The organism is Moritella sp. 28 (assembly GCF_018219435.1).
Classification (GTDB): domain Bacteria; phylum Pseudomonadota; class Gammaproteobacteria; order Enterobacterales; family Moritellaceae; genus Moritella.
In genome coordinates this window covers 2,882,574-2,997,916 of record NZ_CP056121.1, presented here as the reverse complement: position 1 = coordinate 2,997,916, position 115,343 = coordinate 2,882,574, and the positions used below count along the sequence as shown (strand labels likewise).

At 38.6% G+C, this 115,343-nt stretch carries 96 protein-coding genes (2 of these 96 cut by a window edge); 60 read left to right on the top strand and 36 right to left on the bottom strand.

The window, feature by feature from the left end; translation table 11 throughout:
• Positions 1-1,760 carry the beginning of a M4 family metallopeptidase gene (locus tag HWV02_RS13225; RefSeq protein ID WP_211688122.1) on the bottom strand. Its footprint begins 3,640 nt before the window's first position, so 1,760 of the gene's 5,400 nt are visible here — the first part of the coding sequence; the start codon lies at positions 1,758-1,760; its stop codon lies beyond the left edge, outside the window.
• 599 nt (positions 1,761-2,359) lie between these two features.
• On the opposite strand from HWV02_RS13225, the gene HWV02_RS13220 reads away from it, so the two are divergent.
• On the top strand, positions 2,360-2,803 hold the full coding sequence (locus tag HWV02_RS13220) for an HIT family protein (protein ID WP_211688120.1): 444 nt from the start codon (positions 2,360-2,362) through the stop codon (positions 2,801-2,803).
• A gap of 293 nt (positions 2,804-3,096) precedes the next feature.
• Positions 3,097-4,602 (top strand): NAD(P)/FAD-dependent oxidoreductase, encoded by a 1,506-nt coding sequence (locus HWV02_RS13215; RefSeq protein WP_211688118.1) that lies wholly within the window; start codon positions 3,097-3,099, stop codon positions 4,600-4,602.
• Positions 4,603-4,680: 78 nt separating this feature from the next.
• Here HWV02_RS13215 and HWV02_RS13210 read toward each other — a convergent pair whose 3' ends face one another.
• A complete protein-coding gene (locus HWV02_RS13210) occupies positions 4,681-5,112 on the bottom strand; it encodes a septal ring lytic transglycosylase RlpA family protein (RefSeq protein ID WP_211676263.1) in 432 nt (143 codons plus the stop codon).
• A gap of 155 nt (positions 5,113-5,267) precedes the next feature.
• Here HWV02_RS13210 and HWV02_RS13205 point away from each other — a divergent pair, with 155 nt between their 5' ends.
• The 6 genes from HWV02_RS13205 to HWV02_RS13180 all read left to right on the top strand — a co-directional run bounded on the left by HWV02_RS13205 (position 5,268) and on the right by HWV02_RS13180 (position 11,046).
• Complete coding sequence (locus tag HWV02_RS13205) at positions 5,268-5,585, top strand: heavy metal-binding domain-containing protein (protein ID WP_211688116.1); 318 nt, start codon at positions 5,268-5,270, stop codon at positions 5,583-5,585.
• Positions 5,586-5,773: 188 nt separating this feature from the next.
• Entirely contained in the window at positions 5,774-6,175 is a 402-nt protein-coding gene (locus HWV02_RS13200; protein ID WP_211676262.1) for a YkgJ family cysteine cluster protein, read from the top strand.
• Between the two features lie 151 nt (positions 6,176-6,326).
• The gene (locus tag HWV02_RS13195; RefSeq protein WP_255550322.1) at positions 6,327-7,133 is read left to right on the top strand and encodes a phytanoyl-CoA dioxygenase family protein; all 807 of its coding nucleotides are present in this window, start codon (positions 6,327-6,329) and stop codon (positions 7,131-7,133) included.
• A 42-nt stretch (positions 7,134-7,175) separates the two neighbouring features.
• Positions 7,176-8,531, top strand: a complete 1,356-nt coding sequence (locus tag HWV02_RS13190; protein ID WP_211688114.1) for a hypothetical protein — start codon at positions 7,176-7,178, stop codon at positions 8,529-8,531.
• A gap of 158 nt (positions 8,532-8,689) precedes the next feature.
• The gene (locus tag HWV02_RS13185) at positions 8,690-9,628 is read left to right on the top strand and encodes a LysR family transcriptional regulator (RefSeq protein ID WP_211676260.1); all 939 of its coding nucleotides are present in this window, start codon (positions 8,690-8,692) and stop codon (positions 9,626-9,628) included.
• A gap of 218 nt (positions 9,629-9,846) precedes the next feature.
• A complete protein-coding gene (locus HWV02_RS13180; protein ID WP_211676259.1) occupies positions 9,847-11,046 on the top strand; it encodes a NupC/NupG family nucleoside CNT transporter in 1,200 nt (399 codons plus the stop codon).
• Between the two features lie 92 nt (positions 11,047-11,138).
• Here HWV02_RS13180 and purT read toward each other — a convergent pair whose 3' ends face one another.
• Both purT and HWV02_RS13170 read right to left on the bottom strand, forming a co-directional pair.
• Positions 11,139-12,320, bottom strand: a complete 1,182-nt coding sequence (gene purT, locus HWV02_RS13175) for a formate-dependent phosphoribosylglycinamide formyltransferase (protein WP_211676258.1) — start codon at positions 12,318-12,320, stop codon at positions 11,139-11,141.
• Positions 12,321-12,537: 217 nt separating this feature from the next.
• The gene (locus tag HWV02_RS13170) at positions 12,538-12,870 is read right to left on the bottom strand and encodes a hypothetical protein (protein WP_211676257.1); all 333 of its coding nucleotides are present in this window, start codon (positions 12,868-12,870) and stop codon (positions 12,538-12,540) included.
• A 318-nt stretch (positions 12,871-13,188) separates the two neighbouring features.
• Between HWV02_RS13170 and HWV02_RS13165 the strand changes: the two genes are divergently transcribed.
• Positions 13,189-13,680, top strand: a complete 492-nt coding sequence (locus HWV02_RS13165; RefSeq protein ID WP_211676256.1) for a group 1 truncated hemoglobin — start codon at positions 13,189-13,191, stop codon at positions 13,678-13,680.
• A 72-nt stretch (positions 13,681-13,752) separates the two neighbouring features.
• Here the strand turns inward: HWV02_RS13165 and HWV02_RS13160 are convergent, their stop codons facing one another.
• Both HWV02_RS13160 and punR read right to left on the bottom strand, forming a co-directional pair.
• Positions 13,753-16,857, bottom strand: coding sequence for a DUF748 domain-containing protein (locus HWV02_RS13160; protein ID WP_211688112.1), 3,105 nt, complete (start codon positions 16,855-16,857; stop codon positions 13,753-13,755).
• A 72-nt stretch (positions 16,858-16,929) separates the two neighbouring features.
• A complete protein-coding gene (gene punR / locus HWV02_RS13155; protein WP_211676254.1) occupies positions 16,930-17,832 on the bottom strand; it encodes a DNA-binding transcriptional activator PunR in 903 nt (300 codons plus the stop codon).
• Between the two features lie 104 nt (positions 17,833-17,936).
• Between punR and punC the strand changes: the two genes are divergently transcribed.
• Positions 17,937-19,169, top strand: a complete 1,233-nt coding sequence (gene punC, locus HWV02_RS13150; protein WP_211676253.1) for a purine nucleoside transporter PunC — start codon at positions 17,937-17,939, stop codon at positions 19,167-19,169.
• A gap of 127 nt (positions 19,170-19,296) precedes the next feature.
• Here the strand turns inward: punC and ansA are convergent, their stop codons facing one another.
• Positions 19,297-20,307, bottom strand: a complete 1,011-nt coding sequence (gene ansA / locus HWV02_RS13145) for an asparaginase (RefSeq protein ID WP_211676252.1) — start codon at positions 20,305-20,307, stop codon at positions 19,297-19,299.
• 190 nt (positions 20,308-20,497) lie between these two features.
• Positions 20,498-22,360, bottom strand: a complete 1,863-nt coding sequence (gene sppA / locus HWV02_RS13140) for a signal peptide peptidase SppA (RefSeq protein ID WP_211688110.1) — start codon at positions 22,358-22,360, stop codon at positions 20,498-20,500.
• A 332-nt stretch (positions 22,361-22,692) separates the two neighbouring features.
• On the opposite strand from sppA, the gene HWV02_RS13135 reads away from it, so the two are divergent.
• The 6 genes from HWV02_RS13135 (at position 22,693) to HWV02_RS13110 (ending at position 28,987) form a co-directional block, all read left to right on the top strand.
• Positions 22,693-24,723 carry an NADPH-dependent 2,4-dienoyl-CoA reductase gene (locus HWV02_RS13135; RefSeq protein WP_211676250.1) on the top strand — a complete coding sequence of 677 codons (2,031 nt, stop codon included), beginning with the start codon at positions 22,693-22,695 and terminating at the stop codon, positions 24,721-24,723.
• 173 nt (positions 24,724-24,896) lie between these two features.
• Positions 24,897-25,451 (top strand): NAD(P)H nitroreductase, encoded by a 555-nt coding sequence (locus HWV02_RS13130; RefSeq protein WP_211676249.1) that lies wholly within the window; start codon positions 24,897-24,899, stop codon positions 25,449-25,451.
• 48 nt (positions 25,452-25,499) lie between these two features.
• Positions 25,500-26,033, top strand: coding sequence for a lecithin retinol acyltransferase family protein (locus tag HWV02_RS13125; RefSeq protein WP_211676248.1), 534 nt, complete (start codon positions 25,500-25,502; stop codon positions 26,031-26,033).
• Positions 26,034-26,170: 137 nt separating this feature from the next.
• Positions 26,171-26,467 carry a polyhydroxyalkanoic acid system family protein gene (locus tag HWV02_RS13120; protein ID WP_045110180.1) on the top strand — a complete coding sequence of 99 codons (297 nt, stop codon included), beginning with the start codon at positions 26,171-26,173 and terminating at the stop codon, positions 26,465-26,467.
• A 22-nt stretch (positions 26,468-26,489) separates the two neighbouring features.
• Positions 26,490-27,884: a wax ester/triacylglycerol synthase family O-acyltransferase gene (locus HWV02_RS13115; protein WP_211676247.1), complete on the top strand. Its 1,395-nt coding sequence runs from the start codon at positions 26,490-26,492 to the stop codon at positions 27,882-27,884.
• A 197-nt stretch (positions 27,885-28,081) separates the two neighbouring features.
• On the top strand, positions 28,082-28,987 hold the full coding sequence (locus tag HWV02_RS13110; protein ID WP_211676246.1) for an alpha/beta hydrolase: 906 nt from the start codon (positions 28,082-28,084) through the stop codon (positions 28,985-28,987).
• 165 nt (positions 28,988-29,152) lie between these two features.
• On the opposite strand, the gene asnS is transcribed toward HWV02_RS13110, so the two are convergent.
• The 3 genes from asnS to bioA all read right to left on the bottom strand — a co-directional run bounded on the left by asnS (position 29,153) and on the right by bioA (position 32,563).
• The gene (gene asnS, locus HWV02_RS13105) at positions 29,153-30,553 is read right to left on the bottom strand and encodes an asparagine--tRNA ligase (RefSeq protein WP_045112504.1); all 1,401 of its coding nucleotides are present in this window, start codon (positions 30,551-30,553) and stop codon (positions 29,153-29,155) included.
• Positions 30,554-30,721: 168 nt separating this feature from the next.
• The gene (locus HWV02_RS13100; protein WP_211676245.1) at positions 30,722-31,084 is read right to left on the bottom strand and encodes a hypothetical protein; all 363 of its coding nucleotides are present in this window, start codon (positions 31,082-31,084) and stop codon (positions 30,722-30,724) included.
• 180 nt (positions 31,085-31,264) lie between these two features.
• Entirely contained in the window at positions 31,265-32,563 is a 1,299-nt protein-coding gene (gene bioA / locus HWV02_RS13095; protein WP_211676244.1) for an adenosylmethionine--8-amino-7-oxononanoate transaminase, read from the bottom strand.
• 91 nt (positions 32,564-32,654) lie between these two features.
• On the opposite strand from bioA, the gene bioB reads away from it, so the two are divergent.
• From bioB to kdsB, 12 genes are all read left to right on the top strand, one after another.
• Positions 32,655-33,737, top strand: coding sequence for a biotin synthase BioB (gene bioB / locus HWV02_RS13090; protein ID WP_211676243.1), 1,083 nt, complete (start codon positions 32,655-32,657; stop codon positions 33,735-33,737).
• Positions 33,737-34,882, top strand: a complete 1,146-nt coding sequence (gene bioF, locus HWV02_RS13085) for an 8-amino-7-oxononanoate synthase (protein ID WP_211688109.1) — start codon at positions 33,737-33,739, stop codon at positions 34,880-34,882. Before bioB ends, bioF begins: the two co-directional genes overlap by 1 nt.
• On the top strand, positions 34,879-35,667 hold the full coding sequence (bioC, locus tag HWV02_RS13080) for a malonyl-ACP O-methyltransferase BioC (protein ID WP_211688107.1): 789 nt from the start codon (positions 34,879-34,881) through the stop codon (positions 35,665-35,667). Before bioF ends, bioC begins: the two co-directional genes overlap by 4 nt.
• A 62-nt stretch (positions 35,668-35,729) precedes the next feature.
• Complete coding sequence (bioD, locus tag HWV02_RS13075; RefSeq protein WP_211688105.1) at positions 35,730-36,428, top strand: dethiobiotin synthase; 699 nt, start codon at positions 35,730-35,732, stop codon at positions 36,426-36,428.
• Between the two features lie 125 nt (positions 36,429-36,553).
• Positions 36,554-37,930: a hypothetical protein gene (locus HWV02_RS13070; RefSeq protein WP_211688103.1), complete on the top strand. Its 1,377-nt coding sequence runs from the start codon at positions 36,554-36,556 to the stop codon at positions 37,928-37,930.
• A gap of 242 nt (positions 37,931-38,172) precedes the next feature.
• Positions 38,173-39,192 (top strand): AraC family transcriptional regulator, encoded by a 1,020-nt coding sequence (locus HWV02_RS13065; RefSeq protein ID WP_211676238.1) that lies wholly within the window; start codon positions 38,173-38,175, stop codon positions 39,190-39,192.
• 124 nt (positions 39,193-39,316) lie between these two features.
• Positions 39,317-40,492 (top strand): YCF48-related protein, encoded by a 1,176-nt coding sequence (locus HWV02_RS13060; RefSeq protein WP_211676237.1) that lies wholly within the window; start codon positions 39,317-39,319, stop codon positions 40,490-40,492.
• Position 40,493: 1 nt separating this feature from the next.
• Entirely contained in the window at positions 40,494-42,860 is a 2,367-nt protein-coding gene (locus HWV02_RS13055; protein WP_211676236.1) for an RND family transporter, read from the top strand.
• A gap of 149 nt (positions 42,861-43,009) precedes the next feature.
• The gene (msbA, locus tag HWV02_RS13050; RefSeq protein WP_211676235.1) at positions 43,010-44,785 is read left to right on the top strand and encodes a lipid A export permease/ATP-binding protein MsbA; all 1,776 of its coding nucleotides are present in this window, start codon (positions 43,010-43,012) and stop codon (positions 44,783-44,785) included.
• Between the two features lie 12 nt (positions 44,786-44,797).
• Entirely contained in the window at positions 44,798-45,790 is a 993-nt protein-coding gene (gene lpxK, locus HWV02_RS13045; protein WP_211676234.1) for a tetraacyldisaccharide 4'-kinase, read from the top strand.
• A complete protein-coding gene (locus tag HWV02_RS13040; protein ID WP_083543910.1) occupies positions 45,774-45,962 on the top strand; it encodes a Trm112 family protein in 189 nt (62 codons plus the stop codon). Before lpxK ends, HWV02_RS13040 begins: the two co-directional genes overlap by 17 nt.
• Positions 45,959-46,714 (top strand): 3-deoxy-manno-octulosonate cytidylyltransferase, encoded by a 756-nt coding sequence (gene kdsB / locus HWV02_RS13035; protein WP_211676233.1) that lies wholly within the window; start codon positions 45,959-45,961, stop codon positions 46,712-46,714. Before HWV02_RS13040 ends, kdsB begins: the two co-directional genes overlap by 4 nt.
• Before the next feature lie 167 nt (positions 46,715-46,881).
• Here the strand turns inward: kdsB and HWV02_RS13030 are convergent, their stop codons facing one another.
• The 12 genes from HWV02_RS13030 to HWV02_RS12975 form a co-directional block, all read right to left on the bottom strand.
• Positions 46,882-47,931 (bottom strand): hypothetical protein, encoded by a 1,050-nt coding sequence (locus HWV02_RS13030; protein ID WP_211676232.1) that lies wholly within the window; start codon positions 47,929-47,931, stop codon positions 46,882-46,884.
• A 69-nt stretch (positions 47,932-48,000) separates the two neighbouring features.
• The gene (locus HWV02_RS13025; RefSeq protein ID WP_211676231.1) at positions 48,001-48,570 is read right to left on the bottom strand and encodes a hypothetical protein; all 570 of its coding nucleotides are present in this window, start codon (positions 48,568-48,570) and stop codon (positions 48,001-48,003) included.
• 130 nt (positions 48,571-48,700) lie between these two features.
• Entirely contained in the window at positions 48,701-51,343 is a 2,643-nt protein-coding gene (locus tag HWV02_RS13020; RefSeq protein ID WP_211688102.1) for a tetratricopeptide repeat protein, read from the bottom strand.
• 60 nt (positions 51,344-51,403) lie between these two features.
• Positions 51,404-52,774, bottom strand: coding sequence for a PEP-CTERM-box response regulator transcription factor (gene prsR / locus HWV02_RS13015; protein WP_211671879.1), 1,371 nt, complete (start codon positions 52,772-52,774; stop codon positions 51,404-51,406).
• Positions 52,775-52,800: 26 nt separating this feature from the next.
• Positions 52,801-54,087, bottom strand: coding sequence for a TonB-dependent receptor (locus tag HWV02_RS13010; protein ID WP_211676229.1), 1,287 nt, complete (start codon positions 54,085-54,087; stop codon positions 52,801-52,803).
• Between the two features lie 7 nt (positions 54,088-54,094).
• Positions 54,095-54,856, bottom strand: coding sequence for an AAA family ATPase (locus HWV02_RS13005; protein ID WP_211676228.1), 762 nt, complete (start codon positions 54,854-54,856; stop codon positions 54,095-54,097).
• Positions 54,853-56,418: an XrtA system polysaccharide chain length determinant gene (locus tag HWV02_RS13000; RefSeq protein ID WP_211676227.1), complete on the bottom strand. Its 1,566-nt coding sequence runs from the start codon at positions 56,416-56,418 to the stop codon at positions 54,853-54,855. Before HWV02_RS13000 ends, HWV02_RS13005 begins: the two co-directional genes overlap by 4 nt.
• 26 nt (positions 56,419-56,444) lie before the next feature.
• Positions 56,445-57,053, bottom strand: coding sequence for an XrtA/PEP-CTERM system exopolysaccharide export protein (locus HWV02_RS12995; protein ID WP_211676226.1), 609 nt, complete (start codon positions 57,051-57,053; stop codon positions 56,445-56,447).
• 66 nt (positions 57,054-57,119) lie between these two features.
• Positions 57,120-59,180 carry an XrtA/PEP-CTERM system histidine kinase PrsK gene (gene prsK, locus HWV02_RS12990; protein WP_211688100.1) on the bottom strand — a complete coding sequence of 687 codons (2,061 nt, stop codon included), beginning with the start codon at positions 59,178-59,180 and terminating at the stop codon, positions 57,120-57,122.
• Positions 59,181-59,242: 62 nt separating this feature from the next.
• Positions 59,243-60,493, bottom strand: a complete 1,251-nt coding sequence (gene wecC / locus HWV02_RS12985) for a UDP-N-acetyl-D-mannosamine dehydrogenase (protein WP_211676224.1) — start codon at positions 60,491-60,493, stop codon at positions 59,243-59,245.
• A gap of 104 nt (positions 60,494-60,597) precedes the next feature.
• Positions 60,598-61,734: a non-hydrolyzing UDP-N-acetylglucosamine 2-epimerase gene (gene wecB, locus HWV02_RS12980; protein ID WP_211676223.1), complete on the bottom strand. Its 1,137-nt coding sequence runs from the start codon at positions 61,732-61,734 to the stop codon at positions 60,598-60,600.
• Positions 61,735-62,247: 513 nt separating this feature from the next.
• Entirely contained in the window at positions 62,248-62,898 is a 651-nt protein-coding gene (locus HWV02_RS12975; RefSeq protein ID WP_211676222.1) for a fibronectin type III domain-containing protein, read from the bottom strand.
• 269 nt (positions 62,899-63,167) lie between these two features.
• On the opposite strand from HWV02_RS12975, the gene HWV02_RS12970 reads away from it, so the two are divergent.
• The gene (locus HWV02_RS12970) at positions 63,168-64,292 is read left to right on the top strand and encodes a GNAT family N-acetyltransferase (protein WP_211676221.1); all 1,125 of its coding nucleotides are present in this window, start codon (positions 63,168-63,170) and stop codon (positions 64,290-64,292) included.
• Positions 64,293-64,299: 7 nt separating this feature from the next.
• On the opposite strand, the gene HWV02_RS12965 is transcribed toward HWV02_RS12970, so the two are convergent.
• Both HWV02_RS12965 and HWV02_RS12960 read right to left on the bottom strand, forming a co-directional pair.
• Entirely contained in the window at positions 64,300-66,303 is a 2,004-nt protein-coding gene (locus HWV02_RS12965) for an alginate lyase family protein (protein WP_211688098.1), read from the bottom strand.
• A 9-nt stretch (positions 66,304-66,312) separates the two neighbouring features.
• Positions 66,313-67,800, bottom strand: a complete 1,488-nt coding sequence (locus tag HWV02_RS12960; protein WP_211676219.1) for an exosortase C-terminal domain/associated protein EpsI — start codon at positions 67,798-67,800, stop codon at positions 66,313-66,315.
• 427 nt (positions 67,801-68,227) lie between these two features.
• Here HWV02_RS12960 and HWV02_RS12955 point away from each other — a divergent pair, with 427 nt between their 5' ends.
• From HWV02_RS12955 to HWV02_RS12910, 10 genes are read left to right on the top strand one after another with little or no spacing between them, the layout of a single operon-like run.
• Positions 68,228-69,031, top strand: coding sequence for a WecB/TagA/CpsF family glycosyltransferase (locus HWV02_RS12955; RefSeq protein WP_211688096.1), 804 nt, complete (start codon positions 68,228-68,230; stop codon positions 69,029-69,031).
• Positions 69,032-69,069: 38 nt separating this feature from the next.
• A complete protein-coding gene (locus HWV02_RS12950) occupies positions 69,070-70,056 on the top strand; it encodes a sulfotransferase (RefSeq protein ID WP_211688094.1) in 987 nt (328 codons plus the stop codon).
• A gap of 3 nt (positions 70,057-70,059) precedes the next feature.
• Positions 70,060-71,610, top strand: coding sequence for a lipopolysaccharide biosynthesis protein (locus HWV02_RS12945; protein ID WP_211688092.1), 1,551 nt, complete (start codon positions 70,060-70,062; stop codon positions 71,608-71,610).
• A 36-nt stretch (positions 71,611-71,646) separates the two neighbouring features.
• On the top strand, positions 71,647-72,870 hold the full coding sequence (locus HWV02_RS12940) for a hypothetical protein (protein WP_211688090.1): 1,224 nt from the start codon (positions 71,647-71,649) through the stop codon (positions 72,868-72,870).
• Positions 72,867-74,135, top strand: coding sequence for a glycosyltransferase family 4 protein (locus HWV02_RS12935; protein ID WP_211688088.1), 1,269 nt, complete (start codon positions 72,867-72,869; stop codon positions 74,133-74,135). The genes HWV02_RS12940 and HWV02_RS12935 overlap by 4 nt, the downstream gene beginning before the upstream one ends.
• Positions 74,132-75,571, top strand: coding sequence for an O-antigen ligase (locus tag HWV02_RS12930; RefSeq protein WP_211688086.1), 1,440 nt, complete (start codon positions 74,132-74,134; stop codon positions 75,569-75,571). The genes HWV02_RS12935 and HWV02_RS12930 overlap by 4 nt, the downstream gene beginning before the upstream one ends.
• Positions 75,552-76,256 (top strand): SGNH/GDSL hydrolase family protein, encoded by a 705-nt coding sequence (locus HWV02_RS12925; RefSeq protein ID WP_211688084.1) that lies wholly within the window; start codon positions 75,552-75,554, stop codon positions 76,254-76,256. The genes HWV02_RS12930 and HWV02_RS12925 overlap by 20 nt, the downstream gene beginning before the upstream one ends.
• A gap of 12 nt (positions 76,257-76,268) precedes the next feature.
• Positions 76,269-77,885 carry an MBOAT family protein gene (locus HWV02_RS12920; RefSeq protein WP_211688083.1) on the top strand — a complete coding sequence of 539 codons (1,617 nt, stop codon included), beginning with the start codon at positions 76,269-76,271 and terminating at the stop codon, positions 77,883-77,885.
• 33 nt (positions 77,886-77,918) lie between these two features.
• A complete protein-coding gene (locus HWV02_RS12915) occupies positions 77,919-78,941 on the top strand; it encodes a hypothetical protein (RefSeq protein ID WP_211676210.1) in 1,023 nt (340 codons plus the stop codon).
• 32 nt (positions 78,942-78,973) lie between these two features.
• Positions 78,974-80,767, top strand: coding sequence for a right-handed parallel beta-helix repeat-containing protein (locus HWV02_RS12910; protein ID WP_211688081.1), 1,794 nt, complete (start codon positions 78,974-78,976; stop codon positions 80,765-80,767).
• A gap of 1 nt (position 80,768) precedes the next feature.
• Here the strand turns inward: HWV02_RS12910 and HWV02_RS12905 are convergent, their stop codons facing one another.
• The 5 genes from HWV02_RS12905 to HWV02_RS12885 all read right to left on the bottom strand — a co-directional run bounded on the left by HWV02_RS12905 (position 80,769) and on the right by HWV02_RS12885 (position 87,045).
• Complete coding sequence (locus HWV02_RS12905; RefSeq protein ID WP_211688079.1) at positions 80,769-81,899, bottom strand: glycosyltransferase; 1,131 nt, start codon at positions 81,897-81,899, stop codon at positions 80,769-80,771.
• Positions 81,896-83,800, bottom strand: a complete 1,905-nt coding sequence (locus HWV02_RS12900) for a methyltransferase domain-containing protein (RefSeq protein WP_211688077.1) — start codon at positions 83,798-83,800, stop codon at positions 81,896-81,898. The genes HWV02_RS12905 and HWV02_RS12900 overlap by 4 nt, the downstream gene beginning before the upstream one ends.
• Before the next feature lie 5 nt (positions 83,801-83,805).
• Positions 83,806-84,615 (bottom strand): polysaccharide deacetylase family protein, encoded by an 810-nt coding sequence (locus tag HWV02_RS12895; RefSeq protein WP_211688075.1) that lies wholly within the window; start codon positions 84,613-84,615, stop codon positions 83,806-83,808.
• Positions 84,616-85,056: 441 nt separating this feature from the next.
• Positions 85,057-86,793, bottom strand: a complete 1,737-nt coding sequence (locus HWV02_RS12890) for a sodium:solute symporter family protein (protein ID WP_211688073.1) — start codon at positions 86,791-86,793, stop codon at positions 85,057-85,059.
• Complete coding sequence (locus HWV02_RS12885) at positions 86,794-87,045, bottom strand: DUF4212 domain-containing protein (RefSeq protein ID WP_045110219.1); 252 nt, start codon at positions 87,043-87,045, stop codon at positions 86,794-86,796.
• A 280-nt stretch (positions 87,046-87,325) separates the two neighbouring features.
• Here HWV02_RS12885 and HWV02_RS12880 point away from each other — a divergent pair, with 280 nt between their 5' ends.
• From HWV02_RS12880 to HWV02_RS12860, 5 genes are all read left to right on the top strand, one after another.
• Positions 87,326-89,170, top strand: coding sequence for a DUF294 nucleotidyltransferase-like domain-containing protein (locus tag HWV02_RS12880; protein WP_211688072.1), 1,845 nt, complete (start codon positions 87,326-87,328; stop codon positions 89,168-89,170).
• Positions 89,171-89,197: 27 nt separating this feature from the next.
• Positions 89,198-89,902 (top strand): exonuclease domain-containing protein, encoded by a 705-nt coding sequence (locus tag HWV02_RS12875; RefSeq protein ID WP_211688070.1) that lies wholly within the window; start codon positions 89,198-89,200, stop codon positions 89,900-89,902.
• Between the two features lie 107 nt (positions 89,903-90,009).
• Positions 90,010-90,672 carry a response regulator transcription factor gene (locus HWV02_RS12870; RefSeq protein ID WP_211675843.1) on the top strand — a complete coding sequence of 221 codons (663 nt, stop codon included), beginning with the start codon at positions 90,010-90,012 and terminating at the stop codon, positions 90,670-90,672.
• A 4-nt stretch (positions 90,673-90,676) separates the two neighbouring features.
• Entirely contained in the window at positions 90,677-91,108 is a 432-nt protein-coding gene (locus HWV02_RS12865) for a hypothetical protein (protein ID WP_211676202.1), read from the top strand.
• 170 nt (positions 91,109-91,278) lie between these two features.
• Positions 91,279-94,722 carry a PAS-domain containing protein gene (locus HWV02_RS12860; protein WP_211688068.1) on the top strand — a complete coding sequence of 1,148 codons (3,444 nt, stop codon included), beginning with the start codon at positions 91,279-91,281 and terminating at the stop codon, positions 94,720-94,722.
• A gap of 118 nt (positions 94,723-94,840) precedes the next feature.
• Here HWV02_RS12860 and HWV02_RS12855 read toward each other — a convergent pair whose 3' ends face one another.
• A complete protein-coding gene (locus tag HWV02_RS12855) occupies positions 94,841-96,130 on the bottom strand; it encodes a citrate synthase (protein ID WP_211676200.1) in 1,290 nt (429 codons plus the stop codon).
• A gap of 386 nt (positions 96,131-96,516) precedes the next feature.
• Between HWV02_RS12855 and sdhC the strand changes: the two genes are divergently transcribed.
• From sdhC to sucD, 8 genes are all read left to right on the top strand, one after another.
• Positions 96,517-96,903: a succinate dehydrogenase cytochrome b556 subunit gene (gene sdhC / locus HWV02_RS12850; protein WP_211671850.1), complete on the top strand. Its 387-nt coding sequence runs from the start codon at positions 96,517-96,519 to the stop codon at positions 96,901-96,903.
• On the top strand, positions 96,897-97,241 hold the full coding sequence (gene sdhD / locus HWV02_RS12845) for a succinate dehydrogenase, hydrophobic membrane anchor protein (protein ID WP_211676199.1): 345 nt from the start codon (positions 96,897-96,899) through the stop codon (positions 97,239-97,241). Before sdhC ends, sdhD begins: the two co-directional genes overlap by 7 nt.
• Positions 97,242-99,023 (top strand): succinate dehydrogenase flavoprotein subunit, encoded by a 1,782-nt coding sequence (gene sdhA / locus HWV02_RS12840; RefSeq protein WP_211676198.1) that lies wholly within the window; start codon positions 97,242-97,244, stop codon positions 99,021-99,023.
• Between the two features lie 15 nt (positions 99,024-99,038).
• Entirely contained in the window at positions 99,039-99,755 is a 717-nt protein-coding gene (locus tag HWV02_RS12835; RefSeq protein ID WP_211676197.1) for a succinate dehydrogenase iron-sulfur subunit, read from the top strand.
• Positions 99,756-99,872: 117 nt separating this feature from the next.
• Positions 99,873-102,686 carry a 2-oxoglutarate dehydrogenase E1 component gene (gene sucA, locus HWV02_RS12830; RefSeq protein ID WP_211676196.1) on the top strand — a complete coding sequence of 938 codons (2,814 nt, stop codon included), beginning with the start codon at positions 99,873-99,875 and terminating at the stop codon, positions 102,684-102,686.
• A gap of 21 nt (positions 102,687-102,707) precedes the next feature.
• The gene (gene odhB / locus HWV02_RS12825) at positions 102,708-103,877 is read left to right on the top strand and encodes a 2-oxoglutarate dehydrogenase complex dihydrolipoyllysine-residue succinyltransferase (RefSeq protein ID WP_211676195.1); all 1,170 of its coding nucleotides are present in this window, start codon (positions 102,708-102,710) and stop codon (positions 103,875-103,877) included.
• Between the two features lie 105 nt (positions 103,878-103,982).
• Positions 103,983-105,149 carry an ADP-forming succinate--CoA ligase subunit beta gene (sucC, locus tag HWV02_RS12820; protein WP_211671844.1) on the top strand — a complete coding sequence of 389 codons (1,167 nt, stop codon included), beginning with the start codon at positions 103,983-103,985 and terminating at the stop codon, positions 105,147-105,149.
• Positions 105,150-106,019, top strand: a complete 870-nt coding sequence (gene sucD / locus HWV02_RS12815) for a succinate--CoA ligase subunit alpha (protein WP_211671843.1) — start codon at positions 105,150-105,152, stop codon at positions 106,017-106,019.
• 134 nt (positions 106,020-106,153) lie between these two features.
• Here sucD and HWV02_RS12810 read toward each other — a convergent pair whose 3' ends face one another.
• From HWV02_RS12810 to HWV02_RS12795, 4 genes are all read right to left on the bottom strand, one after another.
• Complete coding sequence (locus HWV02_RS12810; RefSeq protein ID WP_211688066.1) at positions 106,154-107,122, bottom strand: tyrosine-type recombinase/integrase; 969 nt, start codon at positions 107,120-107,122, stop codon at positions 106,154-106,156.
• Between the two features lie 71 nt (positions 107,123-107,193).
• Entirely contained in the window at positions 107,194-107,454 is a 261-nt protein-coding gene (locus tag HWV02_RS12805; RefSeq protein WP_211688064.1) for a hypothetical protein, read from the bottom strand.
• A gap of 449 nt (positions 107,455-107,903) precedes the next feature.
• On the bottom strand, positions 107,904-108,587 hold the full coding sequence (locus HWV02_RS12800) for a thioester domain-containing protein (RefSeq protein ID WP_211688062.1): 684 nt from the start codon (positions 108,585-108,587) through the stop codon (positions 107,904-107,906).
• Between the two features lie 664 nt (positions 108,588-109,251).
• Positions 109,252-110,169: a permease gene (locus tag HWV02_RS12795; RefSeq protein ID WP_211688060.1), complete on the bottom strand. Its 918-nt coding sequence runs from the start codon at positions 110,167-110,169 to the stop codon at positions 109,252-109,254.
• Between the two features lie 149 nt (positions 110,170-110,318).
• Between HWV02_RS12795 and HWV02_RS12790 the strand changes: the two genes are divergently transcribed.
• From HWV02_RS12790 to HWV02_RS12755, 8 genes are all read left to right on the top strand, one after another.
• Positions 110,319-110,606: a helix-turn-helix transcriptional regulator gene (locus HWV02_RS12790; RefSeq protein ID WP_211688058.1), complete on the top strand. Its 288-nt coding sequence runs from the start codon at positions 110,319-110,321 to the stop codon at positions 110,604-110,606.
• 379 nt (positions 110,607-110,985) lie between these two features.
• On the top strand, positions 110,986-111,156 hold the full coding sequence (locus HWV02_RS12785) for a hypothetical protein (RefSeq protein WP_211688056.1): 171 nt from the start codon (positions 110,986-110,988) through the stop codon (positions 111,154-111,156).
• Positions 111,153-111,362, top strand: a complete 210-nt coding sequence (locus HWV02_RS12780; protein WP_211688054.1) for a hypothetical protein — start codon at positions 111,153-111,155, stop codon at positions 111,360-111,362. The genes HWV02_RS12785 and HWV02_RS12780 overlap by 4 nt, the downstream gene beginning before the upstream one ends.
• A gap of 14 nt (positions 111,363-111,376) precedes the next feature.
• Positions 111,377-111,580 (top strand): hypothetical protein, encoded by a 204-nt coding sequence (locus tag HWV02_RS12775; RefSeq protein WP_211688052.1) that lies wholly within the window; start codon positions 111,377-111,379, stop codon positions 111,578-111,580.
• Complete coding sequence (locus HWV02_RS12770) at positions 111,543-111,863, top strand: hypothetical protein (protein WP_211688050.1); 321 nt, start codon at positions 111,543-111,545, stop codon at positions 111,861-111,863. The genes HWV02_RS12775 and HWV02_RS12770 overlap by 38 nt, the downstream gene beginning before the upstream one ends.
• Positions 111,864-111,931: 68 nt before the next feature.
• Positions 111,932-112,177: a PapB/FocB family fimbrial expression transcriptional regulator gene (locus HWV02_RS12765; RefSeq protein WP_211688049.1), complete on the top strand. Its 246-nt coding sequence runs from the start codon at positions 111,932-111,934 to the stop codon at positions 112,175-112,177.
• Positions 112,178-112,514: 337 nt separating this feature from the next.
• Positions 112,515-113,015: a hypothetical protein gene (locus HWV02_RS12760; RefSeq protein WP_211688047.1), complete on the top strand. Its 501-nt coding sequence runs from the start codon at positions 112,515-112,517 to the stop codon at positions 113,013-113,015.
• 251 nt (positions 113,016-113,266) lie between these two features.
• Complete coding sequence (locus tag HWV02_RS12755; RefSeq protein WP_211688046.1) at positions 113,267-114,787, top strand: ISNCY family transposase; 1,521 nt, start codon at positions 113,267-113,269, stop codon at positions 114,785-114,787.
• A 211-nt stretch (positions 114,788-114,998) separates the two neighbouring features.
• Here the strand turns inward: HWV02_RS12755 and HWV02_RS12750 are convergent, their stop codons facing one another.
• Positions 114,999-115,343 carry the 3' portion of a hypothetical protein gene (locus tag HWV02_RS12750; protein WP_211688044.1) on the bottom strand. The gene runs 105 nt beyond the window's last position, so only the last 345 of its 450 coding nucleotides appear in the window; its start codon lies off the right edge, out of view; its stop codon occupies positions 114,999-115,001.

Sequence of the window (115,343 nt, the reverse complement as noted above, 5' to 3'; positions counted from 1 at the left end):
CCATAAATTGATATTTCTTCATAATCAGTTAAGCCATCGCCATCAGAGTCGGCTATGGTGGGATTAGTATCTGCAAGGTATTCATCTAAGTTTGATAAACCATCTTGGTCTAGATCCTGTGCTGCATCAGCTGGCGTCGTATAATCTAAACCATAGGATTGTTCCCAATAATCAGACATGCCATCATTATCTTCATCACGAAAAGGAAGATTGTCACATGTAACGCCAACCTGTGTAAAAGCATCGATAACGGCAAAAGTGTCATACCCATTATCAGCGCTGGCGTTGATTACGCCACATGCGCCATCGACAAAATCTGTTGATTGAGTCCAATAAAATCGGTTAGCATCAAGCATAATTGAGAATGCTTTTTTGATGTTCCATCCTGGTGTGTTTGAAAGAATATAAAAGGCACGATTAAATACGCCACTACTATGGTGTACATCGATACCGTTATAATAGTCATCTGCATGGCCAATTGATATACCATCAAGAGTTGGGTCTTCAAAAAAGCGGAACGCGCCCCCATCTTTGGTAATATCTGCACCCATTAACCAATCATTACTGCCACGTACAAATAACTCTGCAGTTTCACCTGCCATGTCAGAAAACGATTCGTTGATACCGCCAGACTGGCCATTATAAATTAAGTCTGAATTTTGGTCTGTGAAGCCATGGCTGACTTCATGTGCGACAATATCAAGAGAAACCAAAGGATAAATACTACTATCACCATCACCAAAGGTCATGCTCGAACCATCCCAAAAGGCATTAGCATAGTTATTATCGTAATGCACTTTCATGACTAATTGGAATGTTAAAGGTGCTAGGCCATACCAGTCTTTGTACATATCAAAGACTGCATTACCAAATCCGTGAGCATCGTTAAGCGGAGAGTATGCGCCATTTATTTCTTTATATTCATTACGTGAACAAGTAAAAGCAAAGGTGTCGTTGTTAGTTGAACCGTGTTGTAAATCAATGGTTCGGACGTTTTCATTTTCGAGTAAACAATTGGTACCATCTTGTGTGATATCTAGTGCTGTGTAATCAGTACCGTATTCATATCGACCCACTTTCGCGTTACCGCCTGGCCCCGTTGCAGCTGCGTGTTGTAGGTTATTCCATGAATCGATAATAAATTTGGTATCGGCATCCACTAATAAGATAGGTTGTGCGATGTTACCTTGGTCATCTTCAAGCTTAAATGAGACATACCAAACCAGTATTGCTGTGTTCTGTTCATTTAAGTGAATGTAATTTTTAATTTCAATGTTGGATACTTGGGTGTTTTCACTTAAACCAAATTTTGTTTTTGCTTTAACGATAAGCGTTGTTTGTAACTCTTCACTTGGTTTAGTGTTTGCTAATGCAGAGGCCGAAAGCTTAACATCTAATTCAATGTTCTTTAATTGTTTGCCATTTAAGGCATAAATTTGACTCTTAGCATCACGATGAACGGCTATTTGATGACCCCAAACAGGAATACCTAAGTAATTTTGTTGATACTTATTGTGAGTTCTCTCTGCATTTTTTGTTTTGCTTTGGCCTGTAAACGTTTGAGAGGAAATTTTTGGTAATAGCTGAAAGCTGTTGGGACTGCTTTGAGTGCCACTGAGCGAAAGTTGACTCGCTAAATTAAGGTGACTTTCGATACTTTCTGCATCTTTTAAATTGAGCCGATGTGACTCAGCTGCTTGGGCAATAAAGCTCGCTGATGACAAGCAAAGCAGTAAGTGTATTTTGGTGATATGCTGCATTTATTTAATATCCTTATTTATTCGGGACTCTGCCATGACATGTGCTCGAATATAATGCTGCGTACTTTAAACGTCCATATTACTTAAGGTACTGATTGAAACTGATAATTTAAGGGTGATGGCCCTGTTCAATCTTATATTTTGGATTGATTTTATTACTTAGTCCATACTCGTACTACTGAATCTCATTCGCGATAGTAGATTATATTGGTCACTTATTTTTCGTTGTGAACATTTAATAGTTGATATTATCGTTAATTAATATTTATTGATGTACTAAATCTTTTATTTGATGACAAAGTAGTATTTTTTAAAATTTAGATGTAAGGCACATATAAGAGATAAATGAGACATTAGTATGAGAATTAACTTAGATGACATCATTTATTAATAAGTAACAGGGCTTAATCAGCAATGGTCTGAGGATATAGAACACTTGATGAATATGAACCGAGCATGATGGTCGGTAGTTAAATCATAGGGCTATTTAATACGTCGAACTTTGTGATAACAGCCGTCAATGGTTGTAGACCGTTTACCTTGCCGTTTTAACTTGGTAAAGTTTTGTTTATTTGACTGTTTTCACCAAGGAGTAAGGTATGTTTACTGAGTACGACAATAATAATCTTTTCGCAAAGATTTTAAAGAACGAAATTCCCTGTATAAAGGTCTATGAAGACGAATATACGTTGGCTTTTCTGGATATTATGCCGCAAATGGAAGGGCATACCTTGGTTATACCGAAGGAGTCAGCTGTGACCATATATGACCTTACTGATGAAGCTGCTTTGGCATGCATGCGTACAGTTAAATTAATTGCTTCTGCTGTTGAAAAAGCAGTTGGATTCGCTGGCTCTACAGTATTTCAACATAATGGTGAAAAGGCTGGCCAAACTGTTCCTCACTTTCATTTTCATGTTTTGCCTGGTTCAATATTTGATGCAAGTGCTATAAAAGGGCATGCAGTTGAACTTGCAAATCCTGATGATCTAAACGTTATGGCAGACAAAATAATTGCGTGCATTGAAGCTGCTCAATCCTAGCCTATAAGAATAGGTGTCGTTGCGTCGACACCTATTTGGTACGCGACAGTAAGCTCGTGCCGGTTACTCTTCGTTCTTGCCTTGCTAAAAATCGCCGCAAATACAGACTGCATCAAGAAAAAACCAAGTTTTCTCCAGTTAAACGGTTATAGACCGTAATGAGCGTTATAATCACACCTTAACTTTCAGTTTAAATATCAGTTTAATTTAGGCCACAACATGAGCTTAATAGCTGAGAGTTTCTTACTTTAAGAGTGATTAATCGCGGGTTAAATATAGGGCAGGTAGAAAAGTTGAAGATTGAAGAGAACTACTGGAATATTTGTACTGAATGTAAAGGCCGTGGGAAAGTAAGTAAGCGGCTCCGTAAGAAAGTAAGACTTCGCTACCAGCGAGAACTAGCGCTATTTGAAAAAAACAACTGCGAAGGGGCTGCTCCGCTTCGCCCTAAGCCTCATCTTGATGCCTGCTCGAATTGTAAAGGTTCAGGTCTGATTCGTTCCGCTATCCAAACCTTCGTTGATGGACCAGATACAGAAAACTACCCACACCTTGCGATTATTGGCGGGGGTATAGGTGGGGTGGCCCTTGCTGTAGCTTGCCTGCACCGTGGCATTCCTTTTACGCTTTATGAGCGCGATAGCGGCTTCGACGCACGGTCTCAAGGTTATGGGCTTACCCTGCAGCAAGCGAGTAGAGCGATCGAGGGGCTGGGCATTTTCTCGTTAGAGGAAGGCATAATTTCAACCCGACATGTGGTTCATACGACCGAAGGAAAAGTGCTGGGTGAATGGGGTATCCGCAAGTGGGTTCCGTCAGACGAGAGAAAACTACCCAAGCGTACCAATGTCCATATCGCGAGGCAGTCGTTACGCTTAGCCTTGCTTGAGCAGCTAGGTGGGCATGATGCAGTGCAGTGGGGACATCAGTTAGTTGATTTTAAACAATCTGACTGTGATGGTGTTGATTTAAGCTTTCAGGTTGATGGTGAGATAAAGCACGCCCATGCAGATCTTATCGTTGGTGCAGACGGTATTCGTAGTTCGGTTCGTAAATTGTTGATAGGTGATGACGCTTCGCCATTAAATTATTTAGGCTGTATCGCGATTTTGGGTATTTGTCCTCTGTCTGCTATCGGGAGTGCTATTGAAGGTAATAATGAAGGCGAAGATTTCGACCGTACTTTACTGGATTCGGCCACGGTATTCCAAACTGCGAATGGGCATGAGCGGATCTATATCATGCCTTATGACGCGGACTCGGTAATGTGGCAGCTTAGCTTTCCAATGTCTGAAGAAGCGGCCAAAATATTGAGTGCGCTAGGCCCTAAGGCATTGAAGGAAGACGCGATTCGTCGATGTCAGTGGCACGCGCCTATTCCGCAGATTTTAACGGCGACGCCGGAGGCGCTAGTTTCAGGTTACCCTGTGTATGACCGAACGCTACTCGAGTCTGAATTATTGGTAAAAGGGGCTAACGTGACGTTAATCGGCGATGCCGCTCATCCTATGAGTCCGTTCAAAGGACAAGGTGCGAATCAAGCGCTGCTGGATGCGTTGGCACTGGCTAGAGTCATTACAAAAGAATGTAGACCCTTGTCTAAATGGCGCGAAGCTGGTGTAAGGGAAAGTGTGCTAACTGAGTTTGAAGCCGAAATGTTGGAACGTAGTGCGAAGAAGGTGAAAGGTTCAGCAGAGGCTGCTGAGTTTCTGCATACCGATATCGTGCTGCATGAGGGCGATGAACCGAGAGGGCGTTGTCTAGACAGAAAAGCGGAAAATGAAGAGGAACACAAATAAGGTAACATAACATGACGCTTGTTGTGGCTTAATGATCTTGTATACTGAAGTAGGTGTCTTGTAATAGACACCTACCTTTTAGTGCTTGTATCTAAAGGTATGACTATCATCCAGAATTTCTATTCTGACAGGAACGACCCCTTGATTTGTACTGCCTATTTTTTCAAATGCTTTTTGAGAAAGGTCTATTACTCTGCCTCGAACAAACGGTCCTCTATCATTAATTTTGACATCGACAGATTTACTGTTAGCCGTATTAATAACCCTAACGACTGTACCAAAAGGTAGGGTTTTATGCGCGGCAGTATATGCTCTCATATTGTATTTTTCGCCACTGGCAGTCAGCTTGCCGTGGAATCTTTTACCATACCAAGACGCTTGACCGACAAGATCGTGAGATCGTGAGTAGGCTATTGTTTTAGGTGACGCGGATGTAGATGTAGAAGTAGATGTACAAGCTGTCAGTATGGAAAGGACTAGCATTGTAAATATAAAGCTTAACTTTTTCATGTTATTTTAATATCACTTTTTAAGTAATGTTTCATATTTTGCCCATATCTTAATAATTCATCGCGGTGTGAGACATCAACATTTTAGTTTTGTTCCAAAATCCCCGCCAGTTTGCTATGCAGTTGAGCTTGGCTTTATATTATTAAGGAAATGTTATGATCTATTCAACAACAGAGTCAATTCCAGGCCAGGAAATAGAAGAAATAGTAGGTGTTGTGACAGGTAACGTCGTTCAAGCAAAGCATATAGGACGTGACATCATGGCTAGTTTAAAAAGTATTGTCGGTGGTGAAATTCGAGGTTATACAGAAATGTTAACGGAGGCTAGGGATATAGCAGTTCAACGTCTCATTGCAAATGCGCATGAAAAAGGGGCTGATGCTGTTGTAGGCATTCGTTTTACTACAAGCGCAATTATGGATGGCTCATCTGAAATTATGGTCTTTGGAACGGCTGTTAAATTAAAAAAATAATAAGTACTTAAAAATAAAAAACAGTTGCCTCTGTCCGTTGATTACAATTTTAGCCCACTTTATTTGATCGCTAGTGACCTAGGTGAAAAGACGGAGTAAATCAAGACGTCGTATGCTTACAAATGTTAACATACGCCGTAAATTTGCAGGCATTGTCATTTTCTAGTGACGTTAGGTAGAGAACTATAATGGTTTCGGAATACGAGAAAATAAAATTATTGTTAAAAAACAAGAGTAAGAACAATAATAAAGAGGACCTTGCACGCCTGCGCAAAGAGATCCCGACGTTTGAATGTACGCCGGGTTGCCACGATTGCTGCGGGCCGGTAACGACGTCTGCAGAAGAAATGTCGCGCCTGCCATATAAAACGGATGCCGAGCATGAAGCTGCATTAAATGAATATAACTGTGTACATTTAGGCCCTAAAGGTTGCACTGTCTACGAGGAGCGGCCGTTGATCTGCCGACTGTTTGGTACAACACCGAAAATGCCTTGTCCTAATGATCGCAGACCAGATGAAATGATTGACGTTAAAGTCGAGGGACAGATCCATCACTACATCAGAAATACACGACAAGTGTTGGTGTAACTAAAAAATTAATCAATTAAAGCGTAACGGAGATAAAATGGAATTTATTCTGAATAAGTAACAACATTAAACTCGGTTCAATCCTTAGAGCTTGTCTGGTATTAACCAAAGCATAGGCCGCCGAGTTGTGATAATAAAATAGAGGTAATGGGTGTTAAAGGTAACGGGTATTAAAGAGAGTAATAGAAGTCAATTGAATAGCGAATATGACGAGCAAGGTTACTTTGTAATAAGAAATTATTTTAGTGCGGCTGAGATTTCAGCATTGAGAGAGGTCGTATTGAAATTCCATGAATCGTGGAAAGAAGACAATATACAGTTTTATCGAGATGAAGCGTTCAATTCTTCTGTCATTACTGGTATTGACTACTTAGAATGCGACGACCGACTGAAGCTTTTCAATTTTATCAGTTCAAAAAAAATGATGGATGTTGTTGAATCGGTTATACCTGCGAATCCTGCGTTTATGAATACCCAATTATTTTTCAACCCAGTTAACCCTAAACAAAAAGACTTTTGGCATCGCGATTGTCAATACGATCACGAGGTCGAACAGCAAAAAATAGCCGTGCAAGAGACGCAAGTGGTACATCTTCGTGTGCCTTTGTTTGATGAGCTTGGCATGGAACTTATCCCGGGCACGCATAAGCGCTGGGATAATGAAGAAGAATTTAATGTGCGACAAGAAATAAAAGGCAAAGTGAGCAGTGATAGTATCTCTGGCGGAAAGGTTATTAACTTAGCTGCTGGCGACTTACTGGTGTTTTCAGCTGATATGATCCACCGCGGTCTATACGGCATGGACCGATTAGCGCTGGATATCTTAGTCTTCGATCCTGATGGGGACTTTGCCGACTATGTTGATGATGAATGTTTACCGAGTATTGAAATGTTGGATAAGATTGAAGACCCGAGATTATTCATGAGCACGCTCGATTTAAAAGCACAGTGTGCTTAATACGCACTTAATATCAATAGACGATTATTTCAAAGGAATGTTATGTTTATCCCGACTTTGTTTAGAAGACAGATGAAAGTCACTTTAGGCGCACTCTTGTATAGCAGTATGATGGTGAGTAATGCCAATGCATGGTCTGAACACAGCCTTATTACTTATCCAATATTGAACACGATGCCAGAAGTGGCAGCGCAAGCGCCGATTAAGGTCGAAACCTTAGCAGAGTTTGTGACAGCAGAAGCGCAAGGGTTAGAAACGTTATTAGCAACCAATGAAGACTGGCTACGCCAAAACTTCCCGTATTATAAACCGCGTCCAGATGCCTTAGCATTTGATGCCGCTGGCCAAGATTTACAAGCAAGTTTCATTCATGCTATACGTATCAACCCTAATGCACGTGTTAACCCGTATATTCAGCTATTACCAGGGCAGGATAAACAAGGCCGTCGTCGAATGGATTCGTCAGAGGTTAGCGTATTTAAAAGCCTAGACCATTACAATACCATGACCTTTGTTGAAGTGAAAAGTGGTGAAATGGTAACGCCAATTGAGGTGTTAGTATCGGCTAATGATGACCCTGATAACGGTTTAGATATTGGTTTGTTTGAAGACAGTAATACCGATGCGGGTAAACGGTATGGTTTTGGTAAACAAGCCTTTGGTAATCCAGCATTAGAATACAGCTCGCAAGCACCTTTCCATATGGGCTTCTATCATGAATCAAGTGTGCTCTTCACGCTCGCGCCTTTCTTACGTGATACTTTCCCTGACTATCGTGTGCATATGTACAAAGCGTTATCTGAATATGCCTTTCGTACTGGTCATGATTATTGGGGCTGGCGATTTATGGGGTGGGGCATGCATTACATTGGAGATATTGCGCAGTCATATCATTCAACTTTACAACCGGGTGTGAGTACGGCATCGAGTATCTGGACAAATGCCAAAGATATGATGGGCTTCCCACAAGCGAAAATAGATGCGATTCAACTGCTCTCTAATCGTCATTTGGTATTCGAAAAATTTCAAGAAATAATCACTAAGCAGGCTTATGAAAACAATGATTTTAGTAGTGTTTTATTTAAAGCTTTAGAACAAGATACACCTGTTATTGAATACACGAATACGACATTTGTAGAGGTATACGCTAAAAAATCATATGAAAAATCACCGAAATTGGCTGATTACCTTGAACGCTGGGTACCAGAACAGCTAGTAAGTGACCCAAGCTTCGAAGTCGATGGTAGTAAAGAAGTCGACATGATTGTTGATATGATCCGAGAGCAGCATGGCGAGGAGGGCATTGCTAAAATGACCAACTTACTTGCTGAGTTTATGTTAGATCATAATGCCAATACCCGCAGTTATGTACGTTCAATTTTACGTCATAAACCTTAATGTAATTGGGTAGTAAGTCATCATTTTAGCCTCGTAATGGCTTACTGCTTTATTGAATATTGATTTTTGTATACACTGCCTTAATTAAACATCAATGACGATGTTTATTCTTGTTATAACGTAGTCACACGGATCGGACATTACTAGGTAATTCTCAATTGCTCCAAGATCGCGCTAGCCAAATGGCACTCTTCCATACCCTGGTACAAACCGGTAGCTTTACTGCAGCAGCGCATACGTTAAGTGTGTCGGTATCTCATGTCAGTAAGCAGCTCAAGTGTTTAGAAGCTGATCTAAACGTCAAACTTGTTCAGCGTTCAACGCGCAGTTTCACTTTAACTGATGCGGGCCAACAATTTGCCCGTTATTGTGCTGACGTGGTAAGCAGTGTACAAGACGCTGATATCATGATGGCTAATCTGCAAGATGAAGTGACGGGTATTCTGCGTTTAGGTGTTTCGCAGTCATTTGGTACAATTCATATTATCCCGGCAATTGAACAATTTCGTAAACTGCACCCCGACTTGCATGTTGAGGTGTGTCTGTTCGATTATAAAACCAATATGATTGATGACGGTTTAGATCTGTGGTTGACCAACATTGAAGATATACCCGAAGGTTATGTGGCTCAGCATTTGGCTGATACCCGCTTTGTGGTTGCTGCGTCCCCCGATTATTTGATGCATCACTCAGCGCCATTACATCCGCAAGACCTTGAGAGCCATAACTGCCTGATTTATCAAAGCCGTGAGCGTAGCTATGGCTTATGGTCATTTAAGCAAGGCGATGACACGTTATACATCAATGTTAATGGTGATTATCGTGTTGATTTAGCTGAGGCGATCCGCGATGCCGCGATATCAGGGTGGGGAATTGCCTATTTAGCAACGTATTTACTAACGGATGAGTTTAGAACCGGTAAGCTGATACAACTATTACCAGGGTGGCAGGCGAGTCAAAGCATGCAGTTCTATGCTGTATACCCAAGCCGTAAGCATTTACCGAAGAAAATTAGCGCGGCGATCACCTTTTTCAAAGAATATATTGGTCAGCCTTCATACTGGGATCGGCAATTAAAGTCACAGATTAAAATCTAACCTCCAAGAACTTATCTTCTCATGGATAAATATCTTTTCCATATGGAAATAATAACCCAAATATAATTATTGAATTGTTATAAAACAATAAGCTAGCTATCACAACAAGACGTTTGAATTTAATTGTAACAAGCAGGTAACTTACTGGGCTTGCTGTAAAAATGATGCGGACTACAATACGCATCTTTATAATTTTAATCATTAAACAGGTTTGTTCCATGATATCTATTTTAGGCATAATAGTGATTCTATTAACTGCGTTTCTTTTTTCAAAAGATCGTCGTAATATCCCACTCAGAACTGTCTCGCTAGCGTTTACATTACAGATCACGTTTGCTTTTATCGTATTATATTTTCCAGCAGGCAAAGATGCGTTAAATGGCTTTAGTATTGGCGTATCAAAAGTGATTAATTATGGCCAAGAAGGTATTAATTTTATATTTGGTGGACTGACATCTGGTGGTTTTGTATTTGCGATTAATGTATTAGGTATCGTTGTGTTCTTCTCTGCGTTAATTTCAGCGCTGTATCATATTGGTTTAATGCCGAAGGTGATTAATATTGTTGGTGGTGGCTTACAGAAATTGTTAGGCACTGGCCGCGCGGAATCGTTAGCGGCAACGGCAAACATTTTTGTTGGTATGGTTGAAGCGCCTTTAGTTGTTAAACCGTATTTAAAAGGCATGAGTGATTCACAGTTTTTTGCTGTGATGACCTGTGGTCTTGCGTCAGTTGCTGGTGGCACCTTAGTGGGTTATGCCATGATTGGTGTTGAAATCAAATTTTTAGTTGCTGCGTCATTCATGTCTGCGCCAGCTGGGTTATTAATGGCTAAATTATTGTTCCCACCATCAAAAGATGAACTGGGTGCAGATGAAATCACTAAAGTGGAATTACCTCGTGCGACAAACGTTGTTGAAGCGCTTGCTGACGGCGCTATGGCTGGTTTAAGTATTGCGACTGCGATTGGTGCGACGCTACTTGCATTTGTTGGTGTTATTGCATTACTTAATGGTATGCTGGCAGGGATAGGCAGTTGGTTTGATATGACTATAAGCTTTGAAATTATCTTAGGTTATTTATTTGCACCTGTTGCTTGGTTAATTGGTGTGCCATGGAATGAAGCGATTATTGCTGGTTCGTTAATTGGTAATAAGATCGTGGTTAATGAGTTTGTTGCTTTTATTCAGCTGATGGAAGTAAAAGATCAGTTAAGTGAACATTCACAAGCAATTATTACCTTTGCACTGTGTGGTTTCGCCAATATTGGCACTATGGCCGTTTTGATTGGTGGTTTAGGCAGTATGCTCCCTGAACGTCGTCAATTCATTGCCCGTTATGGTTTCCGCGCTATTTTCGCGGGTGTGCTGGCTAACTTGATGAGTGCCGCAATTGCTGGTGTGATGTTAAGTTTATAATTAACTTGAATTACAGATGTAAAAAAGGCTAACGAGTGATAACTTGTTAGCCTTTTTTGATCGTTAGACTTTATGCTCGTCAACGGAATATTTTAATTAAGAGTCACTTCAACTGTTTGTGCTACTTCTTTGGCTTTATCAATCGCATCGATGCTATTAATACCACGAGCCAGAGCCACGCCTAAGCGACGTTGGCCTGCGATCTCTGGTTTGCCGAAGAGACGGATTTGACTGCCAGGTACACAAGCCAGTGCCGGTGCTAATTGATGAAAACCAATATTAGTCGAATGACCTTCTGCTAGAATAACGGCAGAGGCTGATGGACCATACTGTTGGATTTGAGTGATCGGTAGCCCTAAAACAGCGCGTACATGCAAAGCAAATTCAGATAAGTCTTGTGAGATTAGTGTCACCATACCTGTGTCGTGCGGGCGCGGTGAAACTTCACTGAAAAATACGTCTTTACCTCGAATGAAGAGTTCGACACCAAATAGACCATAACCGCCTAATTCTTTAACTACCGCTGCAGATATTTCTTGTGCTTTGGCAAGCACATCATCACACATTATTTGTGGTTGCCATGATTCACGGTAATCCCCACCTTGCTGACGGTGGCCAATAGGATCGCAGAAATGGATACCATCTACAGCACTGATCGTAAGCATGGTGATCTCGAAGTCAAATTTAACAAAGCCTTCAATGATGATACGTCCAGCGCCTGCTCGGCCACCTTCTTGTGCATAATGCCAAGCTTGCTCGATGTCATCTTTATCACGAATAATGCTTTGACCTTTACCTGATGAACTCATGACTGGTTTTATCACACATGGAATGCCAATTTCTGCAACCGCGGCTTCATACTCTGTTTTATTATCAGTGAAGATGTAAGGTGAAGTAGGTAAATTAAGGGTTTCTGCGGCAAGAAGACGAATACCTTCACGATCCATTGTTAGCTTGGTTGCGCGAGCTGTCGGGATGATATTGACACCTTCTTGTTCTAATTCAAGCAGGGTATCTGTCGCGATAGCTTCTATTTCTGGAATAACATAATGCGGTTGTTCAAGTTCAATAACACGTCTTAGAGCATCACCATTAAGCATATCAATGGTGTGACTGCGATGAGCGACTTGCATTGCGGGCGCATTGTCATAGCGATCAACGGCAATCACTTCTACCCCTAAACGCTGAAATTCAATAGTAACTTCTTTCCCCAGCTCTCCTGAGCCCAATAGTAATACACGTGTTGCACTTTTGCTGTTGGCGGTACCTAACATAACACTTCCCTATTAATTGATTATAAATTTGGTGGTCAAACAAATGATAATACACTAACTTGTTGTATTTTAAGTACTATAGCTTATTTAGCTAAGTTATTAAGCTGCATGATATAGATGTTTTGTTGGAAATGGAAGTTTTAAGTGATAAGTAGGTTATAACATCTAAAAGTCGATGTTTTATTTCTGAGTTGGAACGTGAACTTAAGATCGCTTGTTAAGCGTAATTAGGCCTTACACCAATGCAGCCTTTAGGCATCTCAAGCTCATCTTGTAAAAACAAGATGCAGTGATGTAATTTAAAATTAACGTCTTTATCATGCAATAAAGACGTTTCATCTTGAAATTGTAGTTCAAATACTAAGTACCAAAAAACCATTTCTTTTTGACTTGATATTCTGTTGTCCACGATATTTAAACGTTGCCAGTCTTGTAATATTTCCCAAATATAATCACATAGAATGACGTAACTCAGTTTATTATTCATGAACTGCTGAGTATGCTGGATTAATAGTTCTGATTTTAATGCGACAAAGTTACCTTCAAGCATAAGTCGGTCTCCAATTGCAAATCACAGGAATATTAATCAGTAGATGCATACAGCCTCGTATCCTAATTAGCTCAAACTAATGTAAGCATAAGTGATGATCTTTGATTTGTATATTTATCATCTTTGACGAAAAACACTGTCCTTTAGGGCGGTGATGTAAGTCATTGTTGCGTAGCAATAAGCACTCTGTGTTGTTATTAATTGGATATAGATGCTTACGTAGCAGGTCTTTGGTCGGTTAATCGCTAATGGAAAATATTTAAAATTTAGCTAAACTTCCGCTATGGTGTTGTTAATTTACAGCAGTAGGGAATGGCTATGATGAGATATAATTCTTTATTAATTACTGCGTTATTTATCTGTTTATTTCTTTTTAGTACAGTTCTTAGTTTGGATGTTAAAGCTGCAAAAGATGTTGGGAGTGAACATTCAGATATTTCACTCTACGACCGCCTCGGTGGACTAATGCCGATGACAGTTGTCGTGAGTGATTTTGTAGATCAGGTTATAACCGACGACGAGTTAAATAAAAACTCAGCAATTAACGCTTCACGAACAAGGGTGCCTAAAGCTTATTTAAAGTTTCAAGTTACTACTATGATGTGCCAAGTAACAGAAGGCCCCTGTATTTATAAAGGACGGGAAATGAAAGAGGCGCATAAGGATTTGCATATAACGGAAAAAGAATGGTATCGGATGGTTGTTTTGTTTAAAGAGGTGTTGGCAAAGCACAAAGTACCTGCGATGGAAACTCATGACTTACTTGCTATTGTTGAATCTACGAAAGCCGATATTGTATCTGCAAAATAACATTAGGCTTCACCAGTTGTGATAACACAGCCAATGAAGCCTATTTTCATATAACGCTATTACGTAATAACGTTACTTAACGACAAGCGTCAATGTTGTTTGTGTACTTTCTGATGGGACATTGCTTTGATGGCTTAATAGAAAGACACGGCCAGCGTCAACTTTACTGACATCTAGTAAATGAGTTTTAATCGCTCTAGCTCGTGACTTAGCTAATTTTCTTAGTACTTTATCCGAGATAGCTTGTTGTTTACTTACTTCAGTATATAAACCACGAAGCCAAATTTGTTCTAACTCTGGTGTAGCTAATGCGGGTTGTTGCGCTGTAATTGCGTTGCGTAGCGCATCTGCTTTACCTTTGGTTTCTTGCTCATATAACGCGATAAGTGCATTTCTCATATCACCTGATGCTGGTATATTCGTTGCGTTAATCATTTCCGAAACATTGGTGTTTGTTAATTGACTTAGTTTCGCATTCACAGCTCGATTTTGAAGCGCTTGTTTGTCCATGTTTACATCATAACTGCCTTTTATGTTCAATTTGATCTCTGGACGTTGTGCTAATGCTTTCGCTAATGTATCTAGCTTAGTTTGCTCTGCTTTGGCAAGTATTGCTGAGCCATTAGCAAAACTTACTTTATCTAAATCGTCGGTTGTATCAACAAGACTTGCCAATAACGTAAATGGTGAGGTAACCGCTTTAAGAATGATGTTGCTTAATGATTTTAGTACAATTTCACCAACATTAAAACTTGGGTCGTTAATATCACCAGATACATTTACTCCTAAATCAATCGCACCATTACTGTCCTTTAGTAGAGGAATCGCTAAGGTGATCGGTAGTATTGTTCCTGCGTCACTGTCTTTGGTATCGTTCATATCCAGTTGGTCAATAAAGATATGGTTACTGCCCTCTAAATGATTCTTATCTAGTTTGTATTTTAGGGCTAGAGATAACTGACCTTCGTCAATATCTAAACCAGCATATGTACCCGAGTAGGGAGTCATTGAGGGCAACTCGAAGTTATCGAACACGAATTCCACATCAACGAAAGGTTCTGGAGTTAATGGGTTAATCACACCCCTTAAGGTCATAGGGGCGTATTTATTGACGATAGCTTTGATATCAATTTCTGCATTTTTGGTTGTTGTAGATGAGAGCTTGCCAACATGGCCTTCTATATTTTCGATGACAGCTTCAAAGCTAGGTTTAAGCACGTTATCGATATAGTCAACTTTACCTTGTGCGAGTGTGATCTTGTTAATTTCAATCAGCATTGCATCTTCTGCCGTTTGAGCTTTTTGAGCTTTTTGAGTCTCTGAGTTGACTTGGGGCTTAACTTGTTCAACTGCCGCATCTTTTGTCTCGTCTTTGGTTTTGACAACAAGATCTGACACATTAGAGCTTTTATCTGCAGCGACAATCATCTGAGCATATGGTTGTACAAAAGAAACATGGTCGATAAGCAAACTGTTTGCTTCTTTATCAAATTTAAGACTGTTGATAGTGAAGTCTTGCCACTTGATGAGTGTTTTATTTAATTTATTGTCATTAATAGCTAGTGCTTCCAGTTTTATTGAACCATCAAATCGAGCTGCACCTTTTGCATTCGCATAAAGGTTACCTTGCGTTGTGAATTCACCACTTTGGATTGTGATGTTCACGTAAGGTTTAAGATAAGGTTGAAATTGTGCGAGGTTCAACTTATCTAAATTGATAGTAGCATCAAGCGATTGTTCTTTTACATCTGCGCTACCTTGAGAAGCGAAGGTGCCTTTATCATTAATCGTGAAGCCTAAGTCATATTCAATGGGAGTATCAAGACGGCTGGTCAATGATTTGGTACTGACGTTAATTGGGAATACACGCCATGCAGTTGCATTCGTCATCATAGATTCAATGACATTGATATCGTAGTTGGTTAAATTAAATTCGCCAAGGGTGAGGAGCCATTCTTGTGTTTCTGGATTTTCAGTTGCTTGAGTCTCATTGCTTTCAGGTTGCGTTGCCTGCGATTCCGATTTAGCTGTTATTTTGGTATCTGATGATGTGCTAGTTGCTTCTGTATGTTTTGGTGTAAAAGCGTTTGCTAGGTTAACAACACCGTCCTTGTTTACAACGGCATTAACTTTTAATCCATCGGTACTGATATTATCTAAACCAATTTGTTGTTGTAATAGGTTAACTTTGATACCCGCAACTGTTAGTAAGGGAAGGTTGACGAGTTCTTTTTCTGGGTCAGTGAATACCAGTGTACGTAATGAAAATTGACCGGCATTAGTGATCAACTGCGGAGGTTCATCACCACTAATGAATTGATAGTCAGTTGTAAAGTCGATAACGCCTGACGCTAGTTTAGCCGTTAATTGTTCTGCTATGAATGGCCAGAATGTCACTAATTTTATGTGCTTAAGGGCCAAGTTACCTTGCGCTTCCAATGGCGTTAACTGGAATCGACCTACCGTAGTCACTGCGCTATTGTCGGCGCCTTCAATGCTCAAATCATAACTGTTGTAAGTTGAGGATGGCGCGTTACTGCGTTTTTTACTATTTAACATTGCCAGGCTATTAAATTTGGTCAGTACAATATTGATTGCTGGGTAGTCGAGTTCAGCACCTGTGGGGAGGTCTTTAAAATTAAATGCGGTGTTGGTGATGCTGATATTAGCGATTTGAATATGTGGTAACTCACTGCTTTCACTTGTGTCTTCGCTAACGGGTGCTGGTGTTTCTGATTGTAACGATTGTGCTGAAATGTGCGCTGGAATATCAGAGAAGTTAAATTGACTCTCATCTAATTTTTCAATATTAGCAAAGGCTTGGTCAATTTCGATAGTCTCAATATTGATACTGCCATTGAATAAACTCTTCCATAAGTTAATTTGCAATGTGAGTCGACCAATACCTGTAAAATCTTGCTGATCTTGGGTTTGAATTTCAAATCCTTTGATCTCAAATTTGAGGCTGAAAGGGTTAATACTGACATCTTGCAGTTGTACTGGGCGGCCAAGTAACGCACTGATTTTTTCTGGTGCGATATTTTTAGCGAGGTAGGGGGCGAGTAAGCCTAACAGCAAGGCATATATTAGGTAGATAACCAGCGCGTAACTTAATAAACGTTGATAACGTGGCGCACCTGAGAATCGTTGGCGAAAATTTGAAAATGTAGCTGCCATTGGTAATGTAAATCCTTTTAAATACAATCAATAGAACTAATTATAGAATATCAATGGCTACCATAACAGTTATTATTCTAACCATTGCTGATGTAGCTGCTCACTATCACCTAAATAATCCAGTAGCCATTGAACAGCGGGGCTCATTCGTTTGGTATTCCAAGCAAGGCAACAGTCACTGACTGGTAAACTTGTGATGAGTTCTTTCTCTATTAACTCTCCAGTCATTAACAGTTTATTTGCCATGTGCGCAGGCATGATCGCAATACCTAAGCCACCTTTGAGTAATTGGGTTGCACTGTGCCAGTTGGGCACGACAAGCCTACGTTGATTGTCCAGTAACCAAGTGGTGCGTTTCGGCAGTTTACGTGCTGTATCTTCTAAACAAATGACGGGGTATTTAGCGAGTTCTTCGTTACTTATTGCCTGCTCAGTATTGGCGAGAGGGTGGCTAGGACTAATGACAAATGTCCATTTTAGTTCCCCCATGTCGCGATAATCAAAGCCGCCACTTACCGGAATTGATGCAGTCGCACCAATAGCAATATCGGCGCGTGAATCAACTAAGGCATCCCAAACACCGTTATATACTTCCATTGTAAGTAATAGTTCTACATCCGGAAATGCGTTGTAGAAGTCTCCAACCATAGTGTTAATACGGCCTTCATGTACTACGTTGTCTAAAGCTAGGGACACACTTTGGTTCCAACCGTTAGCGACGCGCTGGGTTTGAAACTTCATGTGTGCCATTTGCTTGAGCAATTTGCGAGATTCAATCACAAAATATTCCCCCGCGGGTGTGAGTTGTACTTTACGGTGTAGGCGAATAAATAATTTGACCGTTAACCGTTCTTCAATATTACGTACCGTATAGCTAATCGCACTTGGTACTTTACATAATTCATCTGCTGCAGCGGTGAAACTTCCGCGTCTTGCAACTGCATCGATAACTTGTAGATCTTGTTGGGAAAACATACACATCAAATTTTTTGAAAGCAATAGTGAAATATTAGCGTTTCTCAAACAGAATCGCCAGTATTAAACTAGTAACATTATCATTAGTCTATGTAGTTTAAGTAATGAACAATATTAAAAATAACACTAAAAATAAAGTCCCAATGAGCACGATGGTCTGGTTTTCTGGATTAAGTATGTTGGGTTTCCTCGCTACGGATATGTATTTACCGGCATTCGAAACTATTCGTCACGAATTTGGTACATCTCAGACATTAATTAGTTTGTCGCTCAGTATTTTTTTATTGGGTATGGCACTTGGTCAATTAGTTTATGGTCCACTGTCTGATCGTGTTGGCCGTAAAAAGATGTTGTTTGTTGGCATGGCTATCTTTGTTATATCAACTGCTGTTATCTCAGTATCTAACAGTATTGAGTTATTTCTTCTTGCACGTTTTGGTCAAGCATTAGGGGCATGTTGTGGCACTGTTATTTGGCAGGCTGTTGTTATTGATCGTTATCAAGGTAAAGCATCAGAACGTGTCTTTGCGACGATAATGCCATTGGTTGCGCTGTCTCCTGCGTTAGCACCTTTACTTGGCGCAGGTTTAGAAGAGTTCTTTGGCTGGCGTAGTATTTTTGTTGTGCTTGTGGTGATTGGTTTAGCGTTGGCATATGCAACAAGCCGTGAAAAAGAAAGTGCACCTTTAGATAAAAAACAAGAAAAACTGTCATCGCAATTGGCGCGTGATTATAAACAAATTGTAAAATCAAAAATATTCATGGGTAATATGTTGGTGTTTGCGGCGTGCTCCGCTGCATTCTTCGCGTATTTAACTGGTTCACCATTCATTATGACTGCTATGGGTTATTCAGGTTCGGATATTGGTCTAAGTTATCTACCTCAAACAGTTGCTTTTCTTGTTGGTGGCTATGGTTGTCGTAGCCTGTTAACACGCTTTAGTGCGAAACAATTATTGCCTTGGTTAATGACACTGTTTATAACAACGGTTGTAGCTATGTTTGTGATTGCGTTTGTAACATCACCAGCGACTATTTGGCCTATTTTGATCCCATTCTGTTTCTTGGCGGTTGCTAATGGTGCTATTTACCCATTGGTGATTAATGCTGCTCTCGCTGACTTTAAGAACTGTAGTGCAACTGCTGCGGGATTACTTAACTTTTTACAGACGATGTTTTGTTTCTTAGCGAGCAGTGTGGTATCAGCATTTTCTGAAAATGGTCTTTATACAGTGACAGCTGTGATGTTGTTCCAAGGTTTGCTGATTGTGGTTGGTTATGTATTAGCTAAGCATAAAACAACGAATATATCAGCAAGTGATGCTGTCGTGGTTTAATTTATTACAAGCTAAAATTTGAATAAAAAAACGGGAAAGACAGCAATTGTCTTTCCCGTTTTTTTATTGATAACATTTATTTAATCGTATGCTAGCGCAGTTTACTAGAGACTGTACTCGCGATAGTTTAGTGGGTTAACTCACCACGAATATTTTGTTGCATTAGTACTTTAATGTCTTCACTTGATAGCTTTTTACTGATGAGATAATGCAACTTAGTTAATGCCGCTTCGGTCGTCATATCATAACCCGAGATAACACCAACTTGCGCCAGAGCATCGCCTGTCGCATAACCGCCCATGTTAACTTTACCTTTAATGCATTGGGTAAGATTCACCACAACGATACCACGCTGGTTAGCGGCTTCAAGCGCATTCAATAGCGCTTCACTTTGCGGAGCATTACCTACGCCATAACTGAGCAAGATTAACGCTTTAACTGGTTGTAGCAGAATATTAAAGATAACTTCTGTTGAAATTCCAGGGTAAAGTGTCACGATCGCAATAGGCTGTGGTGTAATGTTACTAACGGTAAGTGTTTTTTCAGTAATAGGTTTTACATCACCGAGCATTATTTCAATGTTAATACCCACTTTTAATAGCGTTTCGCAGTTTGGTGTCGCAAACGCGCTAAAGCCGTCTGCATGCACTTTGGTGGTTCTGTTGCCACGTAATAATTGGTTATTAAAGAATAAACAGACTTCATGAACAGGGTAGTTCGCTGCTAGGTAAAGCGAGTTCAGTAAGTTGCTTTGACCGTCTGAGCGGATCTCAGCCAGCGGGATCTGTGAACCCGTAACAATAACGGGTTTGCCAAGATCTTCTAACATAAACGATAATGCTGATGCTGTGTACGCCATGGTATCAGTACCATGTAAGATCACAAAGCCATCGTAATCGTCATAATTGCTTTGGATATCTTCTGCGATCTGCTGCCAATCAGAAGGTGACATGTTAGAGGAGTCGATTAACGGCGAATACTCGTGAAGGGTGAAATCAGGCATTTCTTCGCGGTGGAATTCAGGTAGACGTGCTAAGCAATCCGTCATGAATCCTTCCATCGGTACATAACCGTGTTCTGAATGTTGCATACCGATCGTGCCACCAGTATATGCGATGTAGATTGATTTCTTAGCCATTAATAAATTCCCTGTGCGTTTTTAAAGAGGATTATAGTGCTGAAATTAATTAATGGAATAGCTTGATACTAGATTGCTTAATAAAACTGCAATTTAATAGGGTAATTAAGATATAAATTTGAATTGAGCGGTAAATGGATTCGTTTACCGCTCAATTCAATGACTCACTGGGTTCAGTTAATCTAGAGGATTATTTAATTTCACACACTAAACATTCCACATATAGGCCTTGTGGATCTGAGTAGTTAGTGAGCTGTCCGGCTTGCTGGCTTATCGTTGCTAACCAAGTCGCGATACGACCATTAGGACTAATGTTGAGTTCTGTTAATACTTGCTTTGCAACAGATTGAGTGAACATAGACACTAATCTATCGCGCTCACTACGGGGTGTTTGAATTAAAATTAATGAATCACTCGATACACCCGCTTTTTCAGCGGCAGACGCAATTGCATCATCAAGGCTGCCAAGGTTATCAATAAGACCAAGATTAAGCGCATCGCTACCAGTCCAAACACGACCTTGAGCAACCTTATTAACTTCTTCTGGTGTCATATCTCGGCCTTCAGCAACGACAGTTAAGAAGTTGCTATAGCCATTTTCAACCGTCATTTGGATAATTTTAGCCATGTGCTCAGGCAGTTCTCGATTTACAGATAGTCCTGTGTAATCGGTTGTCCCGACACCATCACTGTAAATGCCCATTTTAGCGAGTAATTTTTCAGTTGTCGCAAATAGACCAAAGATACCAATTGAACCGGTGATAGTGGTTGGTTTCGCCCAAATTTCATCAGCTGCAGAGGCTATCCAATAACCACCGGATGCGGCGACGCTGCCCATAGAAACAATAACGGGTTTACCCGATTCTTTTACTTCTAATAATGCGGTTCGGATTTGTTCTGACGCAAATGCACTACCGCCTGGACTGTCGATTCGTAGGACTAAGGCTTTAATTTGTTCATCGTCTTTCGCTTGTAGTAACAGCTTAGTTAGCGATTTTCCGCCAATCGCACCAGAAGGTTGAGTACCATCTAAGATCTGGCCATTAGCAAAAATGATACCGATACCAGGTTTGCTAGCAAAACCTTGTTCTTCAAACTGTGTCGGCAGAAGGTTAAGGTAATCTAAAAACTCAACTTTTTCATATTTATCTGATTCACTGTTTAGCTTTTTAGCCAGATAACGAGAAATTTGTTCACGTGTTAATAGTTGGTCTACAAGTTTTTGTTTTAAAGCATATTGCGCAATGTTGCCATTGACTGATTGCAATTGTGCAATAAATATATCTGCTTTAGGCGCTACGTCGTCAGCGTTAATTAAGCGATTATTAGCAACGGTGCTGGTGTAGGTATCCCAAAGTTGATTTAACCAGTTTAATTTGGCTTCTTTACTTTCTGCTGACATGTCACTACGTGTAAAGGGTTCAACAAATGATTTATAAGTGCCTACACGGAACACATGTGATGATAGATTTAGCTTATCAATGGCATCTTTGAAATAAAGACTATAACTACCATAACCTTGTAGTAATACACCACCTGCAGGATTTAACAGAATTTCATCCGCAAATGAAGCAAGGAAGTATTGTTCTTGGCTAAAGTAATCACCGTAAGCGTAAATTGGCTTGTTACTTTTTTTGAATTCAACTAATGCATCCGAAATATCCGTTAATTTCGTTAAACTCGCTGGTTTTAGCTGTGCGAGATCTAAGATTAGTGCGCTAATGGCATTGTCTGTCTTCGCGCTGTTAATGACGCTAACAACGTCTGAAATAGCAATTTCATTAATGACATTTTGAGAATCAACAAGCTCACCAATAACTTGGTCGAATGGGTCAACTAATTTTGGTTGATCAACCAAGACTCCGTTTAAGTTGAGAACCAAAGCGGTATTATCTGCGAATGTGACCGGTGCTTCTTTTTGCTGCTGCAAAGCAAGAATAATAATTGCTATAAAAGAAATGAAAAACAGGTTCAAGATTAAATTACGCGTGAATGTAATCGAGCTACCTATTTTAGAAAGAATGAATCCGAGTAGTGAGAATAATTTTCTCATTATTATATTCCTAGTAAACCCAATGGGATAGACGTTATTTTGTATATTAAGCCATAAATCTAGTTTAGATTAAAGCACTTAGAATACGGAGGTGTGACAAAACGCAGCGGATCTAGTTCTCATTAATAATAAATAATGACAAATTAAGCTTAGTGTAAACACGACGAAATGTGTTGTTAAGTGTTGAAATTCAACGAAATCATTAATTTATGACTACACTTGTACGCTCTATTATCTAAAATAGCGTTTGAAATGAACGATTAAATTAATTACTCTAAAATTAAAATAGATAACAATTATATAGCAATTGTGTAACCACTGGGAGTGGAGTTATGTCTGCAAGCAATTATCCGAATATGTTGGCACCGTTAGATCTGGGCTTTACAACATTAAAAAACCGAGTCTTGATGGGTTCGATGCATACTGGCTTAGAAGAAGAAAAAAATGGATTTCAAAAACTGGCTGCTTTTTATGCGGAACGTGCCAAAGGTGGTGTTGGTTTAATTGTTACGGGCGGTATTTCACCAAACCTGCGTGGTCGCCTCATGCCACACGGCATGCAACTGTCTTATAAATGGCAAGCGAAGAAACACCAAGTCGTTACTCAAGCGGTTCATGATAATGGCAGTAAAATTGCGCTACAAATTCTGCATGCGGGTCGTTATGCTTATCATCCATTTAGTGTGAGCGCGAGTAAAAAGAAAGCACCGATTAACCCGTTTACACCAAGAGCGATGTCAAAACGTTCTATCCGTTGTACCATTTATGATTTTGCCAAAACCGCAGAACTGGCCAAGTTTGCCGGTTATGATGGTGTGGAAGTGATGGGTTCTGAGGGGTACCTTATCAATCAATTTATTTGTCGACGGAGTAATAAGCGTACTGATGAATGGGGTGGTAGTTATCAAAACCGTATGCGTTTTCCTATTGAAATTGTAAAAGCGATTCGTCAGCGTGTCGGTAATGACTTTATTATTATTTTCCGCCTTTCAATGCTTGATCTTGTTGAAGATGGTAGTACGTTTGAAGAAGCGGTTGAGCTTGCGAAAGAGCTTGAAAAAGCCGGTGTGACGATTATTAATACGGGTATTGGCTGGCATGAAGCGCGTGTACCAACCATTGTAACCAGTGTACCTCGTGCCGCATTTAGCTGGGTAACAGAGAAAATGAAGGAGCACGTCAATGTTCCTTTAGTGACAACTAACCGTATTAATACACCAGAGGTTGCAGAACAAATTTTAGCTTCTGGGCAAGCGGATATGGTGTCGATGGCGCGCCCAATGTTGGCAGATCCTAACTTTGTAGAGAAAGCCACAGCGGGTAAAGCAGATGAGATCAATACTTGTATCGCTTGTAACCAAGCATGTTTAGACCATGTATTTAAAGCGAAACGTGCATCTTGTTTGGTTAATCCACAAGCTTGTTTTGAAACTGAGCTAAAATTTGAAACTGCCTCAATATCAAAACGAATTGCGGTTGTTGGCGCGGGCCCGGCGGGTTTAGCATTTGCTTGTTATGCTGCTGAGCGTGGTCATAAAATTGATATTTTCGATAGCCGTTCAGAAATTGGTGGTCAGTTCAACTATGCGAAACAGATCCCGGGTAAAGAAGAGTTTTACGAAACACTGCGTTATTTTATGAAACAAATCGAAGTACTGGGTATTAACTTATATTTGAATGAGTTAGTGACGGTTAAGACGCTGCAAGGTAAAGGGTATGATGATGTAGTTGTGGCTACGGGCATCAAACCAAGAACACCAGGCATTCCTGGTATTAAACATGAAAAAGTATTAAGTTACATTGAAGTGTTACGTGATCATAAGCCGGTTGGTAAACGTGTTGCTGTTATTGGTGCTGGTGGTATTGGCTTTGATGTTTCAGAGTTCCTCGTTGAGGAAGAAGGCGCTTCACCATCGACTAATACTAAACAGTGGTTAAGCGAGTGGGGCGTAACAGAAGATAGCCAAACTGTCGGTGGTCTAACAGCAGCTAAAAATACTGCGCCAGCGCGTGAAGTATTCTTATTACAACGAAAAGATACTAAAGTTGGTGCTGGCCTAGGTAAAACGAGTGGCTGGGTACACAGAGCAACACTGCAGAAGAAAAATGTAGAAATGATCAAAGGCGCTTCTTATGACCTTATTGATGATCAAGGTTTACATATTACCGTTGACGGTGTGAAAAAAGTATTAGACGTTGATAATGTGATCTTATGTGCTGGACAAGAACCTTTTAGAGAATTGTTTGAGCAACTGCAATCTGAGAAAGTGAAAACACACCTTATTGGTGGCGCATTTGAAGCGGGTGAGCTTGATGCAAAACGTGCAATTCGTCAAGGCGCTGAACTTGCCGCGTCGATTTAACGTTAGTTTAATACCAATATAAGATAATCAAAGTTGCTATTGTAGCGACTGTTATTATTAAAAGAAGCCCATCTTATGCATGGGCTTTTTTGATCTTAATAAATTAATTACTTGATATTTTATTGACTACATTGAATACTTTAGCTATCACTCATTGTTCAAAGTAGTAAATAATGAACGCAATTGACCTATTAATAAATCGCCATTCTTGTAATCAGCTTTCTGTACCAGCACCGAGTGGTGAGACGTTAGATAATATTATTAATGCTGGGTTACGGGCGCCTGATCACGGTGGGTTAACCCCTTGGCGTTTTATTATCACTGAAGGTGAAGGTTTAAACACCTTGTCTCGCTATTTCAAAGATGCGGCATTTAATCTCGGGAAAGCAGAGAAAGATGTATTAAAGGCGGCAAATGCACCGTTTCGAGCCCCGCAAATTATTACTGTTATTGCTAAAATTGAAAATCATCCAAAGATCCCAGAGTCGGAGCAGTTAATGTCAGCTGGTTGTGTGGTCATGGCAATGCAAATGGCAGCGCAAGCACAAGGTTTTAATGGTATTTGGCGTACGGGTTGGTTTGCATATGATAGCCATATAAAACAAAAGCTTGAGCTAGAAGAAAAAGATGAAATTGTTGGTTTTTTATATTTAGGTACTCCCGACGTATCATGCAAAAAAATTCGTCATTTAAACACTGATAATTTTGTTACGCGAATGGATAATTAACGCTATTGAATTTGGAATTAGCACTTAAATAAAAACTGAGGAATTAAGATGACAACACACTATCCGAAAGGACATTTACTCAGTGTACAATTTCCACTTTACCATCACGTTGGTATCTCGGATGGTTGTGGTCATGTTTATGAAAATTCGCGTGCGCGATCTGGGCGAGGTTTGGTTAGCTTGCTTGATTTTTCTGATGATAAAGACGTTATCGACCATGGCTTTTTACCTGGGAGTTTACCTGCCAGTGAGATCATTAAAAATGCCAAGCAATTGATTGCAGATAAGAAGCGCTATCATCTGCTGAAAAACAATTGTGAACATTTCGTACATGAGGTTTGCGGTGTTAAAATCACTAGCCCGCAGTTACGTCGAGCCTTAATTTTAATTGCTACCTTGCTAGTTGATCGCTACTCAAGTGGTCGACTACGTTCTGCACTACTGTGGGGTATTGCCTCGCAATTATCGTATTTAAATGAGGCGTCACTGTCCTGGTGGAAGCATGCTATTTTTACGTCAACGGGATTTTGGTTAGTGTTATTAACGAATAGCAATCAAGATATTGAAGATAAAACCCCCTGATTAATACCTATTTATACCTAGTTTCTGTCCTTTAAGCGCTTACTTCTTTAGTAAGCGCTTTCTAGTTATTTTATCTATAATATCGGCCATTAGACTTAACACTCGTCAGGGTTCTAACTTAGCGAGTAAGGTGAATTGTGGGTAACATTGAAATCATTCGCGGTCATAGTTTGCCACATCAGCAAATTATCCGTATCGCAGACAAAGTTATGCTTGATATAGCAGAAGAGTATGACCTTAAACTTAAGTGGCAAGGTGATAAACTTCATATTAAGCATGCACATACCAGAGGGTATTTACATGCTGATTCCGAAAGTATCAAAATTAAATTAAAATTGGGAATACTGTTATTTCCTGTTAGCTTTGTTTTAAAACAAAGTATTGAAGAAACGCTTGATGAACTGCTGCCAAGTGCTGCGTGCTCACATAAATAAAGTATGATTAAGGCTTGATATTATGGAACAATTATCACTGGTTGAAACCTCATTTTTATTAAGTGAGAGTACAGCAAGTCCTAAGCATTTTTCAGGACTGCAAATATTTGAACCACCAAAGGACTATGAAGGTAATTTCGCGCGCGATCTTTTTCAAAAATTGATTATGGATCCGGCTGTTGCGACCCCGTTTAATTTTAAGCTTAAAAAAAGCATTGGTGGCTTGTATTATTGGGTTCATGATAGCCAATTTGATTTTAATTATCATATCCGCATGTCAATGTTACCGGGTGATGGTTCTGATGAACAATTACGCGATTTAGTTGAACGTTTACATTCACATCTAATCGATCGTTCGCGACCGTTATGGGAGGTTTATCTTATTGAAGGTCTGTCAGACGATCGTTTTGCTATCTTCACCAAAATCCATTACGCAATGGCTGATGGTAAAATGGCAAATAGTTGGCTGTCTGGGTATTTACAAAGTGATCAATCAGTAAATGACTACCGTCCATTTTGGCAGATCCCATCTTTCCGTCCTGGTTATAAAGAATCTGCGGGTGTGATTGAAAGTACGCTATCAGCTTATGTGAGCGGACTAAAGCAGCTGAAATCAATCCCAGGCCTTGTCAAACTCGGTGCTCGTATGGGACTAAAATTTCTACACTTACGTAACAAAGGACCAGCATTACCATTTTGTGCACCAAGGACACCATTTTCTGTCCCTGCGACGCGATCTCGTATTGTTTCTTTTGGTCGCTTACCTTTTGAAAAAATGCGTTCAATTAGTAAGATAACAGGGGTAACGTTGAATGACGTGATCTTATGTTGTGTTGATATCGGTCTTAACCGTTACTTAAAAGAAAAGGGTATCTTATTACGTAAGCCGTTAGTTGCTCAGGTTCCAGTTCGTATTGGTAATGGGCGTAGAAATGCATTAACAGGTGTTGAATTGGGTAATATTGATGCTGATGCACTAGATCATTTAGAAACCATTTTTAAACGTACGAGCAGTGTGAAAGAAGATTTATTCAGTTTACCTGCTGAATCGGTAGTTAATTTCTCACTACTGATTCAAGCAACAGCGTCTATTTCTGAATGGTTGGGTATATCAAAGTTCTTACCTCCATTAGGTTCAGTACTTGTATCGAATGTGCGTGGTCAGCAAGAGTTTGCTTATCTAGCTGGCGCTAAATTAACAGAGGTGTACCCTGTGTCAGTACTCTCTGCTGGTACGGCATTAAACATTACGCTATATAGCTATCATGAAAAAGTTTTTTTTGGTCTAGTCGGTTGTAAGAATGAATTACCTGATTTAGATATGCTATCTCGTCATGTTGAAGCTGCCTGTGACACTCTATCCGATGAAATTCTCGACAATGCCAAGCAACACTCAGTGCTAATCTCTTCACGGTAAATATAAAGATGGTGACTAGGTTGCCATCTTTATCTATCCCTTCTGCTTATTTCATGCTACTTTTCATAAGTTACATATTTGTTACGTAAAGATGTAACTTATAAAATATAAATTCCATTGTTAGTTCTATGTCTTAGGTAAAGTACCTAATTTGTATTGCTATATTTTTACACGTATATATTTTGTTCGAGGTTATTTTGATTAGTTGGCAAGCTAAGGCGCTGAATTTATTTTTGAAACAAACAGTGAAGCGTTCGATTGAAAATACCAAAGACGTGCATAAATTACGTTTTCAGATGCGAGCATTAGACAAATTTGTATTCGGAACTAGTTCTAAAATTGAACGTTCACAATCAATGCGTGCTGGCACTTTGTGTGATGAGATCAAGGTTAAGTTCTCTACGAGTAAGAAAAAACTATTATATGTACATGGTGGCGCTTTTGTATTTAAAACACCTGCATTACATAATAATTTTATCGCACGTTTAGCTGAGCCATTAGATTTACTTGCCGTTGTTCCAGATTACCCACTTGCCCCTGAATTTCCTTTTCCTGCTGGAGTAGACAGTTGTTATGCTGTTTACCAGTCATTATTAGATGAAGGTACCTTACCCGAAGACATCGTTGTCGCGGGCGATTCTGCGGGTGGTAATATTGCGCTGTCTTTATTGCTACGCGCTAAACGTAATGGTTTACCCATGCCAAGTTGCTGCGTTTTATTATCACCGGTGGCGGATATGACTCAAAGTGGTTTGTCTTCTGTAGAGAATCGCTATAGTGATGCGTTATTTAGTTTGGAAGTCATGTTACATTGTCGTAATTTATATTTAGAGGGGAATAGTACGGACCTGCATAATGATGAAATTTCCCCTCTATTTGGTGATTTCACTGGATTTCCTCCTTTTATGTTCCATGCTGGAAGTGCAGAGCTAATGCGCGATGATTCAACGCGACTTGCTGACTTTATGCAGGCTAAGGGCGTTGATGCTCATTTACAAATATGGCACCAAATGCCGCATGTCTTTCCATTATTTGAACAACTTCCTGAAAGTAAGGCGGCGCTGATTCAAATTGTGGACTTTATAAAGAAGCATGCTCTTTAGCGAATGTAACTAAGATTGCGAAAATTAATGTTATATACCCAAGCATCTTGAAGTAACTTGGGTATAACAGTCAAAAAAAAGGCTGGTAAGATAAATCATTATCTCACCAGCCTTTTTGTTTTAAGCGGTTAGCTTTCTATTTTAAAAACTAACTGTACACTTAAATTAGAATTCAGCTGTACGTGGTGCACGCGGGAAAGGAATTACGTCACGGATATTTTGCATACCAGTTACATAAGACACTAAGCGTTCGAAACCTAGACCAAAGCCAGAGTGTGGCACAGTACCGAAACGACGTAGGTCGCGGTACCACCAGTAATCTTCTTTGTTTAAGCCCATTTCTTCCATACGCTTATCAAGCATATCTAAACGTTCTTCACGTTGGCTACCGCCGATGATTTCACCAATACCTGGTGCAAGTACGTCCATTGCCGCAACTGTTTTACCGTCTTCATTCATACGCATGTAGAATGATTTAATATCTTTCGGGTAGTTTTTAACAACAACAGGTGCTTTGAAGTGTTCTTCAGCAAGGTAACGTTCGTGCTCAGAAGACATATCGATACCCCAAGAAACTGGGAATTCGAATTCTTTACCACATTCTTCTAAGATCTTAATTGCGTCAGTGTAATCAATTTGTGCAAAGTCAGAATCTACAAAGCTTTCCAAACGAGTAATCGCTTCTTTGTTGATACGCTGTGCAAAGAACTGCATGTCATCCATACGCTCTTCTAGTACAGCTCTAAAGCAATACTTAAGCATATCTTCAGCTAGTTTTGCAGCATCGTCTAAATCAGCAAACGCAATCTCAGGTTCAACCATCCAGAATTCTGCAAGGTGACGTGTTGTGTTTGAGTTTTCTGCACGGAAAGTTGGACCGAAAGTATAAACTTTACCAATTGCACAAGCATACGTTTCAGCGTTAAGTTGACCAGATACCGTTAGGAAGGTTTCTTTACCAAAGAAGTCTTCTTTGTAATCAACGTCACCTTTATCAGTTAAAGGCAGGTTATTCATATCCAGTGTACTTACACGGAACATTTCACCAGCACCTTCACAATCACTACCAGTGATAAGTGGTGTGCTTAACCAGTTATAACCATTTTCATGGTAAAAGCGGTGAATAGCTTGTGATAAACAGTTACGAACACGCATAACCGCACCCATAACGTTAGTACGGCCACGTAGGTGTGCGTGTTCACGAAGGTATTCGATGCTGTGGCGTTTAGCTGACATAGGGTAAGTATCAGGGTCTTCAACTAAACCAAGTACAATAACTTCTGTTGCTTGGATTTCGAATGCTTGACCTTTACCAGGTGATTCAACCACCACACCCGTAACTTCAACTGAACAACTTGCAGTAAGGTTTAAAACGTCTGCTTCGTAGTTCGGTAAATCTTTACTTACAACTGCTTGGATCGGATCGAAGCACGAACCATCGTAAATAGCTAAGAAAGAAATACCAGCTTTAGAATCACGACGTGTGCGGATCCAGCCTTTCGTTGTAACTGTGCTGCCTACCGGGAATTTACCGGCAAAAATATCTTTAACTGACGTATGCGTCATAGGATTATTGCTCTCCAGCATAAAAGCTCTTGCTGAGCGAATGATGATTGTTTAAGTAAGGATATATTACCTTTGCAGTTGTAGGATACAAGTAAAAACAATGAAAAATCATTTTGTTTGCTTATTATTTAGTAAATTAACTCGGATAATCGCAAATGGTTGAGGATTCTAATGGTAATTAATTTGTTTTTTCTTTTGTTGCAGTAAACGGACTTGGTTTAAAATGCTACGATTCAATTTCATGGGGGGAGTGTCTGCAGGGCTGATTTCGCGTTGTTTTAACGTTTGTTGTAATTGATCAAAATAACTTGATTCACTAATATTAATATCGAGCATCAAGTTGTAGCGCTCTGACAACCCTTGTGTACCGGTTGCATGTTCAAGTTTATTGATGATGTAATGCTCAAATTGAGCTTCCTGGATATAACCTTTGATACTGCTAAGGGGCTCAATGATTTTAATATAAATAATATACGAGATAGTGCAAAAGCTAATTAGACTTAAACTGAATATCAATAAATTATTGAGCATAAATGACCCCACAAACTAAGATTAAATTAATGTAACAAACTTAATATTCCGTTTGTTACATTAACGAAAATAAAGTACGCAGGTCATAAAATAGACTTGGTACCCATAGTTTAGCAAAGACTATTTTTATTATATTGCAAGTGAAAACAAGAGAAAGCTAAATACATATTGGTTAATATGTTATTGAGCCCAAATGTCAGCATCAAGCACTTGTTTGATCACATGACATAATTTGGTGAGCTCTGAATCTGAAATGATGTAAGGGGGCATAATATACAAGAGTTTACCAAAAGGCCTGATCCATACACCTAGCTCAACAAATAATACTTGTGCTTTAGCCAGATCAATCGATTTTGTGGTCTCAATCACGCCAATACTGCCCAATACGCGTGCATCAGCAACATTTTTATGTGCGACGAGGGGGAGTAATGCTTGTTGTAACTGGTCTTCTATTCCTTTAACTTGTCGCTGCCAATTACTTGCCATTAATAAATCGATACTGGCATTTGCGACTGCACAGGCAAGTGGGTTCCCCATGAATGTTGGGCCGTGCATTAATACGCCGCTGGGTCCATTACTGATTGTTTCTGCAACATGGCGGGTGGTTAATGTTGCCGCTAGTGTCATGTAACCGCCTGTGATGCCTTTACCCAAACACATAATGTCAGGTGTGATGCCCGCATGTTCACAAGCAAATAACTTTCCTGTTCGGCCAAAACCTGTCGCAATTTCATCGGCAATCAATAACACTTCATAACGTTCGCAGAGTAATTTTGCTTGGCGTAAAAACTCGGGATGATAGAACTTCATACCGCCAGCGCCCTGCACGATAGGTTCTAAAATAAGCGCCGCTATGTGTTGATGGTTTTCTATTAACGCTTGCTCCAGATCTTGCATGGCACTCTGCTGCCATTGTTCGTTAAATTTGATGCTTGGTGCGTTAATAAAGTATTGCGGCGCCAAGAAACCTGTAAACAATTCGTGCATGCCATTATCTGGATCGCAAACTGACATCGCGCCAAATGTATCCCCGTGATAACCATTACGTATGGTGACAAACTTCTTCTTCGTCGGTTGTTGATGGTGCCAATATTGAATTGCCATTTTCATTGCGACTTCAACACTGACAGACCCTGAATCGGACAGGAACACACATTCGAGACCGTCGGGTGTAATATCGACTAATTTTTGGCATAAATTAATTGCTGGATCATGAGTGATGCCACCAAACATCACATGTGACATTTTACTTGCTTGTTTTTGCATTGCTTGATTTAGCGCTGGTACGTTATAGCCATGAATTGATGCCCACCAAGAAGACATGCCATCGATTAATCGTGTACCGTCATTTAACGTGAGATAAACCCCCTCAGCACTATCAACATGGTAACAAGGCAGGGGTTTTGTCATCGATGTGTAAGGGTGCCAGATGTGCTGCTGGTCGAACTTCATTAAATCACTGTTTGTTTTTTGAGTCATTGTAAACCTTAGTTTTAGCATTTGGTTGACCTTGCGGCTATGCTGGATAGACTAATCGAGTTTAAGAATAAATTCAAATAAAGGATTTTAGATGACTAATAGCGTTCGCCATGATTGGCAACTTGATGAGATTGAAGCACTATTTAACCAACCGTTTAACGATTTGATGTTTCAGGCTCAAACGGTTCATCGTCAGAATTTTGATCCAAACAGTGTACAAATCAGTACGCTGTTATCAATCAAGACCGGCGCTTGCCCTGAAGATTGTAAGTATTGCCCACAGAGTGCACGCTATACAACGGGTATTGAGAAAGAACGCTTGATGCAAGTAGAAACAGTACTTAAACGTGCAGCTGAAGCAAGAGATAATGGTGCAAGTCGTTTCTGTATGGGGGCGGCTTGGAAAAACCCTCACAAGCGCGATATGCCGTATTTAATTGATATGGTTAAAGGCGTTAAAGCAATGGGACTTGAAACTTGCATGACGTTAGGCATGTTAGCGCCGGAACAAGCGCAATCTCTTTCTGCCGCGGGTTTAGACTATTACAACCATAACTTGGATACGTCAGAAGAATACTACGAACAGATTATTACCACGCGTACCTACCAAGATCGCTTAAATACCTTAGATCATGTCCGTGAGGCTGGAATGAAAGTATGTTCTGGTGGGATTGTTGGTATGGGTGAGCAACAACTTGATCGGATTGGTTTACTTAGGTCACTTGCTAATTTACCACATCATCCAGAAAGTGTGCCAATTAACATGTTAGTTAAAGTGGCCGGAACACCGCTTGAAGATACGCCAGATTTAGACGAATTAGAGTTTGTACGTACCATTGCGACTGCACGTATCTTAATGCCTAAATCTTATGTTCGTTTATCGGCTGGTCGCGAAGCGATGAGTGAACAAACGCAAACGTTATGTTTCATGGCGGGTGCAAATTCTATTTTCTACGGTTGCAAGTTGTTAACAACGGATAATCCAGATGAAGACAGCGATAAGCGTCTGTTTAGAAAACTTGGTTTACAACCTGCGCGTATTCGCGAAGCAAGTGATGAAGCGCAATCTGCGCAGTTGTTGGATGAAATCGCAGAGCAGGCGTCACCGTCATTGTTTTATGATGCGACAGCTGTTGATACAAAAAATGTTGATGCGACGAGTGCTACACATTAATGGCTTTCGAATTCATTACACAAGTATTACACCAGCAGCAAGTTAATTCCTTGTTACGCACACGAGCGCTCAGTAATGGCGCTATTAATTTTTCTGCGAATGATTACTTGGGGTTATCGACACATCCGGAGCTAATTAGTGCTTGGCAGAGTGGGGCAAACGAATATGGTGTCGGTAGTGGTGGCTCTTTTTTGGTCACGGGTTATACCAATGCTCATGCCGCACTGGAAGACAAATTAGCTGAAATCACAGGCTATGAATCGAGTTTGCTATTTAATTCAGGTTACAGTGCCAACCAAGCATTAATTAAAGTCTTGTTAGATAAGCATGATTTATTGGTTCAAGATAAGCTTAATCATGCTTCGTTAATTGAAGCGGGTGTTTATTCACCTGCGACCATGAAACGTTTTAAACATAATGATAGTGAGCATCTTGCACAAATTCTGACTCAAAACCGCCATCGACATACGAATTCACTCGTGGTGACTGAAGGTGTGTTTAGCATGGATGGCGATACGGCTGACTTACAGGCGATTAGTCAGCAGTGTAAAGCGCATGACAGCTGGTTGTTGGTGGATGATGCTCATGGATTTGGTGTTCTTCCAAAGGGACGAAATAGCCTAAAGCAGCATAGTTTATTAGCCCGTGATGTTGATTTGTATATGGCGACGTTTGGAAAGGCTGTTGGTGTATCGGGTGCATTCGTTGCTGCTCCCAAAGACGTTATCGAATATCTGGTTAATTTTTCAAAGCCTTATATATACTCAACAGCGATGCCAGCTGCTATGGCGGTATGTATTGATAAAGCCTTGACGATTATGGCAACAGAAACATGGCGTGTCGCGCATTTAAGTCAACTTATTACTTATTTTAAGCAGCAATGTTCTTTACGTAATATCACTTTAATGCCGTCTGATACCGCCATTCAACCACTTATTATTGGTGATGCAAATAAGGCAATGAAGATCAGTCAATATCTAGCGAGTAAAGGTTTGTTAGTAAAAGCCATTCGTCCGCCGACGGTGCCACAAGGCTCATCACGTTTGCGTATTACTTTATCAGCCAGCCATAGTATTGAAGATATTGATTTATTATTGACCCGTCTAAAGGATGCGCTAGATGGTCGTACAGGAGGCACTGCATGATTGATAAAAATGCAGTTGCACGTTGTTTTGGTAAAGCGGCTGCGAGTTATGATCAACATGCACTCTTGCAGCGATTATCCAGCGATAAGTTATTGCAGTACTTACCTTCGGTGCCTGATATGATGAGCCCCTTTGTAACGACTGTCGATCTTGGTTGTGGTAGCGGGGCATTACTACCAACATTAGCGGAGTGTAGTGAAAAGTTGATTGCGGTTGATTTATCTTTTGGCATGCTTTCTCACGCCCAAGAGCATCATCAATTAACCACACCTACTTATTGGCTTAATGGCGATGCGGAGTCGCTACCATTACAGTCTAATAGCATTGACTTGTGTGTCTCTAATTTAGCATTGCAGTGGTGTGATGATTTAGCTACGCCGTTACTTGAAACATCGCGTTGCTTAAAACGAGGTGGCTTGATGTTATTCAGTACCTTGGTTGCGGGTAGTCTTGATGAACTGGCGCAATCATGGGCCCCCGTTAACAGGTATCGTCATGTAAATCGTTTTCTGTCTGAAGGTGAAATTAAAGCAGCGTTATTAAAGTCGGGATTGAGTGTAGAGTGTTTTCAAATTGAAATTCAAACGATGCATTACTCAAGTGTTAAAGACGTCATGTTAAGTCTAAAAGGCATTGGGGCCAATCATGTACATAACAAAGACGCGAAACCTACAACGCAGGCTGAACTGAGGGCATTCAAAGCCAATTATGAAAAGCGACGTGATAACCAAGGCTTGCTGCCACTTAGCTATAAACTGGCTTACTGCTTATTGCGTAAACGTTAATACACCTGAACGAAAGACATTTTAATTTAAGATACGCTAATTTAAAGCAGAGAAAGGCATCAATGATAAATCATAGGAAAAAAGTATTTATTACCGGTACTGACACAGACGTTGGTAAGACGGTGATTAGTTGTGCGATTCTTGAATACGCCAATAATTTAGGTTTTAAAACTGTAGGGTTAAAGCCTATTTCTGCCGGTTGTGAATTAACCCCTGTGGGTTTACGTAATGAAGATGCCTTGTTATTACAGCAACATGCATCGCACAATCTAGATTACGACATCATCAATCCCATTGCTTATCTGGAACCGATTGCACCACATATCGCAGCAAAGAAAAAAGGCGAATTTATTGATCTTACGTTAGTAGATACCGCTCTCACTAAGGTGCCGGATGATATCGACTTTACTGTTGTTGAAGGTGCTGGAGGCTGGCATCTCCCTATTGATAACAGTCACTATTTTTCATCTTGGGTAGCTGAAAATAAGTTAGATGTTATTCTTGTAGTAGGGGTTAAGTTAGGCTGTTTGAATCATGCGATACTATCAGCGCAAGCTATTCAACATTCAGGTGCTAATCTGATTGGTTGGGTTGCGAACAGTCTTGCGATCGATATTGCTAATTATGATGAAATGATAGAAACATTAACGGTGGCATTACCTGCTCCACTCATGGGAAAAATGCCTTATTTGTCATTAAGTGAGGATAAACAGGAAAAACCAGCTAACTATTTGGATTTAACTTCTTATTTAGCGTTGTAAAGGATAATATACTTAGCCATAAATACCCCATCAAATTTTAATGTAAACGTTATGTTTCACTGGGGGGACTTTGATCGTGCGTTCTATGTAAGGAGTACGTGTAATAACTAAAGGATGTACAACGAGTGGCTAAGATTGTTTTAAAGCAAGAAGATAAATTATCATTTAAATTGAATCACCTGATCCCGCAAGGTGGTTATCGTCGTGTTGATGTGTATTTTTTATTACCGAATGAAATGGGAATCAATCCGCAGACATTGACGGAAGAAGATTACTTCTATCGTGGTATTCAAGGTAAGCGCGCGTATTATTCTGAAGGTTTACACCTCCCGTTAGTACAAAGCCGTTTTGCAAGTCGAATGAAACGTTCTCCAGACGAATACCGTGTTAACTTAAATCTGTTTGCTTATCAATTTGCTAAAGCCTTCGAAAAAGATATCAGCAATATTCAACAGCAAATCGAACCGCAATTATTCTATTCTGCGCTAATAGAGCTTAATGATGTCGCAAAATCGATTATAAAGAAGTTTCGTCGTAATGCCCCGGCAGATGAAAAATTAAAAGCTTATTTTAATAATGTGGATAATTATCTGTCATGGTTTAGTGAGCAATGCTGTTATAAAGCGTTATCAAAGCGGAAAAAAAGCAATGAATTTCTTGATGAACGGGCTGAAATTATAGGTTTTTGTCGTGGTGAAGCTAAGTATCGTTTAGAAAATGGATATAATTCGCCAAGAACCTTATTAGACCCTAATCGAATTGCGAATAAAATGCGTTTGTTGCGTCGTTTAATCGAGCATGGCGTGATCTTTAAAGAAGAAACTCAGCAATTAGGTAAACACCAGAAAAAAATCGTAAAAGGTACTGCAACGTCACTTGTGATGGTGATTGTATTAAGTATGATCTTTTTTGCTCAAGGTGAGTTAAAAGGTTTAACCTATGCTTTAATTGCTGTGTTATCGGTTATTTATGGCTTCAGGGAGATCTTTAAAGATGAATTTAATAACACTTTATGGCGTTGGATCCGTAAGGGACGCCCAAAATGGTCAAGAAACCTAATCGACACATCAAATAAACAAATTATTTCCAAGCAGCGTATATGGCTGGACTACATTAAACAGAGTAAATTACCAATCGTTGTACGTGACGTATTATATCGCCGTCGTCCGCAAAACAAGCAAGAATCAATTCTATTACACTATCGCCTTGATACTCGAGTGAGTAACAAAGGTTTCCAAGCGGGCTATGATCGTATGCAAGAGCAGATCTATTTTAGTGTGCGTCCATTTATTCGTTATTTGGAACGTGGCACCGGTGCTGTCTATGCAGAACATGATAGTAAAATAAGTAAAGAAGCGATTGAAAGACGTTACCAAGTTAACGTGGTAGTTGGATTAAAAGATGATAGTGCTAAAGTCGTTTACGAGCGCCATAAAATAACAGTTAATCGATCAGGTATTCTTGATATTGAAGCTGCTGATATATTTAGCGAGATTCTTTAACCGTGAAATTATATTTATCTAGGCATTAAATCTATCGATAATCTAATGCCTTTATGATCATTTAATCAAACGTTTGAATTATTATGATACTAAGCTCTTATTTTTGAATTAACCTTGTTGCGAATATGTTGCCTGTGTGGAATATTTGTTGTATGTATTCGTGCGTTTTTGATCGATAGTCTATCTGTAAACCATCTATTATTAATAAAGCGGCAATAAATATAAGCAAAGGAGTGCTAGCAATGGACGGACAAGGAGATGTTATTGGTGGTTGGCTTGTTGCGCTCTGTAAAGCCTTGCAATGGAAAGGTATTGAACCTCTTGAACTGCTGTCTAAATCAGACATTAACATGAATGACATTACACATGTAGGCAGCCGTGTGCCGATTAGTCTGTGTAATAAACTTTTCGAGCAATCAGTTGTGTTAACAGATGACCCACTCTTACCAATTAAAGTTAGCCAATGTATTGTTGCGACAACGTTTCACGCGCTTGGTTATGCATTACAAGCATCCTCGTCTTTACAAGATGCATTTACCCGTTTAGTTCATTATGATCGTGTTTTGAGTAGTACATGCCGCATTAATCTAAGCGAAGATGAAACGTATTGTTATCTCGCGTTAAATCTGAATGAGACCGAAAGCGATATTAATCGTATCGGTGCCCAACTTGAATTAACAATGCTGCTGTCCATCATCAAAATATGTCGTGATCTATCTAATCCTGGTTTTGCACCAATCAAGATATATACGACTGTCGACAGTCGTTGTCACGAGCAATTTGAAGCCCATACTGGATGCTCTATTGAATTTAGTTCAAGTAAATCTATGCTGGTAATGGATCGTGAATTGTTATCAAAACCCCTTCCTAATATTGCGCCTGATCTCACGTTATTAAGTGATCAGGCGGCAGATGATTATCTCGCAGGGCTGACGAGTAATAATGTTGTAAGTAAAGTACGTTCAGAAGTCGTTTCACGGATGGCGACAGGCATACCTAATATTGATCTGGTGGCTGAAAAATTAAATTTCAGTCAGCGTAGCTTACAGCGAAAATTAAATGATTCAGGGACGAGTTATAAAGATTTAGTTGAAAATATTCGTCAAACAATAGCCGAGCAACACCTCAATCAAAACCTTTTATCTTTGGGGGAAATAAGTTACTTATTGGGCTTTTCTAATGTTGCCAATTTTTCTCGTGCTTTTAAGCGCTGGAAAGGGGTCACACCAGGTGCATATCGAGGAGAACATTACCATTCGTAAATAGTTGTTGGTTGGTTCACAACTGTTGAATTGTTTGCATCAAATGACGGCTATATAACCATTTGATGAAAATTTGGGGTCTTAGTGAAAAGACGCCGTAAACTTAAGGGATTAGGGAGTACAAATGCCAAGTATGGACAAAAAATTGTTGGCGCTGTTATGTACATTAAGTTTACCTGTACACAGTGCAAGCGAGGAACAAGCGCTAAACACAGCAAACGGTTATGTAGAGAATAATGTTCTACTGGTCGCGGCTGAAATGAATAGCCTTGTAGAGAAAAGTGTTTTTTTAGAAATTGATAATTATGCTAAGCGACAAATATTGGTTGGTGAGTACGGCCGTATTTTGGTTCGAGAGGATAGTAACTCCGCTTGGCTTCAGGCTAACGTGCCAGTGCAAACAACGATAACCGCAGTTGATTTTATTGATGAGAAAGTGGCTTGGGCTGTGGGTCATCAAGGTGTCATATTAAAAACAACGGATGGTGGTCATAATTGGAATAAGGTTTTTGATGGTCTTCAATTAACAAACCTACTTAAATCAAGTTTAGAGACTCAAGTTGTATTGTTAACAGCTGCATTTGAACGGGCCGAAGTTGCGGGTATCGATGAAGATATGCTGGATGAAATTGAAATGCAACTTGATGATGCATCGTATAAATTAGAAGATTTAACGGCTAATTCTGGCATTGAAATTTCATTCTTTGATGTGCTATTTAGTTCAGCAGATTATGGCCTTGTTATTGGCGCTTATGGTGCAATGTTAGAGACTAAAGATGGTGGTAATAGCTGGGAATATATCGGTTTTAAAGTGCCGAATCCTGAAGGTTTCCATCTTAATGCATTAACAACAGATGCAGAAAAGAATATTTATGTTATTGGTGAGGCTGGTTTCGGTATTGCAACGTCAGACCAAGGTCAAACTTGGCGTTCGTTAGATATTGATTACTCGGGGTCATTATTTGGTATCGAAGTGCAAGGAAATACACTCTACAGCTATGGATTACGTGGCAACATGTTTACGTCGAAAAACCAAGGCGATACTTGGCAGCGCTTAGATACAGGCGTGACAAATCATATATTTTCTGCTGACTGGCTAAATAGCAAGGAGTTGTTATTAGTGGGGGCTGGTGGTCTAAAACTCGTTTATGATGGGCATGTCTTTAATGATATTTCAAAATCGAATCAACGTATTGATATCACATCAGTTAAAGTAATTGATGGTAATGTTGTTACAACGGGTCTCCGTGGTTGGCAAAGCAGTCTGAAAAATGAATTAGTACAGGGAGGTCTAAAATAACATGGAAAAACTAACTATTTGGATCGAAAAACAATTATTTGGTTTTAAATATGTGGTGTTTGCATTCATCGTATTGCTCACTGCTTTTTTAGCTTATAACGCAAGTTTAGTGAGGCCGAGCGCATCATTCGAAAAGATGATCCCAGTACAGCATGAATATATTCAAAACTACTTAAATTATAAACAAGAGTTGGCCAGCTTAGGTAATAGCGTCCGCGTTGTTATTGAAAATGAAAAAGGCGATATCTTTAATGCGGACTTTCAAGAACGGATGCGCGCATTGAATGATGAATTGTTTTTTATTTCGGGTGTTGATCGCTCTGGGATGAAATCAATTTGGACCTCAAATGTGACTTGGGCTGAGGTAACAGAAGACGGTTTTGTTGGTGGTACTGTTATACCAAGTGATTATGATGGTAGCCAGCGCACGCTAGACCGATTACGCCGTAACGTTATGTTATCTGGGCAAGTTGGTTATTTAGTCGGTGATGATTTTAAGTCAGCGGTATTCTTATTACCGTTAATGAGCATAAACCCGGATACAGGTAAACCTTTAGATTATAATCAATTATCGAATACGTTAGAAGACATACGCAGTAAATATGAAGTAGACGGCGTTAAAGTACATATTACAGGATTTGCCAAGGTTGTTGGTGATCTTATTGCTGGTGCTGCAGAAGTCGTTATCTTCTTTATCACCGCCATTATCATTACTTTCGCTTTACTATATCTTTATAGTCGTTGCTTAAGAAGCACGATAGTGACAGTTACTTGTGCACTGGTTGCGGTTATTTGGCAATTAGGATTACTTAACTTATTAGGGCAGGGCCTAGACCCTTACTCTATGTTAGTGCCATTTTTAGTATTTGCGATTGCGGTAAGTCATGGTGTTCAGTTAATTAGTTCAATCGGTCAACATATGGCTGCTGGCAATAAAGCAGAACAAGCTGCGCGTCTTGCGTTTAGATCTCTCGCAATTCCAGGTCTAATTGCATTGTTAAGTGATGGTCTTGGTTTTATTACCTTGAATGTGATTGAAATTCAGGTTATTCAAGATTTGGCCACTGCAGCGAGTGTGGGTGTTGCGGTTATTTTGTTAACTAACTTAGTGCTGTTACCCATTTTAATGTCTTGGACAGGAGTGTCTCCTGCGGGCATTAAATATTTGCTAGCTGAACAATCAAAGACGCCGCTAATTGTCACTGTGTTTAGCCGTTTTGCGGATGCAAAATGGGCTAAGTCTGCATTAATATTCGGTGTGGTTTGTCTTGCTGTTGGTTTGTATCAAGGACAAGCGTTAAAAATTGGTGATCTCGACGCGGGTGCGCCTGAATTACGCGCTGACAGTCGCTATAATTTAGATAATGCGTATGTTGCAAATAATTACCAAGCGAGCACTGACATCATGGTGTTAATGGTCGAGACCCCCGCAGAACAATGTAGTAGTTACCATACATTGAATGCAGTAAACCAATTACAAGCACATGTTGAAGGTATTCCAGGTGTGCAATCAACGCTTTCTGTAGCGACGATTGCTAAAAAAGCTATTGTGGGCATGAATGAAGGTAATCCAAAATGGCAAGGATTAAGTCCTAATCAATTAGTACTTAATGCTGCCGTAGGTCGCGCGCCTGCTGCGTTTATGAATAATACGTGTAGTATGTTACCGCTTATTATTTATCTTGATGATCATAAAGCGAATACACTCGAAACTGTGATTGCTGATATCACTGCTTACACAGCAGCGAATAAAACTGAAGGTGTTAATTTTGCGCTGGCGGCTGGTAATGCGGGTATTGAAGCGGCGACAAACAGCGTGATTGAGAAAGCACAATATCAAATGTTGATGTGGGTATATGGCGTAGTTGGGCTGCTTTGCTTCCTGACATTCCGTTCAGTCAAAACACTCATATGTATTATTTTGCCTTTAGCGCTGACCTCTATCTTAGGCCAAGCGCTAATGGCTACATTAGGTATTGGCGTTAAAGTGGCCACATTACCTGTCATTGCATTAGGTGTGGGCATTGGTGTGGATTATGGCATCTACATTTATAGTCAGTTATCAGCCCGTTTAAAAATGGGTGATAACTTACAAGATGCTTATAAGTACGCATTATCCAGCACCGGTAAAGCGGTTGCATTTACTGGTGTTACCTTGGCTATTGGTGTGTGCACTTGGGTATTGTCACCCATTAAATTTCAAGCTGACATGGGCTTAATGCTTACTTTCATGTTTATCTGGAATATGATTGGTGCTTTATGTTTCCTACCAGCGCTAGCATGGTTGTTAAATATTGGCGGTAATACTCAAGTCGTAACACCAAGTCAGCCTACTCAAATAGAGGTGGGTAAAAATAACGCGGTGTAAACTTATGCTTGTTATTTTAATTGACTTAATCATTATCATTTAAAAGGCTGCTCCATTTGGGGCAGCCTTTTTATTAATATGGTTAAAAAACAGTTATTATGAGGTTCTATGCATTGAAAGTTTGGTATTTTAGTTAACCTAGGTTTAAAATGATTGTCTATCTCAATAACAAGACAGTTTTCATGGATCAACAGCGTACAGCTTGGCAAACCGTCAAGCGATTTTCTATATATGTTCTCGACTTAAAAACCACCTTAGGTTTTGGTATCCTCGCTATGCTTGGTTACGGCATTGTCGATGCAACGTTACTTAATATTCTACAGCCGCTTGTCGATGATGGCTTTAACGCTGAAACGTCAGCATTCTTAAAGTGGATGCCACTCTTTGTTGTCGGTATGGTTTGTTTACGTGGCTTAGCTTCATTTGGTTCAAGTTATTGCATGGCGAAAGCGGGTAATACCGTAGTAATGCGTTTACAACGTCAGTTATTTGATCATTTAATGCATTTACCAGTGAGCTTCTTTGATAAAACCCCATCCGGTGAATTAGTATCAAAAATTATCTATGATTCCAGCCAAGTTTCAGGTGCAGCATCTAAAACAATCGTAAACGTGTTCCGTAGTGGTGCGTTTATTCTTGGTTTGCTTATTTGGATGTTCTACCAAAGCTGGCAGTTATCCCTCGTTTTATTATTTATTGCTCCACTGGTTGGTATCATTATTGGTACTGTGAGCCGTCGCTTTCGTGTGATCAGTCTACGTCTACAGCAAGCTATGGGTAATGTGTCATCAACAGCGCAGCAAATGTTACATGGTCATAAAGACGTATTAATGTCAGCTGGGCATGACACAGAACGTGAACGTTTTGGTATTGTGAGTAACCATATTCGCCAGCAACAAATGAAAATGGCGATAACCGGTGCAGCAAGTAATGCGCTAGTACAGATCGTGGCTTCATTTGCACTTGGTGTTGTTTTATACCTTGCGTCTTTTGAATCCATTCGTGCGGAACTTACGCCAGGTAAATTCGTGGCCATTGTCGGCTCTATGATGGCGTTATTACGTCCATTACGTGATATTACCAACGTCAACTCTGAAATCCAAAGAGCAATTTCGGCATGTAACAGCTTATTTGATATTCTTGATCTCGAAGCAGAGAAAAATACAGGTACCTATGTAGCGGAACGTGTTACAGGTAAAATTACCTTCTCAAATGTTGATTTTACTTATCCAACCGCGAGTTCGCGCTTGATTGAGAATATGAACTTTACCGCACAACCCGGTGAGATGATCGCTCTTGTTGGTCGCTCGGGTAGTGGTAAATCAACATTGGCCAGTTTGATTACGCGTTTTTATGAAATAGAAAAAGGTCAGATTAGTATTGATGATATGCCTCTTCATGACTATGAATTGAAATCTTTACGTAACCAGATTGCCTTAGTATCGCAAAATGTACATTTATTTAATGATTCGATCGCAGCTAATATTGCTTATGGCCGTATTAACGAAGTGACACGTGCAGAGATTATTGAAGCGGCGACTAAAGCCAACGCATTAGAATTTATTGAAGGTTTTGACAATGGCTTTGATACTATAGTTGGTGAAAACGGTGCAATGCTATCAGGTGGTCAACGCCAACGTCTGGCCATTGCACGAGCATTGTTACAAGATGCTCCCATCTTAATTCTCGATGAAGCAACGTCTGCATTGGACGCTGAATCAGAACGTAAAGTACAGCAAGCCCTTGAAGTATTACAAAAAGATAGAACGTCATTAGTGATTGCTCACCGTTTATCAACGATTGAAGCGGCAGACCGAATCTTAGTTATTGAATCCGGCTCTATTATTGAAACTGGGTCACATAGCGAGTTACTTGCTAAAGGTGAACATTATGCACAATTACACCGTTTACAACTTGGTGGCTAAACAGGACTCCGCGTGAAAATAGAAGAGGATATTTGGTACGGTAACCATTGGGCTAAATGGCTGCTTGCGCCGTTAAGTGTTACTTTTGCGGCAATTACATGCTGTCGTCGCGCGCTATTTAAATCCGGCATTAAGACCAGTATAAAGCCAAGTGTACCGACAATTGTGGTTGGTAATATCACGGTTGGTGGTACTGGTAAGACGCCGCTCGTTGTTTATTTGTGTGAGCAACTGACTAGCGCTGGATATAAGCCTGGTATTATTAGCCGAGGTTATGGTTCTAAAGCGCCGCAATATCCATATATTGTTAATTCGGACTCACCTGTTGAACAAAGTGGTGATGAACCATTCATGTTGCAACAACGTACTCGATGTCCATTGGTGATTAGTCCTGTTCGTTCCGATGCTGCTGCATATTTGTTAGCACATTTTGATGTAGACATTATTATCACTGATGACGGTTTACAACATTATGCTATGCAACGAGACATCGAATTAATTGTCATCGATGGAAAACGCCGTTTAGGTAATGGTCATTTGTTACCCATGGGGCCGTTACGCGAAGGTCCGTGGCGTCTAGATACGGCTGATTTTGTAATCTGTAATGGTGGTAATGGCTTCGCTGGGGAAGTAAACATGAACCTTGTCGCAACGCCATTACGTAGAGTAACAAATAATGAATTAGTGACATTGGATAAATCTAAATCTATGGTTGCAATTGCTGGTATTGGAAATCCTCAGCGTTTTTATACTACATTAGATAAACACGATTATGTGATTGAAGAATATCTTTCATTTCCTGACCATCACGCTTTTACAGCCGTTGAAATTGAACAATTTGCAGCAGGCAGAACCGTTATTATGACTGAGAAAGATGCTGTAAAGTGTCAATCTTTTGCTCAAGATAATTGGTATTATTTACCGGTAAACGCAAGTTTAGATAGCGATTTTTTACCGCAGTTATTATTAAAATTAAAGGAATTAACCCATGACTCTGGATCATAACTTACTTGAAATTATTGCTTGCCCTGTTTGTAAGGGAAAACTGCACTATGATAAAAGCAACAATGAACTTATTTGTAATGTAGATCGTCTTGCTTATCCAATTACGGAAGGTATTCCAGTACTACTTGAGGTTAAAGCACGTCAGTTAAGCAGTGAAGAGTTAGCTAAATGAGTTTTATTGTCATTATCCCATCACGCTATCAATCTAGCCGCTTGCCCGGTAAGCCGCTCGTTGATATTTGTGGTAAAACAATGATCCAACGTGTTGCCGAACAAGCTATGCAAAGTGGTGCTTCACGTGTCGTTGTTGCTACAGATGATATGCGTATTGAAAAGGCGGTTGCTGCTTTAGGTTACGAAGTTTGTATGACGTCACCTACGCATAACTCAGGTACAGAGCGTTTAGCTGAAGTATGTAGTAAATTAGGTTTTAATGATGATGACATTATTGTTAATGTTCAAGGTGACGAACCATTAATTCCACCGCGTATTATTGAGCAAGTCGCGACTAATCTTGGCAAACAAAACGAAGCGCGTATGGCGACGTTATCTGTTGCTATCACCGATGTGGAAGAAGTCTTTAACCCCAATGCGGTTAAAGTTGTCACGGACAAGCAAGGTTATGCTTTGTATTTTAGTCGTGCACCTATTCCGTATCATCGTGATAACTTTATGCATACGCCAGTGACAGACATTAAGCCTGTGTACCAACGCCATATAGGTATTTACGCATACCGTGCTGGTTTTATTCGTGATTACGTTCAGTGGGCGGAAACAGAATTAGAGCAGATTGAATCGTTAGAGCAATTACGTGTACTTTGGCATGGTGAAAAAATTCATGTTGAAGAAGCGCTTGAAGCACCCGCTGCAGGCGTTGATACACCAGAAGATCTAGTTATTGTACGTAACATTGTAAACGGCTGATGGTTTACGGATAATACAAACTTGTTTTAATTAGATTAAGTCATGTAAAACTTCTCTTTCAATAAGTATTTGTCAGTATATAAAGCACTAGCGTGGAAACGTTCGGTGCTTTTTTAGGACGTAAAATGATAACTTATACGTAAACATTAGGTATTTAAGCTGAGCCTTCATGAACACCTTTTATTGAGATCTGGTATAAATGTATTTTTAAGATGTTTAAGATCTTGATAGGTAATGGAATCTAGTTCGTGGTGTAGCTGTAAAAATTGCTCTAATTTTATTAAAGAGTAGGGGGATAAACTTTTTGGGTGCCCCATTATATTAAAAATACTATCTTGATTTGCTTGTTCTAGATGTTCTTGAAATGCCTTCTCTAGTTGTCCTGCTTTAGATCCATCAATCATGACTGGCCCGTAAGTTGTTTTCGTTAATCGCTCAATATAATAACTGCGACTTGCGATCATTGCTCGCCCATCGCCGAAGGAACTAAATAAATGGCTGGAGAATTTTTTACGAAGCGCGAGCTTCCAAAAAAATAGAGGTGATGTTTTAGTCGCACTGATGGGAAGTTCGGTAAAGTAACCGTCTTGTTGTTGTTTTAAAGGATCATTATCAAAATACCAATATGCTTGCTTAGGTGTGGTATTAAAATCAAACCTGCGAGTTGGATCATCTGAATGTCCTTGAGAAAACACGGTACTGTCTAACCAAATGCCACTCGCTTTTAACGCTAACTTGATTTGCTCAAAGGGTTGTAAACACCAACCGCCAGCTCGAAAAGCGAATACAGCTTGTTCACTGCATGCTTCAAGTTCTTGTTTATAGCTTTGTACTATGTCATAGATCTCTTCTGGGTTAAAATCATGCAAGCGATAGCGCTCAGTATTAATTACCCAAGTATTACCATTATAATAGCTATCCTGCCAATGAGGGTGAATATGGAGTTGTATATCATGGCCTTGTGATGACAGTGATTTTAATTGTGTTTTAATCGTTTGATATTGTTTTTCTAAAACTGGAAAGTCAAAAGATTGCGCTTTTAGTTTAACTAGAAACCCTGCATCAACAAATAAGCTGACTTTACAATTATACTTATTCAATAATTGGAGTAACTGTTGTGTCGGATTAATCATACAGTTTTCAATACTGCCAGTACTATCACCAAAAAAAAGCTCATAATCTAAACTGAGTATTAATTTGACTTGATATTTTTCCATTAACTCATTCCCATTAAAACAAGTGACTTATTACCTATCAACGCTATACGGGCATAAATTGGTATAGGGTTAGTTGTGTTGCACCTGATTATTACGACGAGTGAATCCAAAGCCTAAAATAGCTAAACCTAAAAGCGCTGCACCAGCAGGCGCAGGAACCACTGTCGGTGGGAATGAACTCCTAGTTCGGATAATACTAGGGGGGGCAGGAGATACTGTTGCAGAGAAGGAGTTATTACCTCGTCTGCTACTGTAAGCCCAATTATAGGGCGTTGTTTCATAGCCAGCCTTTGAAAGAAAACCAGCCCCTTCAACGATAGCTACACTACCCACAATCGTATTTATAGTAATAGCAGCAAGGTCAAATTCAAATCCTCCTATATGCCATAAATCATTTGTTGGAACTATGGTGGCTAAATCCGAAAATATGACTGTATCACCTGGCGTCACAGCTGGAATAAAATCACCTGTTACCGCATCGATTTCAAACGTAGAGAACATTAATGACGTTACTGCTGAACCATTGTCGGTAGTCGTTGATAGACCAGTGAAGTCTATTTTACCTTCAAGTAACACTGCAGATGTTGTCGTGCTTACGAATAAAAATAACGCTGTTAGTAGAGATATAATCGTTCTCATGGTTATTTCCTTAAAAATATACCTATGCAATATTAAGCATTTTTCACACCAATTTTAATATTATTTAATTTTCAATGTGCTACATATTGACAGTTTGATTACTTGAAATTTGTGTAAATTATTTCGACAGTTACCCCTTACTTACCTCGTCTAAATGTTGTTGAATGTTTTTATCATTAGGCAATAGTTTACTGGCTTGTTGGATTAAAGCTTTTCCTCGGTTTTTATCGCCATGATGAAATAATATCCAACCATAAGTATCTAAAATGGCAGCATTATTGGGCTTTAATTTATAGGCTCGCTCAGCAAAAGAAAGAGCCTGTGGAATACCAGCTTCAAAAGAAAGCCAAGCGGTATTGTTTAAACTGATTATCTCATTTGGTGCTTTTTGTAATATGGCATTATAGATGGCAATCGCTTGCTTATTTTCACCTTGTTCCTGTAAGTAAATAGCCTTATAACGAGTCGGTATCAGGCTATCAGGAAACTCATTTTGCCATTCATCAAGAAACGTGAACGCTTTTTCTGAGTTATTAGTTTTTAATTGTAAATATAATTGCTCAGCGACGCTTCTATCTTTTACTTTATTCCAGTATGAATGTAATAGCTTAATTGCTTTATTTTTTTCTCCTTTGGCATTCAATATTTGTGAATTGAGTAGTGTCGCTAATGAATTATTGGGTAGTAATTGGTTTATTTGTTCAGCTAGGCTTTGGGCTTCGTTATATTGACCTGAAGCGATCTCTATGTGAGTTAATAAACTGAGGAGGCGGACATTATTTACATAATGTTTAGTTGTTGAGGTGACTATTTCTCTCGCTTTTAGGTAATCTTTTTCTATGAAAGCAGTACGTCCTTTCAATAGAGCAATTTGTACCGTTAATTCATCAAGGTTTACTTGGTATTTTTTAGGCAACTCATTGTTTGCTTCTTTTGCATAATTATCAGCTAAATCAAGCCTATTTTGTTGTAGGCTTAAATGGGCTAAGGTTAGTGCTAATAAACTAGCGTTATAATTTTCGGGAAGGAAGTCAGCTGTCTTTAAGGGATCTTTTTTTAACTTCATTAAGCTCAGTATCGCTCCTTTATAGGCTGTGATTTCAGTAGGGTAAAACTTAATAATGTCGTTATAGTTATTTAAAGATAGCTGCCAGTTTTTATTTATATTATTGATTTTAGCCAAGGTATAAAGTGCTTGGATATTATCTTTCTCTGATACCAAAATATTTTCTATTATTGGTATTGCTTTATGTAATCGCTGTTGATACATGTAGTAACTCGCGATAATTAATTGTGTATTCGTATTTTTACTATATGTTTCCTCTAAACTTGTAACATAGTTATCTACTTCCGTTGTTTTATTAAGTGTAAGTAGTTGTCGAATGTACAATGTTTGTAATTTGGGGCTTTCTGGATTAAAAGTTAAACTTGAAGATAGGGTTTGTAATGCCATCTTTGGCTGTGGTTCTGGTAAGTTGCTGTAATAAAGGAATGCAAGTAATGCAACACGCTCAGACTTAGGGTTTAATGACATTGCTTTATCAAGACCTTCTTTGGCTTTGCTAAACTCTTTTTGCTGGATTGCAACACTTATATAAAGAATCCATGTGTCAGTATCTCTACTTGTTTCGGGTATATATTTAAGTAGATCTAATACATTGTCATATTTATTTTGTTGTAATAGGGTTTTAACATAAAGTTCTGTGAGTTTTGTTGGAGACACTTCTGGATCAACAACATCTATGAGATACTTTTCGGCGTTTTCTGGATTACCTTCATTGTAAAGTATTAATCCCAATAAGGCGGCTGATTTTTTATGCCCTGGAGAACCATCTAAAATCTCCAATAATATTTCTTTAGCTGCTGAAAACTCTTCATTTTGAAATAAGTTAAGTGCCTGAGTATATTGTAGTGACAGTGACTCTGACATTGGGAATTCATCAGATAAAATACGCGTATATATTTTTGCTTCAGATAGTCGCCCTTGTTGTGTTAATACATGCGCTAAGCTCTGAAATATTTTAATTCGTTGTACCGTAAATATATCAGCATTTGGAAGGCTAGCCAGTGTTTGTGATAGTGCTTCTTCAGCATTAGTAAGCTCATCCATATTGATATAAATTAGACTTTTTAAAAAGAGAGCGTCTGTGTTTTTAGGGTCGATGTCGATGATACTATCAATTATATTGATTGCATTAATTTCGTTGTCTGAGACTACTTCAATTTTTGCTAAGCCAAGCATACCCTCAATTTTGTAATCCGGATCTTCTAATAATTGGCTAAACGTTGTTTTGGCTTGTTCTAACTTATCGGTATGCAGTAGTTGTTGTGCAACGGATAGCTGTAAACGCTGTGCTTGTGTTGATAGTAATTGTTGTTGTTGCTCAATAAGTTGTTGTGCTGAAATCAATTTGTTTGACATTTGGTAGGCATCCAGTAGTGCAAAATAGTACTCGGCATTTTTACTACCAGTAAAAGCTTCAAGCACTTTAATACTATCTTTGGGATGCCCTGATTGTAGGTGTATTGACGCTAAAATAAGATAACTATCAAGTCGTTTAGGATCGGCATTGATCCCTTCAGTTGCGGCATTAAAAGCGGATTTAAATTGATGCCCATCGAGGAATGCTTTACTCTGTTGAATGTATATATTTGGATCAGTGCTGCTCTGTAAATCAGCTGATTCATTGCAGCCTGCGACTAGAATTACACCTGATAGTAATATTGCTGTGAAGAGGTTTTTTATTTGAATATTAAGTTCAATTAATTTCATATGTGTCTTCCTAGTCTAACTTTTTAAGGTTTATGTGTTTGACTGATTTTTAGTTTGTGATTAAATTAAGTTTGTTTTTAAGCTTGCATCTAAATTATGTTTTTTCATTAAATCGTATAATGTAGGTCTAGTGACACCAAGCAGTTTTGCAGCTGCAGAGATATTATTCCCCGTTGCACTTAGTGTTGTTTTAAGCGCATCTTTTTCCGCACTTTCCCTAATAACTTTTAGATTTAGATGGATGTTTTCAGCTGACTTTAAACCAAGATCTTCAGCGCTAATGTATTTATCTTCACACATGATTGCGGCTCGAGTGACTTTATTGCTAAGCTCTCGAATATTGCCTGGCCATGAATATTCCTCGATAGCATTGATGGCGTCTTCACTAAGACCTACTATGTTTAAATGTTCTTTTTGAGCATATTTTTTTAACAAATAACGAGCGAGTAAGGTTTTGTCTGAGCTTCTATCTCTTAATGGCGGAATTTCTATCTGTATTTCTGCAATTCGATAATAGAGGTCTTCCCGGAATGCGGCGTTAGCCATCATATCTTCTAGATTTCTATTGGTTGCACAGACAATTCTGGTATCTAGGTGAATTAACTTCCGTCCTCCAATTCGTTCTATTACTTTCTCTTGCAGAAAGCGTAGTAGTTTAGCTTGTAATTGCAGGGGCATTTCCCCAATTTCATCAAGAAATACTGTTCCACCATTCGCAAGCTCAAACTTTCCGGGGGTACTTTTTACAGCGCCGGTAAACGCACCTTTCTCATAGCCGAATAATTCACTCTCAAACAAATTCTCGGGTAGGGCTGCACAATTTATTGCCACAAAAGGATACTCATTACGAGTGCTGAGAGTATGTAATGCTTTAGCTAATACTTCTTTACCTGTTCCACTTTCACCAAGGAGTAAGCAAGCCGCATTGGTCGGCGCTACTTTTTCGATTAATTTACAAAGTTTAAGCATTTTGTCATCGGTCGTGATTAATCCTTCCAGGTTGCTACTTTTAGATAAGTTAAAGGCTCTATTTTTACTTTCAAGTTGATGCATATGAAAGGCACGTTGCACGATAAGTTCCAGTGTTTCAGGGTTGGCTGGCTTACTATAGAAGTCATAAGCACCTAGGCTGACCGCTTTTAGCGCATGCTCATTACAATCATTACCTGTCATCACTATTAATTTCATGTGGGGATGTATACGCAGGGATTGTTGTAGTAATTCGAAACCCTGTATTACACCATCTGGTTCGGGTGGCAAGCCAAGGTCTTGCACCATAACTTGTGGCTCATGTAAACGTATAGCTGTAATAGCATCATTGACATTCGCAGCTACCACTACATTATAATTAGAAAAATGCCATTTAAGTTGAGTTTGAAGCCCGATGTCATCTTCAACAATGAGTAATGTTTGAGTGATGTTTTTTTGCAAAATATACTCCCTAATAATAAGAATATTTAGTATCTGAAAGCTATTCTCGTTGCATAGTTTTTTTCTTCATAACCCGCAGAGTTCTGCATGCTATGTTGTTTTTCAAAAGAAACTGTAAATTGGATATATAGTGAGGAATTTAAACTATAACGACTGCCAATTTTTGCTTCTGCGAATTTTTTTGTATCGCGAGTTGAAAGCTCTGCGCTATAATAGTTGAGGGATAAGTTAGCGCTTAATTTATTCGTAAATGACCACGTTAGCTCTCCGTAAGCGCCATATCTATCTTGATCTCTGATATCAGAGCCGTTCATGGATGCGATTGCATCATCATTATCATAATATAAGCGGATTGTGCTGAGTAACCGCTCATCTAAGGACGTGTACTGTTGTTGCAATGCAACATTAGTTCTATAAAATAATTGATTGTTTGAAAAGTCTAACTCATCATCTGTCCCAACTTGAGCTGAAGTATTGGTTAATACTTGAGATGCGTTAAAGACAAATAAATACCGGTGAAATTTTGCATCAATAGTGAACCCATAATGGTATCCATCATATTTTTCGCTTGAAGCATTAACCCAGTTTCCTCCTGCGTTAAAGGCGTAATTTCCCAGTAAGTATTGACGTGTAAAGCGAACATCTAAGCTGTGCTCATCGTAGGTGTAGTCAAAATCATCAAACTTATTTTGGCTACGAACATAACTGAGTCGAATTTGTGATATGTTATCGAATGCATATTGCAAACTGACTTGGCCTTCGTTCGTACTGTTATTATTGATCTTCTCTTCTTTAAACCAAGTTTGTGTATGCGTAGCGCCTAATATAAAGATGACTCGGGGCGAATAAGGAATTCGCCATTGTAAGCCCGCTGTCAGAAGGTCTCTTTCATCCTGATTGCTATCAAGTGCTGTTTTAGTTTGATCTATAAGGTAACGCTGTCGTGTATGCTCAAGATTAAACAGCAGATTTTTGCTGAAAACGTCTTGTGAAATTGCAGAGTGACCGACCCAATAACTATTACTTTGTAAGTCAGCTTCACTTGTCTCTGAGTGTTCAGCATAGTAGTTAAGACTAATACGGTTGTTGGCTTTATTTTGCTCATAGCCGAGTTCTATTCCAGCAGTCGTCGTTGTCCCATCCTTCTTACGATTAGGTGCTTTATAGATGTTGTCACTGTATTCATACTCGGCGCCGACCTCTATAAATCTGTTTCGGGCGTAGGCTTCAGATGCAAGAGCGCTACCCTCGTATAAGATGCTAAACGAGGATAGAGTTATATATATTCGAATAGTATTGTTACTCATATTCATAGATATATTACTCATTGTTAAGAATAACACCCGCTAATTTATCACTGTTAATCAGATCAATTCCGGTCTGCACTTCTGATGCTGTAGTATGACCGTAGCGAATGACTAAAATAGCTATATCGCAAATTGACGCTAAAATTTGGCTTTCTACATAAAGGCTAATAGGTGGAGTGTCTAATATAATAAAACGATCTGGATAACGTTTTTTTACTGTATCGATAAACGATTTCATTTTTTCAGATGAAAAATTTTCAGCTGCATATTCAGTTCGAATACCGCTAGGTATAATCCTGACTCGACGAATACCTGAAGGGTAGATAATATCTTCGATTTCTTGGGTGTTTTGCTCAAGGTAGTTAGATAATCCGAGTGGATCTTCATCCTTCAAATAGTTATGTAAATGAGGGTTGTAACTATTACAGTCTATTATCAGCGCTGTTTTACTGTGGTCCAGTGCAATACTTGCAGCCAAGTTAACTGCAACATGACTCGTTCCAGCCCCCTCTGCGACGCTAGAAACCATACAAACAAAATTTTTGTTATTGGCTGCTTTTAATAGTTTAGTGCGTAATTCGCGATAATAATTAAGAGATTTATCATTTTTACAGCCGGGATAAATTATTTTTAGCTCATCTAGTTCTTCTGCAGTGAATAGGCTAGCATCATTCATATTTTTAATTTTTTTACAGTTATCGCTATCCATACTATTAGCATTCAATTGGCCACTACTAATATTTTGTGCTTTTAAATTTAAAGGGTTCTGTGTCATTTTATTAATTCCATTAATTGAAAATACAATGGTGTAATTAATGTTGGTATAGATACGTCATATTTTTGCGTAAGTGCAGTTGCTATATAGATCGTTAATGCGCATAAGAAGTAAAACGTGCACAAAATATTGTTTATTTTTTGTTTTTTTCTTTCAGAGCGACTAAAAGTGTGATCAATACTGATTAGAAGTTGTGTATTAGTGAGTGATGACAGTTGAGATGCAAAGCGAATCTTATTATCGAGTACGACTTTTACTGCAAATAGACAGATGACCGATAATAATCCAAGGATGGGGCCTGCAATAACGAAGTGTATAAAGCGAAGTCCAGATGGGATCATGGGGTAAGTTGCTGGCTCTTGTATTTTGTAGTTAACCCCTTGTCCTTCAATATCTAGCACCATGGAAATGCGCGCTTTTTCTTTATTTGCAAGCATGTCTTCATACAGAATCCGAACTACATTGTAATCCCGAGTCAATTCAGACAACTCTGCTTGGTTATTGGCAATTCGCTTACGTCGTTCATAGGCATCTTCAATTAACTTATGAAAGGCTTTAAGTCTGTTTTCTATTGTGCTGTTTAAAATAGTGGCTTCTGCCAAACTTATTTTTAGTTCTTGATATAATGGGTTGAGAGTAGTTGATATATCACTTTTCTCTTTTTTTCCAGAGTTCAAATCTTGAATAACTTTATTTAGATTACTAATTTGGTATCTAACGTCAGATACTTCAGGGTAGTCGTCTTTATACTCGAGTAGTAGGTTTTCAAGGCGCAGTTGTAATGCCCTGAGTTGATTGTGGTAAAGGGATGCTTCATAATCATTCGATGAGAATTTTTTTTGTGAACTTAATTGTTTTTTAAGTAAATAAATACGATTTAAGTTTTCCAACTTTTCTATTTTCATATCTTCAATATCACTACGTAACACTGAAATTCTAGATTCGACGCCTGTTTCTGTGCCATCTAAATGTGATGATTTAAATGTCTTTAATTTATTCTCAGCTAACACTAATTGATTCTTATAACTCGCCACTTGTTGTTTGATAAAGTTATATGCGCTTCGACTTTCATCTCTTTTAGTATTCGCGCTATCTTCAATGAAGAGTCTAACTATTTCATTAAGTAATCTATAGGTTTTATCAGGGCTATCATCTTGATACACTATTTTAATGTAATTACCTGATAATCCTTTGACCTCTAGTTTTTCTCGTATACTGGCCAGTTCTTGCTCACGGTCTGCCGCTGTTGTGAAAGTATCTTTGCCATAAATATTATTAATAACTTTATTTAACTGTCTAGGGGAGTACATAACATCTCGAATTTGTGCTGTTCTACTTTGTTTTACATTTGTTACTGAAGTTTGCTTTCCTAGTAAGGGTTTGATGATATTTTGAGTATCAGCAAAAATAGTTACTTCACTATTAAATACAGAAGGTTTATAGATCCCTATACTTAAAATGGCAAAGCTGATTAACGTTATAAGCAGTATCGATTTTAATCTTTCTAAACAGATTCTCTGCCATATAATGGGTATATATTTTAATATTTCATTTTGTTCCATGTTTAAAATACCTCATTAAATTCACGTTAAAATAAACTTTCAGGGACAATCAGAATATCTGATGGACGTAATTCATAATTCGTAGATATATCCCCTTGCTTAATAATGTGATCAAGTTCTACAGAGTAACGTTTAACACCATCGTCTGTTTTTCGGTATAAAATAGCACCGTCACCGTCGGCAAAAGGGGTTAGACTTCCTGCTTGTAATAGTAAATCGAGTACGGTCATCCCTTGTCTGTGAGGCGTCGATTGAGGGGCGTTAACTGCGCCAGTGATACGAACTCGAGTTAAAAACTCGGCACTGACCGGCGATGTAACTATTACAGTCACCTCTGGGTCTCGAATAAACTTCTTTAAGCGTTCGTTGAGTTGCGCAGCTAATGTCTCTGCGGGAAGACCTACGGCGCTAATATCACCAACAAGTGGGACAGATATTTTGCCATCAGGACGAACGAGCATATTTAGAGATAAGTCCTGATTTTTCCAAACGTTAATATATAATTGATCCCCAGCACCTATTTTGTATTCAGGAATACTGACATTCTGTTCAGGTTCGCTCGTTTCGAGTGAACCTGATGTAGAGCAACTTGTTAATATAAAAATCATTAATATAATGGATAAAATGTTTGGCATATAGTCCTCTTTTAGTTGAGCTAAAGCGTGCCAGTTTTAATGTTATGATCATGAATGTTCACTATTTTATTTATTTCTATTGTTGTTCAAGGGTAAAAAAATTAAGAATGTAGTGCCTTTTCCTATGATGCTATCAACAAAAATTTCTCCTTGTAACGAATGTATCAGCTCCCTTATTTGGTATGCGCCAATACCCATTCCTTTATCTTGTTTCGTACTTGAAAAAGGTTTAAATAATTTTTCCTTAATAAATACTTTGTCCATACCACATCCGCTATCTTTTATTTCGAACCAAAGCTCTTCATTTTTCGTCGCTAGTTTTATTGCTATGGTTCCACTGTCTTTGGTTGCATCCTGCGCATTTCTAATTAAATGATAGAGCACCATTTGTAATTTATCTTTATCTGCCATTACAAATGCATCTTTACCTTGTATGGATACTGTTGGAGTCGGAAAGTTAGATATATTCATTTCTATCGCATTTTTAAGAAGTTTATTTATATTGACGGGCTTAATATCACCGTGTGGATTACCTTTTAGTTTGACTAATAATTGATCCATTTTCTCTACTGAGTTAGTAATTGTTAATATGACATCATGAATGAAATCAGGGTGGTGCATAAATTTCTCTGCGTTATTAACGATCAAACTTTGTTGTGAAATAAGATTTTTTATATCGTGAATAGCAAAGGCTGTTATTTTATTAAATAGATCAAACTGCTTATTTTGAATTAGCTTTTCAGAGGTTTGATGGCTAATAATATAACTGCCGATCTGGCGTCCCGTTAGTTTTAATATATCTAAATCTTCCCAAGTTAATGGTGCATTAATCGTGTTCTCACACAGTACGGTAAAGCCAATTAATTCTTGATTTGCATTTAATGGAACTATAACCCATGGGCCTTTAGCGTTGAGATACCACTGAGGTAAAAGTTTATTTTTTTCTTTATCATAAATATTGGTATTTCTATGCGCTTTAAATACCCACTCATTTTCATCCATTAATTGTATAAAGTGGCTGTTGTTTGCTTCAATTGCACCAGAGGAAGGTAATTCGAAATTTTTTAAGGCTACGGGTGAGTAAAATTGCTGGCCTTTTAACCAAATCCCTCCGCTGTTACATTTAAATAAAGTTGTCATGGCTGAAAGTGCTATTTCGTAACCGTTGTTATCTTCTCGTTTTTTTGACAGCAACGAATCTAACTCAATCCATTGTTTTTGATAGTCATATTTATTAACAAAGAAATGCTTACTAATCCACACAGTAATAAGTAGACGAAATTTTTCGACACACGATAAGGCAGCTATGGCAAATATTGACATTACATACAAAAGGATTTTAGAGACTTCAGCCCATTCAGCATTAAATATATTAACCACAAGCCCCAATGTCGCCATGCATATAAGGAATATTCCTCCCAATATGAAACTGGCATTAAACATGATGATCGAACGAGATAATTTAAATTTACTATCTTGTAACTGCTGAAATGGGTATATGATAATTGACAGTGCGAATATTAGAGATGTTGTTGTGCTAATCATGCCTCTTGTATACCAAAGGCTATAATTCTTGCTGGTAAATAATAACAAGTTAGAAAAAACGAGTATGTCATAAGAAAGTAGAGTAATCGCAACAAGTGCCACTAATTTACTCACTCTATTTGAATTCGTATGTCTGAGGATTTGTTCTGCGGTAACGACTGCCATCAAACACAATATTATTTTTATATATAGCCATGATTTTGGATGAAAAAATGGATTCAACGGTTTGTTTAAACCAAATAGATAAATGGCACTCGTGATAATAATGATGAGGTACATAAAGGTTGAGTAATGTGCTGGAAGCCGTGTCTTTTGTGAATACATTAATAGGTAAATAAGCACCAAGAATAAACCAATGTAACGCATTATTTCTAGCAGTTGAAATTGGTAACTAGAGGCTAGATTAGTGAATGGGGTTTGACTTAAAGTGATATGCCAAATAGCTGAAAAAAAAGAGAAAATACAAAAGCTAAGCTTTATTTTTACGTTTTTTATTTTAATCAGCGCAGTTAAAGCAAGTGCGAACTCAACGCAAGCTACTAGAAAATCAAATGTAGTTAATTGGGATAAATAACCCATCATGGATCTTTCGCAACCTTTTATCTGCTGTAATGCCTGAATATCGAAGTTGGATGGAGCTTAACTCATAGGATCCCACGAGTATCAATAACAATTTTTTTTGAAAACTGGGCTTTATCTGCCGCTTTAAATTCTTGATGGTCTACAAGTATAACGACTACATTAGCAACCGCTAAGGCGGTCTCTAAGCTTGTTAGCTCAATGTCTGAATTTGATAAATGAGGGGGTAATGACCTTATGTTTGGCTCGACAGTAAGTAATAAACCTACTCTTTTATTGGCAAGGAATTCGACTATCTGCAAGGCTGGACTACCTCGAAGATCATCAATGTCAGCTTTAAATGCAAGTCCTAAACAGGCAATTATAGGACGTTTAAATTCATCGGCAGCACGTATTATTTGATCAACCACATAATGGGGTTTGTGATCGTTGATCAAGCGTGCTTGTTTGATTAATTGTGCTTCTTTGGGGCAACTGTCGATAATAAACCAAGGGTCGACGGCAATGCAGTGTCCACCAACGCCAGGGCCTGGATTTAATATATTAACACGAGGGTGGCGGTTGGATAGTTTGATTAGCTCCCAGACATTTATTTTTAATTTGTCACAAATAATAGAGAGCTCATTAGCAAATGCAATATTCATATCACGAAATGAGTTTTCAGTTAACTTCGCCATCTCAGCTGTTCTAGAGTTTGTCACTATGCATTCACCGCGAACGAAAGTGCGGTAAAGTTCAACGGCTTTAGCGCTACAAACGTTGCTCATACCACCTATTACACGATCGTTGGAGATCAGTTCTTGCAAAACATGTCCTGGTAATACTCGTTCTGGGCAATATGCGATATTGATGTCTGCTGCATTACCTTTATCTTGAGGAAAAGAAAGATCGGGACGAGCTCTCGCTAACCAAGCCGCTAACTTTTCAATCGTTCCCACGGGAGATGTTGACTCTAGGATGACCAAGTTACCTTTTTCAAGAACGGGCGCGATTGTTTTAGTTGTTGATTCAATATAACTAATATCAGGTTGATGGCTATCATCATCACTATGGATAAAAGGAGTTGGTACGGCAACTATAAATACGTCTGCGGGTTCAGCTTTTGTCACTGCGCGTAAATTACCACTAGAAACTACACTGCGAACGAGAATGTCTAGGTTAGGTTCGACGATATGTATTTTTCCTGCGTTAATGGTTTCAACAGTATCTTGGTCAATTTCGACCCCAATCACAGTCAAACCACGAGAAGCTATAATTGCTGCAGTAGGAAGCCCTATGTAACCTAACCCAATTACTGATACTTTATCGAGCTCCATAATTTATTGCCTTTAAACTGTTATTGCAGATTATTAATGCATTGAGGTCGTTATAGTTATTCACCATTATTTCTTATACCTAAACAGAGCGAATAATGCGTGTATTAGGGGGTTTCGAAATAGTGTTTTATTTTAGCTATTATTTTCTGACACGCTTGCCCATCTCCATAGGGGTTATGTGAACGACTCATTTGGTTATAGTGACCCTCATCTTGTAGTAAGCGCTCTATTGCATTAACAATTTTGTTTTTATCAGTACCAACAAGTAAAACGGTTCCTTCACTGACTGCTTCAGGGCGTTCCGTCACATCACGCATGACCAAAACTGGTTTACCTAAGCTTGGGCCTTCTTCTTGGATACCGCCAGAATCAGTTAAAATTAAATATGCTTTATTCATTAAATATATGAAAGGAAGATAGTCTTGTGGCTCGATTAAAAAGATATTGTCGAGGCCTGATAATATTCGATTTACGGGTTCTAGGACGTTTGGATTTAGATGCACAGGATAAACGATTTGAATATCAGGGTGTTTACTTGCAATTTCAGATAACGCTTCGCAAATTCGTTCAAATCCACTGCCAAAGCTTTCTCTGCGATGCCCTGTCACTAAAATAAGTTTTTTATCGTTATTTAATTGTGAGAATCTGTCTGCTAGCGTGGTGGATAATTGATAGTCATTCTTGAGTTTATTCGTTATTTCTATCAATGCATCGATTACTGTGTTGCCGGTTACTTCAATGTCATTAGGATGTACACCCTCATTAAGTAAATTAATTTTTGAGCTTACAGTCGGTGGAAAATGAAGCTTTGTAATTGCGCCTGTTAGCTTTCTATTTCCTTCCTCTGGCCAAGGGGAACTTAGGTTTCGAGTACGTAAACCTGCTTCAACATGTCCAATTGGAATCTGTTGATAAAAGGCTGCTAAGCTTGCAGATACAGTGGTGGATGTATCCCCGTGAACTAAAACTAATTGGGGTTGAAACTCTTTAAGGATGGGCTCTAAACCTAATAGTATATTCGTCGTAACTTCGGACAATACTTGCCCTGGTTTCATTATATTTAGATCGTAGTCAGGTATAATAGAAAATAAATCAAGAACTTGATCTAGCATTTCTCTGTGTTGTGCTGTGACGCAGACTTTAGCATCAATATCTTGTTGATCATTCAGCGCATTAACAAGAGGGGCCATTTTAATTGCTTCTGGCCGAGTACCAAAGATGGTTAATATTTTTATAGGCATGATAATTTCAACATTCTGTATGAATTGTAATACCTAATACTAAAAGTATCAGGTCTGTTATCTTGTAGTACGTATATAAATTAACCTTACAAAGAATGAGTTTCATAAAATCGTTCAGCTACTTTCAAAACTCTTCACGTAAATGAGGCTGAGAGTTTGAGCTGTCCGATTGATAATTGCCGTTGGAAGTATTTGGTGCATATTGTCAGTGAGTATTTTCAATGAAGTATAGACAACGATTATCAGTTGTTTACAGAAAATGTGATTTTTTAAATTCGAAATAATTATTCTAGTTATATAATCAAAATTTTGAGCATTTATAGGAAATTATGCATATAGACTTATTTGAAGCGGAGTGAGAGGTATGAGCGCTTAATATCATGAAATAATAGAGACAAAAACCGTAAATAGTAAGCCTGAGCCTAGTCAGTAAACTAATGTTAGATAATCACTATTACATTAGTTTTACTGAGTTTGCATGAGGAATTACTAATATGAATATATTGATAACTTCTACAAAATATCCACAGTGTCGCTGCATTTACTTTCAGAACCCGCGGCACTATAAGCTGATATACAAAAAAAGTAACTGTTGTTTGAGTCTAGATTTTTGATGTCGTATGAGGTTTCTGAGGGGTTGTTGACTATTATCGATACGTCGAGGTTAGTTATAGATTGACCATAATATATTTTATACCCTGCCAAGTTCGTCAGTGCTGAGCCATTTTCGTTTTCAGTCGGAGCTGTCCAGTTGAGTTGGGCTGTATATTTCCCATTTTCTGGTAATACTGTTACAGACACTGCATCTTTATATTCCTGATCTTGATTGTCTGCGACTGTTACCTCGAATTCTAAAAAGTCATTTACAAGTGGCGTAAATGCGATATATGAACTTTTATTGTCTGGTAACGATATTGGATTTCCGGATGTTTGTATCCATAGGTAAGAGATCGTATTCGTGTCTAAATTTTTGATTGTAGGGCTGAGGTGAACGGATTCACCGATATCGACAGTTAAGTCAGGGCCTAAATCAATACTTGGACTCGCGTCATTGTTTGATGCTGAATCTTGATTACAAGCTGTTAAAAATGATAAACATAAGCAATAAAAGACGAGTAGACGAGGGTGTTTAATGGAAACTCTCCATTGTTTTGAATCATTCATTTCCAACTCCATATTTATTCGTAATTTTATATTAGGGTGTGCAGTTTAGTTCATAATCCCCAGAAGTCAAACGTGATAAACAAGGCGAATGATTTATTGTCCGCCTGTTTGTTTGGTTGTGTAAGTGGTTGTATTAATTGATTTTAATTTTCATATTTAGCTCTCGATATGTTTTGTTTTATACCCGGTGTTTTCTATTAATTTGATTTTTAAGCTATTATTTTTTATAAAAGATTAAATAATTTATAGGGCATGATGAGGTGGTTTATATGGAGAACGGAGAAGATAAATCTATCGAAATTAGAGTAATAAAAGAGTGGAGTGAATTCGAGGCTTTGAAAGAGGATTGGCAAAACCTTCTCGAACAATCTGATGCGAATCATATTTTCCTGAATTGGGAGTGGATAGATTGTTGGCGGAAAAGTCAAAGTACGGCGATTAATCCACTTATCATCGTCATTAAAAATAGTCAACAGACCCTCGCCATTGCCCCTTTCTACATACAAGAATACCGATTAGCTAATTTATTAACTTATCAATCTTTACGCTTTGTTGGCGATCAGAACTCTGGATCAGAATATTCAAATTTTATTGTTAAAGCAGAGAGGTGCCTCGATCTTAAAAGCATGCTTTGGGCGTATTTGCTTAGCCCTGATATTAAACTATATTGGGATTTCATTTGGTTTACTAATGTTGCATCTTGGACTGCTGGAGGTACAACATTATTAGAGTCATTAGAAGCTGTTAAACCCCTCCACTACCATTGCAGAACTGTCGAGTTTGCTCAGGTGGTGTTAGGAGGGCTAACAGCAGAAATACTGCCTAATCTATCTAAGAGCTTACGCACTAATATACGTCAAACTCGCTGTCGATTAGATAAGATTGGACCTTGGCAAGTTAAAGCTAGCCGCGAAGATGATGATATTGGGGAGCACCTTGAGAAACTATTTACGTTACACAATAAACACTGGCAGCACCTAGGTCGAGGCACTTTTCAGCGACGTCCAGAGCTCGTTAACTTTTACCGGAATTTTGTTCCTTTAGCATCACAAAAAGGTTGGTTAAGATTACTTCGACTTGAAAGTGGAGGTGAAGTGCAAGCAATGCAACTTGGTTATGTTTTTAATGACCAATTTTTGGCTATACAAGAAGGTTATAATCCTGATTACGTATCTGGAATTGGCCAGGTATTACGTTATTTTTCATATAAGAGTTGCAAACAGGAAGGTGTACATTGTTATGACTTTCTTGGTGTTTATACAGACCATAAAAGACGTTGGCTTGCAGAAAAAAAACACGGTAAAAACCTTTTTATTTGGCATAGAAAAATGAAGAACCTGCCTTTTGAAGCTAAACAGATTTGGCCAACAGGGCGCTATTTAAAGCCAACATAATATCTTATTAAATCCAAGTGATGACTGTGGTGAATAGTTTGCTTCCACTGGTATTGCCTTTTGAAATCAATGTGTTAATAGCTGTGCGCTGATGGTAGCTACGACTTATCCAGCCTAAAGATGTATGGTCGGTATCTTCATGCCATTTACCGCTAACTATTTCATGAGTTAAGTTTTTGGGCAGGCTGATACTTACTTTATTGCTGTTTAAGTAAAGGGTACAAATGTGACCTTCTATTTTAATATCACTGCAATCTTCTGATAGATGAAAATATAACGCAATAATATGATTGCCTTGAGACTGAATTTTATCCGTTATTACTAAACTATTTCTTTGAGTGTTCAAATCTAAGTGACGTTCATGAATAAGTGGCGATGAGAGTCGTTGGTAACCATTATGAAAACCAGCTACCTGTCCTCCTGATTTAGTGGGATTCCAGAGAGTGCACTGCGCTTGTGCATGTTGCTCCCACATAAATGGGCCTGTCATGACCGACTGATCTACGCCATCAACTTCGATCGTATTATGTGCTTGTGTTTTCCTAAACTGATTACGCCAACGTGGAAAACTATAATAATCGTATGTACCACTATCAATGAATAGATCGTTGCCGTTTAAACGCATCACGAAGCTTAATGCATCGGCATGACCATGAGCAGCGATAGATGTATAGCCTAGCTCTGCGCAATCAAATAAAATACTAACTTGATCATTATTAGTGAGACTACCTGCTTGTAATAAAAAGTAGCCTGACTCTTGAAATTGACGAGAAATTAAATGAGGAACCTCCTGTAAAACGTTGTGCTTACGCTCTATGCGTTGATTGAATAACCAAAATGCAGACTCACAGGGTTTTCGGTAATTGATATGAAATATTTGATTGTCATAAAGGTGGGCAGCCAAATCACAAAGTGCATTTACATCATGGACATGGTTTCCAAGATCAAGCGCATAACCATCGTCTTGATCACCTAGCATGGGATAGTCTTCACCCCCTTGTGCAATTAACGCAATAAATGCCGCCAATTTTTTTAACGTATCTTGGTAGGAGGCAGAAAAATCATCTTTTTGCCAACGTCCAACCTGTGCAGAGAACAAGTAGAGCTGAAATACAAAAAATTGATAGCTGAAGCCGTGCTCTTTTGAGCATCCATCAGCAAAGGTTTGCGCTTGTATTTCAGTTTCTAAAACATTTTTACTTTTATGACGCCAACGATTAGCATTTTTTAACATTGAAAAATAACTACTGGCTATATAGACACCTGCTGCTTCACCAACCAAATGGTTATTCGCAGAAGAGCCTTGTGAAAATTTATTACTTACATCACGGCAATGAAGATAGACACTATTTAATACACGTGCTTTAAAGTCACCAGTAAACAGTCCGGAATCGAGAATAAGATCAATTGCCCACACCCAATTAATCATTCTTATACCTAATTCAAGGGGGCTTTTCCAATTCATGCCGTAACCGTAAGGGTTAGCATCTAACCAGCTTGTTAGTTGAGTAACGACACTTTGTGCATATTTTATTTCACCCGTTATTTTATATGCGCGCGCTAATACTACAAATTGATGGTGTCGGTTAGGCTCCCAAACTAATTTGCAATCGCCATTTTTATTCATGTCACGATAGTTAACTGAGATGATAGCTGCACGACTTGTTTGTTGGCCTGTTGCATGATCTTTATGCCAGTTGATAGGGGTTTCTAGATGATGTTCTTGTAAATCAAAATAACTGAGCTTATGTTGTATGATTTTATCCGCTTTGGTAAGTAGCAATACCTGCCACTCAGGACTAAAGGCTGATATATCACCTATAAATACGTTAAATGGAGGTTGAAATGGTGCATTTTCTTGATAGTTGTCATGAAACTTCGCTTGCGATACGAGGTTCATACTTACTCGTAGATGTTCAAAAAGTGCTGAGGATAACGACGTTACGCGCCAAGTAATTTCCTTTATCGACATCGTTTTAATTCGTTTTATATACCAAGATAGTGCTTGCATAGATTATTCTTATATTGATTTGTTCATGTTGATAGCGTGCGAGCTAAAGAGTGTGACAAAATTAGTCATGGTTTTTAAGGCGCGCGTCTCATTTTCATTACTGTAATCAATTGCAATCGCAATGAGCGTCGCGCCAGGCTGGCCTTTAATCGCGGCTTGAACCTCATGCCACTTAGCTGTTTTTTTATCGGCTATAAAGTGGCTGTCGACTAAGTACCAATAGGCAATTAAACGAGAACGATGGCTGTCTTTTCTGAGCGTGATTAAATTAACCTGCTTAAGAAAGGGGGAGTTTAATAAGGTTGTTTGTTGTTTGACATTGAACCAACGATTTTCATCAAAGAGGGTATTTCCAACAAAAATAATTTCTTCGCCTTGTCTTTGTCGAGCATAATTTGCCAAGTAAACTTGTAGTAAATCCTTATCTTGTAAAAAATAATTAAACTCTTCGCTAGTCGCACCGTGTGAAACAGGGTACCAGTTTTGACTCGCTGCATTATTTAATGATAAGTGCGTATAAGATGGGATTATAGGCAGGGCAAATTTATAATTAGGATCAAAGCGAGAGGGAAGTATTATTGTCGCAGTCGCAAAAAATAGAGTGATGGTCGATACTACGAGTAGATACCATGCACTTATTTGTTGTGGTTGCTTTATTATCTCTTTCTGCTTACCATTTTCAGGAGATTGCTCACCAAAATAGGTGTTTCCTGCAATGATGACAGGTATGAAGCAAGCTGCAAAAACTAACCAGCCGAATGTTAAATGGTCTTGGACGATAAAATGCTGCATCGCGGTTTGGCTTCCAACGATAATGATAGCCGTAATACGGATCCAGTTACTTATGACTGCAACCATTACAGCGAATGTTAAATAAACGAGCGTTGCTGGTCGAGATAGATTATTAATCTGTGCGACAAAAACAGCGTATAAAGCTGATGCTAAAAAGAAACTGAGTCCAGAGCAAGCACCTTCAACCATAAAAATGCCACTCGGTGTTATTAGCTTGTATCCTTCTCTAATTATTTCAAATCCTAATAGATGAACACTATGAAAGCTTACCCAAGTAGATATATCTCTTAGCGGTAGTTGTAATACATTCCAAATAGGTAGTACCAATAAAATCATCAGTAAAGGCAGTAATAGCCTAGTGACAGATTGAAAACCAAAAAAAGAAAGCAATAGCGCTAATATCACAAGAAACAAGCTAAGCATTTGTAGTTGACCAATGCTGGCTAGATTAGCGATCAAGAGTAATAGGCTCGTCGCTATTAGTAGAACTAGACCGAATAGATTACTTTGCGGAGATGAAAAATCCTCTCTTTTTGTCCAAAAAACATATATTGCAAGTGCTAGCCCTAATAGACCATGATTATAAGCGCCTGTGCTCCACCACTCCTCAATGAGATTGACAACGACAACTGAATTAACCGCTAGCACAAATAAAAAATTAAACAGGAAAAATGAGATTAGTATTTTCCGACTATAGGCCCTCATAGAATGTCCCTAATATAATCATTTGACTAATACAGTTAGTAATTATTAATACTCAATATTACCATGCTTGTACATGGTAGCCTCTAAGTTGTTGATAGTAATCTTAAAATTTAAATTTTAATTTTTTGTAAGACTTAAATAGTATTTGCAAGAGTAGCGCTGTTGAGTTTAGTTAAGGATATTATTATCCGCATCATTAAAGCATCTGTTTGAATAGTTTGACATCGTAAGAGACTGTTTTGTCAATAATTAATTGTATGAAAATAACTGCGATACAATCATCCAGTCTGATTACCAGCAATGCATAGGCATTGTGACAAAGCTTGCACTATGCTTGTGAGAATGTCATTACATGCAAGCCTAGTTTCTCTGGAATTAAATGATTAACATCGCATTGAAGTTTTATTTGTGATTAAGGTGGTTATTAATGCTGTCATTTAAGGACTTAGGGGGTTATTCCTCTCTTTCTAAATTTGAGGTTTCACAAGAATATGTCAATATATTTGGTATTAAAATTCACGCCTTAACGTCAGTGCAGGCCTTAGATAATATTGACCGAGCTATCAAAAATAGGCAATCACTACATATCGGCATGTTAAACGCGGCTAAAATTGTAAATATGAAACGTAACCCTGCGTTAGATAAGGACGTCCGCTCTTCGAATATGATCCTTGCTGATGGCTGCTCTGTCGTTAAAGCAAGTAAAATACTGAGAAAAACTTTACCTGAACGTGTTGCTGGTATTGACCTGATGCATGGGATTTTAGCGCGAGGCGATAAAAAAGGTTATCGGATATTCTGTTTAGGCGCAACGCCTGAGATTGTGACTAAAACGGTTACTGAAATCGAAAGTCAGTACCCTGGTGTGATAATTGCTGGTTCTCAACATGGTTACTTTACTGACAGCGAAGAAGCAACAGTTGCGCAGAAAATTGCAGATTCCAATGCGGATGTTTTATTTGTTGCTATCACCTCACCGAAAAAAGAAAAATTTATGGCGCGCTGGAATAAAACCATGTGCGTACCTGTTGTGCATGGCGTTGGCGGTTCGTTTGATGTACTGGTCGGCAAAGTGCAACGAGCGCCACTTATTTGGCAAAGGTATGGCATGGAATGGCTGTACCGAGTGAAGCAAGAGCCTGCGCGCTTGTGGAAGCGTTATTTGGTCACCAATACCTTGTTTCTCGCAATGTTAGCTAAAGAAATATTTTATCCAAGTAAACCTCTTTAGTCGCGTAAATTAGCTATCAATTCTGACTGATGCAAATTATGAAAAATAAAAAACAACAACAACTTATCTATTTAGCTGCGGCTAGTCATTCTGGTACGACTATGACGGCAATGTTGTTAGGTGCCCATCCTGATTTATGCAGTGTTGGTGAATTAAAAGCAGTACATTTAGGTGATAAGGAAAGTTATTTATGTTCTTGCAAAACATTCATTGACGAGTGTGATTTCTGGCAAGGTGTTAGTGAAAAAATGGCGAACAGAGGGCAAGAGTTTTGCGTTTCTGATGCAGGAACGGATATTCGAACAGGAGCAACGCCGTACATGCTCAGATTACTTAAGCCGTTAGTACGCTCTCCAGCTATGGAGAGAATAAGAGATGGTTTGCTACTACTGTCACCAATATGGCGTCAACAGCTTCCAAAATTACAACAGCGTAACGCTGATTACATTAGCGCTATTGCAGAACAGGCTAGAGCACAAGTAGTTGTTGACTCGTCAAAAATTGGTATTCGTCTTAAATACTTACTAAAAAATAAAGATCTTGATATTAAAGTGATTTGGATTGTTCGTGATGGACGCGGTGTCTCATTAGCGTATAAAAATCCTTCGAAATATGCGGATGCTAAAGATCCTCAATTTCGAGGAGGTGGTTCTGGCAAAACTCAAGAAAGCCGGCGAGGTGTTGACGTCGGCGCTCATGAGTGGGTTCGCTGTAACCAAGAAACTCAAGCTGTACTCGCGACTATGGATAAGCGTAAGTGGATTAAAGTACATTATGAAGATATTTGTAATAACACTGAAGAGACTCTTGATCAATTATTTGAATTTATCGGTGTTGAATCAAAGAAAAAACGGTTGGACTTTAAAACTGTAGAGCATCATGTGATCGGTAATGGTATGCGATTGGATGACAGTGAAGAGATCAAACTTGACGACCGTTGGAAAGGTCAACTTAGTGAAGATGATCTTATCAAGTTTTATCAAGTCGCGGGTGAATATAATGACTCACTTGGTTACATGGAATAACAAATGAAGATCGTTACTGGTGACCCTAAAAAAGAAGATTTAACCGGACAAGATCGTTTTACTTGGAACTTAATGGTGAGCTGGGCAAGCCAGATTGTACTTATTTTTGCTGGCTTTATTATGCCTCGTTTAGTTGACAATAAAGTTGGGCAAGATTTATTGGGCGTTTGGGACTTTGGTTGGTCGTTTGTTAGCTACTTAACCTTGGTTGGTTTTGGTATGGGGGCATGTTTTAATCGTTTTATTGCAAAGCATCGTTCTTCAGGTGATTTTGTTTCACTTAATAAAGTTGCAAATTCGGCTATTTTTGTGCAATCAGCTTTTTCTTTTGTGACCATGCTATTTACTTTTTTGTTTCATTTTTTATTGCCGATTTATTTCAGTGATGCACTAAAAGAAAATACAGTAATAGCGCAATGGGTTGTATTATTTTTAGGATTAAGTGTTGCGGTCAGGATGTTATCAGGCTCTGCAAGAGGTTTGTTAACGGGGTATCATCGCTGGGATATCCATAATGCTTTACATGCTGGTGAGAGTGTATTTTCGTTAATATTGATGCTTTACGCCTTATATTTTACAGAATTTAGTGTTGCAGGAATGGCTCTCTGTTATTTCATCTCAACAATTATTTTTGAAGCTCTGCGTTTTGTTTCTGTTAGCAAAATATGCAAAGAATTTCATTTTAATTTACGAATGGTTAATTGGGCTACGTGTCTGGATATATTGGTATTTGGGGTGAAAAGCATGCTGTCAAACATACCCTCCATTATATTATTGCAAACTATTAGTATTATGTTAGTTAGTGCTACCGGGCCCGCTGCATTAGCGGTTTTTGCAAGGCCGATGGCACTAACTAAGCAGATAAAAACATTTATGACAAAGTTTACCTTGATGTTAACTCCGACCACAGGCTCTCTGCAGGGAGCGGGTGACATTAAAGCAATTCAATCTCTTTATATTAATACTACAACACTCAGTTTTGCATTTACGTTACCGAGTTTGGGTTTTATATTTATTTATGGGGATGTTGTTTTACATTATTGGATGGGCAGTGAGTATGCGCTATCACCTCTGGTCATGATTTTAGCTGTAGGGCAATTATTACCTATTGGGCAAGATAGCTCAATTCGTATATTGATGGGGATGAATCAACATGGACGTATTTCTATTTTTGCGTTCATCGCTATATTTATTATTTTCGCGATCGGGCTTCTTTTTTCAGGTGTTGATAATTGGGAATTGACAACAGCAGCCTTATTGTTCGTTGTACCAATGAATATTGTATATGGATTTATTGTACCAATTTATACATGCCAGCAATTAAAGTTATCTTGGTTAAGTTATATCCACAGGAGTTTTATCAAACCTGTAATATATATAACGCCTTTTTTAGGATTTATTTATTGGTCGCGCCAAGCTTTTGATGCTAGTGATAACAGTACTGCATTGGCGACGATTTTATTTGCTGGAATCGTTACTTGTATTATCTATTTCGTTTATTTAGTGCCTAAAAAAATGCAACAAAAATTTCTCTGTTACTGTAAGTTTCAATAATCATTTTAAATTATGTCATTAATAAGGCGGCTCAATATGGATGTTAGTTTACGAAAATACCCATATCCTTATAGTGCTATGCTGGCTATTTGTAGTGATTTAGATGAAACACCGAATAAAGAAATTTATTTTGAAACTGTACGTTATTTAAATACCACCGAAGACACCTTACTTGGAAAGGGAGTTGGCTTAGAGGTGGGAAATACAATCTATTTTGATATGCCAGAGCATAATTTTTCTTATACGAATACAGATGATGATGGACGAAATAAGATACATAAGTTAATTGAATCTGGTCATATCGATTGTTTGCATTCATTTGGTGATTTTGTTAGCTGCCGAAGGCGTATTGAGCAGTGCTGGTCAGAGATACAAAAAGTTAATAGAAAAATTGAGGTATGGATAGATCACGCGCAGGCGCCAACGAATTTAGATAACGATATTATGCAAGGTTGTGGGGCAATCAAAGGGGCTGAGGCATACCATACAGATCTTACTGTACAAACAGGCGCACTCCTCTTTATTTGGAAGGGGAGGGTGACTAGTATTGTCGCGCAAAATGCAAAACGATACTACGCAGGTCTTTTTAATAAGAACGAAATAATGCAATCGGGTAAAACCATCCTATTAGAATTTATCAAAGGCTGGTTAGCTCGTTTTGGTAGTAAAAAATATGCGATGCATAAAGCTAATAAGGTGCTAAGGAAGACGCAGTTAGTTGATGGTACACCGATTATAGAGTTTATGCGTTGTAACCCTTCTTGGGCTGGTGTTTCTGTGTTTGATTCTGCACGAGGTATTGATCAAGTATTAACCAAAGAAGTGCTAGACACGTTAGTGAAAAATGAAGGCTGCAGTATATTTTATAGTCATCTTGGTAAAGTGTCTTCTGAGCAATATCCTTTTTCTAAAAAAACTAAACGAGCTTTTGAATTATTAGAAGATTATCAGAATAATAACAAAATATTGGTAACGACAACACGACGTTTATTAGGATACAGCCGCTCGATAGATGAATTAACATTTACGGTGAAATTAGATGGAGATGAAATTCATATTCTCCTTTCTACAGCATATTGTGGAGAAGATCTTAATGGTTTGACTTGGTATGTCGAGAACCCTCAACGAGTAAAACTATACATTAATGATAGAATTTTTGAGGGATTACAAATAAATCCGCCTGACGTTCGAAATCAGAAAAGTGTGTCTATACCTTGGACATCATTAACATTCCCTTTTATTAATGAATCATTATTATGAGCCAGAATTTAAGTTTATATATAGTTACTTTGTTGAAAATTTTTTACCGCTGGTTTTTAAGATTAGCTTTAGTTATTTATCGCTGCTTGATGCTATTGGCTAAAATATTACCTAATCGGAAATGCAGCCAAAAAAATGGATTAAACATTTTGGTAACAGGAACATTTTATTCAAATCATTGGCTAAGTACACATTTGAGACCAATGGCAAATGCTAAAAGTTGCCAACGTTTGGTTATGGTATCTGCAACAGCTGTACCTGAAATGAATAAAGTGTCAGGTGTGTACGCACCTAAATGGTTACAAAGAGTCGTAGGACAGGTTGGTGCTAGGTTACTGTATTTTTGTTGGTTAGCAATAGCACAACGACCTGATGTGCTAGTCGGTTTTCATTTGTTATTGAATGGTCTATTTGTTGCTCTTTTAGCAAAACTGATAGGAGCTAAATCTGTCTATATCTGTGGCGGAGGCCCAAGGGAAGTTGTTGGTGGTGGTATTAGAACAGAAAATAGAATATTTAGTCGTCTAGATAAAGCTGATTATTTTATTGAAGCACAGCTACTAAAATCGGTTAATGAAATGGATTTAGTTGTATCTATGGGGACAAGTGCAATTGAGTATTTTAAGAGTCAAGGCGTTAATACTAAATTTGAAATTGTACCTGGTGGTTTTGATGAACAAATTTTCAGTCCAAAGGTGGAACAAGATAAAGAGTATGATCTTATTCTTATTGGTCGTCTTTCGGAAGTAAAACGTGTAGACCGATTTTTGCATGCGATACAACTAGCTAAAAAAACATTACCAAACTTAAATGCTGTTGTTGTGGGTGATGGGCCAGATAGGAAAAAATTAGAAGAGCTCGCTATATACTTGGGTGTTGCTGATGATGTTAAATTTGTTGGCTGGCAGAATGATGTCCATTTCTGGTTACAAAAATCAAGATGTTTTGTATTAACCTCTGATTCAGAAGGACTTTCGCAAGCATTAATTCAAGCGATGATGACAGGAGTGCCAGCAATTACTTCTGATGTAGGTGATTTAGGGGATTTAGTTAAGGATGGGCAGAATGGATATTTAATTAAAAATTTATCTTCGACTTCCTTCGCTAGCGCATTTGTTTCAATATTGACATCAAAAAATAAACTAGTCGAATTCTCAATTAATGCACATAAAAACACAAATAAATTTTCGATTATATCTGTGGAACGTCAATGGAATAATATAAATATCTCATCTCTTATGACTAATAGAGCGGTTGCCAAATGATTCGAGTCACTCTTTTATCTTTACTTATTCTATTCTTATGTGTTTATTCATGGAAGGATTGGTTTAAAGGCACTTGTTGGTTAGTCTTATTTATAGCAATTATTCAACATCCAGATATGCCTAAAAGTATATTTGGTATTCCAGGGTTTAATTTGTGGAATTTACTTTTTATTAATGTGATGTTTTCGTGGTTATCAGATAGAAGAAAAAATAATTTAAATTGGGACATGCCTCTAAATCTAAATGTATTGTTTTTCATTTATATGATTGTAATATTAATATCTGTTTTAAGACTATTGTCAGATCAAAGTGGTTCAATAGCTTTAGGTGAATATTTACCTCAGTATGGAGAATTAACTTTTGTTGTTATTTTTAGCGAGTATATTATTAATTGTTTTAAATGGAGTCTATTAGCATTCATTATTTTTGATGGGGCAAGAACAGAATATAGAATAAAGCTACTCTTATGGGTGGTGGTCGCTGTATATATATTACTCTCTTTACAAGTTATTAAGTCAATGGGTTTTGGATCTCTTACGATCAGCGGAGATGAATTGCAGAGTAAAGCTTTTAAAGTATTATCATCAAATGTTGGTTTTCATCGAGTTAACTTATCGATGATTCTTAGTGGGGCATTTTGGCTTGTTTTTTGTATGAAAGAGTATGTGTCTATAAAGAAAGTGTATTTTATTATTCTACCTATATGCTCGTTAATTTTTGTTGCTCAAGCTTTAACTGGCGGACGAATGGGGTATGTAACATGGGCTATCTTAGGTATTTTACTTTGCTCTTTAAAGTGGAGGAAATATTTTCTATTAGCTCCTTTTATTTTAATCGGTATAGGTGCTATAGCTCCTTCAGCTATAGAACGAGTAACTATGGGGTTTAATGATAAAAATGAAGCCATGGATGTTGGCCGTCCTGATTTTGGCAATAAAGAGTTAGATGTTCATGAAATGACTTCAGGTCGTATTTTAGCTTGGCCTATGGTTATCGATGCAATATATGAACGACCTTTAGTTGGTTATGGGCGACTTGCGATGATAAATCAGGCTGGTATATCATTGAAAATGATACCAATTTATGGTATTGGTGATACATTTCCGCATCCGCATAATGCTTATTTAGAACTGCTTTTAGAAACTGGGTTAATTGGTGCAATTCCAATATTTTATTTGTATTATCTATTTGTAAAATATTCACTCTCTCTATTTAAGGATAACAGAAAAAGTCTGTATGTCGTTGTCGGAGGAGCAAGCCTCTCTATTCTTTTATCCTTACTTGTTGCAGCTTTTGGAAGTCAATCTTTTTATCCAAGAGAAGGGTCTGTACTCATGTTATCTATATTGGGGATCATGTTAAGAGTTTATGTTGACCGAGATTATTCAGATAAAAGATCAATAAAAAAGGGCAAGAATGAAAATTATAAAAAATAACATTTTCTTAATTATCATTGTCATTTTGTTAACGTTGAACGTTGTTACGTTATATGGAAGCATAATTTTATATGAAAGATTAATGAAGGCTCAGTTAGATCCAACTGGGACTTGGTTTGATATATACAAAAAAAATGTTGGTTCACCAAATTGTTTATTTATTGGAGATTCTAGAGTCTCACAATGGAAAGTTCCCCCTTCATTCTGTAAATCGTTTATGTATGGATTTAGTGGTTTTACTTCAAGTCAAATATTTCTTGCTCTGCCAATGTTGGAAGTACCTGATTCTGTTGACACTGTTTTTTTACAACTCGGTATTAATGATTTGAAGACGATTGGTTTGTATGAAGACAAAGAATATGATATTCGCTCTAATTTAATGAAGAATTTAGATGGGATAGCACGTTTTTTTGTAAAGAAAAATATCAAAGTATATATTACAACCATAATACCCGCTGGGAAAATATCTTATCCAAGAAAATTAATTTGGACTACGTTAGTGGATGAATCTGTTGATGAAATAAATAGATACTTACTTAGATTGAATGTAAAAGGTATCGAGGTAATAGATGCGGCAATCGAATTTAATCAACGGTATGAATTGTATAAAGACGAGTTACATTTAAATAGTAAAGGTTATGAAAAATTAAATGAAGTTATTATTAAGTCATTTAATAATAAATAAAAGGAATTGAGGATGTTGTTCAACAGCTTTGAGTTTTTTTTGTTCTTACCCATTGTTTTAATGTTGTACTGGTCATTAAAAAGAGACTTTAAAAAACAAAATATAATCTTATTAGCAGCGAGTTATTTTTTTTATGGCTGGTGGGATATAAGGTTTCTTTTCTTGATCGCGACAACAACTGTTGTCGATTATAATGCGGCACTCATCATACAGTACGGTATGACAACATTTAAGCAACGTGTACTATCAATTATTTTTCTAGTTGTTAGTGCGATTCTTTTTGGTTTAATTAATTGGAAAAATGAGGTTGCTTGGGGTATTGTCCAGAATGGAATTTTGGTTTTTACCTTTTTACTATCTGTATTAATATACTTATTACCTTTAATCGTAGATTGGTTTAAAGTAATTTCAAAAGATAAAATAGCCCTTAGCTTAAGCATTATCTCAAACCTAACTATATTAGGATGTTTTAAATATTTCAATTTCTTTGTAGATTCTTTTTCTAATCTATCATTACTATTATTTGGTATCGAACCTTCTGTTATTACATTAACGATTATTTTACCTGTCGGGATCTCTTTTTATACTTTTCAAAGTATGAGCTATTCGATTGATGTTTATCGAGGACAGTTAAAGGCAAGTAAAAGTTTATTTGATTACGCTGCATATCTTTCTTTTTTTCCTCAACTTGTAGCTGGCCCAATCGAGCGAGGTAAAACGTTCCTTCCACAATTCCAAAGGATACGTAATATAGAAAATGGTGGTGTAAAACTGGGGCTTTGGTTAATTGCTTTTGGTTTATTTAAAAAAATAGTTATTGCTGATAATTTGTCTATCTTTGTTAATACCGTATTTTCCCCCTATGATAATGGAGAGTTAATAACAACACCTGAAAATGGTTTAATGGTGTTATTGGCTATTTATGCGTTTGCGTTTCAAATTTATGCCGATTTTTCTGGTTATGCAGATATCGCGCGAGGTACTGCTAAATTATTTGGTTTCCAATTAATGATTAATTTTCGTTTACCTTACATTGCAACTAACCCATCAGATTTTTGGCGTCGTTGGCATATAAGCTTGTCGTCATGGTTAAGGGATTATCTTTATATTCCGCTAGGAGGGAGTCGAGGAGGTACGTTTAAAACTTATCGCAACTTGTTTTTAACTATGCTACTAGGCGGTTTATGGCATGGTGCGAGTATTACTTTTGTTTTATGGGGCGCTTATCAGGGGACGATCTTGATTCTATATCGATTATTCGGTGTCGAGAGTGCTGGTGAACAATCTAAACCAGTAATGAAAGTTCTTCATGTAATTTGGATGTTCCACCTTGTCTGTTTAGGTTGGTTAATCTTTCGCGCTCAAAATGTACAAACAATATACTTATTTTTAGAGGCTATTTTCACTAATTTGTTCATTGACCAAGCTGTCATTGATGGCGTTTCAATTTTAACTTTTTATTTAATACCGTTATTAGTTTATCAGATATTACAAATTAAGTATAAAACGCTTTACCCTCAGAAGGTAATGGCCGCTATTCCTAATTTTCATATTTGGTTCTTTACTATCATGTCGATTCTTGCTTTGAGTAGTAAGTTATCATCCGAATTCATCTACTTTGCGTTTTAAATTAATATGATTAAAATATTGAAGCTGACGTTATTGATTGCATATATTGCTGTATTAGCAGAAGTATTTATTCGCTTCTTAAATCCTGTACCTATTTTGCCTCGTTATGTATCTGCGACTGATTATGGTATTCGCGGTAATACACAAAATGCAGATTATCAACATGTAACTGAGGAGTATAAAATCAATGTTAAAATTAATAGTAAAGGGGTTCGTTCAGATAAGGATATTAGATATGAAAAATCAGAAGGGGTAATCCGAGTTGTTACTTTAGGTGACTCATTTATGCTTGGGTATGGAGCTCAACTTTCAGAAACCTTTCTCTCTCAGATGTCAAATTCAATTGTAGATAAGCATAATGTTGAGATTGTTAATTTGGGGGTGTCCGGGCATGGGACTGCTGAAGAGTTGATAGTGTTAAGGGAAGAGGGGAAGAAGTATGATCCTGATATCGTTTTGCTCAGTTGGCATGGAACGGATTATGCAGATAATATCAGGTCTGGCTTATTTAATATCATGAATGGAAGTTTAATCCAGGTGAATGATAGTTATTTACCCGCTGTTAAATTAAGGGAGTATCTTTTTAGTTTTAAAATATATGAGTTTATTGCAAGTAACTCTCAGTTATATAGTTGGCTAAGAGAGTTAGTATCTGAAATGGTAAAGAATTCTTATGAAGAAATCAGTTCCTATTTTGAATTTCAACCAAAAATTAGTGAAGAAGATAATAGAAATAACTTTTCAACAGAAGACAAAAAAAATGAACTCGCAATACATTTACTTTTAGAAATAAAAAAAGAAGTTGATGATATTGGTGCCAAATTTATTGTTTTAGATATACCCCGTTTTTCTTCGAAAACTCACTTTCGGTCAACATTTCCTGACGATGTCCGGTTGGTTGATATTTTGGTCTATAATCCAATAACAGACTTTAATCATTATAATGAAAATATTTTATATTGGGAGAAGTCCGACGGACATTTCACACCAATAGGTAATCAAATAGTAGGTAAAGCTTTAGCTGATATTTTGGAAAAAAATAAATATCTGGATTGATTTTAGTTAGATATTTTATTATGAGGCAATATATGTTTTTTAAAATTGTAAAAATAAATATATTTTTCACGCTCTTCTTTCCATTATTCTTAAATGCAGCTGAACCCTATAAACTAACCGAAGCTGTCCCCCCAATTTCTGACTTTTGGGGCGGAATCGATCCAATTAATATTAGCGCTCCAATTCCTCCTAGTCGCTGGGCTAAGAATGAAATAAAAAATTACTATTATATTGATAACTCAGATGTGAATGCTACTGATACAAATAATGAATTTGGTTATCCAGCTAAACCTCGTAAAACTATACCAGAGCGAACTTATGATGAAGGGGCGTATATTGAAATTCATGGTGGGCCTTATACTGGAGGTAAGCAAATAGTTTTTCAGGCAAATGGAACCGCTGATAACCCTGTTTGGTTTCGGGGGCCCTCAATTGATGAGCCTGCTCTTATTAGAGGGGAAACGATAGTAAAGGGTAGTTATGTTTTTTTAGAAAATCTAAAATATGATACTAATAAAAAAACAATTGGATTCAGAGTATATGGAGATAGTCATTTACATCATGCTGTGATTCGTAATTCTACTTTTGTCGGGGAAGGTGATGCTGTTGGAGCAACGTCTGTTATTTCTATTTATGGGTCAACAAATAATAGATTTCATGACTTTTTAGTCTATGGAAATACGATTTCAAACTTTGGCGATTCAGAAAAGTATGGTGAAGATGATTATGTAGGTGTTATGCCTCGTATTAATGTTGATCGTGTATGGATCGTTAATAACCATATTTATGATGTTGGTGGAGATTCGGTATTAGTCGGTATAGCATCCACAAATGATGTGAATAGAGTGAGTGGTATATATATTGCGGATAATGAGCTACATGGGAATGGTGAAAATGCGATTGATGTTAAAGAATCTGATAATGTAATAATTGCAAATAACCTTCTATATGATGTGAAAAGATCTGGGAGTTCAGCTGGTGAAGTAGTAGTTGTTCATGATAATCCAACTTATGTGACGATTGTTAATAATAGAATTCATAGTGGTGAAAATGGTGTTGTAGTTACTTCTGGGGAAAATATTTGGTTGATTGGTAATGTAATCTATAATATTCATCATGGAAACAGTGAAACTTGGGAGCCTGCAAGTCTTTACTCCTCTGGAGCTGCAATACATTTCAGAGGTACTGGGCGAGCTGGCATATTGGATAATACAATTTTGGACTATGATATTGGGCTTCAGTTGGCGAGTGGTAGATCGGGATATGATGTGAAAAATAATGTATTTGCTTTTCGAGCGGCTTTAGATGGCTACGAAATTAGTTCGGGTAGCAGTACAAATGATAAGAAAAGTTTTCTTGCGGCTAATTTATTTTATACAAAAGGTGTAGATGCTGCCTTTTTATGGAAAGGGGGGGATATTGGAGGTGATAAATTTTCTGATTGTCTCCAGTGTGTTTATAATATTGATCCTAAGCAAAATCTAAAGATTTTGTCTGCAGAAGAACTAAACTTGGTAATTCTTTTTAGCGATGGAAAGCCCCCTTCTGAATCTTTTTCTTCTACTTATTCATTAATTTCTGTTCCTGATTATTCTGTTGTGGCAAATTCAGGATCTGATGTCAGCACTATAATGAATGAACTAGAAGCAAAGTATGGGATTAGTTTAGGCCTGGATTTATTTGGTAACACAAGGCCGTTTTTAAGCCCTAGCACAACAGTATATGACATTGGAGCATTTGAAACAAAGAGTGGTTCAGGTGAAAGTGTCAAGACGCCTTCAAGTCCAACAATGGTTGAAGTTATGGTGTTAGGAGACGGTAAATAGGTTAAAGTACTTTATTACAATAAATTAGCTGCGTATTTTCCGCTAACCTTTTAGAAGAGAAAAAATGCTCTATTTGAGCCCTAGACTTTATCGCCATTAGCTCAAGTTTTTCTTTATCCTCATATAAAGTGATAATTCTATTACTTAGTTGTTCGGTGTTATTAAGATCAATAATGTAACCATTCAGGGTATCCGTTATTATTTTTTTATTATCTGAAACATTAGTTGCGATAACAGGAACCCCACAAGCCATTGATTCTAGTACAACATTAGGTGTACCTTCAAATAATGAGGGCAAAACAGTGAAATCACAGGCGGGATAAATTTGCTCAATATCATCTCGGTTACCTAGGTAGATAGTATCTTCCGAAAACCCCGAATCTTTTATCTGTTGTTTAACTGCGGTTGTATAGTGGTCTGAACCATGCAATCCATCATATAAAGTATCGCCAACGAGTAACAATTTAAAGCTAATCCCCTGCGCTTTCACTTGCTCTAAGGCTTCAATCAAAAAAGGGTGGTTTTTTTGTTGCTTGAAGCTTGCAAACATACCTATAAGTTTACAATCGGGGTCTATTCCTAATACTCTTCTCATCTTTAATTTATCTTGTGGTTTAAAACGCTTGGTATCTACACCGTTATAAACTACGTGATATTTATGTGAAGGCTGTCCAGTTTGTGATGCATTGAATTTAGCGCCACTTTGAGAGTTTGCAATGATATCAGATACCAGGTGTTTGGTTAGCTTATATGCTTTTTTTTGAATCGGTTTTAGAGTGTAATTTGTATTACGCTCTGAACCAATAATTTTTATGTCTGTACAGGACAGTTTACCTGCTAACCGAGCTGCAATTTCAGCGTCAAATAAGTAACTATGAATGACATTGAACTTATATTGTCGAACTAGCTTCGCTAACTTAAACACTACGGAAAAATCAAACTTGGCTTTTTTATGAATTATATGTAGAGGAGTATCCTTATTCATCTGGTCTGCAAGTGGGACATATTCAGAAAGTGAGCAAACGTGTATCTCAAACCGTGTTTGATCAATATTGTTGACGAGTTCAATAACTTGGCGTTGGGCGCCACCAAATTCCATATTGCTAATCACTATTAATACTTTAGTTTTCATGAATTAATAACCCTTGCATGAATGATAATAGTGTTGGCTAGGAATTTATTAAGCACTAATTTGTTCGATAATTTTTTGTTTAGCCATTGGCACATCTTGATATTGGCTGTGGCTTCTTCTAACTTAGGGCTGAGCAACGCGTATGTGCAGTACTCAATATTTTCAATATAAAATTGCTGTTGTTGTAGAACATCGATAAATGCTTTTTGATGCCATTGTCGGTGAAATATTTTTTCGTTTTTTTGTTTATTTTTTTTACGAGAAATTAAGTTTTTTAGCGGTATAGTTATCATACTTTCTAATCTACGCAACTGTCTAAATATTGATTGCTTATTGGGTATAGAGATAATCAGACTTCCTTGTGGTGATAATACTCTAGATGCCTCCCGAATAGCTTGCTTGTATTCTGGTATGTATTCTAATACACCTAAAGACACTACAACCTGAAAGGTCCTATCTGAAAAAGGTAAGGCTATCGCATTGGCAACCTGCGCGTTGATATCGGGATAGGCAAGGTTTGCCTCTTTGACCATTTTATTCGAGATATCAATACCTTCTATTCTCCAGTTGCCTGATGTTTTAATAGCTGAAAAACTATCGCCAGATCCGCAGCCAATGTCTAGTAATCGTGGCGTTACTTGTATAAGGCTAATTCTTGCTAGCATATTCTGGCAATGGATTAAGCGATGCTGTAAATCTAAGTGGGAAATAGTGACTGCGTGGTTTTTATAATAGTTGGACCAAATATCACTTTGTTGATTAAAGTGATTCTTAACTTTATATGATGAAATATTTTGAAATACATTCTCAAATTTTTTCATCACATGTTCTTGATCATGATTTTCTAAATAATACTTCTGGCTGTTAAATGATGCCAATTGCCACTTTTCTTTGTCCTGCATTATTTTTTTTATGTGTTCAGGGAAGTTATCTTTTTCTGTCACATGAAAACCTAATTGCTTATCTTTTATGATGTCATCAGGATCAATTGTTGTAATCACTGGGACGCCATAACTCCATGCTTCTAAATAAGTATTAGGAAACCCCTCATAAATAGATGTGCAGCACAATATTGTTGCATTTTGATATATATCTGGCATGTCGAGGCGACTTATTTTTCCCTTATAATTGATGTTGTTTGCTTTTGTTAATCGAGGTAAAATTTCATTAATATAATCAGATTTATCATCTATTGGTCCAATAACCTCAAATAGAATATCAGGCATTTTATTTGCAATATCAATTAACCATTCTATTCTTTTTACTTTGTGTAAACGACCAACCCAAATGACCTTTTTATTATTAAACAAGTTATTACGATTAAAAGAAGGTGTTTGACGAGGGGGGGTGCCTGGCATATTGATAACCTCAGCGCTAATGCCATAATTATTCTGAAGAAGAACCTGCTGAGCTTTAGTTTGTGTAATGACTAGGCTGGCATGTGTTAAGCCATATTTAAATAAATACTCTTCACGTTTAGATTTTAAATTTGGTAACTTAATATCGCAATCAGCGTCACTCGCGACCGTATATATAAATGGTTTATTATTTTGCTTACACCAAAGCGCAACTTGCCCTGTAACATATTCGGCGCAGTTATGATAATAAACCTCTGCATCGGCTTTTTTTAATGCGGTAATAAGCGAGCTCCAGCGAGGAATAAAAAAACGTAATATAGGCAGTCCGTCACTGACTTTGCAAAGCTTAATTATCTTAATGTCATTGATATATTCGACCGGTTCTTCTCCGCCTTCATTCCATGTGATGATTGATACTTGATGTCCACGTGCCATTAACCATTCCGTTAATAAGGCTGTTTGACGTTCAACGCCACCGATGTGACCAGATTCCTCACCAGTTAATGCGCCATAAGCATTATTTGCTACTATGCATATTTTCATAAATGCTAATCATCCCCGCTGGTAATTTTGTAAAATTGGCGTAATGCAGAAACCTTAAATAAAATTTTGAGGGGGTTTTGGTCTGTTGGTAAATTAAAGCGTTTCAAGCGCATCATGTTACTTCCAACTTTATTTAGCTGTGTGTCGGTGGTTAAGGCACATTGGTAATACTCTTTGACCAACTTCTCGGTGGCTGATTTATAGCTATTATCTGGGTAACAAAAGGTGTCGCAAGCTACGTTGAGTTTATCCTCAATCCGATATTTTGATTCAAATAATTCGTTATCTAGCGTCTTTTTATCTACTAAGGCTAGTCGTGCATGGTTTACTGTGTGACTACCAATTTCAAAGTTTAATTGTTGCTGAGCATATTTAAGCTGTTGCCATGAGGCTAATTTTACGTAGTTGTCCTGTTCAATTATTTGGCTTAAGGCTTTGCCTGTGTGCAACTCTATCTCCGTTGATAGCTGTTTAAGGTAATTCCGCATTCTTTTATCGCAATCAAAATCAGATTTTATTTTATTCCGGAATAGCGCATAACTTTTTTTTAAGCTATCCCGTGATGAACAATCAAATATGAATTTTTCTTGTCGTAGTTCTGTTGTAAAGATATTCTCTTTAATTTGTTGCAATGCGTAATCAAGCCTGTCAAACCAAAATGGAACATTATTTTCTGTATGGTCCGTGGAAACAAATATAGTGGGGTGAATGTTAAAGCGAGAAAATATGACAGCAGCGGCTTCAATGTTATTTAAATAACCATCATCTAAGGTGATCACTAAGGCATTATCGATCGGTTTTATCTCTTTTTTCAATATTTTAATTGCTGTTGTTAGCGAGATGAACTGATATTGTTTGCTCAAGGTTTTAAGGGTGAAATAGAGTTCTTTAGTGTTATGTTGTGTGCGTAACGGTTGCCAACACGATGATTTAGTACGTTCAATATCAATAATACTATGAGCGTATAAAATCGTAATTTTATGCCTATTTATATAATGAAAAATAGAATAAATACCAAGGTTAAAAGTAGCCTTTAAAAATAGCGTCTTTATTAGGTCCATTTATTAAATAAGCTCCATTGAATAGTGGCTTTTCCAAAAAAAGGCATCTCTGACAATGTATTATAGTGAGTATTAACTATAGTTCGTTTTGATTATTTTTGCTTTTAAAAGACCGATTATTGGACTAAAAAAGCACCGAACGTTTTACGCTCAGTGCTTTTTTATTTAACCTCACTGTGTTTTAGATGTCTGTGACTAATGGTCTGCTGCGGCTCCTGCACCTCGAGGGAAGCGTAGGTTATCAACCAGTTGTTGAATATGTAATGGTGCATCACCTGTTACTTTAGTCACAATGAAAGCAACTGAGAAGTTAACAATCGCACCGACCACACCAAATGCATTTGGTGAAATGCCCAGGAACCAATTTTCTTCCATACCACCGAGGAATGATGTGCCAGGGATAAACATAATGCCTTTATGTTGGAATACATACAGCATAGTGATACCTAAACCTGAACACATACCAGCGACCGCGGCATGACCATTAATTTTCTTCGAGAAGATACCCATCATTAACGCTGGGAATAATGACGAACCTGCTAAACCAAAGGCGAGGGCAACGGTTCCCGCGGCAAATCCAGGCGGGTTAAGCCCGAGGTAGCCAGCGACAATAACGGCAATTGTCATCACTATTCGACTTAGTTTAAGTTCCGATTTCTCTGACATATTTGGTGTTATTATGCCTTTCATTAAATCGTGTGATATGGCTGATGAAATAGCCAATAACAGACCCGCAGCTGTTGATAGTGCAGCCGCTAAGCCACCCGCAGCAACGAGTGCAATCACCCAGTTTGGTAAATTTGCAATGGCAGGATTCGCGAGTACCATAATGTCACGGTCAACTTTAACCATTTCATTTTTGACTGGGTCTGCAACATATTGGATTTTACCATCGCCATTTTTATCTTCAAATTTCAATAAACCGGTTTTTTCCCAATCTTTAAACCATTGTGGGCGTTTTTCATATTCAAGCGGTTGACCAGCAGTTGGCTCTATAGTGTTCATTAGATTGAAGCGTGCCATAGCACCTACCGCAGGCGCGACAGTATAAAGTAACGCGATGAATACGAGTGCATAACCTGCTGAAGCACGTGCATCTTTCACTGTTGGTACGGTAAAGAAGCGCATAATTACATGGGGTAAACCCGCTGTACCGATCATAAGTGACATGGTGTAAGCGAACATGTTTAATGTGCCACCCATGTTATCAGTAGTGTATTGCTTAAATCCAAGGTCGGTAACGACCATGTCGATTTTATCAAGTAGATACACGCCACTGCCGTCAGCAAGCGTACTGCCTAAACCGAGTTGAGGGATTGGATTACCAGTCAGTTGTAATGAAATAAATACTGCTGGAATGGTATAGGCAAAGATAAGTACACAATATTGTGCGATCTGGGTATAAGTGATCCCTTTCATACCACCAAGTACCGCATAAACCCATACTACAATCATCCCTATGCCTAAACCTAGGTCGTAATCAACTTCTAAGAAACGAGAAAAAGCAACACCAACCCCTTTCATTTGACCGATGATATAGGTTACTGACGCGACAATTAAGCAGACAATTGCAACGATACGTGCAGTCTTGGAATCATAACGGTCGGCAATGAACTCTGGCACAGTAAACTTACCATGTTTACGCATATAGGGAGCAAGTAAGGTTGCAAGCAGTACAAAACCACCAGTCCAACCCATTAAGAAGACAGAACCACCGTAACCGAGGAAGGCGATAAGACCTGCCATTGATAAGAATGACGCAGCACTCATCCAATCGGCGCCGATCGCCATACCATTTTGTAATGGTGTAATACCACCACCGGCAGCATAGAAATCACTGGTTGTTTTGGCGCGGGCAAACCAAGCAATGGCAAAATAAATGGCAAATGAACCAAATACGGCGATATAGGTATAGAGTTTTAATTCACTCATTTATTCTTCCTCAACGTTATGTTTTTTATCCAGTTTATTCATCTGCACTGCATACCAAAAAACCAAACCAACAAAGGTATAAATTGAACCTTGTTGCGCGAACCAGAAACCAAGTTTATATCCGCCAAGTCTGAACTCATTCAACTGTTCGACGAATAAAATACCGCAGCCAAATGACACGACAAACCATATAACTAAACACGTTAATATGAGTCGTATATTAGCTTGCCAATAGGCGTTTTCTTGTTCCATATCCTTTCTCCCAAAAAAAACGATTAAATCTTAGTAAGTAAAATTAGATAGTGGTTGATTACCGTAATAAGTTGTCCTTAACTTGAATGACAAATTTTTGGTGCTCGCAACTAGCATGTTGTAAATCTAGCAACCTTTAAAAATTAACCCTATACAACTTTCGTCTATATATTATTTATGGCGTTGACGATTTAGAGGTAGATAGGTTAAAACTAAACATACAAACCAAGTGGTGTAGACTTTAATTAGTGTTCTTTGATTAACGGGTAGGGATTGAGGTATGAATGCAGCATTAAACGACATTGTTGATTTTATTAAAACTATTCCTCCTTTTAATTTGTTAAGCGATCAGCATTGTCACCTCATTGCTAAACACGTCTCAATTGGTTATTACCGAAATCAATCAGCATTAGAAACAAAGCGTGACGATCAAGTCATACTTTATCTGGTTAAAAAGGGCGTTGTGGCTTATTACAACGAGATAAACGAACTTCAGGCTAAGTTTTCTGAGGGTGATTTGTGTAGCGTATTATGCCAAAAAAATATAGATGAATTACAGATAAGCTTACGGATTGAAGAAGATAGTTTGATCTACTCAATTGATTTTAAAGCATTGCAGGAATTACTGATTGATTATCCTAATGCGTTGCAATTTTTATTACAAACGGCTCCACAGCGCTTACAGGATAAAATGGGGGCGGTAAGTGAATCTGCATTGATAGCGTCTAGTCTGACCAATGCGCCAATTATGGATTATTACAATAGTCCTGCCATTACGATATCAAGCCAAGAAAGTATTCAAAATGCTGCCAAATACATGACGGAAAAAAATGTATCTTGTTTGGTTATCATGGCTAATGGCAGCCCTGCGGGGATAGTGACAGATAAAGATATACGACGACGTTGTGTTGCTAAAGGACTGAGTAGTCATGGTCCGGTGACAGATATCATGACTGATAAAATGGCGACAATTGATATCAACCTGTGTGGACATGACGCTTTAGCATTGATGATAAGCCAGCGAATTCATCATTTGCCAGTGACAAATCATGGGGTGTTAGTTGGAATGCTAACGGCCACGGATTTAATGAATCAAGAAGGCCATCATGCCGTAAATTTAAGTTCGGTGATCCATAAAGCCAGTTCTGTCGCGGCCTTGGTTGAACTTAGTTCGATGTTACCGAAACTGCAGGTAAGCATGGCTAAACTGGGGGCTAGCGCAGATTATTTAGGTAAAAATATCAGTGCGCTGACGATGGCTTTTACTATCCGTTTGATCGAATTAGCTGAACAAAAATTAGGAGTGGCACCGGTAAGTTATGCTTGGCTGTGTACGGGTTCACAAGCGCGGCAGGAACAACTTGTTTATTCCGATCAAGATAATGCGTTAATCATTGCTGATCATGCTACGCCTGAACAAGAAGGCTGGTTTGAAGCTTTCGCTCATTTTATTTGTGATGGCTTGGCGGCCTGCGGTTATATTTATTGCCCGGGTAATATTATGGCGACAAATCAGCTGTGGCGACAAAAAAAGCAAGTTTGGCAAGGGTACTTTACCGATTGGGTGACGCAACCTGAGCCTCAAGCATTGTTGAATAGCTGCGTGTTTTTTGATCTCGCCACTGTGCATGGTGATAGTTCATTATTGCAAGATGTTCGTCGTAATATGCTCATACAAACCCAAAAGAACACTTTATTTTTAGCGCATATATCGCGTAATGCATTATTACAAAAACCGCCATTAGGTTTCTTTCGTGATTTTGTACTTGTTCATGATGGCAATAACAAAAAAGGTCTCGACCTGAAACATAACGGTCTTGCTCCGATTATTAATCTGGCTCGTATTTATGCACTTGCGGAGGGCATTGAAGATGTAAATACGATTATGCGATTAAAATTGGCGGCGGGTACGCCATCATTAAGTCGAACAGAATCGGCTAACTTAATTGATGCGTTTGAATTGTTAGGTATGTTACGTGCAGAACATCAAGCCAAGCAGATCGAAAGAGGTGAAGAGGCTGATAGCTATTTGTTACCAAAAGAAATCTCTCGGTTAGAGCGTGAACATTTAAAAGATGCGTTTAAAGTTGTAAAAGCAATGCAAAATTATCGTCAAATGGTTTAGCCGTAGGTCAATCAATAAGGATGTGAGATGAATCTTATACAATCTTTCTTTAGTCTAGAAACACAGCGAAAGCGATTATTAACTAAAGCGCCAGAAGGGGCGCTGAAACAATATTTGAGTGTCCCAATTATCGATCTTGATAAGCCTATTATGCACAGTGATATTTTAGCTGTCGATTTTGAAACCACAGGGCTAAATGCAAAACACGATGATATTTTGAGTATTGGCTATGTTGAATTATCTGGAAACCAAATTAGGTTGGGTAGTTGTTACCATCAAATTGTTGCTGCGCATTGTGAACTCGAAGCGAAGAATGTCATGATTCATACCATTACAGACCAAGATAAAGCCAGCGGGCGGTCATTGGCAAGTGTAGTCGAAGACTTATTAACTGCATTGGCTGGAAAAACAATGTTGGTTCACTATGCACAAATTGAAAAAACATTTCTAGAACAAGCCTGTATAAAGCTTTATGGGATGGCTCCTGTTTTTCCGATAATCGACACGCTAGCATTAGCTAAAAAACGACATGATAGATGCAGTCAAGCTTATGCGCCATCTACATTGCATCTCAGTAATTTACGTGATGAGTATGGCCTACCACACTATCCTGCACACAATGCATTGAACGATGCGATTGCTACCGCAGAACTATTTATGGCAAAAATGCAATATTCAGAGCTCAAAGGAAATACTCAACTTAAATCTTTGATCTCAACTGCTTTTAGCTAGTTACGTCATCGTGTACCTCGAACTGAGCAAGTTAAGTTCGTCACAGTTTGTCTACAGGGTGTCATGTATAGTGGAGGTTAATTATTTGTAGCAACGCATGGATGAATATGCACGTAATGCCAGAAAAAATCATCATTGCTGACGATCACCCTCTATTTCGTCAAGCATTATTGATTGCATTAAAAGAGCAATTTAAAACGACACATTGGCTGGAAGCTGAAACCGTCGAAAGTATTAATGAGTGCCTTGTCGCTAACGTAGATGCTGATTTATTGTTGCTGGACCTAAACATACCTGGTGCACATGGATTCGATCATTTAATCCGAATCAGAAAACAATATCCGAATATCCCTGTGGTTGTTATTTCTGCTTACAGTGATGAAACTATTATAAGTAAAGCAATGCAGCATGGTGCGTCGGGTTTTGTGCCCAAGTCTGAGTCGGTACCAACAATAATTTCGGCCATTAGCAAGGTGTTAGCTGGTCAGTTATGGGTTCCTGGTTCATATGAAAAAATCAAAGAAGAAACGAATAGCACAACAGATGAAGCGATTGCGAGTTTAACCGTTCAAGAATATCGAATATTAATGATGTTTTCTGAGGGACTCCTTAATAAGCAAATCGGGGATAAGCTTTGTGTCGCTGAAGCCACGGTTAAAGCCCATGCGAGTGCGATTTTCCGTAAGTTAAATGTGCGGAACCGGACACAAGCCGCAATGATGTTGGGTCAGTTGGATGTCGTAGAGTATAGCAATAGCTTAAAGGAATAAGTGCATGAATAAACATACCAAAGTGGCAGTAATTGTCGCGCCACTATTAGCTGTATTGGGCTATATAGCTTCAGATTATTTAATTGAAAACGATGCGGATAAAACTAAGTTGATCACATTAATACCAGAAGCTTCTTGTGAAGTACTTGCTGGTGGGTGTGTGTTGATGAGTGGTGACTTTAAAATAAATGTGTTTGATAAAGCGGGTTCAACTGTCGTTAATTCTACTTTCCCTCTTGATGAAGCGGTGCTATTCCTAGTTGATGAAGATAATACAGCGACTGCATTTCCCCTATCTCAGGTACAAAGTAATTATTACTGGCAAGCACAAACACCACTGCGTGAATTAGCCCGTACCTCGACAAGTTATAAATTAAGGCTGATCGCTTCAATTAAAGGTGGCGATTACATTAGCGAATTTGAAACCTCGCTTTAGTCGTTTTGTATATACCTAAGCCGTGTCATGCTTTGAATATCTATTTTGGGTTTTTCTATTGGCCAACTTTGATTTGCTTGGGTATCGCGCTTTCTCTGTTCTTGAATAAGTTAATTCAGTCGTAGTTCGATAGGCACAGTTGAGTAGACTGTTGCTGGGTAGGTTATAGTATGTTTGCAAATTGGCAGTTGATGCTATTAAGTTTTTTTTATATCGCGTTATTATTTTTAATTGCATATTTAGGTGATAAATATCGTTATCTTATCGAAGGAAAACGGCAAGCGTTAATTTATGCTTTTGCTGTTTCTGTTTATTGTACTTCGTGGAGTTTTCTAGGCACGACAGGGCAGGCTGCAAGTAGTGTTTATTCGTACCTGCCTATTTATTTAGGCCCAATATTACTACTTGTTTTCGCTTGGCCTTTCTTGTTGCGGGTAATTAAAACAAGTATTGCCTTTAATTTAACCTCTATTGCCGACTTACTCGCCGCTCGTTTTGGGAAATCACATGCATTAGCAATTCTTGTCACACTCGTTTCTCTTTTTGGGACAATGCCCTATATTGCATTGCAAATTAAAGCCATTGTTTATTCATTCCAGCAATTACAAATTCAACAAGACTTTATGCCTTGGCAACTTGGTTTAGTGACGAGTTGTGTTCTGGCAGGTTTTAGCATGTTGTTTGGTATACGCAATATTGATGTGACAGAGCGTCATCCGGGCATTATGTTGGCAATTGCGTTTGAAGCACTGGTTAAAGTTGCAGCGTTTGCCAGTGTCGGTATTTTCATTTGCTATATAGTGTTTGATTCACCACAAGACATTTGGCAACAAGCGAGTGCTAATGCTGAATTAGCCAGTGCATTACAGTTTCCCGATCTAAGCGCGATGGGCGGTATGCTTGTCATAGTCATGGCTGCATTTTTCGTTTTACCACGACAGTTTCATGTCATGATTGTGGAATTACGCGATGAACAAGATGCATGGTTAAGTCGTCGTATCTTCCCATTGTATTTACTTGTATTTGCATTTTTCTCTGCACCGTTAGGCCTAGCGGGTTACTTACTACTGGGAAATAGTGTTCCTGTTGATATGTACGTGTTGGTCTTACCTTGGTATCAAGATCAGATATGGCTGACAGTATTTGCATTTTTGGGTGCTATTTCAGCGGCAAGTTCAATGGTGATTGTATCTACAATTGCTTTAAGTACTATGCTCAGTAACGAAATAATATTTCCTATTTTGTTTAAGAAAAATAAACATCCGACTCAATACAATGCGTTTAGATTAAAACTTCTTAACATCCGAAAGTTATTAGTCCTGTTTGTGATCCTGTTAAGTTATCTTGTATTTCTGTTCATACCACCAACTACGCTATCAAGCTTAGGTGTAACAGCGTTAGGTGCATTGGCACAGTTAACGCCAGGATTGTTGGCCGCTTTCTATTGGCGACGAGCGACATTAAAAGGTGTGTTTAGTGGTATCTGTATCGGTTTTTCATTATGGACGGTGGTTAATTTTTTGCCTCAACTGGGCTTTTATCCTGGGCCACTAGAAGGTACTATTTTTGCGAGTTCGACAGCTATTAACTTACTTTGCCTTGCGATTAATACCGTATCTATGATCGCTATTTCGCTGGTGACTAGGTCGAGTATTCAGGAGAGAATACAAGGCGCATTATTTTTAAAGCGGCAATTACCGGCATCTCTTATCGAAAGTAAACGTAAAACTAAATCTAAACGACAAGCCATATCTGTCGATGAATTGCTATTGTTAACAGCTCAATTTGTTGGTGATGATAAAGCGTCTGCAAGTTTTAAAGCATTTGAACAGATGGCTATCACGTTAGGTCATACACCAAAGGAGACCGCAGAGCATGCACTTGAGCATACAGAGAAAGTATTGTCGAGTGTGATGGGTTCTTCGTCTGCGCGATTGGTACTTAATTCAGCTTTAGATGGGCATGATTTTGCGTTAGATGAACTTGCTACCTTAGTAGGGAATGCATCCAGCCATCGCCAAGAGTTTAGTCAAAACTTGCTGAAAAGTGCGATAGAAAATACCAGAGAGGGGATATCAATTATTAATGATGAACTCGAACTCGTTGCTTGGAATAAACAGTATACGATGTTGTTTAATTATCCTGATGATATCCTTTATGTTGGTTGTCCGGTCGAGTCATTAATACGCTTTAACGCTGAGCGTGGTCTGTGTGGTTCGGGTAATATAGAAGTGCATGTTCAGAAACGTCTCGATTTTTTGCGTTTAAGGCTATCCCATAGCTCTGAACGTTTACGTGAAGATGGCAAAGTGATCCGTATTGAAGGAAATCCATTACCGGACGGTGGTTTTTTAATGGTTTTTTCAGACATTACGGCATTTAGGCAAGCAGAACAGGTATTAAAAGAAGCTAATCAAGATCTAGAAACCCGAGTCGCAGAGCGAACTCAAAAACTTGAAAAGGCAAATAAAGAACTGGCTAAAGCGAGAGTGGTTGCTGACGAAGCGCTAAGTAAGAAAAGCTATTATTTACAAGTGTGTAGTCATGACTTGTTACAACCGCTTGAAGCGGCACGTTTGTTTACATCGGCTCTTGCTAGTCAGTCTACGCTAAATGAAAATCAACAGCGGCAAGTGAGTAGTATTGATTTGTCGTTAAAAGTGGCTAACGAAATGATTGTTAATTTAGCTGAAGTTGCACGAATAGAGAGTGGCAGTATTAAACCCCATATCGAAACATTTGCGTTAAATGATCTATTTAGTCAACTTGCGAGCGAATTTTCTGCTGCGGCTAAACAGCATGGTGTTAGTTTTACGATTATGCCAACCACACATTGGGTTAATACCGATAAACACCTGCTACGTCGCATTCTACAAAATTTAATTGGTAATGCATTTCGATATGCGAGTCCTGGACGAGTATTGCTCGGTTGTCGTCGGAAAAGCGGTCAGTTAAGTGTTCAGTTATTAGACAATGGGCCGGGAATTGCAGCGCAAGACCAAGTTAGAGTGTTCGAGCAATTTAGCCAATTAAAAGACAATAATGGTTCGAATGATGGGTTAGGACTCGGACTGAGTATTTGTACTAGTTTGTCAGCATTATTAGAGCATCAGTTGACGCTTGATTCAGTAGAAGGCAGGGGATGTCGGTTTAGCCTACAACTTTGTGAGGCAACAGCGTTACAACAAGACAACACAACGCCAGTTATTGTGCCAACGGACCTGACGGGAACCGCTGTGTTATGTATAGATAATAACCCTGCTATTTTAGAAGGTATGCTAGAGCTCATGAGTAGTTGGGATTGTGAAGTTTATGGCGCCAGTTCAATTGCGAGTGCGATGACGATATTTAAACAATGTGATTTTGATATTTTGTTGGTCGATTATCAATTAGATAATGATGAGGATGGACTAACATTAATCTCAGCGTTAAGAGAAATAAACCCTGCGATACCCGCTATTCTTATTACGGCGACAACAGAGATTGGGATTGCAGATAAAGCAGCGGCGGCTAAAGTTGGCTTATTACGTAAGTTAGTTAAACCTGCAGCGCTAAGAGCGATGATGAGCGCACAATTAACGGAAACATTGCAAACACAGTTTATTCGCGAGTAGTTATTCATCAACGGCTTATTTGTTTAATATATTACCTGTATTTCTGATAAATATTAAAAAGGCTTCTGACATAAATCAGAAGCCTTTTGTTTATTAAGATTAATAACTAACGTTTAGATTAATCTTTATCGTTAAATTTTTTAAATGGACGTTGTGCTTCACCAGTATATAACTGACGAGGACGACCAATTTTCTGTCCAGGTTGACTTAACATTTCGTTCCAGTGAGCAATCCAACCTACGGTACGGCCTAATGCAAAAATAACCGTAAACATAGAAACTGGGATGCCAATAGCACGTAATGTAATACCTGAATAGAAATCTACATTTGGATAGAGTTTCTTTTCAATGAAGTAAGGGTCTTCAAGCGCAATACGCTCAAGTTCCATCGCTACATCTAATAGAGGATCATTAATGTCTAGTTCTTTAAGTACTTCGTGACAGCTTTTACGCATTACCGTAGCACGAGGATCTTTATTTTTGTAAACACGATGACCAAAGCCCATTAGACGGAACGGGTCTTCTTTGTCTTTCGCACGAGCGATAAATTCAGGAATACGATCAACACTACCAATCTCTTCAAGCATTGTTAGACAAGCTTCATTAGCACCACCGTGAGCAGGGCCCCATAGTGACGCAATACCTGCTGCGATACATGCAAATGGGTTAGCACCTGACGAACCAGCAAGTCGAACCGTTGATGTAGAAGCATTTTGTTCGTGATCTGCATGCAGCGTAAAGATACGATCCATTGCAGTTTCTACAACAGGATTAACCTCATATGTTTCACACGGTACAGAGAACATCATTTTAAGGAAGTTACCTGCGTATGAAAGGCTGTTATCTGGATATACAAAAGGTTGACCAATTGAATATTTGTAACACATAGCAGCAATTGTCGGCATTTTAGATAATAAACGGAATGCTGAAATTTCTCGGTGACGTTGATTCGTCACATCTAGTGAATCATGATAAAAGGCTGCAAGTGCGCCTGAAACACCACAGAGGATCGCCATTGGATGAGAATCACGGCGGAAACCTTTGAAGAAAGATGCAAATTGTTCGTGCACCATAGTGTGTTTATGTACTGTCGCTTTGAATTGTTCATATTGTTCTTTTGTTGGTGCATCACCGTAAAGAATAATATAACAAACTTCTAAATAATCCGCATTAAATGCTAAATCATCAATAGCGTAACCGCGATGTAGTAGGATACCTTCTACACCATCAATATAAGTAATTTTTGACTCACATGATGACGTTGCCATAAAACCTGGATCATGGGTGAAATATCCTTTACTACCTAGGGTACGAATGTCGATAACATCGTGACCAGCTGTACCAGATAAAATTGGAAATTCAACTGGCTCTTGGCCGGGTAGGTTTAACGTGGCTTTTTGATTAGCCATAGCACGTCTCCTTTGCTTATTTATAATTAGATTTCTTCATGAAATTCGAAGCTAAAGCTACCTTTATTAATTCCCAATGTCAATTTTGTTACAAAATAATCAAAGAAAAAACACTAAAAGGTTAACCTATGTTTCAATTTCAATGTAAATGTTGCTATAAGGTCTTTTATATTTGTAAATAAATTGTGATGTAGGTATACTTATTCACGGATCAAGAGTCCTTCTTTTAATTTTGTTCTAGATATGTAAGTGCTTATAATCATTATTTTATTTGTCTTTTGAACAAGAAATAAACAAGGGCTTTCATTTGAAAGAAATTTGTTATGGAAATAATACATTTCTGTGATCTATATCAATATAATAATAACTATGCTCAATGGAGCTGAGTGAGCGATATCGTGAAAAAGCAAAGACCTGTAAATCTAGATCTGCAGACTATTAGCATGCCAATCACAGCAATCGCATCTATCCTACACCGAATCTCTGGTGTAATAATGTTGTTTGCAGTGGGTATTCTTTTATGGTTACTGACAGAATCACTATCTTCTGAACAAGGTTTCCAGAATGCACAAGAAATTGTGTCTGGTTTCTTTGGTACATTCATTCTTTGGGGAATCCTAACCGCACTTGCATATCATATTGCTGGTGGTATCCGTCATTTATTGATGGACATGGGTTATTTTGAAGAGCTTGAATCGGGTGCATTAAGTGCGAAAGTATCTTTTGTTGCAACCGTTGTTTTATCAATCCTAGCGGGGATAATGGTATGGTAACTAACGCAGCAAGTTATGGCCGCAGTGGCACTCATGATTTTATCATGATCCGCGCAACCGCCATCATCATGGCACTATATACATTTTATTTTGTTGGTTTCGTTGCATTTAACGACCTTACTTTTCAAGTATGGTCTGAATTCTTTGCAAGTACTGGAAATAAAGTATTCACACTTCTTACCCTTATCGCTATCGTCATCCATGCATGGATTGGTGTATGGCAGGTATTAACTGACTATGTTAAATCAACCGGTTTACGTGGTGCATTACAGTTTGTTCTAACAACCACTGCATTTGTTTATGCGCTTGTTGGTTTTGTTGTTCTTTGGGGGTTATAAGTGAGTATTCCAGTTCGCGAATTTGACGCAGTAGTTATTGGTGCCGGTGGTGCTGGTATGCGTGCTGCGCTATCAATATCTAAATCAGGTAAAAGTTGTGCACTTTTATCTAAAGTTTTTCCAACTCGTTCACATACCGTATCTGCTCAAGGTGGTATTACCGTTGCTTTAGGTAATTCACACGAAGATGATTGGACATGGCACATGTACGATACTGTTAAAGGCTCTGATTATATCGGTGACCAAGACGCTATCGAATTTATGTGTAAAACGGGTCCAGAAGCTATTTTAGAACTTGAGCACATGGGTCTGCCATTCTCTCGTTTTGAAGATGGTACTATTTATCAACGTCCATTTGGTGGTCAGTCACTTGCATACGGTGGCGCACAAGCGGCTCGTACAGCTGCTGCAGCCGATCGTACAGGTCATGCATTACTTCACCTTCTTTACCAACAAAACGTAAAGAACGAAACGAAAGTATTTTCTGAATGGTATGCACTAGATCTCGTTAAAAATGACGATGGTATTATCACTGGTTGTACGGCGATTGATATTGAAACAGGTGAAATCTGTTACTTCAAATCAAAAGCAACCGTATTTGCTACAGGTGGTGCGGGTCGTATCTACTCTTCTACAACGAATGCACACATCAATACTGGCGACGGTGTTGGTATGGCAATTCGTGCTGGTGTTCCATTACAAGATATGGAAATGTGGCAGTTCCACCCGACAGGTATTGCTGGCGCAGGTGTGCTTGTAACAGAAGGTTGTCGTGGTGAAGGTGGTTACCTTCTAAACAAAGATGGTGAACGTTTCATGGAACGTTATGCACCTAACGCGAAAGATCTTGCGGGCCGTGACGTTGTAGCTCGTTCAATGATGACTGAAATCCGTGAAGGTCGTGCGTGTGATGGTCCTTGGGGTCCACACATTAAACTAAAACTCGATCATCTTGGTGAAGAAGTACTTGAGTCACGTCTACCTGGTATTTGTGAATTATCTCGTACATTTGCTCACGTTGATCCAGTGAAAGAACCAATTCCAGTAATTCCTACTTGTCACTATATGATGGGTGGTTTACCTGCAAATATTAACGGTGAAGTATTAACACGTAAAGAAGACGGTAGCATGGAAGTTGTTGCTGGTTTATTTGCTGTTGGTGAAATCGCTTGTGTATCTGTGCATGGTGCAAACCGTTTAGGTGGTAATTCACTGCTGGATCTTGTTGTATTTGGTCGTGCTGCTGGTAATTACCTAGGTACTGCGCTTGATACTATTCCTGAGCCAAAAGAAGCTACTGACGCAAATGTTGATACATCACTTGAACGTCTAAATCGTTGGGAAAATAACCAAGACGGTGAAGATCCTGTTCAGATTCGTAAAGATTTACAAGAATGTATGCAACTTAACTTCTCGGTATTCCGTGAAGGTGAATCAATGGCTGAAGGCCTTGAGCAGTTACGTACCATTCGTAAACGTTTACAAAATGCACGTTTAGATGACACATCAACAGAGTTTAATACTCAACGTATTGAATGTTTAGAGCTTGATAATCTGATGGAAACTGCATTTGCTACAGCACATGCTGCTAATTTCCGTACAGAAAGTCGTGGTGCACACAGCCGCTTTGATTATCCAGATCGTGATGATGCGAATTGGTTATGTCATTCACTGTACTTACCTACAAGTGAAGAAATGACAACTCGTGAAGTGAATTTATCACCAAACTTGTTAACCGAAGAGCAGCTGAAGCACTTTGTGCCTAAAGCTCGCGTTTACTAAACATAAGGGATCAAGATGCAAGTTAAATTTTCAATTTATCGCTATAACCCTGATGTTGATAGCAAACCTAAAATGCAAGAAATGAACCTTGAAGTACCTGAAGGTTCTGACATGATGGTTCTTGACGCTCTTATCTTGTTAAAAGAAACAGATGCGACATTAGCTTTCCGTCGTTCTTGCCGTGAAGGTGTATGTGGCTCTGATGGTATTAACATGAATGGCAAAAATGGCCTAGCATGTATCACACCATTGTCTGATTTAAATGTGAACAAAACGATTGTTATTCGACCGCTACCAGGTTTGCCAGTGGTCCGAGATCTCGTTATTGATATGTCACAATTTTATGATAATTATGCACGTATTAAACCGTTCTTAATTACAGACGACAGTGCTATCCCACCTGCTCGCGAAAACCTTCAGTCTCCTGAAGAACGTGAGAAGTTAGATGGTCTGTATGAGTGTATCTTGTGTGCATGTTGTTCAACTTCATGCCCATCATTCTGGTGGAACCCTGACAAGTTCGTTGGTCCTGCAGGCTTATTAGCGGCTTACCGCTTCTTAGTCGATAGTCGTGACTCAGCAACTGAAGAACGTTTATCAGAATTAGACGATGCGTTTAGTGTATTCCGTTGTCACGGTATTATGAACTGTGTAAACGTGTGTCCTAAAGGTCTAAATCCTACAAAAGCAATCGGTAATATTAAATCTATGTTACTACAACGTGCGGTGTAGCAATGTTTTTTGTTAGTTTTTAGTTACAATGGTCATTCCGTTGGGAATGGCCAAGTAATTTGAAATCTTTGCTACCATCTCTGGCGCGATGGACATTTAAAGTGAAAAGGGCAGAGAATGCAGAATAACGTCATGAAAGCCTGGTTAGAATCCTCTCATCTAGCCGGTGCGAACCAGACATATATTGAAGATCTATATGAGCAATTTTTGGCAGATCCAGATTCAGTTGGCGAAGAATGGCAAACTGTATTTTTAGGATTACCTAAAGTTGATAATACTAAAGAAGTTCCACATGGTCCTGTAAAGGATTATTTCATTCGCCTTGCGAAGGATACCTCTCGATACGCTGCTCAAGTAAGCGATCCACATAATGATGCAAAGCAGGTTAAAGTATTACAGTTAATCAATGCTTTCCGTTTTCGTGGTCATCAACACGCTAACTTAGATCCATTAGGTCTATGGACACGTGATCGTGTACAAGATCTAGATCCTGAATATCACAACCTTTCTGATGCTGATTTTGATGCTAACTTTAATGTTGGTTCATATGCAATTGGCCAAGAAAGTATGAAACTCAGTGAGCTTTATACTTCATTACAAAAAACATATTGTGGTTCAATTGCAGCCGAATATATGCACATTGTATCTACTGAAGAAAAACGTTGGATCCAAAGCCGTTTAGAATCAGTTGAAAGCACACCAGAGTTTGAAAAAGAAGATAAATTACGATTTTTAGATAATTTAACTGCTGCTGAAGGTCTGGAAAAATACCTTGGTGCTAAGTTCCCTGGTGCTAAACGTTTCTCGCTTGAGGGCGGTGATGCACTAATTCCAATGATGAAAGAGTTAATTCGTCGTAGTGGTGAACAAGGTATCAAAGAAGCTGTTATTGGTATGGCTCACCGCGGCAGACTGAATATGCTGGTGAATGTACTTGGTAAAAAACCAACAGACTTATTTGATGAGTTTGCTGGTAAACACAGTGACGCATGGGGTGCTGGTGATGTTAAATATCATCAGGGCTTTAGTTCTGATTTTAATACTCCAGGCGGAAATGTACATTTAGCACTTGCTTTTAATCCATCGCATTTAGAAATTGTTAACCCTGTAGTAATGGGCTCTGTTCGTGCTCGTCAAGAACGTCATGGTAGTACTAACGGTGATGAAGTACTGGCAATTACAATTCATGGTGATTCTGCAATCGCTGGTCAAGGTGTTGTTGCTGAGACATTTAATATGTCACAAACACGCGCTTATGGTATTGGCGGTACTATTCGAATTGTTGTCAATAACCAAGTCGGTTTCACGACATCAAATCCGAAAGATATGCGTTCGACAGAATACTGTACGGATATCGCAAAAATGGTTCAGGCACCTATCTTCCATGTAAATGCTGATGATCCTGAAGCTGTTGTATTGGTTACACAAATAGCGCTTGATTTCCGTAATACATTCAAGCGTGACGTTGTTATTGATTTAGTTTGTTATCGCCGCCATGGTCATAATGAAGCTGATGAGCCTAGTGCAACTCAACCATTAATGTACAAAAAAATTAAAAAACATCCAACGCCACGTAAAATCTATGCCGATCAACTTGTTAATGAAGCTGTAATTGATGCTGCCGAAGCAACCGGTTTTATTAATGAATATCGTGATTTACTTGATGGCGGTGAATGTGTTGTTAAAGAATGGCGCCCAATGCAACAGCACTCTGTTGATTGGAACCCGTACTTAAAACACGAATGGGATATGCCTTATCAATCTCAGGTTCCGCAAGAAACATTGTCAGACCTTGCGTTGAAAATGACGGTTGTACCTGAAGGACACAAGATCCAATCTCGTGTACAGAAGATTTATAACGATCGTGTTGCTATGGCAAACGGTGAAAAACCTTGTGATTGGGGTTTTGCTGAAACATTAGCATATGCAACGTTACTTGATGATAACTACAAAGTACGTATTACTGGACAAGATGTAGGCCGTGGTACTTTCTTCCATCGTCACGCAGTTGTTCACAATCAAGAAAATGCGAGCACTTATACACCATTAGCTAACTTAAAACCTGAACAAGGTGAGTTAACTATCCATGATTCAGTTTTGTCTGAAGAAGCGGTATTAGCATTTGAGTACGGTTATGCGACAACTGAACCAAGTGGTTTGACTATTTGGGAAGCACAATTTGGTGATTTTGCCAATGGTGCACAAGTTGTATTCGATCAATTCCTTTCTTCTGGTGAACAGAAATGGGGCCGTATGTGTGGTTTAACAGTGATGTTACCACATGGCTATGAAGGGCAAGGTCCTGAGCATTCATCTGCACGTCTAGAACGTTATATGCAAATGTGTGCTGAGCATAACTGGCAAGTGTGTGTACCAAGTACACCTGCGCAAGTTTATCATATGCTTCGTCGTCAGACTGTGCGTCCTATGCGTCGACCATTGATCGTCATGACACCAAAATCATTGTTACGTCATCCTTTGGCTATTTCTGAACTGTCTGAACTAGCAGAAGGCACGTTCCAAAATATCATTGGTGAAATTGATGAAGTTGACCCAACGCAAGTTAAACGCGTTGTGATGTGTAGCGGTAAAGTTTATTTCGATTTACTTGAAACGCGTCGTAAAACTGGTCAAACAGATGTTGCTATTGTGCGAATTGAACAGCTTTATCCTTTCCCACATGCGGAAATTGCAGCTGTATTTTCAGAGTACCAACACGTAGAACAGTTTGTTTGGTGTCAAGAAGAACCTCAGAATCAGGGCGCTTGGTATTCAAGTCAACACCACTTCTGGGAGTCTATCCCGCAAGGTGCGAAACTAAGTTACGCTGGACGTGCTGCATCAGCATCACCAGCTGTCGGGTATATGTCTGTACATACAAAACAGCAGTTAGCACTTATTGAAGATGCTTTAACTGTTGCGCAGAAATAGTTTATTAAAGGAATTATGAAAATGACAATTGAAATCTTGGTACCTGTACTACCTGAATCAGTAGCTGACGCAGCAGTAGCAACATGGCACAAACGCCCTGGTGATGCTGTTGAACGTGACGAAGTAATTGTAGAGATTGAGACAGACAAAGTTATTCTAGAAGTTCCAGCAGTTGAATCTGGTGTTCTTGCTGAAATTCTAGAAGAAGAAGGCGCAACGGTTCTTGGCCAGCAAGTTATTGGTCGTTTAAAAGCTGGCGCTGTCGCTGGTGAAGAAACAAAAGATAAACCTGCAGAAGCAAGCGAACAATCAGTTGACGCGAGCCCTGCTGTTCGCCGCCTTATTGCAGAAAAAGGCTTAGATGCTTCGAAGATCACTGGTACAGGAAAAAATGGTCTGATCACAAAAGAAGATGTTGAAAAAGTATTAGCACCTGTAGCGCCAGTAGCAAAATCACCAGTAGCTGCTCCGGTTGTTGAACTTCAACCAGGCCGTAGCGAAAAACGTGTTGCTATGACGCGTCTTCGTAAGCGTATCGCAGAACGTCTTTTAGAAGCTAAAAACTCAACGGCAATGTTAACAACGTTTAACGAAATCAACATGAAACCTATCATGGATATTCGTAAACAATATAAAGATGTATTTGAAGAGCGTCATGGTATCCGCTTAGGTTTTATGTCTTTCTACGTGAAAGCGGTTGTTGAAGCATTAAAACGTTACCCTGAAGTTAACGCTTCAATCGATGGTACTGATATTGTTTATCACAACTACTTTGATGTAAGCATCGCGATTTCTACACCGCGTGGCCTAGTAACACCTGTATTACGCGATTGCGATACGATGAGCCTTGCAGATATCGAGAAGAATATTCGTGAACTAGCACTTAAGGGTCGTGACGGTAAACTGTCAATTGAAGATCTAACCGGTGGTAATTTCACGATTACAAACGGTGGTGTATTTGGTTCATTAATGTCAACTCCAATCATCAACCCACCACAGAGTGCAATCTTGGGTATGCATAAAATCCAAGATCGTCCAATGGCTGTTGATGGTAAAGTTGAAATTTTACCTATGATGTATCTAGCACTTTCTTACGATCACCGTTTGGTTGATGGTAAAGAATCTGTAGGCTTCTTAGTAACAGTAAAAGAATTATTAGAAGACCCAACTCGTCTTCTTTTAGATGTGTAATATTTAGTTTAATTATTTAATTTAATTATTTAGTTGCTTACGCCTTATCTTAAGGCGTAAGTTTTCGGGACAAGCCCTAGTGGCTAATAACATGGATATACGAGCATGAATCTGCATGAGTATCAGGCAAAACAACTTTTTGCTGAATATGGTTTGCCAGTTCCAGAAGGTTACGCAACAAACGTACCTCATGAAGCGGCAGCTTTCGCTGACAAAATTGGTGGCGATAAATGGGTTGTTAAATGTCAAGTTCACGCCGGTGGGCGTGGTAAAGCAGGTGGTGTTAAGCTTGTAACGTCTAAAGACGAAATTACTGCATTTGCTGAGCATTGGTTAGGTAAGAACTTAGTTACTTATCAGACTGATGAACACGGTCAGCCAGTTTCACAAATTTTAGTTGAAGCTGCAGGTGATATCGCTAATGAACTTTACCTTGGTGCGGTTATTGACCGTGGTTCGCGTAAAGTTGTATTTATGGCATCAACTGAAGGTGGTGTTGACATTGAGACTGTTGCTGAACAAACTCCAGAGTTAATTCACAAAGCAACGATTGATCCACTTGTAGGTGCACAACCTTACCAAGCACGTGAACTTGCGTTCAAACTTGGTTTACAAGGTGCTCAAATCAAGCAGTTTACACAGATCTTTATGGGTCTAGCTAAAATGTTCACTGATTCTGATATGGCATTACTTGAAATCAACCCGCTTATCATTACTGGCGCAGGTGACCTTGTTTGTTTAGATGGTAAAATTACTATCGATTCAAATGCACTTTATCGTCAACCTAAGCTACGTACAATGCAAGATATTACTCAAGAAGATGCACGTGAAGCTCACGCTGCTAAATTTGAGCTAAACTATGTTGCATTAGACGGTAGTATTGGTTGCATGGTAAACGGCGCGGGTCTAGCAATGGGCACTATGGATATTGTTAACATCCATGGCGGAAAACCAGCTAACTTCCTTGACGTAGGCGGCGGTGCAACAAAAGAACGTGTTGCTGAAGCATTCAAAATCATTCTTTCTGATGACAATGTTAAAGCCGTACTTGTTAATATTTTCGGTGGTATCGTTCGTTGCGATATGATCGCTGAAGGTATTATTGGCGCAGTACAAGAAGTTGGTGTACAAGTGCCAGTTGTTGTACGTCTTGAAGGTAACAATGCAGAATTAGGCCGTGCAGTTTTAGCTAAATCTGACTTAAATATTATTGCAGCATCTAGCCTAACGGATGCAGCGCAACAAGTTGTTGCAGCAGCGGAGGGCAAATAAATGAGCGTTTTAATTAATAAAGATACGAAAGTGATCTGCCAAGGTTTCACTGGTGGTCAAGGTACTTTCCACTCAGAGCAAGCTATTGATTACGGAACTCAAATGGTTGGTGGTGTTTCTCCTGGTAAAGGCGGCACTACACATTTAGGTTTACCTGTATTTAATACAGTACGTGATGCAGTAGAAACAACAGGCGCAACAGCTTCTGTTATTTATGTACCTGCTCCGTTCTGTAAAGATGCGATTCTTGAAGCAATTGATGCTGGTATCGAACTTATCGTTTGTATTACAGAAGGCATACCGACTGTTGATATGATCGAAGTTAAAGTTAAACTTGATCAAGAAAACGTTCGTATGATCGGTCCTAACTGTCCCGGTGTTATTACTCCTGGTGAATGTAAGATTGGTATTATGCCTGGTCACATTCACAAGCCGGGTAAAATTGGTATTGTTTCACGCTCTGGTACGCTTACGTACGAAGCAGTAAAACAAACAACCGATGAAGGTTATGGTCAATCAACATGTGTTGGTATCGGTGGTGATCCGATCCCAGGTACAAACTTTATTGACGTACTTGAATTATTCGAAAATGATCCACAAACTGAAGCAATCGTTATGATTGGTGAAATTGGTGGTACGGCAGAAGAAGAAGCAGCAGCTTATATTAAAGCGAATGTAACTAAACCTGTCGTTTCTTACATTGCTGGCGTTACAGCGCCAGCAGGTAAGCGTATGGGCCATGCTGGGGCAATTATTGCTGGCGGTAAAGGTACTGCAGACGAGAAATTTGCAGCACTGGAAGATGCTGGTGTAGCAACGGTACGTTCACTTGCTGATATTGGTTCTGCTTTACGTGCTAAATTAGGTTAATACCTGTTTCTTTTAAAATAAAGCCACCTTCGGGCGACTTACTATAAGTTGCTCTAAGGTGGTTTTTCTATTTAAAACATAGCTTTAACTGTTTAGATTGATACTGCGATATGTATCATATACTACGAGTTTGGTCACAATGTGGACATTGGGTTTAGCGTCATCGCTTCATTCAAATAATCCGGAGCAAGGTGAGCATAAGTCATTGTTTGCATAATCGTTGAATGACCTAGGATTTTTTGCAACGTTAAAATATTGCCCCCGTTCATCATAAAATGACTCGCAAAAGTATGTCGTAAAACATGCGTTGCCTGACCTTTTGGTAAATCAAAGCCCTGGGCTTTCAGCACATCGTAAAACTCCATGTATGAACCATTAAACAACCGACCTGTTTTCCCATTGTAGATCTCATTCATTAATTCTGACGTTATAGGTACAGTTCTGTTTTTACCATTTTTGGTATCATTGAATGTAACTCGCCCATGAATAATATCATTTCCCCGTAGTTCTGCTGCTTCACTCCAACGCGCACCTGTCGATAAACACAACTTAGCAATATTAAGTTCATCGCCACCAAGATTATCCAGCAACTGAATGATTTCTTTTTTATTTAAAAACCCCATTTCAGTTGCGCGTATCTTGAGTTTACCGATCCCTTTTAAAGGGTGTTCGTTATGAAACTCACCAGCTTTTATCAATACGGTAAAAACACCACTTAGCCTGACTTGGCTCCTATTGATCGTTGTTGCTTTATTCCCTATAGCCATTTTGTCGGCTCGGAATTGCATAACGCGCTGTTTAGTTACCTGGTCAGCCCTTGGGTGCCCTAAGTCTTTATCAATAGATAACAGGTGTTTTAGCTCTTTTTCAGGGCGTTTTAACTGTTGACCATGGTAGTGATACCAAAGATCAATTAAATCGCGTAACGGCCGCTTGTCTGCTGATTTCTCTACCCAGCCTTTTTGGTTCTGAGTTGATAATAACCAGCGTTCATACTGCTGCGCTTCGCCTTTCGTTTTAAACTTTTTTCTGTATCGTTTACCACTTCGTCCTTGCGGACGACAATCGACCTCATACCCGTTAGGAATAGATTTAATAGACATTTAACTGTCCTCCCTAGGGTAAAATTGTATTGCTAACGTTTTTATTGTAGTTGAGTCCACCTCCTTTTGATTTAAACGCATGGCTCTTGAGTTGAGAAAACCGGACAAACTTGACCTGAACGTGGCTCAACATTTCCGGTTAATAGCCATATCGTGTATTTTTTTAAACAGTCATGCTGGCTAAATTGCATTAAAAATTGGCAGCATGGTTCCTTTTGTCCAGTAACATAGTTCGCTGTTGCGGATAGATTAAAACGTAACGCATTAGCGAGTTGTTGGTTGCTATATCGCTCTTCTTGAATAATAGCGCGTAATCTCGTATCAAAAGACATCCTGTCACCTTTAATTTGTAGTGAATGAAATTATCCACTACAAAAGGGTATTATAATTATTTACAAATTAACGAGTCTGAAGTACCAATTTAGAAATAGTGCTTATACTCCATATAATGGTTTGGCTTTTAACTAACTATAAGCTTTATCATGGTTATCTCCTTAAAAGTACATCTATTCGGTTTGAAGCACATTTCACATCAACTTTAATATTTATTCATATTCAATCTGTTACATATCTAAAGAATTATAACTTGAATTTATGTAAATTATTTCGACAGTATTCCTTACTTACCTTGTCGAACATTTGAAGTGGAATAGTTAACATTGCCACCTAGTTAGAGGTATTTAAGTGGTTTGTTTGGAGGCACAAGCAGGGAGATACCGCTTATGCCTATTATGAATAGTTAAATTTACAGAGTGTTCGTTACTGCGAAGGTGACCTATGTTTATTGCTTACGTTTTAACTTTAATGCCAAACCCATTAATCCAAACCCGAGTAGAGACAAACTAAAAGGTTCATTTACATTAATAGGTGGTGGTTCTGGGTATACTTGCAATAAGTCTTGATGTCCATCGTTACGATAAACATCAACTATGACGTCATTACTCCATGACCCTAAAGAATTGAGGTAGTTTTCAGCTGTAAGTATTCCACTTGGAATTATCTGTACCATCTGAAAGTCACCAGTAGATAAATCGAAGCCGTTGGTATTGTAGTCTTCATGCATTATCTCCCAAAGTGCAAACTGAAATGCAGCCGCGGTTGCCTCATCCGTGACGTTGCTATATGCATTTGTATAAAGACGACCTATGTAATCAGCCACCTCAGAGCCGGTACCCAAAGGTAGGGGGTCTGTGGCTGGGTAAATAGTATAATCTACGGTATCTCCTATTCCAATTGGCTCATTTATCTCAATGCAGAACGCCAAAAAATCTGATGATGTCGTATTATTGGTAAAATTAAACAACCCTCCAGATGTAGTACCATAACCCCCATTGAAAGAGAATAGTGCGCCTTCATTCCAGTCATTTTCCCAACCATTCAAAGTTGCTGAAATTGTAGTTGCGCTGACTTGGTTAGTTGACATGATTAGACTAGAAATGAAAATTAATTTATATAGGATTTTCATAAAAACCGCCTTATAGGATTGTGACAATCATACTTATTAAGCACTTTGCGTACCAAGTGAAAAGTGTTGTTAAAATAGAAAGGCTTAGAAAGGCTTAGAAAGGCTTAAATGTTAAATTTGTAAACAAAATCGACATGATTTACGTAATATTACCTACGTTTAAAATTCTTAACCATGTGGATATTTATTGAAATAAGCTTCCTAATTGGATTTTTTATTTGGATAAAAATCCATACACGACCTATTGAACATAAATAGTGATAATGCGCATAACGATGATCGGGTTAAGTAATGGTAATAAATATTACTAGGTAATACTTAATGTTGTGACAACGGAATATCTCATTGGGATGTTTGATGGCCGTCAGCTACGCGCCTGGAATAATTCTTGGTGGGTGTTAGTTCGCTAGATTTCACGTAGCGAACCATTCTCACGATCTGATCTTACATAACATGCGTTATACGCAGTGATTTTAGCCTTTTAGTTTGTGGCCAAATTCACTATTCCACTACACTTGCCCAGTGCCGATAATGATGACTTTTTCCATGTGGTAATTCCTTAAATAAATGTATGATTTTATAGGTGTAAAACAACACATTGAGAACGACAAAAGGCCACACTCTGTGCGGCCTTTTTAATTTTACTTCGATACTTTCCTTAGACTTAGAAAATGAATTCGTATAGGAAACCTGCGCCAATTGCCATGCTCAGGATTACAAATAAGAACGCTGCAATCATTTGGTTTTTGAAGATAGATTTAAGTAAAATAACTTCTGTTAAACTTGCACCTGCACTACCAATAATCAATGCCATTACCGCGCCAAGTCCCATGCCTTTTGCTGCTAATGCTGCACTTAGAGGGATAACAGCTTCAGCTCTAATATAAAGTGGAATACCGATTACCGCTGCAACTGGGATAGCAAATGGGTTGTCTGCACTCGCCACACTTGCTACAAATTCAGTTGGCATAAAGCCGTAAATCATTGAGCCAAGTGCAATACCACCGACTAAATACGGGACTACTTTTTTGAAATCAACCCAAGTCGTGTTCCAAATACGCATCCATTTGCTCACCGGTGTTTTTTTACCACCACAGGCTGTTGCGCAACCTTTTGCTTCTGGCGTCATGTACGCTTCAGCTCTAACATATTTTTCAAAACCTAGTTTTTCTAATGTGTAACCAGCTACAACCGATACACCCATTGCTATCACAAAGTAGAAAACAGTTACTTCGAGGCCGAACGTTACGGCAAACAAACCAATAATGATCGGGTTTAACAGTGGACTTGCGAACAAGAATACCATCATGGTACCAAATCCCGCTTTCGCTCTTAACAGCCCTTTAAGAAAAGGAATCGTAGAGCATGAACAGAACGGTGTAATCGCACCAAGTAAACCTGCAACAATGTAACCTCTACCGTTTTTACCGCTTAGAATACTTTGGATTTTTGATGGCGGAATATACTCTTGTAGTATCCCAACAATGTAACTAATCACTAAAAACAAAATTGTTAATTCAACGGCTAAGAATGCGAACATACCTAACGTGTCCATGACCATGTCTTGTGTAATGTTTATCATAATAAGTGCCTTTCGCTTCTTCATTTCGATGTTTCTGGAATAATTGTAATATACCGATCTTAAAAAGCACTGTCAACTTTATTTCCATGTTTATCGAAATAACCTTGTGGTATTATAATAGACAGGTTTACATATTGATGAGTGTACATATGAGTATTGAGGTAATCGCTAAGGCGTTCAAAGAATTGGGTCATCCAGTTCGACTCGCGATATACAAAATTGTGATGAGAGCGGGGGCGCAGGGAGCACCTGTTGGAAAGGTATGTGACAATATTAAAATACCTAATTCCACACTGTCTCATCATATTTCAAGTTTGGTATCTGCTGGGCTGATTTCACAACGTAGAGAAGGACGCGTATTATTCTGTGTGGCAAATTATGATATTCGAGAGCAAGTCATCGATTTCCTACAAAAGGACTGTTGTGAAACTCAGTGAGTATGACTTATTGATCATTTGTAGTGGTTCATTGAAATTGGCCTCCTGATTGGAGGCTTTTTAGTTCTAGGGCTAAAATCGTCCCTGAGCGGCCTATTGAACATAAAGGTGATAATGCGCAGAGTCATTTCACTACTCAGGCAAAAAGTCCTCTCTAACGCTAACTTTACCCTTTTAAAACCAATTTTAACCCGTAATTCTGGATGGATCATTTTGCACTGTCTTAGTGAATATCACTTTCGCATCGATTTTAATTGAAATGCTTATTTCTAATGCTTTTGTAATATGGGATACAAGTCACTATAGGAGGGAGAGCCCCTTTGCATAATATCTAATCTAACTAAGGCTGGATCACAATTGAACTCGCAATAGAGTTCGTGTGTACTGTTCTGATACTAATTCAAAGGAAGAGCAACTAGCCCTAGGCGCTATTCGTTCTGTGTACTTTATGGCGCAAGGCTTCGGCTTAACCAAGTTAGTCGCCTGCATAGAATTGTGGTGGGAGAAAACACTCGATATTCACAATACAACTATCTGGATGGTCGCATGATGTATTTTGCAATCGAAGTATGTCCCGATGGCGGCACCATTCGAGATGGTCAAACTCACGAACCTCGCACCGTTGAAATAGGTGAGTGTGACACCAAACAAGATGCCATCGACAACGCTTGCCAACAGCTAGATTGCCGTCAGCTTTTCCGTGGCGTAATCGGTCGACCAAAAGGCAAGGGCGGTTATGTCGTATTAAATGCATAGGATTATGCTGAAGTATGAATGCAAGAGATTATGCAGAAGGGCTTTCCGATGCTGTTCGCCGTCAATGGTCTTTTCAAGTAAAGAGCTGGGGTAAACGCCATGTTTATCCTCAGCTACCAAACTATGTTCAAGTTACTCCTGCTGCAAGCAAAGAATTCCAACAACCTGAAATGTCGCTTATTGAAAACGCGATGTTTCAGTCTAACCCCCGATCTTGATGATCATGAATGGCGCAAACAGTTCTTTGGTGACATGCCGCATTACCTTAGCCGCTACTTTGCCGAACGATATAATAAAATCTTTAAGCAAAAAGGCCGTTCTGCTGCCAACTTATACCTGCTAAAAACAGTCGGAAAAGATATAAATCCACGTCTACATTTTTCATGTTTTGGACACGACGATGGACACGCTGATATTGCTCAAGCCTTACCTAGAAAGGATCTCAACGATCATTTATGGATCGATAATGTCAAAGTTGTGACATTGTTTGTCACTAAATGACAGACCACTCAGGTTTATCTTAGCGATAAACATCAATTCGCCTCAATCAGTTAAGTGATGTTAATTTTATGAAGTTTTTAACGAAGGGTTTAGAGCCTGAAGAACGAATCAATCTGCTTTTACAGTTAACAAAAATTGACAGTGAGAATATTAAAAGCGCGCTGGCTGACCATTTAACTAAAGGGTTAGCTGAAAGTGATGCCGCCATGTTGAATAATGTATCACAGCAAAACTTTAGCCGAGTATTAAAGCGGCTGAATGGTGTAGCTGGTGTGGTTGAGAAAATTAAAGAACTGGATTGGAATATAATTTAAACGTTAAGATTTTATTATGTTAATGGTAATTAGGGTTCTTGTTTACGCACTTAATTTATTTGATAAACATCTACTATTTGTACGTATCCAGTTGTAATTAAAGATAAATTTGATAGTGTTTATGAAAGTAAGATCGTAATTTTCGTTATGCATAATTCCGTGTGATAATTTGTTGAATTTTATTTATAAGCAAAAGTATTGTGGGTTTTACAATATGCCCAGATAGACGTTAAGTTGATAACCACACTTAACAAGAAATTCAAGATGAGGTCTACGGAACACCTAAATTTTGCGTTATAACGTTTGTAATATAGGATTTTCAATCAAGGAGTAATAAATGAATAAAATAAGAATAGTATTGATACTAAGTAGTTTCTTTGTCTCAAGTAGCTATGCTGGAGAGCAGCTAGTAAACCAAGCAAAATCAGCTGGGATTAAAAGCTGTTTGTCTACTATCGCTGCACTTGAAGGGTTTTTCACAAAAAATGTAAATTATGGCACGGCGTCTTTATGGGCAACGGAAAATTCAGACGATCAAATTTTTAGTGCAACACTTGAACTTTCTTTTAATGATGGGCATCAATTAATTGATTTAAATGTTGCTCCGACCAAGGATGGTCAGTGCTCGTATGCCTACACTCGAACCTTTTATTCAGAAAAGAGTTGTATGTCATTTTCTAAGTCACAGCTGAAAAATGCTGAGTATAGTGCGGAATTAAATAAACACGTAACTAAGTTTGATGAGGGTAATACTAATTGGTTTTTATCTTCAGCTGGGAATGGATGTTTAATTCAAAAGAAAGAAATTGGATTACGTTTTAAACCTCAAACGTTATAACAAAACGTTAATCTCAATTTAGTCATACTTTTGATCATACATATGAACCTTGTTGGAGCCTGTACTCTAACAAGGCTCTGTCCATGAACGAGTTAGCTCGTCTAGATATCTCATGTGAACACCAAGGGACTCTGTCGTACCATAACTACCAAGCGACTCTGTCGTTTTTATAATTACCAAGGGAAATTGACGGATCAAATTTTTCAGTAATCCTCTGAGTATCACAGTGTACTTTTCAGAGGTTACTAAGGATGATCGTGATGAATTCCCAATCCCAACTCACTGTTGATGTGATTGCTAAAGTTGCTGAAGGTAAAATCAGCATTCTTAATGCCTCAAAACTGCTTAATAAGTCCAGTCGAACCATTGAACGTTATCTCAGTCGATATAAAAAAGATGGTGTTCGTTTTGTTGTCCATGGCAATACGGGTAAAACGCCAACCAACAAGATCCCCGACTCATTAAAGAGACAGGTTCAGTCACTCATTAAAGAGAAGTACTATGATTTCAATCTATTGCACCTGATTGATATCTTGAGGGTGAGAGAAGGAATTCAAGTGAAGCGTGAAACGCTTCGCTCTTGGGCTCATGCTATTCACCATGTGAAACGGGCTAAGCATCGTCGTTCAAAAGTGAGAAGAAGGCGTGAACGGATGGAATCATCGGGGTTAATGCTGCAAATGGATGGCAGTCCGCACCTGTGGTACGGTGATAAGAAGTCTTGTTTAATCGCCATTATCGATGATGCGACCAGTGATATCCATGCTGAGTTTTTTCCGTCCGAGACTACCGAAGGTTGTATGAAAGTAATGAAGGCTTATATCGAGAAGCGAGGGCTGTTTAAGACGCTTTACGTTGATAGAGCTGGCATCTTTGGTGGACCGAAGCGTTGCAACTTCTCACAAATGCAAAGGGCATGTGAAGAGCTTGGGATCGAGATCATCTTTGCCAATTCACCTCAAGGTAAAGGCCGGGTTGAACGCGCGTTCGATACCTTCCAAGACCGCTTGGTTCCAGAGCTTCGTATAGCAGAAATAACGGACATGGACAGCGCTAATCATTATCTTCAAAATACCTTTATTCCAGATTACTGGTTGAAACAACTCACTGTTCATGCAAAGAATATTCATTCGGAATTTAAACCTGTCCCAGCGTATATCAACCTTGATGCTATCTGCGTTCAGAAGGAATACAGAAAAATCCGTCGTGATCATACCTTCAGTTACAACAATACCATGTATATAATAGATTCCCCCTTAAGACATTCAATCGTGAACCAGAAGGTAGAAATACGGAAACAGTTGGGTGGCGGCTTTGCCGCTTATTTTGCCGATCGTAAGCTCACCATCGCTGAAATCAAGGAACCATGCAAGCTAACTGAATACGGGGAAGAAGTGCAGAAAAAAATCGATGCCATCGACCTGGCAGAAGAGCTAGGTAACTTATCTGAAGCAGCTCGAATCAGCGGTTGCTCAAGGGAAAGCATCTACAATAATCGACGCCTGCTTGAAACTCAGGGACCTCTGGCACTGAAAAGAATGTATGGTATCCCTCGTCATACCAATCGTATAGACCAAGATGTTGAAGATAAAGTCATCGAACTGACATTAGAAAAACCTCACCTGACCCAAATTCCTATCAGTAGTGAAATGATGAAAAGACACAACATATCAATCAGTCACTCGACAATTAGAAACATCTGGGTAAGAGAAAAGCTGAATACAAAGGTGTTACGGATCGAGCGTTCAGAGGCATTAGCAAAAACACCATAGTGAAAATGAGAGGGGGTGAGCTAGACTTTATAGTGAAAACGACAAAGTCCCACGGTAATTACTCCGTCACACTCCCTCGGTAATCACATCGTCTAGATATCTCATATGACAGTCTACTTTTTGTAACAGTCTACTTTTCTGTAGACTGTTTGACTTGGTTTCGTTATTAGTCCAAATAATTAAAAATTTTCTTGTTCACTTTACCAAGAGGCTAATTAACTCCTTTAGTATTCTTACTTCCCCAGAACGCTCGAAACAATCGCATCAACCCCAGCGTTGAAACCGCAATACCCACGATCACAAATTCAAAGTACCAGGGCGCACCTTCATAACCCATAGCCAGCCAACCATTCGCCATATACGGCTGCAGCTGCGGCACAAAGTGCGCAATGAACAATCCCAAAAATACCGTAATAATGATTTCATCCATTATAGATTCGCGCCGGTTCTTCAACACCTGCAGATCATAATCAGCATCGTTACCTTCCTGATTAGCTAGGCGTTTAGCTTCTGCGTCTAACTTAGCCAACTTAAGGTTTCCTTCTGCAGTCGCAAT

What these genes read in the sequence shown, in the direction of transcription:
- HWV02_RS13020 (WP_211688102.1), bottom strand. Translation starts at nt 51,343, where the DNA reads ATGAAATTAATTGAACTTAATATTCAAATAAAAAACCTCTTCACAGCA.
- HWV02_RS12885 (WP_045110219.1), bottom strand. Translation starts at nt 87,045, where the DNA reads ATGGAACAAGAAAACGCCTATTGGCAAGCTAATATACGACTCATATTA.
- HWV02_RS13130 (WP_211676249.1), top strand. Translation starts at nt 24,897, where the DNA reads ATGAACGCAATTGACCTATTAATAAATCGCCATTCTTGTAATCAGCTT.
- HWV02_RS12870 (WP_211675843.1), top strand. Translation starts at nt 90,010, where the DNA reads ATGCACGTAATGCCAGAAAAAATCATCATTGCTGACGATCACCCTCTA.
- wecB (WP_211676223.1), bottom strand. Translation starts at nt 61,734, where the DNA reads ATGCCTATAAAAATATTAACCATCTTTGGTACTCGGCCAGAAGCAATT.
- HWV02_RS12780 (WP_211688054.1), top strand. Translation starts at nt 111,153, where the DNA reads ATGATGTATTTTGCAATCGAAGTATGTCCCGATGGCGGCACCATTCGA.
- HWV02_RS12875 (WP_211688070.1), top strand. Translation starts at nt 89,198, where the DNA reads ATGAATCTTATACAATCTTTCTTTAGTCTAGAAACACAGCGAAAGCGA.
- HWV02_RS12790 (WP_211688058.1), top strand. Translation starts at nt 110,319, where the DNA reads ATGAGTATTGAGGTAATCGCTAAGGCGTTCAAAGAATTGGGTCATCCA.
- bioD (WP_211688105.1), top strand. Translation starts at nt 35,730, where the DNA reads ATGATAAATCATAGGAAAAAAGTATTTATTACCGGTACTGACACAGAC.
- HWV02_RS12935 (WP_211688088.1), top strand. Translation starts at nt 72,867, where the DNA reads ATGAGCCAGAATTTAAGTTTATATATAGTTACTTTGTTGAAAATTTTT.
- HWV02_RS12805 (WP_211688064.1), bottom strand. Translation starts at nt 107,454, where the DNA reads ATGTCTTTTGATACGAGATTACGCGCTATTATTCAAGAAGAGCGATAT.
- HWV02_RS13030 (WP_211676232.1), bottom strand. Translation starts at nt 47,931, where the DNA reads ATGGAAAAATATCAAGTCAAATTAATACTCAGTTTAGATTATGAGCTT.
- sucC (WP_211671844.1), top strand. Translation starts at nt 103,983, where the DNA reads ATGAATCTGCATGAGTATCAGGCAAAACAACTTTTTGCTGAATATGGT.
- sppA (WP_211688110.1), bottom strand. Translation starts at nt 22,360, where the DNA reads ATGAGAAAATTATTCTCACTACTCGGATTCATTCTTTCTAAAATAGGT.
- HWV02_RS12995 (WP_211676226.1), bottom strand. Translation starts at nt 57,053, where the DNA reads ATGCCAAACATTTTATCCATTATATTAATGATTTTTATATTAACAAGT.
- bioC (WP_211688107.1), top strand. Translation starts at nt 34,879, where the DNA reads ATGATTGATAAAAATGCAGTTGCACGTTGTTTTGGTAAAGCGGCTGCG.
- HWV02_RS13160 (WP_211688112.1), bottom strand. Translation starts at nt 16,857, where the DNA reads ATGGCAGCTACATTTTCAAATTTTCGCCAACGATTCTCAGGTGCGCCA.
- ansA (WP_211676252.1), bottom strand. Translation starts at nt 20,307, where the DNA reads ATGGCTAAGAAATCAATCTACATCGCATATACTGGTGGCACGATCGGT.
- HWV02_RS13200 (WP_211676262.1), top strand. Translation starts at nt 5,774, where the DNA reads ATGGTTTCGGAATACGAGAAAATAAAATTATTGTTAAAAAACAAGAGT.
- kdsB (WP_211676233.1), top strand. Translation starts at nt 45,959, where the DNA reads ATGAGTTTTATTGTCATTATCCCATCACGCTATCAATCTAGCCGCTTG.
- HWV02_RS13220 (WP_211688120.1), top strand. Translation starts at nt 2,360, where the DNA reads ATGTTTACTGAGTACGACAATAATAATCTTTTCGCAAAGATTTTAAAG.
- HWV02_RS12920 (WP_211688083.1), top strand. Translation starts at nt 76,269, where the DNA reads ATGTTGTTCAACAGCTTTGAGTTTTTTTTGTTCTTACCCATTGTTTTA.
- msbA (WP_211676235.1), top strand. Translation starts at nt 43,010, where the DNA reads ATGATTGTCTATCTCAATAACAAGACAGTTTTCATGGATCAACAGCGT.
- HWV02_RS12880 (WP_211688072.1), top strand. Translation starts at nt 87,326, where the DNA reads ATGAATGCAGCATTAAACGACATTGTTGATTTTATTAAAACTATTCCT.
- HWV02_RS13025 (WP_211676231.1), bottom strand. Translation starts at nt 48,570, where the DNA reads ATGAGAACGATTATATCTCTACTAACAGCGTTATTTTTATTCGTAAGC.
- HWV02_RS12835 (WP_211676197.1), top strand. Translation starts at nt 99,039, where the DNA reads ATGCAAGTTAAATTTTCAATTTATCGCTATAACCCTGATGTTGATAGC.
- HWV02_RS12755 (WP_211688046.1), top strand. Translation starts at nt 113,267, where the DNA reads ATGATCGTGATGAATTCCCAATCCCAACTCACTGTTGATGTGATTGCT.
- HWV02_RS12760 (WP_211688047.1), top strand. Translation starts at nt 112,515, where the DNA reads ATGAATAAAATAAGAATAGTATTGATACTAAGTAGTTTCTTTGTCTCA.
- HWV02_RS13065 (WP_211676238.1), top strand. Translation starts at nt 38,173, where the DNA reads ATGGACGGACAAGGAGATGTTATTGGTGGTTGGCTTGTTGCGCTCTGT.
- HWV02_RS12930 (WP_211688086.1), top strand. Translation starts at nt 74,132, where the DNA reads ATGATTCGAGTCACTCTTTTATCTTTACTTATTCTATTCTTATGTGTT.
- wecC (WP_211676224.1), bottom strand. Translation starts at nt 60,493, where the DNA reads ATGGAGCTCGATAAAGTATCAGTAATTGGGTTAGGTTACATAGGGCTT.
- HWV02_RS12910 (WP_211688081.1), top strand. Translation starts at nt 78,974, where the DNA reads ATGTTTTTTAAAATTGTAAAAATAAATATATTTTTCACGCTCTTCTTT.
- HWV02_RS12765 (WP_211688049.1), top strand. Translation starts at nt 111,932, where the DNA reads ATGAAGTTTTTAACGAAGGGTTTAGAGCCTGAAGAACGAATCAATCTG.
- HWV02_RS13000 (WP_211676227.1), bottom strand. Translation starts at nt 56,418, where the DNA reads ATGGAACAAAATGAAATATTAAAATATATACCCATTATATGGCAGAGA.
- HWV02_RS13060 (WP_211676237.1), top strand. Translation starts at nt 39,317, where the DNA reads ATGCCAAGTATGGACAAAAAATTGTTGGCGCTGTTATGTACATTAAGT.
- bioA (WP_211676244.1), bottom strand. Translation starts at nt 32,563, where the DNA reads ATGACTCAAAAAACAAACAGTGATTTAATGAAGTTCGACCAGCAGCAC.
- HWV02_RS13205 (WP_211688116.1), top strand. Translation starts at nt 5,268, where the DNA reads ATGATCTATTCAACAACAGAGTCAATTCCAGGCCAGGAAATAGAAGAA.
- HWV02_RS12810 (WP_211688066.1), bottom strand. Translation starts at nt 107,122, where the DNA reads ATGTCTATTAAATCTATTCCTAACGGGTATGAGGTCGATTGTCGTCCG.
- HWV02_RS12965 (WP_211688098.1), bottom strand. Translation starts at nt 66,303, where the DNA reads ATGCAAGCACTATCTTGGTATATAAAACGAATTAAAACGATGTCGATA.
- HWV02_RS13210 (WP_211676263.1), bottom strand. Translation starts at nt 5,112, where the DNA reads ATGAAAAAGTTAAGCTTTATATTTACAATGCTAGTCCTTTCCATACTG.
- HWV02_RS12960 (WP_211676219.1), bottom strand. Translation starts at nt 67,800, where the DNA reads ATGAGGGCCTATAGTCGGAAAATACTAATCTCATTTTTCCTGTTTAAT.
- sucD (WP_211671843.1), top strand. Translation starts at nt 105,150, where the DNA reads ATGAGCGTTTTAATTAATAAAGATACGAAAGTGATCTGCCAAGGTTTC.
- HWV02_RS12900 (WP_211688077.1), bottom strand. Translation starts at nt 83,800, where the DNA reads ATGAAAATATGCATAGTAGCAAATAATGCTTATGGCGCATTAACTGGT.
- HWV02_RS13005 (WP_211676228.1), bottom strand. Translation starts at nt 54,856, where the DNA reads ATGACACAGAACCCTTTAAATTTAAAAGCACAAAATATTAGTAGTGGC.
- HWV02_RS12775 (WP_211688052.1), top strand. Translation starts at nt 111,377, where the DNA reads ATGAATGCAAGAGATTATGCAGAAGGGCTTTCCGATGCTGTTCGCCGT.
- HWV02_RS12940 (WP_211688090.1), top strand. Translation starts at nt 71,647, where the DNA reads ATGGATGTTAGTTTACGAAAATACCCATATCCTTATAGTGCTATGCTG.
- punR (WP_211676254.1), bottom strand. Translation starts at nt 17,832, where the DNA reads ATGTTTTCCCAACAAGATCTACAAGTTATCGATGCAGTTGCAAGACGC.
- HWV02_RS12925 (WP_211688084.1), top strand. Translation starts at nt 75,552, where the DNA reads ATGAAAATTATAAAAAATAACATTTTCTTAATTATCATTGTCATTTTG.
- sdhD (WP_211676199.1), top strand. Translation starts at nt 96,897, where the DNA reads ATGGTAACTAACGCAGCAAGTTATGGCCGCAGTGGCACTCATGATTTT.
- HWV02_RS13125 (WP_211676248.1), top strand. Translation starts at nt 25,500, where the DNA reads ATGACAACACACTATCCGAAAGGACATTTACTCAGTGTACAATTTCCA.
- HWV02_RS12855 (WP_211676200.1), bottom strand. Translation starts at nt 96,130, where the DNA reads ATGGCTAATCAAAAAGCCACGTTAAACCTACCCGGCCAAGAGCCAGTT.
- HWV02_RS13100 (WP_211676245.1), bottom strand. Translation starts at nt 31,084, where the DNA reads ATGCTCAATAATTTATTGATATTCAGTTTAAGTCTAATTAGCTTTTGC.
- bioB (WP_211676243.1), top strand. Translation starts at nt 32,655, where the DNA reads ATGACTAATAGCGTTCGCCATGATTGGCAACTTGATGAGATTGAAGCA.
- HWV02_RS13180 (WP_211676259.1), top strand. Translation starts at nt 9,847, where the DNA reads ATGATATCTATTTTAGGCATAATAGTGATTCTATTAACTGCGTTTCTT.
- HWV02_RS12860 (WP_211688068.1), top strand. Translation starts at nt 91,279, where the DNA reads ATGTTTGCAAATTGGCAGTTGATGCTATTAAGTTTTTTTTATATCGCG.
- asnS (WP_045112504.1), bottom strand. Translation starts at nt 30,553, where the DNA reads ATGACGCATACGTCAGTTAAAGATATTTTTGCCGGTAAATTCCCGGTA.
- HWV02_RS12795 (WP_211688060.1), bottom strand. Translation starts at nt 110,169, where the DNA reads ATGATAAACATTACACAAGACATGGTCATGGACACGTTAGGTATGTTC.
- HWV02_RS13135 (WP_211676250.1), top strand. Translation starts at nt 22,693, where the DNA reads ATGTCTGCAAGCAATTATCCGAATATGTTGGCACCGTTAGATCTGGGC.
- sucA (WP_211676196.1), top strand. Translation starts at nt 99,873, where the DNA reads ATGCAGAATAACGTCATGAAAGCCTGGTTAGAATCCTCTCATCTAGCC.
- HWV02_RS12865 (WP_211676202.1), top strand. Translation starts at nt 90,677, where the DNA reads ATGAATAAACATACCAAAGTGGCAGTAATTGTCGCGCCACTATTAGCT.
- punC (WP_211676253.1), top strand. Translation starts at nt 17,937, where the DNA reads ATGAACAATATTAAAAATAACACTAAAAATAAAGTCCCAATGAGCACG.
- HWV02_RS12970 (WP_211676221.1), top strand. Translation starts at nt 63,168, where the DNA reads ATGGAGAACGGAGAAGATAAATCTATCGAAATTAGAGTAATAAAAGAG.
- HWV02_RS12955 (WP_211688096.1), top strand. Translation starts at nt 68,228, where the DNA reads ATGCTGTCATTTAAGGACTTAGGGGGTTATTCCTCTCTTTCTAAATTT.
- HWV02_RS13165 (WP_211676256.1), top strand. Translation starts at nt 13,189, where the DNA reads ATGATGAGATATAATTCTTTATTAATTACTGCGTTATTTATCTGTTTA.
- HWV02_RS13010 (WP_211676229.1), bottom strand. Translation starts at nt 54,087, where the DNA reads ATGAATATGAGTAACAATACTATTCGAATATATATAACTCTATCCTCG.
- HWV02_RS13190 (WP_211688114.1), top strand. Translation starts at nt 7,176, where the DNA reads ATGTTTATCCCGACTTTGTTTAGAAGACAGATGAAAGTCACTTTAGGC.
- HWV02_RS12890 (WP_211688073.1), bottom strand. Translation starts at nt 86,793, where the DNA reads ATGAGTGAATTAAAACTCTATACCTATATCGCCGTATTTGGTTCATTT.
- prsK (WP_211688100.1), bottom strand. Translation starts at nt 59,180, where the DNA reads ATGATGGGTTATTTATCCCAATTAACTACATTTGATTTTCTAGTAGCT.
- HWV02_RS12800 (WP_211688062.1), bottom strand. Translation starts at nt 108,587, where the DNA reads ATGAAAATCCTATATAAATTAATTTTCATTTCTAGTCTAATCATGTCA.
- HWV02_RS13040 (WP_083543910.1), top strand. Translation starts at nt 45,774, where the DNA reads ATGACTCTGGATCATAACTTACTTGAAATTATTGCTTGCCCTGTTTGT.
- HWV02_RS12950 (WP_211688094.1), top strand. Translation starts at nt 69,070, where the DNA reads ATGAAAAATAAAAAACAACAACAACTTATCTATTTAGCTGCGGCTAGT.
- HWV02_RS12945 (WP_211688092.1), top strand. Translation starts at nt 70,060, where the DNA reads ATGAAGATCGTTACTGGTGACCCTAAAAAAGAAGATTTAACCGGACAA.
- odhB (WP_211676195.1), top strand. Translation starts at nt 102,708, where the DNA reads ATGACAATTGAAATCTTGGTACCTGTACTACCTGAATCAGTAGCTGAC.
- HWV02_RS13115 (WP_211676247.1), top strand. Translation starts at nt 26,490, where the DNA reads ATGGAACAATTATCACTGGTTGAAACCTCATTTTTATTAAGTGAGAGT.
- HWV02_RS12975 (WP_211676222.1), bottom strand. Translation starts at nt 62,898, where the DNA reads ATGAATGATTCAAAACAATGGAGAGTTTCCATTAAACACCCTCGTCTA.
- HWV02_RS13055 (WP_211676236.1), top strand. Translation starts at nt 40,494, where the DNA reads ATGGAAAAACTAACTATTTGGATCGAAAAACAATTATTTGGTTTTAAA.
- purT (WP_211676258.1), bottom strand. Translation starts at nt 12,320, where the DNA reads ATGTTAGGTACCGCCAACAGCAAAAGTGCAACACGTGTATTACTATTG.
- bioF (WP_211688109.1), top strand. Translation starts at nt 33,737, where the DNA reads ATGGCTTTCGAATTCATTACACAAGTATTACACCAGCAGCAAGTTAAT.
- HWV02_RS12905 (WP_211688079.1), bottom strand. Translation starts at nt 81,899, where the DNA reads ATGAAAACTAAAGTATTAATAGTGATTAGCAATATGGAATTTGGTGGC.
- HWV02_RS13170 (WP_211676257.1), bottom strand. Translation starts at nt 12,870, where the DNA reads ATGCTTGAAGGTAACTTTGTCGCATTAAAATCAGAACTATTAATCCAG.